The 112143-nt window shown below is 66.6% G+C and carries 115 protein-coding genes (2 of these 115 running past the window's edge); 85 read left to right on the top strand and 30 right to left on the bottom strand.

The annotated features are described in order from the left end of the window. From pyrH to AC6JAC_RS15025, 4 genes are all read left to right on the top strand, one after another. Positions 1-32, top strand: partial view of a UMP kinase gene (pyrH, locus tag AC6JAC_RS15040; RefSeq protein ID WP_028272131.1) — the 3' end only. It extends 706 nt beyond the left edge of the window; the window shows 32 of its 738 coding nt (coding positions 707-738); its start codon lies beyond the left edge, outside the window; the stop codon is at positions 30-32. A 108-nt stretch (positions 33-140) separates the two neighbouring features. Then, the gene (gene frr / locus AC6JAC_RS15035) at positions 141-698 is read left to right on the top strand and encodes a ribosome recycling factor (RefSeq protein WP_028272132.1); all 558 of its coding nucleotides are present in this window, start codon (positions 141-143) and stop codon (positions 696-698) included. Further along, complete coding sequence (locus AC6JAC_RS15030) at positions 698-1618, top strand: phosphatidate cytidylyltransferase (RefSeq protein WP_028272133.1); 921 nt, start codon at positions 698-700, stop codon at positions 1616-1618. The genes frr and AC6JAC_RS15030 overlap by 1 nt, the downstream gene beginning before the upstream one ends. Before the next feature lie 77 nt (positions 1619-1695). Further along, positions 1696-2280, top strand: coding sequence for a DivIVA domain-containing protein (locus AC6JAC_RS15025; protein WP_497965239.1), 585 nt, complete (start codon positions 1696-1698; stop codon positions 2278-2280). A 27-nt stretch (positions 2281-2307) separates the two neighbouring features. Here the strand turns inward: AC6JAC_RS15025 and AC6JAC_RS15020 are convergent, their stop codons facing one another. Genes AC6JAC_RS15020 through AC6JAC_RS15005 form a run of 4 tightly spaced genes read right to left on the bottom strand, consistent with a single transcriptional unit; the run spans position 2308 to position 6131 of the window. Beyond that, complete coding sequence (locus AC6JAC_RS15020) at positions 2308-3804, bottom strand: sodium/solute symporter (protein ID WP_497965237.1); 1497 nt, start codon at positions 3802-3804, stop codon at positions 2308-2310. 7 nt (positions 3805-3811) lie between these two features. Beyond that, on the bottom strand, positions 3812-4162 hold the full coding sequence (locus AC6JAC_RS15015; protein ID WP_028272136.1) for a DUF485 domain-containing protein: 351 nt from the start codon (positions 4160-4162) through the stop codon (positions 3812-3814). Then, positions 4159-4878: a LytR/AlgR family response regulator transcription factor gene (locus AC6JAC_RS15010; protein ID WP_028272137.1), complete on the bottom strand. Its 720-nt coding sequence runs from the start codon at positions 4876-4878 to the stop codon at positions 4159-4161. The genes AC6JAC_RS15015 and AC6JAC_RS15010 overlap by 4 nt, the downstream gene beginning before the upstream one ends. A gap of 35 nt (positions 4879-4913) precedes the next feature. Beyond that, the gene (locus tag AC6JAC_RS15005; protein WP_028272138.1) at positions 4914-6131 is read right to left on the bottom strand and encodes a sensor histidine kinase; all 1218 of its coding nucleotides are present in this window, start codon (positions 6129-6131) and stop codon (positions 4914-4916) included. 199 nt (positions 6132-6330) lie between these two features. On the opposite strand from AC6JAC_RS15005, the gene AC6JAC_RS15000 reads away from it, so the two are divergent. Both AC6JAC_RS15000 and AC6JAC_RS14995 read left to right on the top strand, forming a co-directional pair. Next, complete coding sequence (locus AC6JAC_RS15000; RefSeq protein WP_028272139.1) at positions 6331-6711, top strand: DUF485 domain-containing protein; 381 nt, start codon at positions 6331-6333, stop codon at positions 6709-6711. Then, positions 6708-8327, top strand: a complete 1620-nt coding sequence (locus tag AC6JAC_RS14995; protein WP_028272140.1) for a monocarboxylic acid transporter — start codon at positions 6708-6710, stop codon at positions 8325-8327. The genes AC6JAC_RS15000 and AC6JAC_RS14995 overlap by 4 nt, the downstream gene beginning before the upstream one ends. 96 nt (positions 8328-8423) lie before the next feature. On the opposite strand, the gene AC6JAC_RS14990 is transcribed toward AC6JAC_RS14995, so the two are convergent. Further along, entirely contained in the window at positions 8424-9275 is an 852-nt protein-coding gene (locus AC6JAC_RS14990; protein ID WP_231511326.1) for a hypothetical protein, read from the bottom strand. A 116-nt stretch (positions 9276-9391) separates the two neighbouring features. Continuing rightward, positions 9392-9865, bottom strand: a complete 474-nt coding sequence (locus AC6JAC_RS14985; protein ID WP_028272142.1) for an Lrp/AsnC family transcriptional regulator — start codon at positions 9863-9865, stop codon at positions 9392-9394. Positions 9866-10061: 196 nt separating this feature from the next. On the opposite strand from AC6JAC_RS14985, the gene pdhA reads away from it, so the two are divergent. From pdhA to AC6JAC_RS14970, 3 genes are read left to right on the top strand one after another with little or no spacing between them, the layout of a single operon-like run. Beyond that, positions 10062-11240 carry a pyruvate dehydrogenase (acetyl-transferring) E1 component subunit alpha gene (pdhA, locus tag AC6JAC_RS14980; RefSeq protein WP_497965233.1) on the top strand — a complete coding sequence of 393 codons (1179 nt, stop codon included), beginning with the start codon at positions 10062-10064 and terminating at the stop codon, positions 11238-11240. Then, a complete protein-coding gene (locus tag AC6JAC_RS14975; protein WP_028272144.1) occupies positions 11240-12250 on the top strand; it encodes an alpha-ketoacid dehydrogenase subunit beta in 1011 nt (336 codons plus the stop codon). The genes pdhA and AC6JAC_RS14975 overlap by 1 nt, the downstream gene beginning before the upstream one ends. Further along, positions 12247-13629: a dihydrolipoamide acetyltransferase family protein gene (locus AC6JAC_RS14970; protein WP_028272145.1), complete on the top strand. Its 1383-nt coding sequence runs from the start codon at positions 12247-12249 to the stop codon at positions 13627-13629. The genes AC6JAC_RS14975 and AC6JAC_RS14970 overlap by 4 nt, the downstream gene beginning before the upstream one ends. An 89-nt stretch (positions 13630-13718) precedes the next feature. On the opposite strand, the gene AC6JAC_RS14965 is transcribed toward AC6JAC_RS14970, so the two are convergent. After that, the gene (locus AC6JAC_RS14965; RefSeq protein WP_051629016.1) at positions 13719-14327 is read right to left on the bottom strand and encodes an SACE_7040 family transcriptional regulator; all 609 of its coding nucleotides are present in this window, start codon (positions 14325-14327) and stop codon (positions 13719-13721) included. Between the two features lie 215 nt (positions 14328-14542). Here AC6JAC_RS14965 and AC6JAC_RS14960 point away from each other — a divergent pair, with 215 nt between their 5' ends. From AC6JAC_RS14960 to AC6JAC_RS14930, 7 genes are all read left to right on the top strand, one after another. Beyond that, a complete protein-coding gene (locus tag AC6JAC_RS14960; RefSeq protein ID WP_028272146.1) occupies positions 14543-16150 on the top strand; it encodes a carboxyl transferase domain-containing protein in 1608 nt (535 codons plus the stop codon). 5 nt (positions 16151-16155) lie between these two features. After that, positions 16156-18402: an acetyl/propionyl/methylcrotonyl-CoA carboxylase subunit alpha gene (locus AC6JAC_RS14955; RefSeq protein ID WP_028272147.1), complete on the top strand. Its 2247-nt coding sequence runs from the start codon at positions 16156-16158 to the stop codon at positions 18400-18402. A gap of 67 nt (positions 18403-18469) precedes the next feature. Further along, positions 18470-19633 (top strand): acyl-CoA dehydrogenase family protein, encoded by a 1164-nt coding sequence (locus AC6JAC_RS14950; RefSeq protein ID WP_028272148.1) that lies wholly within the window; start codon positions 18470-18472, stop codon positions 19631-19633. A 61-nt stretch (positions 19634-19694) separates the two neighbouring features. Continuing rightward, positions 19695-20495: a CoA transferase subunit A gene (locus AC6JAC_RS14945; protein WP_028272149.1), complete on the top strand. Its 801-nt coding sequence runs from the start codon at positions 19695-19697 to the stop codon at positions 20493-20495. 2 nt (positions 20496-20497) lie between these two features. Next, complete coding sequence (locus tag AC6JAC_RS14940) at positions 20498-21265, top strand: CoA transferase subunit B (protein ID WP_028272150.1); 768 nt, start codon at positions 20498-20500, stop codon at positions 21263-21265. After that, complete coding sequence (locus AC6JAC_RS14935) at positions 21262-21819, top strand: MaoC family dehydratase (protein ID WP_028272151.1); 558 nt, start codon at positions 21262-21264, stop codon at positions 21817-21819. Before AC6JAC_RS14940 ends, AC6JAC_RS14935 begins: the two co-directional genes overlap by 4 nt. Before the next feature lie 2 nt (positions 21820-21821). After that, on the top strand, positions 21822-22655 hold the full coding sequence (locus tag AC6JAC_RS14930; RefSeq protein ID WP_028272152.1) for an HpcH/HpaI aldolase/citrate lyase family protein: 834 nt from the start codon (positions 21822-21824) through the stop codon (positions 22653-22655). Between the two features lie 103 nt (positions 22656-22758). Here the strand turns inward: AC6JAC_RS14930 and AC6JAC_RS14925 are convergent, their stop codons facing one another. The 4 genes from AC6JAC_RS14925 to AC6JAC_RS14910 all read right to left on the bottom strand — a co-directional run bounded on the left by AC6JAC_RS14925 (position 22759) and on the right by AC6JAC_RS14910 (position 26295). Continuing rightward, positions 22759-23151, bottom strand: a complete 393-nt coding sequence (locus tag AC6JAC_RS14925; RefSeq protein WP_028272153.1) for a universal stress protein — start codon at positions 23149-23151, stop codon at positions 22759-22761. Positions 23152-23240: 89 nt separating this feature from the next. Further along, complete coding sequence (locus AC6JAC_RS14920) at positions 23241-24779, bottom strand: tripartite tricarboxylate transporter permease (protein ID WP_028272154.1); 1539 nt, start codon at positions 24777-24779, stop codon at positions 23241-23243. Further along, a complete protein-coding gene (locus AC6JAC_RS14915; protein ID WP_028272155.1) occupies positions 24779-25291 on the bottom strand; it encodes a tripartite tricarboxylate transporter TctB family protein in 513 nt (170 codons plus the stop codon). Before AC6JAC_RS14915 ends, AC6JAC_RS14920 begins: the two co-directional genes overlap by 1 nt. After that, positions 25288-26295: a Bug family tripartite tricarboxylate transporter substrate binding protein gene (locus AC6JAC_RS14910; RefSeq protein ID WP_028272156.1), complete on the bottom strand. Its 1008-nt coding sequence runs from the start codon at positions 26293-26295 to the stop codon at positions 25288-25290. The genes AC6JAC_RS14915 and AC6JAC_RS14910 overlap by 4 nt, the downstream gene beginning before the upstream one ends. Before the next feature lie 267 nt (positions 26296-26562). Here AC6JAC_RS14910 and AC6JAC_RS14905 point away from each other — a divergent pair, with 267 nt between their 5' ends. Beyond that, the gene (locus AC6JAC_RS14905) at positions 26563-28185 is read left to right on the top strand and encodes a sensor histidine kinase (protein ID WP_051629013.1); all 1623 of its coding nucleotides are present in this window, start codon (positions 26563-26565) and stop codon (positions 28183-28185) included. Then, positions 28182-28868 (top strand): response regulator, encoded by a 687-nt coding sequence (locus AC6JAC_RS14900; protein WP_028272157.1) that lies wholly within the window; start codon positions 28182-28184, stop codon positions 28866-28868. The genes AC6JAC_RS14905 and AC6JAC_RS14900 overlap by 4 nt, the downstream gene beginning before the upstream one ends. Here AC6JAC_RS14900 and AC6JAC_RS14895 read toward each other — a convergent pair. Next, the gene (locus AC6JAC_RS14895; RefSeq protein ID WP_028272158.1) at positions 28860-30326 is read right to left on the bottom strand and encodes a lipase maturation factor family protein; all 1467 of its coding nucleotides are present in this window, start codon (positions 30324-30326) and stop codon (positions 28860-28862) included. The two genes, AC6JAC_RS14900 and AC6JAC_RS14895, sit on opposite strands and share 9 nt — an antisense overlap. Positions 30327-30443: 117 nt before the next feature. On the opposite strand from AC6JAC_RS14895, the gene dxr reads away from it, so the two are divergent. The 11 genes from dxr to AC6JAC_RS14840 all read left to right on the top strand — a co-directional run bounded on the left by dxr (position 30444) and on the right by AC6JAC_RS14840 (position 42110). Further along, positions 30444-31628 (top strand): 1-deoxy-D-xylulose-5-phosphate reductoisomerase, encoded by a 1185-nt coding sequence (gene dxr / locus AC6JAC_RS14890; RefSeq protein WP_028272159.1) that lies wholly within the window; start codon positions 30444-30446, stop codon positions 31626-31628. An 18-nt stretch (positions 31629-31646) separates the two neighbouring features. Continuing rightward, positions 31647-32978: a M50 family metallopeptidase gene (locus tag AC6JAC_RS14885; protein ID WP_028272160.1), complete on the top strand. Its 1332-nt coding sequence runs from the start codon at positions 31647-31649 to the stop codon at positions 32976-32978. Between the two features lie 105 nt (positions 32979-33083). After that, a complete protein-coding gene (locus AC6JAC_RS14880) occupies positions 33084-33758 on the top strand; it encodes a hypothetical protein (RefSeq protein WP_028272161.1) in 675 nt (224 codons plus the stop codon). Further along, complete coding sequence (locus tag AC6JAC_RS14875; protein ID WP_028272162.1) at positions 33755-34318, top strand: hypothetical protein; 564 nt, start codon at positions 33755-33757, stop codon at positions 34316-34318. Before AC6JAC_RS14880 ends, AC6JAC_RS14875 begins: the two co-directional genes overlap by 4 nt. 42 nt (positions 34319-34360) lie before the next feature. Continuing rightward, entirely contained in the window at positions 34361-34654 is a 294-nt protein-coding gene (locus AC6JAC_RS14870; protein ID WP_028272163.1) for a YciI family protein, read from the top strand. A gap of 50 nt (positions 34655-34704) precedes the next feature. Next, a complete protein-coding gene (gene ispG, locus AC6JAC_RS14865; RefSeq protein WP_028272164.1) occupies positions 34705-35871 on the top strand; it encodes a flavodoxin-dependent (E)-4-hydroxy-3-methylbut-2-enyl-diphosphate synthase in 1167 nt (388 codons plus the stop codon). Beyond that, positions 35834-36721 (top strand): GNAT family N-acetyltransferase, encoded by an 888-nt coding sequence (locus AC6JAC_RS14860; protein ID WP_028272165.1) that lies wholly within the window; start codon positions 35834-35836, stop codon positions 36719-36721. The genes ispG and AC6JAC_RS14860 overlap by 38 nt, the downstream gene beginning before the upstream one ends. Before the next feature lie 40 nt (positions 36722-36761). After that, complete coding sequence (locus tag AC6JAC_RS14855; protein WP_156037178.1) at positions 36762-37511, top strand: hypothetical protein; 750 nt, start codon at positions 36762-36764, stop codon at positions 37509-37511. A 441-nt stretch (positions 37512-37952) separates the two neighbouring features. After that, a complete protein-coding gene (locus AC6JAC_RS14850; RefSeq protein ID WP_028272167.1) occupies positions 37953-39764 on the top strand; it encodes a proline--tRNA ligase in 1812 nt (603 codons plus the stop codon). A gap of 18 nt (positions 39765-39782) precedes the next feature. Further along, positions 39783-40577 (top strand): sulfite exporter TauE/SafE family protein, encoded by a 795-nt coding sequence (locus AC6JAC_RS14845; RefSeq protein ID WP_028272168.1) that lies wholly within the window; start codon positions 39783-39785, stop codon positions 40575-40577. A gap of 66 nt (positions 40578-40643) precedes the next feature. Further along, positions 40644-42110 carry a pyridoxal phosphate-dependent decarboxylase family protein gene (locus tag AC6JAC_RS14840; protein WP_028272169.1) on the top strand — a complete coding sequence of 489 codons (1467 nt, stop codon included), beginning with the start codon at positions 40644-40646 and terminating at the stop codon, positions 42108-42110. A gap of 24 nt (positions 42111-42134) precedes the next feature. Here AC6JAC_RS14840 and AC6JAC_RS14835 read toward each other — a convergent pair whose 3' ends face one another. The 3 genes from AC6JAC_RS14835 to AC6JAC_RS14825 all read right to left on the bottom strand — a co-directional run bounded on the left by AC6JAC_RS14835 (position 42135) and on the right by AC6JAC_RS14825 (position 45235). After that, positions 42135-43142, bottom strand: a complete 1008-nt coding sequence (locus AC6JAC_RS14835) for an aminoglycoside phosphotransferase family protein (protein ID WP_497965224.1) — start codon at positions 43140-43142, stop codon at positions 42135-42137. A gap of 43 nt (positions 43143-43185) precedes the next feature. Then, the gene (locus tag AC6JAC_RS14830; RefSeq protein WP_028272171.1) at positions 43186-43917 is read right to left on the bottom strand and encodes a VIT1/CCC1 transporter family protein; all 732 of its coding nucleotides are present in this window, start codon (positions 43915-43917) and stop codon (positions 43186-43188) included. Between the two features lie 82 nt (positions 43918-43999). Continuing rightward, the gene (locus AC6JAC_RS14825) at positions 44000-45235 is read right to left on the bottom strand and encodes a ferritin-like domain-containing protein (RefSeq protein ID WP_497965222.1); all 1236 of its coding nucleotides are present in this window, start codon (positions 45233-45235) and stop codon (positions 44000-44002) included. Positions 45236-45340: 105 nt separating this feature from the next. Between AC6JAC_RS14825 and rimP the strand changes: the two genes are divergently transcribed. The 5 genes from rimP (at position 45341) to rbfA (ending at position 51313) form a co-directional block, all read left to right on the top strand. Beyond that, positions 45341-45958 (top strand): ribosome maturation factor RimP, encoded by a 618-nt coding sequence (gene rimP / locus AC6JAC_RS14820; protein ID WP_454698068.1) that lies wholly within the window; start codon positions 45341-45343, stop codon positions 45956-45958. Next, on the top strand, positions 45958-46938 hold the full coding sequence (nusA, locus tag AC6JAC_RS14815; RefSeq protein ID WP_028272174.1) for a transcription termination factor NusA: 981 nt from the start codon (positions 45958-45960) through the stop codon (positions 46936-46938). The genes rimP and nusA overlap by 1 nt, the downstream gene beginning before the upstream one ends. Positions 46939-47155: 217 nt before the next feature. Further along, complete coding sequence (locus AC6JAC_RS14810; RefSeq protein ID WP_028272175.1) at positions 47156-47497, top strand: YlxR family protein; 342 nt, start codon at positions 47156-47158, stop codon at positions 47495-47497. 152 nt (positions 47498-47649) lie between these two features. Beyond that, positions 47650-50556 carry a translation initiation factor IF-2 gene (gene infB, locus AC6JAC_RS14805; protein ID WP_028272176.1) on the top strand — a complete coding sequence of 969 codons (2907 nt, stop codon included), beginning with the start codon at positions 47650-47652 and terminating at the stop codon, positions 50554-50556. Between the two features lie 247 nt (positions 50557-50803). After that, positions 50804-51313, top strand: a complete 510-nt coding sequence (rbfA, locus tag AC6JAC_RS14800) for a 30S ribosome-binding factor RbfA (protein WP_028272177.1) — start codon at positions 50804-50806, stop codon at positions 51311-51313. Between the two features lie 68 nt (positions 51314-51381). Here the strand turns inward: rbfA and AC6JAC_RS14795 are convergent, their stop codons facing one another. Beyond that, complete coding sequence (locus AC6JAC_RS14795; RefSeq protein WP_028272178.1) at positions 51382-52350, bottom strand: ScyD/ScyE family protein; 969 nt, start codon at positions 52348-52350, stop codon at positions 51382-51384. 160 nt (positions 52351-52510) lie between these two features. On the opposite strand from AC6JAC_RS14795, the gene AC6JAC_RS14790 reads away from it, so the two are divergent. The 3 genes from AC6JAC_RS14790 to AC6JAC_RS14780 all read left to right on the top strand — a co-directional run bounded on the left by AC6JAC_RS14790 (position 52511) and on the right by AC6JAC_RS14780 (position 53975). After that, positions 52511-52996: a nucleoside deaminase gene (locus tag AC6JAC_RS14790; RefSeq protein WP_028272179.1), complete on the top strand. Its 486-nt coding sequence runs from the start codon at positions 52511-52513 to the stop codon at positions 52994-52996. Positions 52997-53079: 83 nt separating this feature from the next. Then, entirely contained in the window at positions 53080-53553 is a 474-nt protein-coding gene (gene trxA, locus AC6JAC_RS14785) for a thioredoxin (RefSeq protein ID WP_442853353.1), read from the top strand. A gap of 83 nt (positions 53554-53636) precedes the next feature. Beyond that, positions 53637-53975 (top strand): CU044_2847 family protein, encoded by a 339-nt coding sequence (locus AC6JAC_RS14780; protein WP_028272181.1) that lies wholly within the window; start codon positions 53637-53639, stop codon positions 53973-53975. Positions 53976-54014: 39 nt separating this feature from the next. On the opposite strand, the gene AC6JAC_RS14775 is transcribed toward AC6JAC_RS14780, so the two are convergent. Continuing rightward, positions 54015-54224 carry a hypothetical protein gene (locus AC6JAC_RS14775; RefSeq protein WP_028272182.1) on the bottom strand — a complete coding sequence of 70 codons (210 nt, stop codon included), beginning with the start codon at positions 54222-54224 and terminating at the stop codon, positions 54015-54017. A gap of 149 nt (positions 54225-54373) precedes the next feature. Beyond that, positions 54374-55528 carry a pyridoxal phosphate-dependent aminotransferase gene (locus AC6JAC_RS14770; RefSeq protein ID WP_028272183.1) on the bottom strand — a complete coding sequence of 385 codons (1155 nt, stop codon included), beginning with the start codon at positions 55526-55528 and terminating at the stop codon, positions 54374-54376. A 99-nt stretch (positions 55529-55627) separates the two neighbouring features. On the opposite strand from AC6JAC_RS14770, the gene truB reads away from it, so the two are divergent. The 4 genes from truB to AC6JAC_RS14750 are packed head-to-tail and all read left to right on the top strand — an operon-like array spanning position 55628 to position 59146. Further along, a complete protein-coding gene (gene truB, locus AC6JAC_RS14765) occupies positions 55628-56563 on the top strand; it encodes a tRNA pseudouridine(55) synthase TruB (protein WP_028272184.1) in 936 nt (311 codons plus the stop codon). A gap of 1 nt (position 56564) precedes the next feature. After that, the gene (locus AC6JAC_RS14760; RefSeq protein ID WP_028272185.1) at positions 56565-56918 is read left to right on the top strand and encodes a hypothetical protein; all 354 of its coding nucleotides are present in this window, start codon (positions 56565-56567) and stop codon (positions 56916-56918) included. Positions 56919-56936: 18 nt separating this feature from the next. Next, positions 56937-57413, top strand: a complete 477-nt coding sequence (locus AC6JAC_RS14755) for a hypothetical protein (protein WP_043439233.1) — start codon at positions 56937-56939, stop codon at positions 57411-57413. A 44-nt stretch (positions 57414-57457) separates the two neighbouring features. Then, positions 57458-59146, top strand: a complete 1689-nt coding sequence (locus tag AC6JAC_RS14750; protein ID WP_497965215.1) for an HNH endonuclease signature motif containing protein — start codon at positions 57458-57460, stop codon at positions 59144-59146. Positions 59147-59224: 78 nt separating this feature from the next. Here the strand turns inward: AC6JAC_RS14750 and AC6JAC_RS14745 are convergent, their stop codons facing one another. Continuing rightward, the gene (locus AC6JAC_RS14745; protein ID WP_028271974.1) at positions 59225-59650 is read right to left on the bottom strand and encodes a GNAT family N-acetyltransferase; all 426 of its coding nucleotides are present in this window, start codon (positions 59648-59650) and stop codon (positions 59225-59227) included. A gap of 148 nt (positions 59651-59798) precedes the next feature. Here AC6JAC_RS14745 and AC6JAC_RS14740 point away from each other — a divergent pair, with 148 nt between their 5' ends. Further along, a complete protein-coding gene (locus tag AC6JAC_RS14740; RefSeq protein WP_028271973.1) occupies positions 59799-60386 on the top strand; it encodes a P-loop NTPase family protein in 588 nt (195 codons plus the stop codon). A 62-nt stretch (positions 60387-60448) separates the two neighbouring features. Here AC6JAC_RS14740 and AC6JAC_RS14735 read toward each other — a convergent pair whose 3' ends face one another. Further along, positions 60449-61288, bottom strand: a complete 840-nt coding sequence (locus AC6JAC_RS14735) for a DUF937 domain-containing protein (RefSeq protein WP_043439082.1) — start codon at positions 61286-61288, stop codon at positions 60449-60451. 244 nt (positions 61289-61532) lie between these two features. On the opposite strand from AC6JAC_RS14735, the gene AC6JAC_RS14730 reads away from it, so the two are divergent. The 7 genes from AC6JAC_RS14730 to AC6JAC_RS14700 all read left to right on the top strand — a co-directional run bounded on the left by AC6JAC_RS14730 (position 61533) and on the right by AC6JAC_RS14700 (position 69666). Next, entirely contained in the window at positions 61533-62516 is a 984-nt protein-coding gene (locus AC6JAC_RS14730; RefSeq protein WP_028271972.1) for a bifunctional riboflavin kinase/FAD synthetase, read from the top strand. A 29-nt stretch (positions 62517-62545) separates the two neighbouring features. Continuing rightward, positions 62546-63400: a tryptophan 2,3-dioxygenase gene (kynA, locus tag AC6JAC_RS14725; protein ID WP_028271971.1), complete on the top strand. Its 855-nt coding sequence runs from the start codon at positions 62546-62548 to the stop codon at positions 63398-63400. After that, positions 63397-64641: a kynureninase gene (gene kynU / locus AC6JAC_RS14720; RefSeq protein ID WP_028271970.1), complete on the top strand. Its 1245-nt coding sequence runs from the start codon at positions 63397-63399 to the stop codon at positions 64639-64641. Before kynA ends, kynU begins: the two co-directional genes overlap by 4 nt. Positions 64642-64842: 201 nt before the next feature. Continuing rightward, positions 64843-65112, top strand: a complete 270-nt coding sequence (gene rpsO, locus AC6JAC_RS14715) for a 30S ribosomal protein S15 (RefSeq protein ID WP_028271969.1) — start codon at positions 64843-64845, stop codon at positions 65110-65112. 246 nt (positions 65113-65358) lie between these two features. After that, the gene (locus AC6JAC_RS14710) at positions 65359-67599 is read left to right on the top strand and encodes a polyribonucleotide nucleotidyltransferase (protein WP_028271968.1); all 2241 of its coding nucleotides are present in this window, start codon (positions 65359-65361) and stop codon (positions 67597-67599) included. A 190-nt stretch (positions 67600-67789) separates the two neighbouring features. Further along, complete coding sequence (locus AC6JAC_RS14705) at positions 67790-69133, top strand: M16 family metallopeptidase (protein WP_497965211.1); 1344 nt, start codon at positions 67790-67792, stop codon at positions 69131-69133. 71 nt (positions 69134-69204) lie between these two features. After that, entirely contained in the window at positions 69205-69666 is a 462-nt protein-coding gene (locus tag AC6JAC_RS14700) for a DUF1579 domain-containing protein (protein WP_497965209.1), read from the top strand. Between the two features lie 16 nt (positions 69667-69682). Here AC6JAC_RS14700 and AC6JAC_RS14695 read toward each other — a convergent pair whose 3' ends face one another. Continuing rightward, positions 69683-69964 carry a hypothetical protein gene (locus AC6JAC_RS14695; protein ID WP_454699913.1) on the bottom strand — a complete coding sequence of 94 codons (282 nt, stop codon included), beginning with the start codon at positions 69962-69964 and terminating at the stop codon, positions 69683-69685. A 116-nt stretch (positions 69965-70080) separates the two neighbouring features. Here AC6JAC_RS14695 and AC6JAC_RS14690 point away from each other — a divergent pair, with 116 nt between their 5' ends. Further along, positions 70081-71199 (top strand): helix-turn-helix transcriptional regulator, encoded by a 1119-nt coding sequence (locus tag AC6JAC_RS14690; protein ID WP_497965207.1) that lies wholly within the window; start codon positions 70081-70083, stop codon positions 71197-71199. Positions 71200-71210: 11 nt separating this feature from the next. Here the strand turns inward: AC6JAC_RS14690 and AC6JAC_RS14685 are convergent, their stop codons facing one another. After that, positions 71211-71477 carry a MoaD/ThiS family protein gene (locus tag AC6JAC_RS14685; protein ID WP_497965205.1) on the bottom strand — a complete coding sequence of 89 codons (267 nt, stop codon included), beginning with the start codon at positions 71475-71477 and terminating at the stop codon, positions 71211-71213. Positions 71478-71481: 4 nt separating this feature from the next. After that, positions 71482-72603 (bottom strand): GTP 3',8-cyclase MoaA, encoded by a 1122-nt coding sequence (moaA, locus tag AC6JAC_RS14680; RefSeq protein ID WP_497965203.1) that lies wholly within the window; start codon positions 72601-72603, stop codon positions 71482-71484. Between the two features lie 174 nt (positions 72604-72777). Between moaA and AC6JAC_RS14675 the strand changes: the two genes are divergently transcribed. From AC6JAC_RS14675 to AC6JAC_RS14645, 7 genes are all read left to right on the top strand, one after another. Beyond that, positions 72778-74364, top strand: a complete 1587-nt coding sequence (locus AC6JAC_RS14675; RefSeq protein ID WP_497966832.1) for a molybdopterin-dependent oxidoreductase — start codon at positions 72778-72780, stop codon at positions 74362-74364. Positions 74365-74484: 120 nt separating this feature from the next. Further along, a complete protein-coding gene (locus AC6JAC_RS14670) occupies positions 74485-75714 on the top strand; it encodes a molybdopterin molybdotransferase MoeA (RefSeq protein WP_497965201.1) in 1230 nt (409 codons plus the stop codon). Beyond that, positions 75702-76196, top strand: a complete 495-nt coding sequence (gene moaC, locus AC6JAC_RS14665; protein ID WP_497965199.1) for a cyclic pyranopterin monophosphate synthase MoaC — start codon at positions 75702-75704, stop codon at positions 76194-76196. Before AC6JAC_RS14670 ends, moaC begins: the two co-directional genes overlap by 13 nt. Then, positions 76193-76717: a MogA/MoaB family molybdenum cofactor biosynthesis protein gene (locus tag AC6JAC_RS14660; RefSeq protein ID WP_055798383.1), complete on the top strand. Its 525-nt coding sequence runs from the start codon at positions 76193-76195 to the stop codon at positions 76715-76717. The genes moaC and AC6JAC_RS14660 overlap by 4 nt, the downstream gene beginning before the upstream one ends. Next, positions 76707-77162: a molybdenum cofactor biosynthesis protein MoaE gene (locus tag AC6JAC_RS14655; protein ID WP_028271957.1), complete on the top strand. Its 456-nt coding sequence runs from the start codon at positions 76707-76709 to the stop codon at positions 77160-77162. Before AC6JAC_RS14660 ends, AC6JAC_RS14655 begins: the two co-directional genes overlap by 11 nt. A 54-nt stretch (positions 77163-77216) precedes the next feature. Continuing rightward, positions 77217-77975: a 4-hydroxy-tetrahydrodipicolinate reductase gene (dapB, locus tag AC6JAC_RS14650; protein ID WP_028271956.1), complete on the top strand. Its 759-nt coding sequence runs from the start codon at positions 77217-77219 to the stop codon at positions 77973-77975. Positions 77976-77980: 5 nt separating this feature from the next. Next, a complete protein-coding gene (locus AC6JAC_RS14645) occupies positions 77981-78463 on the top strand; it encodes a hypothetical protein (protein WP_028271955.1) in 483 nt (160 codons plus the stop codon). On the opposite strand, the gene AC6JAC_RS14640 is transcribed toward AC6JAC_RS14645, so the two are convergent. Continuing rightward, positions 78460-79695 carry a heparan-alpha-glucosaminide N-acetyltransferase domain-containing protein gene (locus AC6JAC_RS14640; RefSeq protein WP_497965196.1) on the bottom strand — a complete coding sequence of 412 codons (1236 nt, stop codon included), beginning with the start codon at positions 79693-79695 and terminating at the stop codon, positions 78460-78462. The two genes, AC6JAC_RS14645 and AC6JAC_RS14640, sit on opposite strands and share 4 nt — an antisense overlap. A gap of 67 nt (positions 79696-79762) precedes the next feature. On the opposite strand from AC6JAC_RS14640, the gene AC6JAC_RS14635 reads away from it, so the two are divergent. The 7 genes from AC6JAC_RS14635 (at position 79763) to AC6JAC_RS14605 (ending at position 87740) form a co-directional block, all read left to right on the top strand. Continuing rightward, entirely contained in the window at positions 79763-80143 is a 381-nt protein-coding gene (locus tag AC6JAC_RS14635; protein ID WP_497965194.1) for a hypothetical protein, read from the top strand. A 78-nt stretch (positions 80144-80221) separates the two neighbouring features. Next, a complete protein-coding gene (gene dapA, locus AC6JAC_RS14630; RefSeq protein WP_028271953.1) occupies positions 80222-81130 on the top strand; it encodes a 4-hydroxy-tetrahydrodipicolinate synthase in 909 nt (302 codons plus the stop codon). Between the two features lie 43 nt (positions 81131-81173). Further along, entirely contained in the window at positions 81174-82865 is a 1692-nt protein-coding gene (locus AC6JAC_RS14625; RefSeq protein ID WP_028271952.1) for a ribonuclease J, read from the top strand. 200 nt (positions 82866-83065) lie between these two features. Further along, complete coding sequence (locus AC6JAC_RS14620; protein WP_028271951.1) at positions 83066-86005, top strand: FtsK/SpoIIIE family DNA translocase; 2940 nt, start codon at positions 83066-83068, stop codon at positions 86003-86005. A gap of 9 nt (positions 86006-86014) precedes the next feature. Continuing rightward, positions 86015-86656: a CDP-diacylglycerol--glycerol-3-phosphate 3-phosphatidyltransferase gene (gene pgsA, locus AC6JAC_RS14615; RefSeq protein WP_497965191.1), complete on the top strand. Its 642-nt coding sequence runs from the start codon at positions 86015-86017 to the stop codon at positions 86654-86656. After that, positions 86653-87147 carry a CinA family protein gene (locus AC6JAC_RS14610; protein WP_028271949.1) on the top strand — a complete coding sequence of 165 codons (495 nt, stop codon included), beginning with the start codon at positions 86653-86655 and terminating at the stop codon, positions 87145-87147. Before pgsA ends, AC6JAC_RS14610 begins: the two co-directional genes overlap by 4 nt. A gap of 140 nt (positions 87148-87287) precedes the next feature. Further along, complete coding sequence (locus AC6JAC_RS14605) at positions 87288-87740, top strand: helix-turn-helix domain-containing protein (protein ID WP_028271948.1); 453 nt, start codon at positions 87288-87290, stop codon at positions 87738-87740. An 86-nt stretch (positions 87741-87826) separates the two neighbouring features. Here AC6JAC_RS14605 and AC6JAC_RS14600 read toward each other — a convergent pair whose 3' ends face one another. Next, a complete protein-coding gene (locus AC6JAC_RS14600; protein ID WP_028271947.1) occupies positions 87827-88336 on the bottom strand; it encodes a MarR family winged helix-turn-helix transcriptional regulator in 510 nt (169 codons plus the stop codon). A gap of 41 nt (positions 88337-88377) precedes the next feature. Here AC6JAC_RS14600 and AC6JAC_RS14595 point away from each other — a divergent pair, with 41 nt between their 5' ends. The 6 genes from AC6JAC_RS14595 (at position 88378) to dapF (ending at position 93974) form a co-directional block, all read left to right on the top strand. Next, a complete protein-coding gene (locus AC6JAC_RS14595; RefSeq protein ID WP_028271946.1) occupies positions 88378-88602 on the top strand; it encodes a DUF3046 domain-containing protein in 225 nt (74 codons plus the stop codon). Between the two features lie 189 nt (positions 88603-88791). Then, complete coding sequence (gene recA, locus AC6JAC_RS14590; protein WP_028271945.1) at positions 88792-89847, top strand: recombinase RecA; 1056 nt, start codon at positions 88792-88794, stop codon at positions 89845-89847. A gap of 97 nt (positions 89848-89944) precedes the next feature. Continuing rightward, positions 89945-90436: a regulatory protein RecX gene (locus tag AC6JAC_RS14585; protein WP_043439089.1), complete on the top strand. Its 492-nt coding sequence runs from the start codon at positions 89945-89947 to the stop codon at positions 90434-90436. A gap of 17 nt (positions 90437-90453) precedes the next feature. Then, positions 90454-92022, top strand: a complete 1569-nt coding sequence (miaB, locus tag AC6JAC_RS14580) for a tRNA (N6-isopentenyl adenosine(37)-C2)-methylthiotransferase MiaB (RefSeq protein WP_028271944.1) — start codon at positions 90454-90456, stop codon at positions 92020-92022. 3 nt (positions 92023-92025) lie between these two features. Further along, entirely contained in the window at positions 92026-92997 is a 972-nt protein-coding gene (miaA, locus tag AC6JAC_RS14575; RefSeq protein WP_497965187.1) for a tRNA (adenosine(37)-N6)-dimethylallyltransferase MiaA, read from the top strand. A gap of 32 nt (positions 92998-93029) precedes the next feature. Next, positions 93030-93974 (top strand): diaminopimelate epimerase, encoded by a 945-nt coding sequence (gene dapF, locus AC6JAC_RS14570; RefSeq protein ID WP_497965185.1) that lies wholly within the window; start codon positions 93030-93032, stop codon positions 93972-93974. Here the strand turns inward: dapF and AC6JAC_RS14565 are convergent. After that, entirely contained in the window at positions 93955-94569 is a 615-nt protein-coding gene (locus tag AC6JAC_RS14565) for a class I SAM-dependent methyltransferase (protein WP_028271941.1), read from the bottom strand. The genes dapF and AC6JAC_RS14565 overlap by 20 nt on opposite strands. A gap of 446 nt (positions 94570-95015) precedes the next feature. Between AC6JAC_RS14565 and hflX the strand changes: the two genes are divergently transcribed. Together hflX and AC6JAC_RS14555 are read left to right on the top strand one after the other, a co-directional pair. Continuing rightward, positions 95016-96584: a GTPase HflX gene (hflX, locus tag AC6JAC_RS14560; protein ID WP_497965183.1), complete on the top strand. Its 1569-nt coding sequence runs from the start codon at positions 95016-95018 to the stop codon at positions 96582-96584. After that, positions 96577-98649 carry an ATP-dependent DNA helicase gene (locus AC6JAC_RS14555; RefSeq protein ID WP_497965181.1) on the top strand — a complete coding sequence of 691 codons (2073 nt, stop codon included), beginning with the start codon at positions 96577-96579 and terminating at the stop codon, positions 98647-98649. The genes hflX and AC6JAC_RS14555 overlap by 8 nt, the downstream gene beginning before the upstream one ends. Before the next feature lie 12 nt (positions 98650-98661). On the opposite strand, the gene lexA is transcribed toward AC6JAC_RS14555, so the two are convergent. Further along, on the bottom strand, positions 98662-99411 hold the full coding sequence (gene lexA / locus AC6JAC_RS14550) for a transcriptional repressor LexA (protein WP_028271938.1): 750 nt from the start codon (positions 99409-99411) through the stop codon (positions 98662-98664). A gap of 325 nt (positions 99412-99736) precedes the next feature. On the opposite strand from lexA, the gene AC6JAC_RS14545 reads away from it, so the two are divergent. The 8 genes from AC6JAC_RS14545 (at position 99737) to AC6JAC_RS14510 (ending at position 106121) form a co-directional block, all read left to right on the top strand. Continuing rightward, positions 99737-100195 (top strand): LysM peptidoglycan-binding domain-containing protein, encoded by a 459-nt coding sequence (locus AC6JAC_RS14545; RefSeq protein WP_028271937.1) that lies wholly within the window; start codon positions 99737-99739, stop codon positions 100193-100195. A gap of 97 nt (positions 100196-100292) precedes the next feature. Continuing rightward, positions 100293-101411, top strand: coding sequence for a histidinol-phosphate transaminase (locus AC6JAC_RS14540; protein ID WP_028271936.1), 1119 nt, complete (start codon positions 100293-100295; stop codon positions 101409-101411). Between the two features lie 89 nt (positions 101412-101500). Continuing rightward, positions 101501-102127 (top strand): imidazoleglycerol-phosphate dehydratase HisB, encoded by a 627-nt coding sequence (gene hisB / locus AC6JAC_RS14535; protein WP_028271935.1) that lies wholly within the window; start codon positions 101501-101503, stop codon positions 102125-102127. After that, on the top strand, positions 102124-102885 hold the full coding sequence (gene hisH, locus AC6JAC_RS14530; protein ID WP_028271934.1) for an imidazole glycerol phosphate synthase subunit HisH: 762 nt from the start codon (positions 102124-102126) through the stop codon (positions 102883-102885). Before hisB ends, hisH begins: the two co-directional genes overlap by 4 nt. Beyond that, on the top strand, positions 102886-103044 hold the full coding sequence (locus AC6JAC_RS14525; RefSeq protein WP_497965177.1) for a CG2302 family histidine operon protein: 159 nt from the start codon (positions 102886-102888) through the stop codon (positions 103042-103044). A 57-nt stretch (positions 103045-103101) separates the two neighbouring features. Next, a complete protein-coding gene (gene priA, locus AC6JAC_RS14520) occupies positions 103102-103848 on the top strand; it encodes a bifunctional 1-(5-phosphoribosyl)-5-((5-phosphoribosylamino)methylideneamino)imidazole-4-carboxamide isomerase/phosphoribosylanthranilate isomerase PriA (protein WP_028271933.1) in 747 nt (248 codons plus the stop codon). Between the two features lie 13 nt (positions 103849-103861). Further along, positions 103862-104761, top strand: coding sequence for an SseB family protein (locus AC6JAC_RS14515; protein WP_028271932.1), 900 nt, complete (start codon positions 103862-103864; stop codon positions 104759-104761). 58 nt (positions 104762-104819) lie between these two features. Further along, on the top strand, positions 104820-106121 hold the full coding sequence (locus AC6JAC_RS14510; protein ID WP_028271931.1) for an MFS transporter: 1302 nt from the start codon (positions 104820-104822) through the stop codon (positions 106119-106121). 161 nt (positions 106122-106282) lie between these two features. Here the strand turns inward: AC6JAC_RS14510 and AC6JAC_RS14505 are convergent, their stop codons facing one another. Next, positions 106283-106681 carry a DUF1844 domain-containing protein gene (locus AC6JAC_RS14505; RefSeq protein ID WP_028271930.1) on the bottom strand — a complete coding sequence of 133 codons (399 nt, stop codon included), beginning with the start codon at positions 106679-106681 and terminating at the stop codon, positions 106283-106285. A 387-nt stretch (positions 106682-107068) separates the two neighbouring features. Between AC6JAC_RS14505 and infC the strand changes: the two genes are divergently transcribed. The 4 genes from infC to AC6JAC_RS14485 all read left to right on the top strand — a co-directional run bounded on the left by infC (position 107069) and on the right by AC6JAC_RS14485 (position 109965). Further along, positions 107069-108133, top strand: a complete 1065-nt coding sequence (gene infC / locus AC6JAC_RS14500) for a translation initiation factor IF-3 (protein WP_028271929.1) — start codon at positions 107069-107071, stop codon at positions 108131-108133. Between the two features lie 116 nt (positions 108134-108249). Next, entirely contained in the window at positions 108250-108444 is a 195-nt protein-coding gene (rpmI, locus tag AC6JAC_RS14495) for a 50S ribosomal protein L35 (protein ID WP_009358635.1), read from the top strand. Between the two features lie 118 nt (positions 108445-108562). Further along, the gene (rplT, locus tag AC6JAC_RS14490) at positions 108563-109021 is read left to right on the top strand and encodes a 50S ribosomal protein L20 (protein ID WP_028271928.1); all 459 of its coding nucleotides are present in this window, start codon (positions 108563-108565) and stop codon (positions 109019-109021) included. 47 nt (positions 109022-109068) lie between these two features. After that, complete coding sequence (locus tag AC6JAC_RS14485) at positions 109069-109965, top strand: TrmH family RNA methyltransferase (RefSeq protein WP_028271927.1); 897 nt, start codon at positions 109069-109071, stop codon at positions 109963-109965. Between the two features lie 139 nt (positions 109966-110104). On the opposite strand, the gene AC6JAC_RS14480 is transcribed toward AC6JAC_RS14485, so the two are convergent. Beyond that, entirely contained in the window at positions 110105-110371 is a 267-nt protein-coding gene (locus AC6JAC_RS14480) for a GlsB/YeaQ/YmgE family stress response membrane protein (protein ID WP_028271926.1), read from the bottom strand. Positions 110372-110601: 230 nt separating this feature from the next. On the opposite strand from AC6JAC_RS14480, the gene AC6JAC_RS14475 reads away from it, so the two are divergent. Further along, the gene (locus AC6JAC_RS14475) at positions 110602-111519 is read left to right on the top strand and encodes a cation diffusion facilitator family transporter (RefSeq protein ID WP_028271925.1); all 918 of its coding nucleotides are present in this window, start codon (positions 110602-110604) and stop codon (positions 111517-111519) included. A 59-nt stretch (positions 111520-111578) separates the two neighbouring features. Here AC6JAC_RS14475 and AC6JAC_RS14470 read toward each other — a convergent pair whose 3' ends face one another. Beyond that, positions 111579-112143, bottom strand: the 3' portion of a protein-coding gene (locus AC6JAC_RS14470) for an MFS transporter (protein WP_028271924.1). 647 nt of this gene lie beyond the right edge of the window; only the last 565 of its 1212 coding nucleotides appear in the window; its start codon lies beyond the right edge, outside the window — the gene reads right to left on this strand; it ends in the stop codon at positions 111579-111581.

Below are 112143 nucleotides of genomic sequence, written 5' to 3'. Positions count from 1 at the left end.
GAGAGCAGCTGGGCACCGTAGTCACCCCCTAGCAACAGCTAGGATGATTTGAGGAAGGCCGGCCCGCAGGGCGGGCCGCAAAGACGGAACGAACCGTGCATTCCGGCCAGCCGGAATGCACCAATTTCTGAGGAGAGACCGTGATCGAAGAGACCTTGCTCGAAGCCGGGGACAAGATGGACAAGGCAGTCGAGGTAGCCAAGGAAGACTTCGCCTCGATCCGGACCGGCCGCGCCACGCCAGGACTCTACAACCGGGTGCTGGTGGACTACTACGGTTCACCCACCCCGCTGCAGCAGCTGGCATCGTTCGCCGTTCCCGACGCGCGGACCATCCTGATCACCCCGTTCGACAAGACGGCCCTCCGCGACATCGAGCGGGCCCTCAGCGACTCCGAGGTGGGCGCCAACCCGTCCAACGACGGCAACGTCATCCGGATCACCATTCCGGAGCTGACCAAGGAACGCCGCAAGGAATACGTCAAAATCGTCAAGGCAAAGGGCGAGGACGCCAAGGTGTCCATCCGGAACATCCGCCGCAAGGCCAAGGAAACCCTGGACAAGCTGGTCAAGGACGGCGAAGCAGGCGAGGACGAGGGTGCGCGCGGCGAGAAGGAACTCGACGCCATGACCAAATCGCACGTTGACGGCATCGACGACCTGCTCAAGCGCAAGGAAGCCGAGCTGCTCGAGGTCTGATGGATCAGGCACAGCAGGCGCCCGGACCCAGGGTCCGGGCCCGGGGGAAGCAGCGCTCCAACCCAACGCCCAAGGCCGGCAGGAATCTTCCGGCCGCCACCGTGGTGGGTCTCGCAATGCTTTTCGCCGTCTTGGGGGGTCTCCTGTTCCTGCCGCTCGGATTTGTGCTGGTCACCACCACCTTCGCGGTGTTCGGTGTCTGGGAGATCTTCCGTGCCCTTGAAGTAAGCGGTACCCGCCTGCCCATCGTTCCCGTGATGGTGGGCACGGTGGGAATGCCGCTGGCCGCCTACTTCGGCGGACTGGAGAGCCTGCTGTTTGCGCTGTTGGCCAGCAGCGTGGCGGTCCTGCTGTGGCGGACCATTGAGAGCGCCGCCGGATCGGCCCGCAGCATCTTTGCCGGCGTCTTTACGCTGGCCTGGGTGCCGTTCTTCATCAGCTTTGCGATCCTGCCGCTGCACGGGGTGGGCAGCGTGACGCCGGTGGGCCTGTGGCCGGGCGGCGTGATTCCGGCCGGCGCATGGCAGATCGCCACCATGCTCCTGCTGGTCGTTTCCAACGACACCTTCGGCTACCTTGTCGGCGCGTCCTTCGGGAAGCACCCCATGGCGCCCAAGATCAGCCCCAAGAAATCGTGGGAAGGGTTCGCCGGATCCATCGCCGGCGCCATTGCCGTGGGTGTCCTGGCCTGCATTTTCCTGCTGGACAAGCCCTGGTGGGTCGGCGTGGTGCTGGCCGTGGGCATGGTGGCCGCGGCCACCATCGGCGACCTCTCCGAATCCATGGTCAAACGGGAACTCGGCATCAAGGACATGAGCAGCATCCTGCCCGGCCACGGCGGCGTGATGGACCGCCTGGACTCAATCGTCTTCGCCTCGCCGGCAGCGTTTATCCTGTTCACAGCTGTTTCGGGAGCCTGAGGCATCCTGCCCGGCAACAGATCCGCACCTTAGACTGGTGCGGAGCAAAACAGCTGAACAGCACTGAAGGAAGCAAAGTGACAGTGGACATTCAACGGCAGATACCTGCGTCATTTGACCGCGTGCAGCGGAATGAATACGGCTACAACGCCAAGCAGGTGGATGAGTTCCTCCAGCGGGCGCGGGTTTCGTTCGAGAATCCGGGAGCGGCCGGCCAGGCCATCAAGAGCGCCGACGTCCGGGCTGTCTGCTTCGATCCTGTCAAGGGCGGCTACGCCGCGGCCGGTGTGGACGCGGCCCTGGACCGCCTGGAGGACGCCTTCGCACGGCGGGAGCGGGACGAGCTCATCGGCGCCCGCGGCGAGGAGGCCTGGCTCCGCGAAATCGGCAAGCTGTCCGGGCTGCTGCGGGGCAGGCTGCACCGTCGCGACGGTGAGCGCTTCCGCCGGCCCGCAGGCAGCCGGGGCCGGAGCTACAACACCGTGGACGTGGACAACCTGTGCCATGACCTCATCGGCTACCTTGAGGAGGACCAGCCGCTCAGCGTCGACAATGTCCGCCGCGCGGTCTTCCGTCAGGCCAAGGGCAAGGACGGTTACGAAGAAACCCAGGTGGACGCGTTCCTGGACCGCGTGGTCGAACTCATGGCAGCCATCGACTGACAGCTTCTTCGGCGGCCCGCAACGTCCTTAGCGGTCGGAGTGTCCCTGCCGTTCGGTGGCCAGCGGTCGTTCCGGCGTGTGGAGCCTGGTCATCACCTTCGTGAGCGTCCTCGGCACGCGGCCCTTCGTGGCACGGGAGACCAGGACCATCACGGCGAACGCCGCAGGGACTGTCCAGGCCGCCGGCTGTGCAAGCCACTGCGGCATCGCGGCGCCGGACGCCGCCGGACCGGACAGGGCGCCCGCAACCAGGGCGCCGCCGCACAGCACGCCGCCGGTCACCATCCCGGCGATCGCTCCTGCGTCCGTGAGGCCGCGCCACCAGATCCCCAGCAACAGGGCTGGGCAGATTGTTGAGGCCGTGAACGCGAACACGAGGCCCACGCTGCCGGCCAGGGCCAGGGAATCGGTCATAAAGGCAAAGCCCAGGGGAACGGTCGCCGAAATCAGCGCGGCCAGGCGGAAGCCGCGGACGCTCCCGCCGAGGACATCCTGGCTGATGACGCCTGCGAGCGAGACCACGAGCCCCGAGGTGGTGGACAGGAACGCCGCGAACGCTCCCGCCACCACGAGTGCTGAGAGCATGTCCCCGGCCGCGCCGCCGATCAGGCGGCCGGGCAGGAGCAGGACCAGCGCATCGGAGCGTTCGCCCTGGGCCAGTCCCGGGGCGAACATCCGCCCGAGCAGACCGTACGCGGTGGGAAAGAGATAGAACACGGAGAGCAGCCCCAGCACGATCAACGTGGTGCGGCGGGCCGACTGCCCGTCCGGGTTGGTGTAGAACCGCACCAGGACGTGCGGCAGACCAAGCGTGCCAAAGAGCAGCGCCACCAGCAGCGAGATGTTCTGGTAGGGCCCGTTGGGGGCCAGCCCGGTGGGGTTCGTGTTGGCTTCGGCCAGGGCCGGTGTCCCGTTGCCCGCCAGCACGAGGGCGATGAACACAATGGGCACGGCCAGGGCTGTGAGCTTCAGCCAGTACTGGAAAGCCTGCACAAAAGTGATGGAACGCATCCCGCCCGCCACCACCGTCAGGCACACCACAATGACGACCGCCACGGACCCCACCCAGGACGGCAGTCCGGTGGTGATGCGGATCGTCAGGGCGGCGCCGTGGAGCTGAGGCACAATGTAAAGCCAGCCCACCACCACAACCACCAGGCTGGTCACGCGGCGGACCGCCCGGGAATCCAGCCGCACCTCGGTAAAGTCCGGGAGCGTATAGGCGCCTGATCGCCGCAGCGGAGCGGCAACGAAGAGCAGCAGCATCAGGTATCCCGCGGTGTAACCGATGGGAAACCAAAGCGCATCGGTACCGGACAGCAGGACCAGTCCCGCCACGCCCAGGAAGCTCGCGGCAGAGAGGTACTCGCCGCCGATCGCGGACGCATTCCACCAGGGCCGGACCGTCCGGGACGCCACGTAGAAGTCGCCGGTGGTGCGTGAAATCCGCAATCCGTAAAACCCGATGACGGCGGTGGCCACGGAAACACCAACCAGCGCCGCGATGCCCACCACCGGGTTCACCGCCGCCTCACCTGTCCTCCGCCAGGTCCCGGTACCGGGCCTCGTTGCGGCTGGCCGACCGGATGTAGAGCCACGCGCTGAGGCCGATCACGGGGTAGATCCCGGCACCCAGGAGCAACCAGCCGAAGGGGATGCCCGCGATGGTGGCCTCCGCGAGGCCCGGCACCAGCCCCAGCATGAGGGGAAAAGCCAGCAGGATCAGCAGGAAGCCGGCGGCCACCACCAGGGACAGGCGCAGCTGGGAACGGATCAGGGACCGGACGAACACCTGGCCCACGTCGGATTCCTCGGCGGCCACGCGGGAGTCCATCACCGGTTTGGCCTCGGAGCGCGGCGCCGTCACCTTGACGCGGGTCATGCCTGCGGCCGGATCCGGGTGGCTTCAAGTTTCTCCCGGACCGACGGCAGGTGGCGGCGGCTGATCGGCAGTTCGGCACCTGCCACGGTGACCGTGGGCCGGGCGGCGGCAAGCTTCATGTGGCTGACGTGATTGAGCGCAATGAGGTAGGACCGGTGCGTGCGGAGGAAGCCGGCCTCCGCCCACTGCTGTTCCAGGTCGGCCAGCGGGACCCGGATCAGGTAGCTGGCGTCCGCCGTGTGCAGCCGGGCGTAATCGCCCTGGGCCTGGACGTACGTGACGTCGTCGCGCCGGATCATCCGGGTGGTGCCGCCGAGGTCCACCGTGATCATTTCCGGCGTTGCGGCGCCGTCCTTCATGAGTTCACTGATGCGGCCCACCGACCTGGCCAGGCGCTCGGCGCGCACGGGCTTCAACAGGTAGTCGACGGCGGCGAGTTCGAACGCTTCCAGCGCGCAGTCCTCGTCCGCGGTCACGAAGACCACCGCCGGGGGCTTGCTGCTCCGGGAGATGGCCCGGGCAATGTCCAGGCCGGACAGGGCGGGCATGTGGATGTCCAGGAACACCGCGTCCACCGTCTCGGCATCGAGCACACGGAGGGCCTCTGCGCCGGAAGACGCCCGGTGGATGGCGCCGATCCGGTCGTCCCGGCCAAGCAGGAACGCCAGTTCCTCGACGGCGGGCAGCTCGTCGTCAGCGACGAGGACGTTAATCATGGTTCTAGATTATCCCTGTGTGCCGGATGGCGCTTTCACGCATCGTGGTGGGGCTGCGACTTGGGCACGCGCATGGTGATCAGGGTTCCCTCCCCGGGTGCCGTCTCGATGACCAGGCCGTTGTCTTCGCCGTAGACCTGGCGGAGCCGGGCGTCCACGTTCCGCAGCCCCACATGGTCCCCGTCGCTGTGCCCGGCCAGCATGGACCGCAGCTGTTCGGGATCCATCCCCACGCCGTCGTCCTCGATGGTTACTTCCGCGAACGCCCCGGAATCGTTCGCCGCAATGGTGATGTGGCCCGGACCCTCCTTGGCCTCCAGGCCGTGCCGGACCGCGTTTTCGACGAGGGGCTGCAGGCTGAGGAACGGGATCACGGTACTCAGCACCTCGGGGGCGATCCGCAGGCTTACCTGCACGCGGTCGCCGAACCGGGCGCGTTCCAGCAGCAGGTAGCGGTCGATGCAGCGGAGCTCTTCGGCGAGGGTGGTGAAGTCCCCGTGGCGGCGGAAGGAGTAGCGGGTGAAGTCGGCGAATTCCACCACCAGTTCCCTGGCCCGCACGGGGTCGGTGTTGATGAAGGACGCGATGGCGTTCAGGGAGTTGTAGATGAAGTGCGGGCTGATCTGGGCGCGGAGGGCCCGGACCTCGGCCTCCATCAGGAGGGTGCGGGAGGCATCGAGTTCGGCGAGTTCAACCTGGGCAGCCACCCAGTCGGCCACTTCGCCGGTGGCCCTGACCAGGCCGGCCCCTGCGGACGGCGCAAAAGCCGCCACAACGCCCACCACACGCGCGCCGGCCTTGATGGGGGCAATCACCACTGCGCGTTCGACGTCGGGCGTGATCGGGCCGGAGGCGGTGTCGCCGGCGAGCATCTGCAGCTCGCCCGCCGGGATCACCGCCGTGTGGCCGCCGTCAAGCACCTTGGCGGCGAGGCCCATCAGGGACGGTTTCAGTTCTTCGGCGGCGCCGTCCCAGGCGAGCACCCCCGAGGTGTCGGTGATGGCCAGGGCATCGCAGCCCAGGATGCTGCGGAGCTGCTTGCTCGCTTTCGCCGCGCCCGCGGGGTTCAGGCCGGTGCGCAGGTGCTGGCCGGCCCGGGAGGCCGCGTGCAGGGTCTTGTAGGTGGCCCGTTCCGCGTCGGTGCCGAGCTCCCGGAAGGACCGGAGGACCTTCAGGCCCACTCCGACGACGACGGCGATCGCCATGGCGATCACGGCGATCGCGGCGGCGGTGAACAACGGGGAGTCCGGCATGGTGCCCAGCGTAGCCTGCCCGGCGTAGCCGCGGTGCACCGTTTGGCGCAGCATCAGGACCGCTGAGCGACGGCCCCGCGGGCTTCTCTGGAATGTAAGCACCGTCACGGGGCACAGTGATTGCAGTCACATTGGCTGGGACTGTCTGTGGGGGACAGGGGCAGCAGGTGTGGACGGCAAGTCTCAATGAGGAGGAATGATGGGTAACGATGCCCCAACTCCGGACGCAGCGGCGTCCGTGGACTTCAAGCAAGTCCAGTCGACCAAGCAGTTCCAGGAACTGCGCAAGCGTCACCGCAGCTTTGTCTTTCCGATGGCCGTTGCGTTCCTGCTTTGGTATTTCGCATACGTCCTCCTGGCCGACTATGCGGTCGGCTTCATGTCCACGAAAGTCTGGGGCAACATCAACATCGGGCTGATCCTGGGCCTGCTGCAGTTCGTTTCCACGTTCGCCATCACGGGCTGGTACGTGAGCTACTCCAACCGGCGGCTCGATCCCATCGCGGCAGAAATCCGCCACGAAATCGAGGGCCACGAGTTCGATAAGGAAGGCAACAAAATCAGCGGGGTAACCAAATGACGCTTATGATTCCCGCAGCCGTGGACGTTGCGGACCTCAAGGAAACCACCCTGCTGAACATGGGCATCTTCGGCCTGTTCGTGGCCGTCACCATGATCATCGTGATCAAGGCCAGCCGCAACAACAAGACGGCGGCAGACTACTACGCCGCCGGACGTTCGTTTACCGGCCCGCAGAACGGCACCGCCATCGCCGGCGACTACCTCTCCGCCGCCTCGTTCCTGGGCATCACCGGCGCCATCGCCATCAACGGGTACGACGGCTTTATGTACTCCATCGGCTTCCTGGTCGCCTGGCTGGTCGCCCTGCTGCTGGTCGCCGAGCTGCTCCGCAACACCGGCAAGTTCACCATGGCCGACGTCCTCTCCTTCCGCCTCAAGCAGCGCCCCGTGCGCATCGCGGCAGCCATCTCCACCCTCGCGGTCTGCTTCTTCTACCTCCTGGCGCAGATGGCCGGCGCCGGCAGCCTGATCTCCCTGCTCCTCGGCATCAGCGACTGGGGCGGGCAGGCCCTGGTGATCATCGTCGTCGGCGCCCTGATGATCATGTACGTCCTGATCGGCGGCATGAAGGGCACCACCTGGGTCCAGATCATCAAGGCCATGCTCCTGATTGCCGGTGCGGCCGTCATGACGTTCTGGGTCCTCGCCATCTACGGCTTCAACCTCTCCGACCTCCTGGGCGGCGCGGTGGAAACCTCCGGGAATCCGAACGTCCTCAACCCGGGCCTGCAGTACGGCAAGACCGAAACCTCCAAGCTTGACTTCATGTCCCTGGGCCTGGCCCTCGTGCTCGGAACCGCGGCCCTGCCCCACGTCCTGATGCGCTTCTACACGGTTCCCACCGCCAAGGAAGCCCGCAAGTCCGTGGTCTGGTCCATCTGGCTGATCGGCCTGTTCTACCTGTTCACCCTTGTCCTGGGCTACGGCGCTGCGGCACTGGTCGGCGCTGACACCATCAAGGCTGCCCCGGGCGGCGTGAATTCGGCCGCACCGCTGCTGGCGTTCCACCTCGGCGGGCCGCTGCTGCTCGGCTTCATCTCCGCGGTGGCCTTCGCCACCATCCTGGCCGTCGTCGCAGGCCTCACCATCACCGCGGCGGCATCGTTTGCCCACGACATCTACGCCAGCGTTATCGCCAAGGGGAAGGCCGACGCCGACACCGAGGTCAAGGTGGCGCGGCGCACCGTGGTGGTCATCGGGCTCCTGGCCATTGCCGGCGGCATCTTCGCCAACGGCCAGAACGTGGCGTTCCTTGTGGCCCTCGCCTTCGCGGTAGCGGCATCGGCGAACCTGCCCACCATCGTGTACTCGCTGTTCTGGCGCAAGTTCACCACCCAGGGCGCAATCTGGAGCATGTACGGAGGGCTGGGCTCGGCGATCATCCTGATTGCCCTGTCGCCGGTGGTCTCGGGTGCCAAGACGTCCATGATCCCGGGCGCCAACTTCGCGATCTTCCCGCTGAGCAACCCCGGCATCGTCTCCATCCCGCTCGCGTTCTTCCTGGGCTGGCTCGGTTCGGTGCTGGACAAGAAGCTGGAAGACACCACCAAGCAGGCCGAAATGGAAGTGCGCTCCCTGACCGGCGTAGGTGCCGAGAAGGCCGTGGACCACTAGCCCCTGCGGGTTGAAACGAAAACAGGAGCTTCCGCGAAAACCGCGGGAGCTCCTGTTTTTGTGTCTGAACCTTGTTTTGTGTCTGAAACCCTGGGATCAGGCCTTAGGCCGGAGTTTGATGTTGATCATCTTCATGTCCTTGTTGCCGTCGAAGCGGTAGGCCAGATCCACTTCCTTGCCGTCGCAGCTGATGACCCCGGCGACGTCGGCAGCGTTATTGCCGTTTTCCGTGCTGACCTTGAGGTCGTTGTAGCTCGGTTTGCAGGTACCGTCCAGCTCGAGGCTTTGGACGCCGGCCGCGAATTCTTCCTTCGAGAGCTTGTCCTGCAGGGCCGGGTCGAGGAAGTCGTCGTAGGCGGCATCGGTGTCACCGGCGATGACGAGCTGCGTAAAATCGTCCGCCAGCCCTTTGGCCTTGGCAGTAGCGCCGCCCACGAGGTTAACCAGCAGCGCCACCCCCACGACGGCGAGGAGCACGACTCCGCCGACGATGCCCAGGATGATCCACAGTTTCCTGCGGTTCCTGGCCGGCGGCTGCTGGCCAGGAGCGCCGTAAGGCCCGGGGACGGCAGGGGCGCCGTACGGGGAGCCTTGGTACTGCGGATGCCCGCCCTGCGGCGTTCCGTACTGCGCAGTTCCGTATTGCGGGTGCCCGGCAAGCGGATCCGTGGACGGCGGCGGTCCGTACTGTGGCTGTCCGTGCTGCGGCTGCCCGTAGTCGGGAGTCCCGTAGTGCGGAGTCCCGAAATGCGGAGCGGGCGGCTGCTGGCCGGAGGGCTCATGCGGCGGAAGGGGCGGCTGTCCGGGAACTTCCGGTTGGGGGACGCCCGGCTGCGGGGTGCCTTGCTGCGGCGCGGCGCGCGGCGGGACGGGAGGCGGCTGCTGCCGCCGACGGCCCCCGCCGGGGCCCGGTTCGGCAGGCTGGTACGGTTCCTGAGGATTGCTCAAGATCAAGCCTTTCCGGCAGCCGGCCTGGCCACTGCCTGATTGCACGGGCCGTTCACGGCCGCGATTCATTCAACTGCACCCAGCCTATAACCCCGCGCCCATAGCCCGGGCCCGCGTTACCCCTCGGCGTAGCCCCGCTCGAGCAGCGGCTGGACCCGGAAGGGGATCAGCTCTCCCATGGCGAGGGCGGTGTCCGTCCGGTCCACTCCTTCACAGGCCAGGATCTTGCCGTTGATCCGGAAGAGGTCCTCGGCGTCCAGCGCCACCACCCGCAGCAGGAGGTCGGCCGAACCTGTCAGTCCGTAGCCTTCCAGGATTTCCGGGATGCCGGCGAGATCCACCGCCAGCTGGCCCAGTTTCTGCTGCTGCACATGGACGGAGATGAACGCCATCAGCGGGTATCCAAGTGCGGCCGGACTGATGCGCCGTTCGAAGGACAGGAAGACGTGCTTCTTCTCCAGCTGGGCCAGCCGGGCCTGCACGGTGTTGCGCGAGAGCCCGAGCTTCTGGGCCAGAGCCACCACTGTCCGCTTCGGGTCCTTGGCGAGGGCGGAAAGGAGTCGCGTGTCGGTGCCATCCAAAGCTTGCATAATGCGCAAGATTAGCACGACGGATACCGCACGGGCAGTGCATTCTGCTCAGTATTATCTATGGTGGTTGTACCCAATGAGCATTGTGAGTATCGTCACAATTATCCGGGGCAACGGCGCCCGGGCGGCTGGCGTGCACGGGGATCACGAGTTTCCTGAGCGCCGGTGACACGACGTATGAAGGTTGCGTGCAACTGTGTTTACAGACGAGTTGGGTCAGGGCGGCAACGCCGCCGGTGGCCCGGACAACAGTGCAGGACATCACAGCGGGACGGGCGAGAGCCGGGTCCAACTCATCACCCCGGGGGGTGAACGCGTCAGCCATCCGCAATACGACGCCTGGGTCCGGGATGTCACTGATGAGCAGCTGGGTTCCCTCTATGAGGACATGGTGGTCATCCGGCGGATCGATACCGAAGCCACCGCCCTCCAGCGGCAGGGGGAACTCGGCCTGTGGCCGCCGCTCCTGGGGCAGGAGGCCTCCCAGGTCGGTTCCGCGAGGGCTCTCCGCGACGATGACTTCGTGTTTTCCAGCTACCGCGAGAACGGTGTCGCTTACTGCCGCAGCGTGGACCTGGCCGACATCCTCACGGTGTGGCGGGGCAACGCGTCGTCGGGCTGGGATCCGTACACCGTCAACATGGCCACTCCGCAGATCATCATCGGAGCCCAGACCCTTCATGCCACCGGCTACGCCATGGGCATCCAAAATGACGGCGCAGACTCCGTGGCCATTACGTACTTCGGCGACGGCGCCACCAGCGAGGGTGACGTCAACGAGGCCATGGTCTTCGCCGCCAGCTTCCAGTCCCCGGTGATCTTCTTCTGCCAGAACAACCACTGGGCCATTTCCGAGCCGGTCCGCCTGCAGTCCCACATCAGGATCGCCGACCGTGCTTCCGGGTTCGGGATTCCCAGCGTCCAGGTTGATGGCAACGACGTGCTTGCGGTGATGGCGGCCACCCGCGAGGCAATCGAACGGGCACGCCACGGCGGCGGACCGACGTTCATTGAAGCGGTCACCTACCGGATGGGTCCGCACACGACTGCCGACGACCCCACCCGGTACCGGGATGCCAACGAACTGGAAGACTGGGCGGCCAAGGACCCGATTGCCCGGGTGAAGGGCCTGCTGGAACGCAAGGGACTCCTGACCGAGCAACTCGAGGCCCAGGTGGCTGCCAAGGCCGACGCCGTTGCCCGGGAGCTGCGGGCCGGTTGCATCAACATGCCGGATCCCCAGCCGCTGGACATCTTCAAGCACGTCTACAGCACCCCCAACTCCTGGCTGGACCGCCAGGAGGACCACTACTCCCGTTACCTGGCTTCCTTCGGCGATCCCGAGGGTGCCAACTCTGAAGAAGGTGCTCGCTGATGACCCAGATGACCTTTGCCCGGGCAATTAACTCCGGCCTCCGCAAGTCCCTCGAAAACGACCCCAAGGTCATCCTGATGGGCGAGGACATCGGCACGCTCGGCGGTGTGTTCCGCGTGACCGACGGTCTGCAGAAGGACTTCGGCAAGCACCGCGTGGTGGACACCCCGCTCGCCGAGTCCGCCATCATGGGCACCGCCGTCGGCCTTGCCTACCGCGGCTACCGGCCGGTGGTGGAAATCCAGTTTGACGGGTTCATCTATCCGGCGTTCGACCAGATCGTGTCCCAGGTGGCCAAGCTCCATTACCGTACGCAGGGCCACGTCAAGATGCCCATCACCGTGCGCGTCCCCTTTGGCGGCGGCATCGGTTCCCCGGAGCACCACTCCGAGTCGCCGGAGGCGTACTTCACCCACACGTCCGGCCTCCGCGTGGTCAGCGTCTCCAACCCGCAGGACGCCTACACCATGATCCAGCAGGCGATTGCCAGCGACGATCCCGTGCTGTTCTTCGAGCCGAAGCGCCGCTACCACGACAAGGGCGAAGTGGATGAGTCGATCGATCCCGCCACCGCGCTGTCGATGGAGAAGGCCCGTGTGGTGACCGAGGGCAAGGACGTCACGCTCGTCGCCTACGGCCCGCTGGTCAAGACTGCCAAGGACGCCGCCCTGGCCGCTGCCGACGAAGGCGTGTCGATTGAGGTCATCGACCTGCGGTCGCTGGCGCCCGTGGACTTCGCCACGCTGGAGGCCTCGGTGCGGAAGACGGGACGGCTGGTGATTACGCACGAGGCCGGGCAGTCCGGCGGGCTCGGTGCCGAACTGGCCGCAAGCATCACCGAACGCTGCTTCTACCACCTCGAAGCCGCCCCGGTCCGGATCACCGGCTTCGACGTCCCGTACCCGTATTCGAAACTTGAAATGCATCATCTTCCGGGTCTGGACAGAATCCTTGACGGTGTGGACCGTGCCCTGGGCCGTCCCAACTCCCTCAGCGGGCTGGAAGGATGAGCGCCGCCATGATCAAGGAATTCAGGCTCCCGGACCTCGGCGAAGGGCTGACGGAATCGGAAATCCTCAGCTGGAAAGTGGCTGTGGGCGATACCGTGGCGTTGAACCAGGTCATTGCTGAAGTGGAAACGGCCAAGGCCGTCGTTGAACTGCCGTCACCGTTCGCCGGTGTGATCACCGCCCTCCACGAACAGCCGGGAACCGTGGTGGAAGTAGGTAAGCCGATCGTTTCCTTCGAGGTTGAAGGTGACGACGGCGGGCCGTCCACCGGCGGCGGCCAGGCTCCGGCCGGAGCCGCCAAACGGGAACCCAACCTCGTGGGGTACGGCGCCGTCGTCGAAAGTTCCGGCCGTCCGGCACGGCGCGCCCGTGCGTTCGCTGCGCCGGTCGAAACCGCGGCCCCGGCTGCCCCGGTGGTTGAACCGGTCGAAACCCGGACCCCGGCTGCGCCGGTGGTTGAGCGGGTCGAAACGCCGGCCCCTGCCGAACGCCCGCGGTCCACGCCGCCGGTTCGGAAACTCGCCAAGGACCTTGGCGTAGAGCTCACGGCAGTGACCGGCACCGGCACCGGCGGGCTGATCACACGCGACGACGTGCGGAACTTCGTTGGCGGGGGAGACCTCCCTGCGGCTGCCCGGGCCCTGGCCGGAGCGGGAGAGGGAACCGCCGCCGCGGGCGGGCGCGAAACGCGGACGCCGATCAAGGGGGTCCGCAAGCTCACGGCCGCGGCGATGGTGTCGAGTGCTTTCACGGCACCGCACGCCACGGAATTCCTGACCGTCGACGTCACGCCCACCATGGAGCTGCTGGCGCGGCTCAAGGCAAGCCGGGCCTTTGAAGGCTTCAAGCTGACACCGCTGACGCTCGTGGCCAAGGCGCTGCTGATTGCCCTCCGCCGCCAGCCGTCGCTGAATTCGCGGTGGGACGAAGCGAACCAGGAGATCGTGCAGTTCAACTACGTGAACCTTGGCATCGCCGCGGCCACCCCCCGGGGACTGACCGTGCCGAACATCAAGGACGCCGACCGGATGTCCCTGACTGAGCTGTCCACGGCGCTCACGGCGCTGACCGAGACCGCCCGCGCGGGCAAAACCAGCCCGGCCGAGCTCTCCGGCGGCACCGTCTCCATCACGAACATCGGAGTTTTCGGCATCGATGCCGGCACGCCGATCCTCAACCCGGGCGAAGCGGCCATCCTCGCTATGGGCGCCGTGCGGAAGATGCCCTGGGAATACAAGGATGAAGTGGCCCTCCGCCAGGTCATGACCCTGAGCCTGTCTTTCGACCACAGGCTGGTCGACGGCGAACAGGGGTCACGCTTCCTGGCGGATATCGGGGCAATCCTGGCGGACCCGGGCATGGTCCTGGCCATGGTCTAGTCTGCCGACCTCGGCAAACCGACGCCAGCAAAACTGCCGGCCGCCCCTTCCGAACGGAAGCGGCGGCCGGCAGTTTGATTCTGCGGCTGTCAGCTGAGCGGCTGAGGCGTCGCCGCCACCAGCAGGGCGGCGAGGGCCATGCTTTCCAGCAGGGGGCGGGCCGACTTGACCGCGACCCGCCGGCCATGGCTGCGGACCGAATGCGGTGTCGAGTTGATAAGGCCGAAGGCGGCGTGCGCGCGCATCCGGAGTTCGGCGGTATCGGTGCCCGTGTGCAGTGCCTGCAGCACCTCAACCCACAGCTCCACGTAGTTGCGCTGCAGGGTGCGGACCTCGGCCTGGTCGTCGTCGGAGAGGTTGCTGAAGTCGCGGTCCTGGACCCGGATGACGTCGGGATTGCTCAGGGCGAAGTCCACATGGAACTGCACCAGGCGGGCCAGTGCCGCGGCGGGATCACCGGCGTCTGCAACCACCCGGCGGCCGCCGTCCAGCAGTTCCTGGCTCACGCTGAGCAACAGTGCCCCGAGGACCGCCTGCTTGCCCGCGAAATGGCGGTAGACGGCAGGACCGCTGACCCCTGCCGCGGCACCCAGGTCCTCCAGCGAAACGCGGTTGAAGCCGTTGACGGCAAAAAGGGTGGCAGCGGAGGACAGCAGCGCCTGCCGCCGGCTTTCCTTCGCCTGGCTCCTTTGGGTCATTTGGCTGTTCTGGGTTGTTTGGACCCGCTCGCCCGCCGGGCTGCCGGGACCGCGCTCGATGATCGGCACATTTCCTCCTTGGAACTGCAAATCCTAGCAATGCGGGCGCGTGTTGGACATCACAGTTAATAGAGACTAACCTAAATCTCAGTTATGCGGTACTAACCGAATCGCTCAGGACGGCCTTGCCAGGCGTCCGGGAACGGAAGCAGTCAATGGAGACAATCGCCAGCCTGGTGGACACCGGCAGCGCCGCCTACGCCGCGAACCGCGAGGCCCAGCTGGGGCTGGCCCGCGAGCTAAAGGAACGCCTCGCCACAGCAGCGCTCGGCGGCCCGGAGAAGTCCCGGGAACGCCATGTGGCACGCGGCAAGCTGCTGCCCCGTGAGCGCATCGACCAGCTGCTTGACGACGGCAGCCCCTTCCTCGAGATCGCGCCCCTCGCGGCGAACGGCATGTACAACGATGACTCGCCGGGGGCCGGTGTCATCGCCGGGATCGGCCTGGTGCACGGCCGGCAGGTGCTGGTCATCTCCAACGACGCCACGGTCAAGGGCGGCACGTACTACCCGATGACGGTGAAGAAGCATCTCCGGGCGCAGGAAATCGCCCTGGAGAACCGGCTGCCCTGTATCTACCTCGTGGATTCCGGCGGGGCGTTCCTGCCCAAGCAGGACGAGGTCTTCCCGGACAAGGAGCACTTCGGCCGGATCTTCTTCAACCAGGCGAAGATGTCCGCGGCCAAAATCCCGCAGATCGCCTCCGTGATGGGCTCCTGCACGGCCGGCGGCGCCTACGTCCCGGCCATGAGCGACGAAACCGTGATCGTCCGCAACCAGGGCACCATTTTCCTGGGCGGCCCGCCGCTGGTGAAGGCCGCGATCGGCGAGATCGTCACGGCGGAGGAACTCGGCGGCGGCGACGTCCACTCGAAGATTTCCGGCGTCACTGACCACCTGGCCGAGAACGATGAGCACGCCCTCCAGATCGTCCGTGACATTGTCTCCACCCTGCCGAAGCCGGCCGCGCCCGTCTGGGACGTGGACACCGCCGTCGAGCCCGCGGCTGACCCGGACGAGCTCTACGGAACCGTCCCCACCGACGTGAACGCCCAATACGACGTACGCGAGGTGATCGCGCGGCTGGTGGACGGCAGCCGTTTCCACGAATTCAAGAAGAACTACGGCACCACCCTGGTCACCGGTTTCGCCAAGCTGCACGGACACCCGGTGGGCATCGTGGCCAACAATGGCGTGCTGTTCAGCGAGTCCTCGCTCAAGGGCGCCCACTTCATCGAGCTCTGCGACCAGCGGGGCATCCCGCTGGTCTTCCTGCAGAACCTCTCCGGCTTCATGGTGGGCAAGGACTATGAACAGGGCGGCATCGCCAAGAACGGCGCCAAGATGGTCACCGCCGTCGCCACGGCACGCGTGCCCAAGCTGACAGTGGTGATCGGCGGCTCCTTCGGTGCAGGCAACTACTCCATGTGCGGACGCGCCTATTCGCCGCGGTTCCTCTGGATGTGGCCGGCGTCGCGGATCTCCGTGATGGGCGGCAACCAGGCCTCCGGCGTCCTCGCCACCGTCAAACGCGACCAGTACGAGGCCCGCGGCGAGGAATGGTCGGCCGAGGACGAGGAAGCCTTCAAGGCCCCGATCAAGCAGCAGTACGAGGACCAGGGCAGCCCGTATTACTCCACCGCGCGCCTCTGGGATGACGGCGTCATCGACCCCGCGGACACCCGCACCGTCCTGGGACTGGCGCTCGACGTCGTCTCCCGCACCCCGCTGCCGGAGACCTCCTTCGGCCTTTTCCGGATGTGACAGCCATGACTACTCCTTCAACTCCCCAGCAGCCGGCGCCGGCCGCGAAGCCGCTCTTCGGCACCGTCCTCGTCGCCAACCGCGGCGAGATCGCCTGCCGTGTGATCCGCACCCTCCGCGACCTCGGCATCCGGTCTGTGGCCGTCTACAGCGACGCCGACGCCGGTGCCCGCCACGTGCGCGAAGCCGACGCCGCCGTGCGCATCGGCCCCGCCGCGGCAGCCGAGAGCTACCTCAAGATCGATGCGATCATCCAGGCGTGCCGCGAGAGCGGAGCCGATGCCGTGCACCCGGGCTACGGCTTCCTCAGCGAGAACGTCGACTTCGCCCGCGCCCTGGAGAAGGCGGGCATTACCTTCATCGGCCCCGGCGTTGAATCCCTCAACGTCATGGGGGACAAGATCCGGTCCAAGAACCACGTGTCCGGCTACGGCGTGCCCGTGGTTCCGGGCATCGCCGAGCCGGGCATGACTGACGCGCAGCTGATCGACGCCGCCGCCGGAGTGGGCTTCCCGCTGCTGATCAAGCCGTCCGCAGGCGGCGGCGGCAAGGGCATGCACATCGTGGAGCGCCCCGAGGACCTGGAAGCCACCCTGGCCACCGCCCGCCGGGTCGCAGCCAGCGCTTTCGGTGACGACACCCTGTTCCTGGAACGTCTCGTGACCACGCCGCGCCACATCGAGGTGCAGGTCCTCGCGGACAACCATGGCAACGTCATCCACCTGGGGGAGCGCGAGTGCTCCCTGCAGCGCCGCCACCAGAAGGTCATCGAGGAAGCCCCCTCGCCGCTCCTGGAATCCCTCCCCGACGGCGCCGCCGTCCGTGCGCGGATCGGCGAGGCAGCCTGCAACGCGGCCCGCAGTGTCCACTACAGCGGTGCCGGCACCGTCGAGTTCCTGGTCTCGGACAACGCGCCGGACGAGTTCTTCTTTATGGAGATGAACACGCGACTGCAGGTGGAGCACCCGGTCACCGAAATGGTCACCGGAATCGACCTGGTCGAATGGCAGGTGCGCATCGCCGCCGGCGAGGAACTCACCGTCCGCCAGTCCGACGTCGTTCTCAACGGGCACTCGGTGGAGGCGCGCGTCTACGCCGAAGTCCCGGAACGGAACTTCCTGCCGTCCACCGGGACTGTGCTGCAGCTCGACGAAGTGCCGGGCCCAAGGCAGCGCCCCGGCGCCCCCGCCCGCAACGAAGTCGAGACAGCAGGTGGCCGCATCCGGGTGGACTCGGCCCTGTTGGAGGGGCTGGAGATCTCCTCCAGCTACGACCCCATGGTTTCCAAGGTCATCGCGTGGGGGCAGGACCGCACTGCCGCCCTGGACACCCTGGACCGCGCGCTTGCCGACTACACGGCACTGGGCATCGACACCAACGTCGAATACCTGCGCCTGCTCATCAACGACGCCGACGTCCGCGCCGGGCGCCTCGACACCGGCCTGATCGAACGGAAGATGCCGGACTTCAGCTTCCGGCGCGCGGGCGACGCCGAACTTATTGTCGCCGCCTTGTACGCCCTGGACCAGGCGGAAGAACAGCTCCGGAGCGGACCTGCGGCCGGCCCGTGGCGGCGCCGCAACGGTTGGCGAATCGGCGCCGCGGCGCCGCGGCGGATCAGTCTGGGAACCTCCGACGGCGGCGTCGCCACGGTGGAGGTGAGCCGGCCTGCGGCAGGGGAACCGGCCACTGTGCGCGTGAACGGAGGGCCGCAGCTCACGGCCCTCCTCCAGTACCCGGGTCGCCAACGTCCGGTGCTCACCCTCAACGGCGAAGTCAGCAGGTATGGGCTTGTACCGGTGCACACCGGTCAGCCCGCCCAGAGCTGGCTCGAGCCCGATCCCCGCGTCCTGTCGGAAGTCTTCCTCGGCAACGACGGCTGGTCCTGCCGCCTGGAAATCCTCACCCGCGAAACCCGGCTGGCACGGGTTCTGGCGGCGATCGAACGCGAGGAAGGCGCGGCTGATCCGGCGGTGCGCTCGCCGATGCCGGGCACCGTGGTGTCCGTCTCCGTCAGCAACGGCGACACCGTGCAGGCCGGCCAGGTCCTGGTCTCGGTGGAGGCGATGAAGATGGAGCACCAGCTCGTGGCGCCCCTCGACGGCACGGTCCACATCAGCGCCAGGTCCGGTGACCTGGTCAAGGCAGACCAGGTGCTTGCCACGGTCCACCCCGCCGAACTGCCTACGGCGGAGAACGCAGCCGAGGACGCGGTGGAGGAATCCGTCATCGCCATGGGCGCGGCGGACTAGCACCCCCGCTTCAACACCAAATACATCAAACAGACCCGATTCACAGTTCAGACAAGGAAGTCCCAACATGGCTGATTTTGAGCTCAGCGAGGAATACCAGGACCTCAGCAACACCGTCCGCGAATTCGCCGACGAAGTGGTGGCGCCGGTGTCCGCCAAACACGACGAGGAACACAGCTTCCCGTACGAAGTCGTCAAGCAGATGGCGGACATGGGGCTCTTCGGCCTCCCCTTCCCGGAAGAGTTCGGCGGCATGGGCGGGGACTACTTTGCCCTCGCCCTGGCCCTGGAGCAGCTGGGGCGGGTGGACCAGTCCGTGGCCATCACGCTGGAAGCCGGAGTTTCACTGGGTGCCATGCCCGTGTACCGCTTCGGCACCGACGCCCAGAAGGAGGAGTGGCTGCCGTCGCTGGCCTCGGGCCAGGCGCTCGCCGGCTTCGGCCTGACGGAACCCGAAGCCGGTTCCGACGCGGGCGGAACGAAGACCACAGCCCGGCTCGAAGGGGGTGAGTGGATCATCAACGGCAACAAGGAGTTCATCACCAACTCCGGTACGGACATCACCAAACTGGTCACAGTCACGGCCGTCACCGCAAAACACGAGCGCGGGGACGGCAGCATCAAGAAGGAAATCTCCACCATCCTGGTGCCCACCAGCACACCCGGATTCAAAGCGGAGAAGGCGTACAACAAGGTGGGCTGGAATGCCTCCGACACCCACCCGCTCACGCTCAAGGACGTCCACGTGCCGGAGGCGAACCTCCTGGGCGAGCAGGGCCGCGGCTACGCGAACTTCCTGTCCATCCTGGACGAGGGCCGCATCGCCATCGCCGCCCTGGCCACGGGAGCGGCCCAGGGCTGCGTGGACCTGTCGGTGAAATACGCGAAGGAACGCAGCGCGTTCGGGCAGAACATCGGCAAGTACCAGGCCATCGCATTCAAGATCGCCCGGATGGAAGCCCGGGCCCACACGGCACGGCTTGCCTACTACGACGCCGCGGCACGGATGCTTGCCGGGAAGCCGTTCAAGACGCAGGCGGCCATCGCTAAGATGGTCGCAGGCGAGGCAGCCATGGACAACGCGCGGGACGCCACCCAGGTGTTCGGCGGCTATGGCTTCATCAACGAATTCACCGTGGCGCGCCACTACCGCGACTCCAAGATCCTTGAGGTCGGCGAGGGCACCACGGAGGTCCAGCTGATGCTGATCGCCCGCGAACTCGGCCTTTAGCTTCCCCGTCGGGGAGCCACCAGGGGCCCGAACCAGCGCGTGTAACCAGGAAGGATCGATGATGATTGACAAGGTTGTTGCCAGTGCCGAGGCCGCCGTTGCCGATATCCCCGACGGCGCCTCGCTCGCCGTCGGAGGCTTCGGGCTGTGCGGCATCCCGGTTGCACTGATCGATGCCCTCCACCGGCACGGGACCACGGACCTGGAAACCGTCAGTAACAACTGCGGGGTGGACGACTGGGGGCTGGGCATCCTGCTGAAGGACGGCAGGATCCGCCGCACCGTCAGCTCCTATGTCGGGGAAAACAAGGAGTTCGCCCGCCAGTACCTCTCCGGCGAACTCGAGGTGGTGCTGACCCCGCAGGGGACGCTCGCGGAGAAACTGCGCGCCGGCGGCGCCGGCATCCCGGCGTTCTACACGCCCGCCGGCGTCGGAACCCAGGTGTCCGACGGCGGCCTGCCGCAGAAGTACGACGCCGACGGCAGCATCGCGATCGCCTCCGCGCCCAAGGAAGTCCGCACGTTCAACGGCGCGGACTATGTGCTGGAGGAGTCGCTCACCCCGGATTTCGGACTCGTCCACGCCTGGAAGGGCGACCGGCACGGAAACCTCGTATTCCACGCCACGGCCATGAACTTCAACCCGCTGTGCGCCATGGCCGGCCGGATCACCATCGCCGAGGTGGAGGAACTGGTGGAGCCGGGCGAACTGGATCCCGAACACGTCCACGTTCCCGGCATCTTCGTCCAGCGGGTGGTCCTCGCACCGCAGGGCGAGAAGCGCATCGAAAAGCGGACGGTCGCAGTGTCCGCCGGCGCCGCCGGAGCACCAAAACAGGTAGCAGAGCAGGCAGGAGCATAGCCGTGGAATCGATCAACACGCCGGGCGCCCCGCCCCGCCCCGAAGCCGTCCGCCACGAGTACCGGCCGTCCGCCGTCGGACATCCCGAGGGCACCAGCCCCGAAACGAAAGGCTGGACCCGCAACGAACTGGCCGCCCGGGTGGCCCGCGAACTCCACAACGGGCAGTACGTCAACCTCGGCATCGGGATGCCCACGCTGATCCCCAACTACATCCCGGCGGGTATCGAAGTGGTCCTGCACTCGGAAAACGGCATCCTGGGCGTGGGGCCGTATCCCGCGGAGGACCAGGTGGACCCGGACCTGATCAACGCCGGCAAGGAAACCGTCACCGTGAACAAGGGGGCCGCGTTCTTCGACTCCGCGACCTCCTTCGGCATGATCCGCGGCGGCCATGTGGATGTGGCAGTGCTCGGCGCCATGGAAGTGGCGCAGAACGGCGACCTGGCCAACTGGATGATCCCGGGCAAGATGGTCAAGGGCATGGGCGGCGCCATGGACCTGGTGTTCGGGGCCAAGCGTGTGATCGTGATGATGGAGCACGTGGACCGCAGCGGCAAGCCCAAGATCGTCCAGCAGTGCACGCTGCCGCTGACCGGCAAGGGGTGCGTGGACCGCATCATCACCGACCTCGCCGTGATCGACGTCGTCACCGAAGGCGGTTCCTCCCGCCTGGTGCTGCGCGAACTGGCCCCCAACGTGACAGCCGAGGAAGTCGCCGCGGCCACGGGGGCGGAACTCTTCGAAGAAGACCAGGAACTGACCGTATGACCAGTGCTGAGCCGGAACAGAGTGCTGAGGAGGCTTCGACGGGCTCAACCACCGCCGGCCCGCGCGTCGTCGAACAGCGGGGCCTCTACTTCGAGGAACTGGAAGAAGGGGTGGTCTACGCGCACCGCCCGGGCCGGACGGTGACCGAGACGGACAACGTCCTCTTCACCACCATGACCATGAACACCCAGGCCCTGCACCTCGACGCCGCCTGGAGCGCCGGGCAGCCGTTCGGGCAGCGGCTGATGAACTCGATGTTTACGCTGGCCACCGTGGTGGGGCAGTCCGTCCCGCAGCTGACCCAGGGAACCATCATTGCCCAACTGGGACTGACCGACGTCTCGTTCCCGCACCCGCTGTACCACGGCGACACCCTGTACACGGAGACGGTCATCACCGGCAAACGCCTGTCCTCGTCCCGTCCCGGGCAGGGAATCGTGACCATGCGGCACACCGGCCGGAACCAGGACGGCGTGGTGGTGGCGCTGGCCTCGCGCAGCTGCCTGATGTGGACGCGCGAGGCGCACGAAGCCGCCGAAAAGAGGACAATCTAAGCATGACTTTCCTGATGGGTCCCGCCCTGCTCTTCTGCCCTGCCGACCGTCCCGAGCGCTACCAAAAGGCCGCAGAGCGTTCCGACGCCGTGATCGTGGACCTGGAAGACGCCGTCGCCCCTGCCGACAAGCAGCGCGCCCGCGGCGCCATCCTCGCCCAGCTCGGCGCCACCGGCGACGTCCCGGAACTGGATCCCAGCCGGACGATCATCCGGATCAACCCGGCCGGCACGGAGGAGTTCGAAAAGGACCTGCACTGCCTCAAGCACACCCCGTACCGGCATGTGATGCTCGCCAAGGCCGAGAACGCCGGCCAGCTGAAGGCGCTGGAGGGCTACAGCGTGATTGCGCTCTGCGAGACGGCCGCCGGAATCATCAACGCCGCCGCCATCGCCGCCGAACCCAACGTGGTGGGCCTGATGTGGGGTGCCGAGGACCTGCTCGCATCGCTCGGCGGTACCTCCAGCAGGAACGACGACGGCGGGTACCGGGCAGTGGCGCTGCACGCCAGGTCAACAGTGCTGCTTGCGGCGGGGGCCTTCGGCAAGGAGGCCATCGACGCGGTGTACGTCAACATTCCGGACCTGGACGGGCTGGCAGCCGAGTCACGCGACGCCGTCGCCTCGGGGTTCGGGTCCAAGGCCTGCATCCACCCCAGCCAGGTTGCCGTGGTCCGGGGCGCCTACGCTCCCGCGGAATCCGACGTCGCAGCCGCCAAGGAACTCCTCGAGGCCGCCGCCGCCGCCGGGAGCGGCGTGTTCCAGTTCAACGGAAAAATGATCGACGGCCCCATCCTGAAGCACGCGGAATCCACCCTGCGGCGCGCCGTCCGCTAGGAACGCCCCGCAAAGCGCAAAGCGCAAAGCCACAGGCCGGGAGTCGTTGGACTCCCGGCCTGTGGCTTTCCATGATGCTCCGGCCCGATAGAGCCGCAGGGTGCTAGCCGGCCTTCACCGCCAGCACCGGGCAGTCCGCCTCGAGCAGGATCCGCTGGGACGTGCTCCCCAGGATCAGTTTGCCCACCGGGGTGCGGCGGCGCAGCCCGATCACAATCAGGTCGGCGTTGTGCTCCTCCGCGGCGTCCAGTACCTCCGCGGCCGCATCGTGCCCGCGGACCGGCTGCTTGATCACGTGGTCAATGCCCTGCGTCGCGAGCCGGTCCTCGATGCTCTGGATCTCGGGCTCCTGTGCGTACCGGTTATCCACCAGCGCATCACCCTTGGACGAGTTGATGACCAGCAGCCTGCTGTTGCTCTTCCGCGCCTCGGCGATGGCCTGGGCCAGTGCCGCTTCGCCCTCGGGGGTCGGGACGTATCCCACCACGATCGTCATGGTTGCTCCTTGTTTCTGCTGGATGGTTCTGCTGAGTGCGGGTAAGGGGCGGGCAAAACGCCCGGCGGCTGTTCAGTCGCTGTACTTGTTCAGTCGCTGTAGTCGGCTGCGCCGGAGTTGGCGGGAAGCAGCGGGCGGCGCCCCGGGCGGGCCTTGCGCCAGAGCCGCATCAGCAGCGGCCAGAGGAGGATGACTGCCACGATGACGTAGATGCCGACGGCGATCGGCTCGCTCCACAGCCCGGCCGGATTGCCGGCGCTGAGCTGGAGGGTCTTGCGGAGCTGCCCCTCGAGCCGCGGCCCCAGGATTACGCCCAGGATCAGCGGCAACACGGGGAGTCCGAAGCGCCTCATCATGAAGCCCAGCGCACCAAGCACCAGCAGGATGACCAGGTCGAACGCCTGCAGGTTCACCGAGTAGGCGCCCAGCGTGGCGAAGAACAGGATCCCGGCGTACAGGTACGGCCGCGGGAGCTGGAGGAGCTTCGCCCACAGCGGCGCCAGCGGAAGGTTGATGATCAGGAGCAGCAGGTTGCCGATGAACAGGCTGGCAATCAGTGCCCAGACCAGCGGTCCCTGGCTCGCGAACAGCTGCGGACCGGGCTGGATGCCGTAGGACGTGAATGCTGCCAGCATGACGGCGGCAGTCGCGTTGGTGGGCAGGCCCAGGGCGAGCATGGGGGTCAGCGTGCCCGCAGCCGCGGCGTTGTTCGCCGCTTCCGGCCCGGCAACTCCTTCGATGGCGCCGTGGCCGAATTCCTCCGGGTGCTTGGAGAGCCTTTTCTCCGTGACGTAGGAGAGGAACGTGGGGATCTCGGCGCCGCCGGCGGGGAGTGCTCCGAACGGGAAGCCGAAGGCTGTACCGCGGAGCCACGGCTTCCAGGACCGCTTCCAGTCCTGCTTGCCCATCCACGGGCGTCCCACCGGAATGACGTGCAGGGGCGTGCGGCGCAGGTGCGCGGCCACCCACAGGGCTTCACCGACGGCGAAGATGGCCACGGCCACCACCACGATGTCCAGGCCGTCCGCCAGGAGCGGCATGCCGAAGGTGAGGCGTTGCTGGCCGGTGACCGAATCCATGCCCACCAGGCCGATCGCCAGGCCCAGGCCCAGGGCCGCGAAACCGCGCAACCGGGAAGAACCCAGCACGGCGGTGACGGCCAGCAGGGCGAGCACCATGATCGCGAAGTAGCTGGGGGAGCCCAGGCTGACGGCGAACTGGACCACGATCGGCGCGCAGACGGCGAGCAGCGTGGTGCCGATGGTGCCGGCAACAAATGAACCGATGGCGGCGGTGGCCAAAGCCTGGGCCGCCCTGCCGGCTTTTGCCATCTTGTTGCCTTCGATGGCGGTGACCACCGACGAAGACTCACCGGGCGTGTTGAGCAGGATGGACGTGGTGGAGCCGCCGTACATGCCGCCGTAGTAGATGCCCGCGAACATGATGAAGGCGCTGGTGGGCTCCAGGGCATACGTGACCGGGAGCAACAGGGCCACGGTCATTGCCGGGCCGAGGCCCGGGAGGACACCCACGGCCGTACCGAGGACCACGCCGATGACGGCGTAGAGGAAATTCATGGGGGTCAGCGCGGTGGCGAAACCATCCATGAGGGAGGAGAAGACGTCCATTAGAGAATCCCTTCCAGCAGGCCGGCGGGCAGTGCGATGCCGAGGCCCAGGAAAAAGCCGTAGAAGGTCAGGATGGACAGGGCCAGGGAGATGAGGCCGTCACGGACATAGTGCCGTCCGCCGAGGGCCCACACGCTGCCCCAGAACAGCACGGTTCCGGAGATCACCCAGCCGGCCCAGTCGATGAGCAGGATATTCGCGATGAAGGCGCCCACCAGGGGGAGTACCGTCTTCCAGTCGGCGGGGTGGGCCAGGTCAACGTCCTCGCCGCCTTCCGCCTCGCCCTTGCCGCCGCGCAGCACGTTCACTGCCAGGAGCACGGCGCAGACGACGAGCAGGCCGGCCACGATGAAGGGGACTGTCCTGGGACCCACGGGGTCCGACTTGGAATAGGGTGTCGCCAGGCCGTTGGCGTCGAGGAACACCATCACCCCGGCCGCCCCGAGCAGGAGGGCGACCCCCAGCTCGGAGCGGCCTTTGAGCCGTGAGGCCAGCGTTGGTGAAGAGCTCACGCCAGGCCAAGCTTCGTGAGGACGTCCGCCACCCGCTTGTCCTGCTCGGTCAGGAAGGTCTTGAATTCGTCACCGGTGACGAAAGCGTCGGTCCAGCTGTGCGTCTTCAGCGTCTCCTTCCAGGCCTCGGTACCGTGCATCTTCTCGAGGGCTGCGATGAGGGTTGCCTTGTCGGCGTCGCTGATTCCCGGAGGGGCAACGATGCCGCGCCAGTTGGTGAACACCAGGTCGATGTTGGATTCCTTCAGCGTGGGGGCGTCAACGCCGTCCAGCCGCTCCGCGCCGCTGGTGGCGAGCACACGGACTTCGCCCGATTCAATCTGCTTGAGGTACTCACCGGCGCCGGAGGCCGCGAAGCCGAGCTTGTTGCCGAGGATGGCCGGGAGAAGGTCTCCGCCGCCGTCGTAGGAAACAAAGTTGACCTTGGTGGCGTCGATTCCCACTGCGCCTGCGAGCTGCATGGGCAGCAGGTGGTCGGGGCCGCCGGGGGAGGAGCCGCCGCCGACAGCGATGGAGCCGGGATCGGCCTTCCACGCCTTCACGAGGTCGTCGATGGTTTTGTACGGCGAGTCCTTGCTGACCATGATGGCGCCGGGCTCTTCAATGAGCTTGGCCAGCGGAGTGGTGTCCGTCAGCTTCGATGCTGACTTGTTGGTGTAGCTGGCGCCCACCACGCCCAGGCCCATCAGCATGGTGAGGTCGCCGTTGCCCTTTTCGTTGACCACGCGGGCCAGGCCCACGGTTCCGCCGGCGCCGGCGAGGTTGAAGACTTCGGTGTTGGTGGCGATCTTCTCGTCGTCGAGAACCTTCGCGGCTGCGCGGGCGGTGGTGTCATAGCCGCCGCCGGGCGTGTTGGGGACGAGGATCTGCAGCCCGGTGACGGGGCCGGCGGCAGCGCTGGAGCTGCCGCTCGTGGAGCTCTTGCCGGTGGCACCGCAACCGGTGGCCATCAGGGCGATGCCGGCGGCGACGGCGGCAATGCGCAATGCGCGGATCTGGCGCATGGTGTTCCTCTTCTCAGTAAAGTTCTTGGTCAAGCTGGTCAGCAAAACTGACTGGTGCATTTGATGCTAGGTGCGTAAGTGAGCGGCATCACTCTTGTGTACGCAGAGAAAGTTAAGTTCATTTCGTTCACGTTTCCGGCGCTCAACCGGAGCTCCTGCCAGTCTCACGGCGGGGCGGGCCGCGCATCCGCCCGGCAGGGCGCGCTGGGGTATAGTTCCGGTACCCACCCACCAGAGGAAAGAACCACAGTGACTCGACGAAGAGGAATGTCCCTCGCCGGGCAATATCTGGTCCTCCAGCTGCTGATTGTCCTGGCCGTCCTCGTCGCCGTCGTCGCGATCTCCCTCGCCCAGTCCGCAGCAGCGTTTGAGCGGATCGAGGGGCGCCGTGCCCTGTCCGCCGCTGAAGCGCTGGGCAGCAATCCCGCCGTCAGGGCGTTGCTTCCCTCCGCCGAACCGCGCGGCAGTGCGGCCCTGTCCGCGGTCGCGGAGTCGGTCCGCACAGTGTCCGGGTCCGCGCAGGTGGCGCTCGCCCGGACTGACCGTACCGTGGTGGCGTCGTCGGATCCCGGACTTCTCGGCCGTCCGCTGGAACTTGGCCCGAGCAGGGTGATGGAGGGCCGCGCCTGGACGGGCGTGGTGGGCGGAACAGCCACCCCGGTCCTTTCGGCCCACGTACCGGTCCTTGATGATTCCGGGAAAATGATCGGCATCGCGTCCATCAGCCGGAACTACCCGTCCACGTGGGAGCGGCTGGGGGACGCGGTGCCCAACCTGCTGACCTACCTTGGAGTGGCCAGCGTCCTGGGGGTTGCCGGCTCCCTGCTGCTGGCCCGCAGGGTCAAGCGGCAGACCCTTGGCATGGAGCCCAGCGAAATCTCGGGCCTGGTGGAGAACCGCGAGGCGATGCTGCACGGACTGAAGGAGGGGGTGGTGGCGCTGGACCTCCACGGCCGGATCACGGTGGCCAACGACAGTGCCCGGGCGCTGCTGGGCCTGCCCGCGGACTGCGTGGGCAAGGACCTTGCCGGCCTGCCCGTTGAACCTGCGCTCAAGGAAGTGTTGACAGGCGAGCAGCCCGGACAGGACCAGATGGTGCTGGTGGGGGAGCGCCTCGTGGTGCTCAACCGGGTGCCCATCCGGTCCAGGGGCCGCGTGATGGGTTCGGTTGCCACCTTGCGCGACCGGACGGAGCTCTCATCCCTGGAACGCGAGCTCGGGGCAACGCGTACTGCCACGGACACGCTCCGGGCGCAGGCCCACGAATTCGCCAACCAGCTGCACGTGATCTCGGGCCTGATCCAGATCGGCGAGTACGATTCCGTGGTGCAGTTCGTCAACGGCGTCACCGTGGACCGGACACGCCTCAACGACGACGTGACCAGCCGCATCCAGGACCCGGCGCTCGCCGCCCTGCTGATCGCCAAATCCAGCCTCGCAGCGGAGCGTGGCGTGCCATTGCAGCTGGATCCCGGTTCGGTGCTGGCGCCGGTGGGCGATGAGCTTTCCCGGGACCTGGCCACGGTGGTGGGGAACCTCGTGGACAACGCTCTCGACGCCGTCACGGGAGTCGCCGAAGGGGCCGTCCGGGTCCGCGTTGAGGACACTCCCGAGGAAGTGGTGGTGACGGTCCGGGACACCGGCCCCGGCATTGACGGGGCAGCGGCCGATGAGATTTTCCGGCAGGGGTTCAGCACCAAGAAGCCCGGCCCGGCCGGCGGCCGGGGCTTTGGCCTGGCGCTCTCGCGCGTCGTCTGCCGGCGGAGCGGCGGCGAACTTACGGTGGCCAACGACGGCGGGGCCGTGTTCACCGCACGGCTCAAGCGGGCGCCGTTGAAACGGACGCCCGCACAAGGGGTGCCGGCTACGGGAAGGGTGGCCGGGCCATGATCAACGTCCTGATCGTCGACGACGACTTTATGGTGGCCAAAGTCCACGCCGGGTTCATCCAGCGCACGCCGGGATTCGCCGTCGTCGGAGTTGCGCACACCGGAGCCCAGGCCATGGCGGAGACCGCCCGGCTGCAGCCCGACCTGGTCCTCCTGGACATCCACCTGCCCGACATCAACGGCCTGGACCTCATGGCCAGGCTGCGGGAAGCGGCGCCGGAACTGGACGTGCTGGTGATCAGCGCCGCCCGCGAGGTGGAGACCGTCCGCCGCGCCCTGCGTGGCGGGATTGTCCACTACCTGATCAAACCTTTTTCGCAGGCGGACCTGCAGGAACGGCTGGAGCACTACCGCAGCGCCTACCAGGGACTCGACCTGTCCAAGGACGTGGCCGAGCAATCGGACGTCAACCGGGTCTTCGGGCTGGAAAGCGCGGAACGCGCCGAACGGACGGAACCGCGCCTGCCCAAGGGCTGCAGCCCGGAAACCCTCAGCCGTGTGGTCGCTGTGCTCGAGTCCGCCGGGGCGGACTTTTCGGCCGCCGAAGTCGCGGACCTGCTGGGCACATCGCGGGTCAGCGCCCGCCGGTATCTGGAATACCTCCACGACGAGGCGAGGGTCGACGTCCGCCTCAAGTACGGTGCCGGCCGTCCGGAGCGCCGTTACGCACTCAAGTCAGCGTGACCCCGGCGGCAGGGACAGCGGCGGAATGGCCTCGTAGAGCAGGGTCCTGATCCATCGCTGGCCCGTTTCGCGGTATTCCGCCCGGGTCGCGAAGCGGTACAGGTAGCTGTGGACGCGCACCCAACGCGGGCGGGCGCCGTCGAACGGGTCCTTGCGCAGGAGCCGCAGGACAGCTCCGTCGGCTTCGAGCAGCTTGGCCAGGAAGGCGTAGAACCACTCCTCGTGGACGGTGCGCAGGGGCAGGAACCACATCAGCCAGTCCAGCCGGAGGTGGTACGGAGCCCACTGGCGCGGCAGCCGGCGGACATCGCCCGGCTTCCCGCGGAAACCGTACTCGCGCCAGTCTGAACCGTCGTCCGGTTCGTCGTCGAGCGTGCCTTCCACCACAATCTCGATCCGCAGTTTGGTCACCGTGCCGAACGCCCCGTAGGTGTTGACCAGCTGCCACCGGTTGAAGCTGGCGTTCATCAGCTGCCGGTGCTGTAGCAGGTTCCGGACCGGCCAGTAGCTGAGCACCAGCAGAAGCACCGTTACGGCAAGCACGACGGCGAGCCACCACACCGGGGTCCGCGCACCGCCGTCGGCGGCACCGTAGGTGTGCCAGTCCAGCGGAATGACGGGGAGCACGGCGTGCGCCACCGGATCGCTCACTGCGGCGAAAGCCAGCAGGATTGCCATCCAGTTCAGCCAGGCGAAGTTTCCGCTGGCCACGAGCCACAGCTGGGTGAAGACGATGATGCCCGCGGCGATGCCGGCCAGCGGTTGCGGGGCGAAGAGGAAGAACGGCACCACCAGCTGCGCGAAGTGATTGCCCAGGACCTCCATCCGGTGCAGGGGCCTGGGGAGGAGGTGCGCCTGCCGGCTCAACGGACCGGGCATCGGCTGGGTCTCATGGTGGTAGTACAGGGCGGTCAGGTCGCGCCACTCGCTGCCGCCGCGGATTTTGATCATGCCGGCGCCGAACTCGAGCCGGAACAGCAGCCACACCAGCAGGATCAGGATGGTCCGGGGCGGCGGTGTCTGGTCCGAGCCAAGGAAGGCCACCGTGAAGCCGGCCTCCAGGAGCAGCATCTCCCAGCCGAAACCGTAAAAGGTCTGTCCCACGTTGACGATCGACATGTACAGCAGCCACAGTGCCAGGAAGGCGATCATCGGCAGCCAGGGCGGTCCCAGCTGCGGAAGTCCCAGGACGAGCGTGGCCGAAACGGCCATGCCGCACCAGCAGACGAGCCGCAGGAGGCGGTCCGAGTAGCGCCACAGGAACAGGCTGGGCCGGCGGCGCCGCCGGAAGCTGTCCAGGTAGTCGGGGACCGGGAGCAGCCCGCGCTCGCCGAGCAGCGCCGGGAACTGGTTGCGGCAGGAGAGGAACGCCACAAGGAAGATCGTCGCGACGCCGCGCTGCAGCACCTGCCGGGCAAATTCATACTCCGGCGCGTCGAACCATGCGGCCCACTCCACGCTGTTCACGTTACGCCTGCCGCGCACGGCGTCAATGACCCCCGGTACCTGCCCGCCGGAACGTCCGCCGGAGCGTCCGGCGGCGGCGGGACGGCCTGCGTGCGGGATACTTAACGGATGCAGCCACGCAGAATCGTTCTCCTCGGATCCACCGGTTCCATCGGCACCCAGGCGATTGACGTCGTCGACGGCGCCCCGCACCTTTTCGAGGTTGTGGCACTGAGTGCAGGCGGCGGGAACCTGGACCTCCTTGCCCGCCAGGCGGTCCATACGAAGGCCAGGGCCGTCGGTACGGCCAGCGGCGATGCGTCCGCCTTGCAGGAACTGATCGACGACGCCGCCCGCGCGGCCGGGGTGACCGGCTACCGCCCGGAGATCATCACCGGCCCGGACGCCTCCACCAGGATTGCGGAAATCGGGGCCGACGTGGTGCTCAACGGCATCACCGGCTCGATCGGCCTGGCGCCAACGCTGGCGGCCTTGAAGTCCGGCGCCACGCTGGCGCTTGCCAACAAGGAGTCGCTGATCGTGGGTGGCGCCCTCGTGAAGGCTGCCGCCCGGGAAGGCCAGATCGTCCCGGTCGATTCAGAGCATTCGGCCATCGCGCAGTGCCTCCGGTCCGGGACAGCCGACGAGGTGGACCGGCTCATCCTGACGGCCTCCGGCGGACCCTTCCGCGGCAGGACCCGCGAGGAGCTCCACAACGTCTCGCCGCAGGATGCCCTGGCGCACCCCACCTGGGACATGGGCCTGATGGTCACCACCAACTCCGCCAGCCTGGTGAACAAGGGCCTCGAGGTGATCGAGGCGCACCTGCTGTTCGACATCCCGCTGGACCGCATCGACGTGGTGGTGCATCCGCAGTCCGTGGTCCATTCCATGGTGCAGTTCGTGGACGGCTCCATCATCGCCCAGGCCTCGCCGCCGGACATGCGCCTTCCCATCGCCCTCGGGCTGGGCTGGCCGGACCGGGTGCCGAAGGCAGCCGCGGCGTGCGACTGGACCCAGGCGACCAGCTGGACGTTTGAACCGCTGGACACTGAAGCATTCCCCGCCGTTGGCCTGGCCAAGGACGCCGCCAAGCAGGGGAGCACCTACCCGGCCGTGTTCAACGCCGCCAATGAAGAGGCCGTGATGGCCTTCCACGCCGGCCGGATCCGGTTTACCGACATTGTGGATACCATCGAAGCGGTGCTCAGCGAACACCCAGGATCTTCCGGGCTGACAGTGGAGTCCGTACTGGATGCTGAAGCGTGGGCACGAGCGCGCACCCACGAACGTTTAGCAGTGAGCAGTCTCTAGGAAGCAGCAGATCTCAGCATGAGTCCCGTCATTCTCTTTATCCTCGGTGTCGTCTTTGTGGCGATCGGCATCGCAGTCTCCATCGCGCTGCACGAGGTGGGCCACCTCGTTCCGGCCAAGCTGTTCAAGGTGCGGGTCACCAAGTACATGATCGGCTTCGGCCCCACCCTGTGGTCCAAGCGCAAGGGGGAGACCGAGTACGGCATCAAGGCGATCCCGCTGGGCGGCTACGTGTCCATGATCGGCATGTACCCGCCGAACAAGGACGACGGCACGGTGCGTCCCTCCAGCACCGGCATGTTCCAGACCCTCGCCACCGAGGCGCGCTCCATGGCCCACGAGGAAGTGGGACCCGGCGATGAGAAGCGGGTCTTCTACCGGCTGCCGGTGTGGAAGAAGGTCATCGTGATGCTGGGCGGCCCTGCCATGAACCTGCTGATCGGGGTGGCGCTGACGGCCGTGCTCCTGATGGGCTTCGGGATCAGCACCCCCACCACCACCATCGCGGACGTCTCCAAATGCCAGGTCAAGGCCGGGGAAACGGTGGACCCGGATTCCGCCGACTGCAAGCTCACTCCAGCAGCTGCGGCGCAGCTCAAGCCCAACGACACCATCACCTCCTTCGACGGCAAGGCGGTGACCAGCTGGGAGGAACTGACAGGCTGGATCCGCGCCTCCGCGGGACGGGAAGTCAGCATCACGGTGGTACGCGACGGTTCGCCCGTCACCACCACTGTGACGCCGGTGCTCTCGGCGCGGCCGGTCATCGGCGCCGACGGGCGGCAGGCCGCCGATTCGAACGGGACCCTGCAGTACCAGGAAGTCGGTTTCCTGGGGATCGGTGCCCAGACCGCCCTGGTGGCCCAGCCGGCGTCGTCCGTGCTGCCCATGGCGGGGGAAAACATCCAGCAGGTTGCCGGCGTCGTCCTGAACCTCCCCGCACGGGTGGTGGGCGTTGCCAAGGCGGCCTTCAGCGAAGAGCCCCGCGATCCCAACGGGCCCATCAGCGTTGTTGGTGTGGGCCGCGTGGCCGGTGAAGTTGCCGCCATGGAGCAGGTTCCGCTGCAGTCCAGGCTGGCCGCCCTGGTGGGATTGCTGGCCGGACTGAACTTCGCGCTCGCGGTGTTCAACCTGGTCCCGCTGCTGCCCTTGGACGGCGGCCATGTTGCCGGCGCGCTGTATGAAGGAGCCCGACGGCGGCTGGCCAAGCTGTTCGGCCGGCCGGACCCCGGGGCGTTCGATATCGCCAAGCTCCTGCCCGTGACCTACGTCGTGGCTGCCCTGCTGATGGGCATGAGTGCCCTCCTGATCTACGCGGACATCGTCAAGCCCGTCAACCTGTTTGGCTAATCAGCCCATTCCGGCTTGGATTCCATAATCAGCTCTTTTTGACTGATGTTAATAAATCAGCCGAAAACGATTGATGTTTGGAAATCAGTCGATTATGTTTGCGGTATGTACGTTCTCACCATCGACCAGCGCGGCAGCACCGGGGACCGGGACCGCGTTCCCGGCCTGCTTGCCGAGCTCCACCGGAAGTCCACAGCCGGCCGGTTCGAACGTTCCGTCGGCGACGAAGTCCAGGGGGTGGTGGAAAAGCCTGCGGAAGTGGTGGACATCGCCCTTCATTGCCTGCGCAGCGGCCAGTGGTACGTGGGAATCGGAGTGGGGGCAGTTGACCTCCCGTTGCCGGCCAGCCCGCGGGAAGGATCCGGTGCGGCGTTCGTCGCCGCCCGGCTGGCAGTGGAAAAAGCCAAGTCCGCCGCCGCCCATGTTCCCTTGTCCGTGATTCCCGGCGGGCTGCGCCGCGGCGGTGCGGCGCCCCCGGAGGCAGGAACCGGCATCAGGGCCTGCGCGAACGCCGAGGCAGTCCTCCGGCTGATTGGCCGGCTGGTGCAAGACCGCACGGAGGCCCAGTGGAAAGTGGTGGACACCCTCCGCGCACTGCAGCAGGACGCGTCAGTCAGGCACGGCAGCCAGAAGCTGGCCGCAGCAAAACTCGGAATCACGGAGCAGTCGGTGAGCCGCGCCGTCCTGAGGTCCGGCTGGCAGGAAGAATGGGCGGCGAGGCCCGCCGCAGAGATGCTCCTGGCCGTGGCCCATGACGCCGTGCTGGAAGGAAACAGGTGAACGCCCTCTGGATTACCCTCGCCCTGCTGACGGCTGGTTTCGCCGGCTGGCCTGTCACCGCGCTGGTGTTCCGGTTGGCCCGGACCATCGACGACAAGGCGGACGCGGCCACGGCGGCAGAAGACCGCGCCGCCCGGGACCGTGCCGCCGACGAAGCTGCCAACGACCCCGCCGCCGATGTCACAGTGGACCGGGCCGCCGCGGACAGTGAATCAGCGGGCCGGGAAGCCGTCGACGGCGAGATCACCGTAGCCGGAGACGTGGCCGCAGACGCTGCCGGAAAGGTGCCTGCAGCGGCGGGCGCTCCGCCGGCACCAACCACACGGATCCTGCGCGGAGGAGCCATCATCGGCGTCCTGGAACGGCTGGCTGTGTGCCTGGCCATCCTGACGGGGCAGCCCGTGGCGATCGCCTACGTCGTGGCCATCAAGGGTCTGGGGCGCTTCGCGGAACTGAAAGAGACTCCTGTTGCTGCAGAGAGGTTCATCATCGGAACGCTGTCATCCATGCTGTGGGCCGCCGGAGTCGCTGCCCTCGTCAAGATCCTCTTCCTTAGCTGAACCGGATACATACTCCGGCGGGCAGGGCGATAGGGTATCCGTATGACTGTTTTTGCTGTTGAGTACGTATACGCCGCTGAGTCCACCGAAGCACGGAACGCCGCCCGCCCGGCACACCGGGAATGGACCGCTGCCCTTGCCGGTGAAGGCGCACTCCTGGCCAGCGGGCCTTACGGCGACGGAGCCGGTGCCCTGCTGATCTTCAAGGCCGCCGACGAAAACGCGCTGAACGGGATCCTCAAGCAGGATCCTTTCGCTGCCGCCCAGGTCATTGCGGGCACGCGCACCACGGAATGGAACCCGGTGACCGGCCTGCTGGCCGAGCACGCCGCTTAACCCGCCGGAACCACCCCACCATCGATACTTCGACCTAAATAGGAGTCCACGTGACCTCGGTCAGCCTGGGAATGCCGTCAGCACCGCCACCCGTCCTCGCACCCCGCAGGAAAACCCGCCAGATCAAGGTGGGCTCGGTGGGCGTCGGCTCGGATTCGCCCATCAGCGTGCAGTCGATGACCACCACGCCCACCACGGACATCAACGCCACGCTGCAGCAGATTGCTGAGCTGACGGCCTCGGGCTGCGACATCGTGCGCGTGGCCTGCCCGTCAGCGGACGACGCCGAGGCGCTGCCGATCATCGCGCGGAAGTCCCAGATCCCCGTCATCGCGGACATCCACTTCCAGCCCAAGTACGTCTTCGCCGCCATCGAAGCGGGTTGCGCGGCGGTTCGCGTCAACCCCGGCAATATCCGCAAGTTCGATGACCAGGTCAAGGAAATTGCCCGTGCCGCCAAGGACCACGGCACGTCCATCCGGATCGGCGTCAATGCCGGATCGCTGGAGCCCGGAATCCTCAAGAAGTACGGCAAGGCAACTCCCGAGGCTTTGGTGGAGTCGGCTGTCTGGGAGGCATCGCTGTTCGAGGAGCACGGCTTCCACGACTTCAAGATCTCCGTGAAGCACAACGACCCCGTGATCATGGTTGCCGCGTACGAGATGCTGGCCGAGCAGGGCGACTGGCCCCTTCACCTGGGCGTCACCGAAGCCGGGCCTGCCTTCCAGGGCACCATCAAGTCCGCCACGGCCTTCGGCGCCCTCCTGTCCCGGGGAATCGGCGACACCATCCGTGTTTCCCTTTCGGCTCCTCCGGTCGAGGAAATCAAGGTGGGCAACCAGATCCTGCAGTCGCTGAACCTGCGTCCCCGCAAGCTCGAAATTGTTTCCTGCCCCTCCTGCGGCCGCGCCCAGGTGGATGTGTACACGTTGGCCGAGCAGGTGACGGCCGGCCTGGAAGGGATGGAGATCCCGCTGCGTGTTGCCGTGATGGGCTGCGTCGTCAACGGACCGGGCGAGGCCCGCGAAGCTGACCTGGGCGTCGCCTCGGGCAACGGCAAGGGACAGATCTTTGTGAAGGGCGAGGTCATCAAGACTGTCCCCGAGAGCGAAATTGTTGAGACACTGATCGAAGAGGCCATGAGAATCGCTGAAGAGATGGGGGAGGCCGATGGCGAAGATGCTGTCAAGGGTAGCCCCGTGGTTAGCGTCTCGTAGGGAGACCGCAGGATCCGGTATCTCAATCCGGGTCCTGTCCGGTCCGGACACTGCCACGCTGCGGGAGTTGGCCAGGAGGGACGTTGTAGCCAACGTCTTCATCCTGTCCCACCTGGCGGCCACGGGAACAGCCGCGCCCACCATGGGCGGGGCCAGCATCTTTGGCGTGTTCGACGGCGACACCCTGGTGGGTGCGTGCTGGGCCGGAGCGAACCTCGTTCCGGTGCAGCTGGACCCGGACCTTGCCGGGCTCGTGGCCGAGCACGCACAACGCTCCGGCCGCCGGTTCGCTTCCATCTTCGGCCCCGCCGAAACGGTCCTGGCCATGCATGAACAGCTGGAACAGCTGGGGCAACCGGCGCACGAGGTTCGCGCGGACCAGCCGCTGATGACCATCGCAGGCCCGCCCGGCGTGCCCGCTAACACGGAGCTGGGTGTCGGCCAGCTCGCCGACTTCGACAGGATCCTGCCCGCCTGCGCCGCCATGTTCGAAGAAGAAGTGGGATATTCGCCGTTCCTGGGCGGCCGCGAGTTTTACAGCAGGCGCGTGGAAGGCCTCATCAGGCAGGGCCATTCCCTTGTCCACCTCGATGGGGACGGCCAGGTCATGTTCAAGGCCGAACTCGGCGCCGTCACCCCTGAGGTGACCCAGGTCCAGGGCGTCTGGATGAACCCCTCCTTCCGCGGCCTCGGACTCAGCGCCGGCTACATGGCCGCCGTCGTTATGCTGGCGCAGAAACTGGCGCCCATCACCAGCCTGTATGTCAACGACTACAACGCCCGGGCGCGGGCCACCTACGAGCGGGTGGGCTTCCACCAAGTGGGCACCTTCGCTACAGTTCTGTTCTAGCTGGCCCCAACGGCCGGCGTTCGAACTTATTGGGGGATAAATGAATACGTCCGTTGTGCGCTTTTTCGGGGCTTCTGCCCTCCTGGTGCTTGGCCTGTCCGCCTGCGGCGGTCCTGCCGCCCCTGCTGGCGCCGGGGCGTCCCCGGAAACGTCCGCCGCATCTGTCACCCCCAGCCCCACGCCAACGGAAGCGGCATTCACCATGCTGACCTCCGAGGAACTCGCGGAGATCGCCGGAGCCGTGAAGGACTCAGGCAGCGTACCCCTCTCCGTCTTGCCTGCCGACAAGGTTTCGCAGGCGCTCGACCAGATGATGTCCCTCATGACCGACGTGCAGGTGGAGCCGGCCGAGTGCAATTCCATCGCCACCGGGACGGCGATCAAGCCGGACAGCAACACCACCATGGCGGTGGGTGCCTCCACTTCGTCTACGGCGGAACTCACCCAGACGCTCTCCCTCGTGTCAGGCGTGGCGAAGGAAGAACTGGACCAGACGCTTGCCCGTCGCAGCAGCGAGATCGAAGACTGCAGCAGCATCAGCATGAACATCCAGGGAATGTCCATGACAGCCGAGACCACCCGGCTTGACAGCGGTGCCGGCACCGAGGGCGCGATTGCCATGCAAACGGACGTCACCTTGCCTACAGGCGGAACCCAGAGCACCGTGATGGCCTTCGCCGTCAAGGGCGGAGTCCTGATCTCGGCGCAGGCCACAGGGACCGGCGTTACGGAGTCCGACCTCGCGGCTGCGGAAGCCATGCTGGACCAGGCAGCCGCCCTGATCGACTAGCGGAACGGCCGCCGGGGAGAACGCGGTAACACAGAGTCAACTGTCGAAAACTGCGTGACGACTCTTGTAATGGTGCCGTGAATCACATAGGTTCTTCCTAGCCGCGCCGATGGGGTGCGTGCGGTCTCAGGGGGAAATCAGCAGATGGCACTGGACGTTGACCTTCCCAGCAGGCACGCCTAGCGCTTCCTCCGGACTTCTGGGTCCGACGGGCCGTAAGAGCCACGCCAAAACAGGATGACCAGCCGGCAACGGCCAGGGGCTTCCTTTCAGTTCTGGCGTGGCTCTTCTCCGTCCGGCGCGGGAACGCGCGGGGGTGAGGGGCATTGGCTCCGGCGGCCGGGAACCCGGCACCCGCCGCGCCACGGTAGATTAGTACCCAGACGAATTTGCCCAGCCCGTCATCTGAACAGGCACCTCCCAAGAAACGGATTCCTACCCGTGGTCCTTCGACTATCCAAGCTGTTCCTGCGCACCCTGCGCGAAGATCCCGCCGATGCCGAGGTGGCGAGCCACCGGCTCCTGGTCCGTGCCGGGTATATCCGCAGGGCAGCGCCGGGCATCTACACCTGGCTGCCGCTTGGCCTGAGCGTGCTGCGCAAAGTGGAGAAAGTCATCCGCGAGGAAATGACCGCCATCGGCGCCCAGGAAGTCCACTTCCCGGCCCTCCTGCCCAAGGAGCCCTACGAGGCCACCAACCGGTGGACCGAGTACGGCGAGGGCATTTTCCGGCTCAAGGACCGCAAGGGCGGGGACTACCTCCTGGCGCCCACGCACGAGGAAATGTTCACCCTGCTGGTCAAGGACCTGTACTCCTCGTACAAGGACCTTCCGCTGAGCATCTACCAGATCCAGAACAAGTACCGCGATGAGGCCCGGCCGCGCGCCGGCCTGCTGCGCGGCCGCGAGTTCATCATGAAGGACTCCTACTCGTTCGACGTCGACGACGCCGGCCTGGACGCGAGCTACAACGCACACCGCGCCGCCTACCTGAAGATCTTCGAGCGCCTCGGCCTTGAAGTGGTTCCGGTGGCCGCCACGGCAGGTGCCATGGGCGGCTCCCGGAGCGAGGAGTTCCTGCACCCCACCGAGATCGGCGAAGACACGTTTGTGCGCTCCGCCGGCGGCTACGCGGCCAACGTGGAGGCCGTGACCACCGTGGTGCCCGCGGAGATCGACTTCACCAACGCGCCTGCCGCAGAGATCCGGGACACCCCGAACACTCCCACCATCGACACGCTCGTGGACGCAGCCAACCAGCTGGTTCCCCGCGACGAGAACGACGGCGGCGCCTGGACGGCCGCTGACACGCTGAAGAACGTCGTCCTCGCCATCACCCTTCCCACCGGGGAGCGGCAGATCGTCGTCATCGGCGTGCCCGGTGACCGCGGCGTCGACCTGAAGCGGGTAGAGGCCAACATCGGCGCCTACCTGCCGGTCGCCGGCGAGATCACCGTTGAGGCCGCCGGCGAGGAAGACCTTGCCCGCAACCCCCTGATCGTCCGCGGCTACCTGGGCCCCGGCATGTCGCTGAGCGCACCGCTCCTCGGACTCGAAGGTGCCGCCAAGCTCCTGTACCTGGTGGATCCCCGCGTGGTCAGCGGCACCGCCTGGGTCACCGGCGCCAACATGGCCGGAAAGCACGTCTTCGGCCTCGTGGCCGGCCGCGACTTCGGCTGGGACGGCGTGATCGAGTGCACCGAAGTGCGTGCCGGCGACGAGGCCCCGGACGGATCCGGTCCGCTGGAGACCGCCCGCGGCATCGAGATGGGCCACATCTTCCAGCTCGGCCGCAAGTACGCCGAAGCCCTTGAACTGAAGGTCCTGGACCAGAACGGCAAGCAGGTGGTGGTCACCATGGGTTCCTACGGCGTCGGCGTTACCCGCGCCGTCGCGGCCCTGGCCGAATCCAACCACGATGCCAAGGGCCTGGTCTGGCCCCGCGCAGTGGCTCCCGCCGATGTCCACGTCGTGGCTGTGGGCCGGGGCGAGGAAATCTTCGCGGCGGCCGAGAAGCTCTCGCTCGAGCTTGAAGCCGCAGGCCTCGAGGTCATCTACGACGACCGCCCCAAGGTGTCCCCGGGCGTCAAGTTCGGCGACGCGGAGCTCGTCGGAGTGCCCACCATCCTGGCTGTTGGCCGCGGACTGGCGGACGGCGTTGTGGAGATCAAGGACCGCCGCAGCGGTGAGGCGGAGAACGTGGCCGTGGAGAAGGCCGTTGACTATGTGGTCAACGCCGTCCGCAGCAAGTAACCCTGCACGGCTGAAGGAGTGATCTCGGGATTCGAGTCGCTGGAGCCCGCCACGCTGATCCTCATCATCGTGGCGGGCTTCGCCGCAGGGTGGATTGACGCAGTGGTGGGCGGCGGGGGACTGATCCAGCTCCCGGCGCTGCTGCTGGTGCCGGGCATCAGCCCGGTCCAGGCTCTCGCCACCAACAAAATGGGTTCCATTTTCGGGACCACCACCAGCGCCGTGACGTACTACCGGCGGGTCAGGCCGGACCTGCGGACCGCCATACCCATGGCAGTCATTGCGCTGGCCGGGAGCTTCGGCGGCGCGGTGCTGGCCGCCACCCTGCCGGCGAGCGTCTTCAAGCCCATCATCGTTGCGGCGCTGGTGGCCGTCGCGCTGTTTACGGCGTTCAAACCCAACATCGGCGACCTGACCTCGCTCCGCCACGACGGCCGGACCCACTACGTGGTGGCCTGCCTCATCGGAGCGGCCATAGGATTCTACGACGGCCTGATCGGGCCAGGGACAGGTTCATTCCTGATCATCGCGCTGGTGTCCGCGATGGGCTACGCGTTCCTCGAGGCCAGCGCCAAGGCAAAGATCGTGAACATGGCCACCAATGCCGGTGCCCTGATCTTTTTCCTGCCGCACGGCTCGCTGCTCTGGGGCGTGGGGCTGGTGCTGGGACTCGCCAACATGGCGGGCGGCTACCTCGGGGCGCGGACCGCGGTGAAGCAGGGCAGCACCTTCATCCGCAACGTTTTCCTCGCCGTCGTCGGCGCCCTCATCCTCAAGCTCGGCTTCGACATCTGGCAGGACACCTTCGCCTAGCAGGCTAGCCGACGGGGATGCGAAAGACCCTCCCGGCCGGGAGGGGCGCGGGCGTACCATGCTCCTATGTCAACAGGGGACGAGCCTTTCCGCGACGCCTTGGACGCAGCAGCCGGGCACGCCCGTGAATGGCTGGCAAGCCAGCAGACCCGCCGGGTAGGGCCCCGGGCCACGGCAGGGGAGCTGGAGGCCGTCTTCGGCGGCCCCCTGCCCCGGGCCGGCATGCCGGCAGAAGAAGTGATCGACTATCTCGCGGCCGAGGCGGAACCCGGCCTGATGGCCATGCCATCGGGCCGTTTTTTCGGCTGGGTCATCGGCGGCACCCTGCCCGCCGCCCTGGCTGCGGACTGGCTGGTCAGTGCCTGGGACCAGAGTTCCATGCTCCGTGCCGCCACGCCCGCCACGGCGGCCCTCGAGGCCGCAGCCGGGCACTGGTTCCTGGAGCTGCTGGGCTTGCCGGAAACGGCCGACGTCGGTTTCGTCACCGGCGCGACCATGGCCAACTTCGCCGGCCTGTCCGCCGCCCGCTGGCGCGTCCTCAAGAAGGCCGGCTGGGACGTGAACACCGGTGGCCTTGCCGGCGCACCGGCACTGCGCTGCATAGTCGGCCAGGAACGCCATGACTCGATCGATCTCGCCTTGCGGTACCTGGGCCTGGGAAGCCCCATCGTGGTGCCTTCGGACCGGCAGGGCCGCATGGATCCGGCGGAGCTGGACTGTGCACTGGACCGCGCCGCCCTGGACCGCTCCGGCCTGGACCGCACCGGTCCGGACCGCGCCTTGGTCCCGGCATCGGACGGCACCGCCGTGTCAGCCGCCCCGCCGATTGTGTGCCTGCAGGCCGGGAATGTGCATTCCGGCGCGTTCGATCCGTTCCTCCAGGCAATCACCGTCGCGAAGGCACATGGCGCCTGGGTGCACGTTGACGGGGCTTTCGGACTCTGGGCGGCTGCGGTGCCGGAACTTGCCGCCCTGACCGCAGGCCTCCACCTTGCTGACTCGTGGGCAACCGATGCGCACAAGACACTCAACGTGCCCTACGACTGCGGCATCGTGGCTGTGCGGGACACGGAGGCGCTTGAGGCCGCCATGAGCGTCGACCCCAGTTACATCATCCGGGATGCCGGCGCGGCAGCGGATCCCTTCCAGACCGTCCCGGAACTCTCCCGCCGTGCGCGCGGCGTTCCCGTGTGGGCGGCGCTGAAGTCCCTTGGCCGGGATGGCGTTGCGGCGCAGGTGCGCAATCTGGCGAGCCGCGCTTCGCAGTTGGCGGAGCAACTGTCGGCGCTGGACGGCGTGGAAATACTTAACGACGTCGTCTACACACAGGTCTCGCTGGCCTTCGGCGATGACGCCACCACGCGGGCCGTGACGGCCCGGATCATCGAGGACGGGCTGGTGTGGATGTCCGGTTCCCGCTGGCAGGGGCGGGATATCCTGCGTCTTTCAGTGAGCAACTGGACAACGGACGACGCCGACGTCGAGGCAGCCGTCGCGGCCGTGCGGAAAGCGCTGGCAGCAGTTCGCGGCTAGGCCCGGCCGCTGAACCACAGCCGCCTAGCCCGGCCCTGCTTCACCCGGGGCCGGGAGGTCATGCGCAGCTGGCAATCCGTCCAGGGTGCGTCCGGCCAGCGTGCTGGCCACCCAGAGCGAACGGGCCAGATCGCCGCCGTGATGGGGACGCGAGGCATAGGACAAGGCGTTCTCAACTTCGCGGGCAAGGCTCCACTGCCGGGCCGCCTCGGCATCCAGCCCGGCCGCCTCGCTGAAGTCGCGGCACCTCTCCAGCAGTCCCCGCCGGGGATTAGAGCGGGAGAGGTCCCGGATGCGGTTCCACAAGAGCGGGGCCACGGAGAACTCTGCCTCGCCGATCATCGGCTGCGGGTCGATGGCCGCAAAACCGCCCTGCGGCCGGGCCAGGATGTTCAGGAAATGGAAGTCCGTGTTGACCAGGACGTCGGTACCGGCGCGGCGGCCCACGGCTCCGCGCGTCTGGCAAACTTCCAGGGCAGCCTCCAGCAGCCAGCGCGGAAATGGCCGGCCGAGCTGCTCCCAGTCCGCCGGAAGATCATCGCTCCACTGCTCGGCGCGGGCCGCCACATGGTCGAATTCCTGCCACTCCGGGCGATGGTCCGGCCTCAGGCCCAACTGCCGTGTCAGCCCGCCCCAGACGGCTGCGGCCGCATCGAGCGGAACGTCCTCAAGGGAACGGCAGGCGTCCAGCCTTTCCAACAGCATGGAACACGTCCCGGCGTCGGATTCCAGGAGCCGCACCGCGCCGTTGCCGTCCCACAGCCGGAGGGCGAAACGCTCCACCCGGGCTTCGTCGTGCGGGTAGGCAACCTTGAGGACTGCGGGGGTGCCCTTCCGGGTTACCGGGACAACTACGGCTCCGTGGCCGTTCCAGGGGAGCTCACCGGGCGCCAGATCCACCTCAAGGTCCCACCGCTCCAGGCGTCCGCAAATCAGTCCCTGGAGTGAACCCAGCCACGCGCGTCCGCCGCTTGTCCTGCCGTACCGGCGGCTCAGGTCAGGCGGGATGGGGACATCGGCGAGTGCTTTCATCGGATCCAGCGTAACTGCTGGCCCGCCGGCAGTTGGCGGAAGGTCAGGCGACCACGCCGCTGGCCCCCAGCAGGTTGCCGATCCCGAAGGTCGCGATGAGGGCCAGGGCACCGCCGAGCACCACCCTGAACGCAGCCTTCGACTTCGAGCCTCCGCCGATCCATGCTCCGAGGGCGCCGGTCAATGCCAGCGCCACCAGCACTGCCGCGAACGTCAAGGGGACCCGGATCTCCTCCGGCGGCAGAAGGATTGCCAGCATGGGGAGGATCGCTCCGATCAGGAACGCGATGGCGGACGCGAAGGCGGCATGCCACGGGCTGACGATGTCGGTCTCATCGATGTGGAGTTCGGCGGAAAGGTGCGCGCCGAGGGCGTCGTGGGCGGTGAGTTCCTCGGCCACCGTGCGGGCCGTGGCGGCGCTGAGGCCCTTGCCCTGGTAGATGGCGGCGAGCTCCTCGAGCTCCTCCTCGGGCTGTTCAGCCAGTTCGCGTCTTTCTTTTTCGATGAGCGCCTGCTGGCTGTCCTTCTGGCTGCTGACGGATACGTATTCGCCCAGCGCCATCGAGATGGCGCCACCCACGACGCCGGCCGCACCGGCGATCAGGATAGGGCCTGAGTCCGTGGTGACGCCTGCCACGCCCACCACGATTGCCGCGACGGAGACGATGCCGTCGTTAGCGCCCAGAACTCCGGCACGCAGCCAGTTCAGGCGATGGGCGATGTCGTTGTGGTGCGGTTCGTTTTCATGCTGCGTTGCTGCTCCCGCGATGTCCATGGGTATAGCAAACCATCGGCCACCGCGGCCTGCCAGTAATACAAGGCTAAGAAAGGTAAGGCACGCTTAGGCGAGGCAGGTTCTATCCGGCGTCCGACGGCGCAGGCGACGCCCCCGGCGCTGTCGATTCCTGCGACGGGCTGTCCTCCGGGAGCTCCGGAAGCTGCGCTGTATCCACCACGATGCCCGGCAGGGGACCAGGGTCGGAGCCCCACAGTACGGCGCGGTTGGCGGCGGCGAGAAGGCCCGAAATGGCCCATTGCCGCGTGCTCCCGCCGCTCAACGCCACCAGGTCCCCGTAGACCGGAAGGGTTCCTGCTTCAAGGCTTCCCAGCCCGGCGGCGGGGGAAGCGAGGAATGAGGGGCCGAGGGTGTACCCGGCCTCCCGCGGCGGAATATCCACGCACAGGGCGCGGCTGAAGGCCTCGGCTTCGGCAAGGACCGATTCATGCCGGGCCAGCAGCGCCGACGCCGAGCCGGCGGCGGCTCCGTCGAGGCGGGCAAGCGCCACCTGGTAGCCGTAGATCGTTTCGGCCTCGGTCTTGACAGTCATCGCCAGCGCTGTCTTCGGGGTGGCCGATCCTCCAGCCGGATCGGACTCGGTGGTGGCTGGCGGGCAGGAACCGCCCGCTGTTGGCGATGCGGATGCCGACGACGGGGCCGGCGGCTCGGTTGTCGGTGAAGCGGCTGCCGGTGAAGCGGCTGCCGGTGAAGCGGCTGCCGGCGAAGCGGCGGGGGACCCTGGCGCCGCCGGGGCAGCTGCCCCCAGCGCCGGTGCCAGCGAGGCCGCCTGAAGAACCTGGGCGGTGCCGACGGCGGCCAGCAGCCGTGCCATCCCGCCGTCGGACGCTGCCGCATCCTCGAGGCGCTGGCTGCCGCTGGCGGACAACGCCGCGACGAGTGCCGCGGGGGAATCCGCACCCTCGGCCGGTGCCCCCTCGGCCTGCGCCGTCGGAGTTGCGGTGGCCGTGCCGGCTCCCGATGCGGAAGCAGCACCCGTGGCCGACGCGGACGGTTCCGGACCGGTCCCGGTCAGCGCCCTCGCCTGGGTTGTCAGCAAAGTCACAGTGCGCAGCAGGGCCTGGCGCTCGGCGCCGGAAAAGGAGTCAGCCATTTTCCTTCCCGCAAGGCGCAGCTGCGTCGTTTCGGCAAGCGCGGAGGCACGTGCCCGTTCGGAAAACGCGGGTTCCGGCGCCTCCTGCGGAGGTCCGGGAGTCAGGGCCAGCCCCAGGCTGATGACGAGTATGGCCAACGATGCCAGGATGCCGTACCGGAAATAGTGTGCCGGCCGGGGTTTTTCCTTGGTGTCGTCTTTCACAACAGACCATGTTGTCATGCCCGGCAGCAAGCGAGTGCACCACGGTGGCCATAAAATGGCTACGCTAGTACACACAACATCATCTAGCGGGAGGCGGCCGGCATCGTGAGTAATGCAGAAGCCACGACTTCATCAGACCGGACCGGGACGGGCAAGGCTGAGGCCGAATCCGTGCACAACCCGGAAGCCGAGCGCGTCCGGGCGCTGCTGGAACCCTCGGTCCAGGCAAACCGGCTTTACCTGGAGGACGTATCCATTCAGGTTGCCGGTGCAAACCGTGTGGTCCACGTAGTGGTGGACCTGCCGCAGGAGGAGACCGGCGGAGTAAGCCTTGACGTTATTGCCGAGATTTCCAAGGAGCTCTCCGGCATCCTGGACAGCGACCCCAGCTACGACAGCCGCCCCTACGACCTCGAGGTTTCCTCGCCCGGCGTGGGACGGCCCCTGACCGAACCGCGCCACTGGCACCGTGCCCGCGGCCGCATGGTCAAGGTGAACGTCATTCAGGGCGAGAACCTGACCGGCAGGATCCAGGCCGTTGATGAGGACGGCGTGACACTGATTCCGGAGATCGCCGCCAAGAAGGGCATGAAGCCCAAGCAGGGCGAGCCGGAGAAGATTCCTTTCGACAGGATCCGCAATGGAAAAGTCGAGATAGAGTTCAGCCACCTCGATGAGGTCGGTCTGGAAGATGAAAACAATGGACCTTCTGAGGAGGCCTGATGGATATTGACATGAGCGCACTGAGACTTCTGGAGCGTGAGCGTGAAATCCCGCTGGACCTCCTGATCCCCACCATCGAGCAGGCGCTGCTGGTGGCGTACCACAAGTCTCCGGGAGCCTTCGAGAAGGCCCGCGCAGAGCTGGACCGCAAGAGCGGCCACGTAACCATCTGGGCAACCGAAATCGACGACGACGGCGCCCCCATCGGTGAGTTCGAGGACACCCCGGCCGGGTTCGGCCGCATCGCTGCGAGCACGGCACGCCAGATCATCCTGCAGCGGCTGCGCGACGTCGAGGACGACAACGTCCTGGGCGAGTTCAAGGGCCGCGAGGGCGAACTTGTTGCCGGCACCATCCAGCAGGGCAACAACCCGCACATGATCCAGGTGAACCTTGGAACGGTGGAGGCGCTGCTGCCCCCGCCCGAACAGGTGCCCGGCGAGAAGTACATTCACGGAAACAGGCTTCGCGCCTTCGTCATCGACGTGCACCGCGGCACCAAGGGTCCGTCCATCACGTTGTCCCGCTCGCACCCCGGACTGGTCCGGAAACTCTTCGAGCTGGAAGTTCCGGAGATCGCCGACCGTTCGGTGGAGATCGTGGCACTCGCCCGCGAAGCCGGGCACCGCACCAAGATCGCTGTCAAGGCCAACATCCCCGGCATCAATGCCAAGGGTGCCTGCATCGGTGAAATGGGCTCGCGTGTCCGGGCCGTCATGACCGAGCTCAACGACGAAAAGATCGACATCGTTGACTTCAGCGAGGATCCGGCCAGCTTCATTGCCAGCGCATTGTCGCCGTCAAGGGTGAATTCCGTCACCATCACGGATGAGGCGACCCGCTCCGCACGTGTGGTGGTGCCGGACTACCAGCTGTCGCTTGCCATCGGCAAGGAGGGCCAGAACGCCCGCCTGGCCGCCAAGCTCACCGGCTGGCGGATCGACATCGTCTCCGACGCCGCGGTTCAGCGCGAAAACTAGCCCGCCGTTGCGGAGGGCACCCTCGGACTGTCCCGCCCGGTTTCGACCCGTCGTTTCGGGGCCGGGGCACCTGAGGGGCTAGAATAGACATTGACCGTGCCTTATGGCCGGTATCCGTGCGCCTTGAGCGTGCCCGCAGAACCTGCGTTCCTTTGGAGCGCAGCACCGGCGGGCGGGTTCGGGGCGGCAGATTTGTAAGGGCAGGAAGATACTCACCGTGGCGCACACGCAACACTTTGAGGATCAGCCGCAGCGTACCTGCATCGGATGCCGGAAGAAGGGTCCGCGGTCTGAGCTACTCCGGCTCGTCGCCGAAGGCAGCGGTTCCGCCGCTGTCGTGGTGGACGAACGACGCCGGATGGCTGGCCGGGGTGCTTGGCTGCACTCCAGCGAAACGTGCCTGGCGCTGGCTATCAAGCGGCGTGCGTTCGGACGTGCCCTCCCGGGCACCACCGGAATTGCCGCCGTCGAGCGCCGGATAACGGCAGGCACGCAAGCCGTGGACACTCCGGTGGCCGCAGCAACAACCGTCCAACCTGAAAGCGGGTCAGAAAACTGATGGAAACCCGATGAGTTCCCAGCGATGAGTGCGCAACGATGACAACTTTGTTGCGCTCTGCAATGGACCTTTCAGCTGCACTCGCGGCGGAGGTCCGCAGTAAGAAGTAGACGGTTCGTGCCTGGCTCGGTGCGGACCGAGACAGGAGAAATGTGGCCAAGGTCCGCGTACATGAGCTTGCTAAAGAGCTCGGTATTACTTCCAAAGATGCAGTAACCAAACTGCAGGAACTGGGCGAATTCGTTCGCTCCGCCTCTTCCACCATTGAGGCCCCCGTTGTGAGGAAACTCCGCAACGCCTACCCCGCCGCCGGCGCTTCGAAGTCCGAAGCTCCCGCTGCAGCGCCCAAGGCACCCGCCAGCCCCTCGGCTTCCCGTCCGGCCCCCGCGCCGGGCCCGGCAGCTCCGAAGGCTCCGGAACCCAAGGCTGAAGCTCCGGCCGCAGCCCCGGCCCCGTCGGCGCCTGCTCCCGCTGCAGCCCCTGCCCCCGCAGCCCCGGCTCCAGCAGCAGCTGCGCCGGCAGCCCCGGCCGCACCGTCCACCGGTGCTAAGCCCGGCGCACGCCCGGCCCCCAAGGCTGAAGCTCCCGCGGCCCCGTCGCGCTCCGGCGGCCAGGGCGGTTCGGCACCGCGTCCGGGCGGTCCCCGTCCCGGCAACAACCCCTTCGCCACGTCCCAGGGCATGCCCCGGGGCCGCGGCGGCGACAACGAACGTCCGCCGCGTCCGGGCAACAACCCGTTCGCGCCTTCCCAGGGCATGCCCCGTCCGGGCGGAAGCCGCACCGAGGGCGAACGCCCCGGCGGCCCGCGTCCGGCAGCCGGTGCAGGTGGACCCCGTCCGGGTGCTCCGCGTCCCGGCGGCACCCAGGGTGCACGTCCCGGCGCTCCGCGTCCGGCCGGTGCTCCCGGTGCACGTCCCGGTGCAGGCGGCGGAAACCGTCCTACTCCGGGCATGATGCCTAACCGCACCGAACGTCCCGCACCCGCTGGTGCAGGCCGTCCCGGCGGCGGTGGCCGCGGCCCCGGACGCCCGGGCGGCGCACCGGGTACCGGTGGTGCTCCGGGTGCCGGTGGCGGTGCTCCGGCCGGCGGTGGCTTCGGCAAGGGCGGCCGCGGTCGCGGTGGCACCCAGGGTGCCTTCGGTAAGGGCGGCGCAGGCCGTGGCAAGCAGCGCAAGTCGAAGCGTGCCAAGCGTCAGGAACTCGAGCAGATGAGTGCTCCGTCGCTGGGTGGCGTAAGCGTGCCCCGCGGCGACGGCAACACCGTTGTCCGGCTCCGTCGCGGCTCGTCCATCACGGACTTTGCCGACAAGATCGAGGCGAACCCCGCTGCACTGGTGACCGTACTCTTCCACCTCGGCGAAATGGCCACGGCCACGCAGTCGCTGGATGAAGAGACCTTCGCCCTGCTGGGCGAGGAGCTTGGCTACAAGCTCCAGGTCGTGTCCCCGGAGGACGAGGAGCGCGAGCTGCTCAGCACCTTCGACATCGACTTCGACGCAGAGCTGGAAGCCGAAGGCGACGAAGTACTGGAGGCACGTCCTCCGGTTGTCACCGTCATGGGTCACGTGGACCACGGTAAGACCCGCCTGCTGGATGCCATCCGTAACTCCGACGTTGTCGCGGGCGAACACGGCGGCATCACGCAGCACATCGGTGCTTACCAGATCACCACCGACCACGAAGGCATCGAACGCAAGATCACCTTCATCGATACTCCGGGCCACGAGGCGTTCACCGCCATGCGTGCCCGTGGTGCGAAGGTCACCGACATCGCCATCCTGGTGGTCGCAGCGGACGACGGCGTGATGCCGCAGACCGTTGAGGCCCTCAACCACGCACAGGCGGCCAACGTGCCGATCGTCGTGGCTGTGAACAAGATCGACAAGGAAGGCGCCAACCCGGACAAGGTCCGCGGCCAGCTGACCGAGTACGGACTGGTTCCCGAGGAATACGGTGGCGACACCATGTTCGTGGAGGTCTCTGCCCGCCAGAACCTCAACATCGACGAGCTGCTCGAGGCAGTCCTGCTCACCGCAGACGCTGCCCTGGACATGCGCGCCAACCCGAACAAGGACGCCCGCGGTATCGCGATCGAAGCCAACCTGGACAAGGGCCGCGGTTCCGTGGCCACCGTCCTGGTCCAGTCCGGTACGCTGCACGTCGGCGACACCATCGTGGCAGGCACGGCCCACGGCCGCGTCCGTGCGATGTTCGACGACGACGGCAGCGTCCTGACCGAGGCCGGCCCGTCCCGCCCCGTGCAGGTGCTGGGTCTGTCCAACGTCCCGCGTGCAGGCGACACCTTCTTCGTGACCGCTGACGAGCGCACCGCCCGCCAGATCGCCGAGAAGCGTGAAGCAGCCGACCGCAACGCCGCCCTGGCCAAGCGCCGCAAGCGCATCAGCCTGGAAGACTTCGACCAGGCCGTCGCCGAAGGCAAGATCGACACCCTCAACCTCATCCTCAAGGGTGACGTGTCCGGTGCCGTGGAAGCCCTCGAAGACGCGCTGCTCAAGATCGACGTCGGCGAAGGTGTCCAGCTCCGCGTTATCCACCGCGGTGTCGGTGCGATCACGCAGAACGACGTCAACCTGGCAACGGTCGACAGCGCCGTCATCATCGGCTTCAACGTCAAGCCCGCCGAGCGTGTTGCCGAACTGGCAGACCGCGAAGGCGTGGACATGCGCTTCTACTCCGTCATCTACGCAGCAATCGATGACATCGAGCTGGCCCTCAAGGGCATGCTCAAGCCGGAGTACGAAGAGGTCCAGCTTGGCACCGCCGAGGTCCGCGAAGTGTTCCGTTCCTCCAAGTTCGGCAACATTGCCGGTTCCATCGTTCGCTCGGGTGTTATCCGACGCAACACGAAGGCCCGCATCAGCCGCGACGGCAAGATCATCGGCGACAACCTCACCGTTGAGACGCTCAAGCGCTTCAAGGACGACGCAACCGAGGTCCGCACGGACTTCGAGTGTGGTATCGGCCTTGGCTCGTACAACGACATCAACGAAGGCGACATCATCGAGACCTTCGAGATGCGCGAGAAGCCGCGCGTCTAGGTTGTCCTAGCGTTACAGGTGCGGGGCCGTTGGGTTTTTCCCGGCGGCCCCGCCCCTTCGCCGGATGGTTTTCGATCTTCGATCGCAAACCATCCGGCTCCGATAGGCCCGATGCCACTCCCTGGCCGCCGGAAAAAACCCAACGGGAGTCCGTCGTAGACTCGCCTTTAGTGCGTGGCAGATAACTGAAACGTGCGACGCAGCCCAAGTGGCCGTCGTCGTACATCCAAAATTTTTAGGAGTGGAAATGGCTGATCCCGCACGGGCTGCCAAGTTGGCGCAGCGGATTAAGGTTGTTGTTGCGGAGGCGCTGGGCCGGAGGGTGAAGGATCCCCGCCTGGAGGGCGTCACCGTGACCGATTCGCGCGTCACCAATGACCTGCAGCACGCCACGATCTACTACACCGTCTTCGGGGATGAAGTGGCGCACGCCGATGCCGCCAAGGGCCTGGAGAAGGCCAAGGGCGTTCTCCGGCAGGAAGTGGGCCGCAACATCACGGTCCGGCTGACTCCCACCCTCGAGTTCGTGGCTGACCAGATCCCGGTGAATGCCTCCAACCTCGAAGAACTGCTCCGTGCCGCCAAGAAGCGCGACGCCGAGGTTGCCGCCCTGGCTGCCAGCGCCAAGCACGCCGGCGACGCCGATCCTTACAAGAGCGACATTCCCGAGGATGTCGAAATCGACGAGGACGACTTCGACGAAGAGGACGAAGACCTCATCGACGACGAAGAAATCAACGAAGACGGCAACAAGTAGGACGTCGCATGCATGATTGTGGCCGGACCCGGAAGGGGTCCGGCCACTTTTGTGTCCAGGGAGCGGCCTCAGTGGCGGGAGTGGCCGTCCAAGTCAATGGACACCAGTTTGCCGTCGGGCGCCTGGTTCGGCGCCGGGAGGGCATCCGTGCTTGCGTACAGCTTGGAATCCCTGATGGAGACGTCGGCCGTGAGCTTGCCTGTCAGGACAGTTCGCTGCCCGTCGTCGCCGTTAATCCTGAGCACGCCGTTGCCGAACAGCGACGCGACGTAGATGTCGCCGTCGTCGTCAAGTGCCAGCCCGGTGGGGGAGAGCGCGTCGTCGGCAAATAGCCTAACCCTGCCGTTGTCCGGGTTGACCTTGTAGACGGACCCGGGTGCGCCAAGCCGCGGATCTTCCGGTCCGCCGGGAAGCGTGGTGACGTAGAGCCACCCGTCGGGCCCGACTGCCACGACCGTGGGCACGGGTTCAAATGCATACGTCCGTCCCACAACACAGTCCGGCAGTTGCAGTGCAGCCGCAACCTCCGCAGTGATCCGGTAGGGCTGGGGCGGCAGGACGGCGACGGTTTCCGTGTCACCTGAACGGAGGTCCACGGAGACCACGCTGTTGGCTCCCGCATCGGCCACATAGGCCGTGCGGCCGGACAGGGCGATCGAGTACGGATGGGAATCCACGTCGCCTGTGTACGAGGCGGGCGGCATGCCTGCGGGCAGCTGCGCGGCGCACTCAGCCGGCAGGTTGCGGAAACCGTAGCGGGTCCCGCCGTCGGCGTTTTCGTTCGACTCCAAGGAAGCGAAGTCCCCGAATGTCCACTGCGTACCGTCATCGCTGATGGCCCGGATATGGCCTGCCAGCGGCCGGTCGTCCATCGGGCCCGCGCCCTGGCTTTCCAGCAGGTACAGTGTGGACCGGCGCTCCGCGGTGCCCGCCACGTCCCAGTCAGGAGCCGAGTAGACGGTGGACTTGCTGCCGTCGGCGAGAACCCGGGTCAGGCGGCCGGCGAATTCTCTCCAATGGCCTTTGATGAGTATCAAGAGCCTTGAGACCACGGATTGGCTACCGCAATGAACGGCCGCCCCCACTGCCCATATTCTAATTCCGGGTGTTCGGCGCCGTCGATGGTCCCGTCGATGGTCACGCAAACTGCCGGGTCCGGCTCACCGGAAAAACAGGCCGGCTGGCTATGATCGGAGCATGGATGCCCAACCTTCAGCCGCCGATATCCAGGATTTCCTGGGCCAGGCCATCAACCTCGCCGTTCAGAATGTGGCCGACGGCGGCGGACCGTTCGGTGCGCTGGTGGTCACCGCGGACGGAAAACGCCATTTTGGCGTCAACAGGGTCACCCGGGATAACGACCCCACTGCACATGCCGAGGTTGTTGCCATCCGCACCGCGGCGGCAGAATCCGCCAACTTCGATCTCAGCGGGGCGGTGCTCTACGCAAGCTGCGAGCCCTGTCCGCTGTGCCTGGCGGCTGCGTTGTGGGCGCGGATCGGCCGCGTGTATTTTGCCGCGGACCGGCACGGTGCCGCGGCAGCCGGGTTCGACGACGCCCTGTTCTACGAATATTTTGACGGCACCCGCCCGGAACTGATGCCGGTCAGCCAAACCGATGTCCCGACGTCGAACGTCCCTTTTGACGCGTGGCGGGACAACCCGGACCGCACTGAATACTGACCTCGGCGTGGGGGTTCGGGCCTGCTGGAGCGGCGGGACCTTCGACTCTATCCGGCAATGGTCGGCAGGCGTCCGATTAAGCCATGACCTCAGGTGCGGCTGGAAGGCAGCGCGGAGCAGTGGACCCGCGACTCATCAGGTGCCCCGGCTGCGGGAAGACAAACAGGATCCCGGCAGCTGCTCCCGGCCGTCCGCGCTGCGGCAACTGCCGCCACGACCTGCCATGGATTGTCGACGCCGGTGACGCTGACTTCAAACACATCGCCGAGCAGTCCACCGTGCCTGCCCTGATCGACTTCTGGGCCGAGTGGTGCGGCCCCTGCAAGTTGGTCAGCCCCGTCCTGGACCAGCTGGCAACCGAGAAGGCAGGCCGGATCAAACTGGTCAAAGTGGACGTGGATAAGGCTCCCGGGCTCTCCGCGAGGTTCGCAGTCCAGGCCATCCCCACGCTGATGGTGATCGTCAGCGGAATGGTGATTGCCCGGCAGGCGGGCGCCGCGCCGGCGCCGGCCCTGCGGACCTGGCTGGAGCACGCGCTTTCGTCCACGCTGAGCTGAGCAGCGCTCCGGTCCCGGCCCCAGTCGTTGCTCAGCAATCTGCAGCACATTCTCGGCACCATATTCGGCACACGGAGGAAGCCATGACAGAGATACTGCGCTACGAAGTCGGATCCGGCATGGTCCTCGTCGAAGCAGAGGAAAGCAGCTTCGGAGTGGAACACCCTTCGCGGGACGACCAGGGGATCCAGGACACCGGGCGCAGGCTTGAGGATGCCCTCGCGGCCATCCGGCCGGCAGCAAAAGCCGCCGCTGACGTCCTGGCGGACCTGGCGCCGGAACATCTGGAACTTCAGTTCGGCGTGAAATTAGCGGGCGCGGCAGGGGCCATCATCGCCAGGAACGTTGCCGAGGCCCACTTCATTGTCAGGATGTCATGGACGCCCGAGCAGGCGCCGCCCGAGGAGGAAATCGAATACTGAAGGCCCCTGCGGCCCAGGTGTATCGAACTTTGTCCGCGGCTATGTCCGCGACCGGCGGCCGCCGCGCGCCCCCAGGCCGCCGAGAAGCGGCGATCCCATGCCCAGCAGGAAACCGAAGTCGTACCAGTTGCCGGCCCTCGCGTTGTTGTAGAAGGGGAACTCAGCCCATGCGCCGAAAACGTGCGCAATGAGCACGATCCACGCCGTAAAACCGTTCCAGAAGCCCCACAGCAGGTCCTGCCACCACATGATGTTCCTCTCCGGTGCCGCCCCTCCGGTCAGACTAAAGCGCGGACAGCGTCCGCACTAGGGACTCATTGCCCCACTTGGACGCTGTTCCCGCGGGAATCGCGGTTCGGCCGCAGCACGCGGGGCGTCAGTCCTTGGACGTGCAGGTGTCAGCTCCTGGATGGCAAGCGGCCAAGGCCCTCCACGAGTTCAGCCTGCGCGCCGCAGAGCGCAATCCGGATCCAGCCTTCGCCAATGGAACCGAAGGCCGTGCCGGGTGCGAAGGAAACCCCGGCGTCGGCGAGGAACTTTCGGACCCAGGACCGCACATCGCCGCCGCTGACGTGGGATACATCGGCCCAAAGGTAGAACGCACCCTGCGCCGAAAGGAACGGAATGCCCTTGGATGCCAGCACTGCCGAGGCTGCGTCGCGGTTGGCCCGGTAGTGGGCGTGCGCATGGCCCACGTAGTCCTGCGGCCCCTCAAGCGCGGCGAGCGCGGCGTACTGGGACGGAGAGGCGACGCAGGAAACGATCGACTCCATCACATTGTTCATCTTCCGCTCCAGCCCGGGCGGGCAAATGAGCGCGCCGATCCGCAGCCCCGTCAGTCCGTAGGTCTTGGAGAGCGTCAACGAAGTGAAGACCCTGGCCTCCCCGGGGATGTCGCTGTCGAAACGGGCGGGGCTGACATGGGGGACATCGTAGGTGAACGCCTCATAGCATTCGTCGGAGATGATCCAAAGGTCGTGGCGCCGGGCCAGGTCAACGAGGCCGCGGGTGAGGTCGCCGCCAAGCACCGCGCCCAGCGGGTTGGACGGCGAGTTCAGGATCAGCACCTTGGTCTGCGGCGTGATGAGGGCCTCGATGTCCTCGATCCTCGGCTGGAAATCGTGTTCCGGGTACAGCGGGTAGCGCACGGGGACAGCGTGCAGCAGCCGGCTGGTCATGGCGAAGGTGGGGTAGCCCGGATTGGGGATCAGGATTTCGTCGCCGGGGGAGAGCAGCAGGCTCATGGCGAAGTGGAGGCCCTGCTGTGCACCGTCCACGACGTAGACACGTTCGGACCCGACCTCCACGCCGTTGTGCTCACGGAACCTCGCGGCGAATGCCTCGCGGAGGGCGGGGATTCCGGCATTCGGTGTGTAGTTGGTTTCGTCGCGGTCCAGGCATGCCATGCCGGCCTCAAGGACGTGGCGGGGGACGGCGAAGCCTGGTTCGCCGATGCTCAGCACGATGGCTCCGGGGGTGGCCCACGCGGCTTCGGTGATCTCGCGGATCTGGTTGACGGGGAAGTCGTGGACATGGGCGGCAAGCTCGGGCATGTCTGCCATCCTAACGGCCCGCTGCCGGCCGCCCGCGGGACCCGGCCGCCCGCCGTCGTGCGAAACGGGAGCGCCGCGGGCGCGGATATACTGGGAGGCGTGCTTTCTGGACTGGTGATAGTTGACAAGCCGCAAGGATGGACCAGCCACGATGTGGTTGGACGGATGCGGCGGCTGGCCGGTACCCGGAAAGTGGGGCATGCCGGCACGCTGGATCCCATGGCCACGGGTGTCCTGGTCCTTGGGATCAACAAGGCCACGCGGCTGTTGACGTACATCGTGGGCACGTCAAAGACGTATACAGCCACCATCCGCCTGGGCGAATCGACAGTGACGGACGACGCCGAAGGCGAGGTGGTCAGCAGCCAGTCTGCCGCGGCGGTCACCGAGGAAGCCATCCGGGCCGGCGTCGCAGCACTCACCGGCGAGATCCAGCAGGTGCCCAGCAGCGTGAGCGCCATCAAAGTCAACGGCGAACGCGCGTATGCCCGGGTCCGGTCCGGCGAAGACGTGAAGCTTGCTGCACGGCCCGTGACCATCCACCGTTTCGATGTCCATTCGGTCCGCCCGGAGCGCGAAGGCGAGGTCCTCGACGTGGACGTCACCGTGGAGTGCTCGTCCGGAACCTACATCCGGGCCCTGGCACGCGACCTGGGTGAGGCGCTCGGGACGGGAGGCCACCTGACGGCGCTGCGGCGGACCCAGGTAGGCCCCTATACGCTGGACCAGGCCCGGACACTCGAGCAGCTGGCAGAGGAACTGGAAGTCCTGGAGATGTCCCGGGCGGCGCGGGCGCTCATGCCGAACCGGGAGCTCAGCGAGGATGAAGCCACTGAAATCTCCTTCGGCCGGCGGATAGCGGCGGGCGCGGCAGCCGGAACGCCGGACGCTGCTACCGCCGACAATCCCGCCGCCGCTTTCGCGCCCGACGGCTCGCTGGTGGCACTGCTGGCCGACGCCGGCGGCTACGCCAAGCCGGTGCTCGTCTTTGCCCCCAGCAACGAACGGCCCGGCAGCGACGAGCGGGCCAAGTAGCGTGGACGCGTACTTTTACATCATCCTGGCCGTCGGCCTGCTGTCCACGATCGTCTGCGCCGTGGCGGGGATCATGAATAAAGCACCGAACGACGCCACCATCCTGTCCGTGGCCGCCGTCGAACTGGCACTTCTGGTTTACCTTGTCGGCTCCATCGTCCGCGTTTCGTCGGGAGAACAGATGGCCGGGGAACCCTGGGAATTCTGGGGCTATTTGATCACTGCGCTGATCCTGCCCGTTGGCGCCGTGTACTGGTCCATCCTGGAACGCACCCGGTGGAGCAACTTTGTCCTGGCTGCCGTGGGCGTCACAGCCCTTGTCATGGCCGCCCGCATGAACCAGATCTGGTACTGAGTGGAAGAAGCACAAGACGTGACTCCGCAAACCCCCGTCAACAAGACCGACGCGGCACCAAAGGCCCAGTCCAAGGACACCCGGAACACCGGGCCCGGGCGGCTGCTGATCGCCGTCTACGCAGTGTTCGCCATCTCCGCCACGGCGCGCGCCGGCTACCAGATTCTCACCAAGTTCAACGAGGCGCCGCTTGCGTACCTGCTCTCGGCGTTCGCGGCACTCGTCTATGTCGTCGCCACGATCTCCCTGGCGAGGCCGGGCAGGACGTGGTTCAAGGTGTCCGTGGCGGCCGTCCTCGTGGAACTGATTGGCGTGGTGGTGGTCGGAGCGCTCAGCATTTTCGACTCCGTCAACTTCCCGCACGAGACCGTCTGGTCCCTCTTCGGCCGCGGTTACGCATTTGTCCCGCTGCTGCTTCCCATCCTTGGCCTTGTGTGGCTGTACAGGCGGCGGCCGTCAGTGAATTCACCGTCAGCAGGGTCACGGTCGGCCTGACACAGCGGCCGTAAATTGTCGGACCCTCGCGGCAGAGTTATCCCATGGAGGTCTTGGGGGAACTCACAGTTGCAGGAGGGCCGTTGCGGTGGGCGGCATTGCCCGCCGCCGCTTCTGCTGTCCGGTTCTCTTCCGGTCCGGGCCTGCGCCGCCTGCCCGCCGGAGCGCAGCCTTCTCAGGCGTTAGCGTCCGACGGCGGCGGGTCCGGTGATGTCGCCCGGATCCTTGCGCTGCTGGGTGCTTTGAGTTCGACGGCGCTCACCGACGCTGCGGGGATGGGCTTCCGCGAAGCGGCTGACTTCGCGGCGATTGTCGAGGGTATTGCCCGGACGACGGAATACCTGCAAGTGGTTGCCGCCGGGTCCGTGGACCGGACCCGGCGGGAGGCCTCTGCTGCTGCACGGGCTGGCTCGGGGTCCGGGGTTGGTTGGACCACCGGGTGGGGTGAAGCGACCGCCGTGCACGGTCCCATCGACTGGGCCACCAGCGAAGCGGACACCAGCCCAAACGACACCAGCCAGGCTGCCAAAACGGCAGTGAGTGGCGAAGCTTCGGTCCCCGCGGAACCGGACCCTGCGGACGACGGCTGCCGGAACACCACCGAGTTCCTCCGTGCCCGGCTGCGGATCGGTGCCGGCGAAGCCCGCCGGCGGCTCGCCCTGGCCGAGGCGGTCCTGCCCCGCACCGGCATCACGGGACACACCCAACCACCGGAGCGGCCCGAACTCGCCGCCGCCGTCGCAGCCGGGACCGTCGCGTCCCGCTCCGCGACCATCATCACCCTCGCCCTGGACAGGGTCGGCCACCACGCGGATGCGGAAGTTGCCGGCCGGATGGAACACGCCTTGACCCGGGCCGCGGTGGAGCACGACACCGACTTCGTCGCCCGCGTCGCCAGGCAATGGACGGAGGCGATCGACCAGGACGGGTCCGAACCCACCGACACCGAACTCCGGCAACGTCAGGGTGTGTTCATCCGCCAGCCCCGCCGGGGACTCCAGCGGATGGAAATCTTCGCCACCACCGAGCAATCCGAGCACCTGCTGACGGCGATGAACACCGCCACCAACCCCCGCACCCAACCGGGTGAGGGCAGCGCCGGCGACAACAGCACCGGCGCCTTGGATGATCTGGACCAGCGGACCCGGCCGCAGCAGCTCCTGGACGGCCTCGTCGGCGCGGTCAAAGCAGGCCTGACCACAGGCGGCCTTCCTGCCGCTGGAGGGCTCCGGCCCCAGGTCATGGTCACCATCGACTACCGCGACCTCCTGGCCCGGCTGGAGAACCTCGAACACGGCACCGGCATCCCGGGGACGGGCTTATTCACGTTCACCGGCCCCGTCACCGCCGCCACCGTCCGCAAGATCGCCTGCGACGCCGACATCATCCCCGTCCTCCTCGGCAGCCAGGGGCGCATCCTCGACATCGGCCGCACCACCCGGGTCTTCCCGCCGCACATCCGAAAAGCCCTCGCCGCCCGCGACCAAGGCTGCGCCTTCCCGGGCTGCACCATCCCCACACCCTGGTGCGAAGCCCACCACATCACCTACTGGTCACACGGCGGAACCACCAGCACAGACAACGGCACCCTGCTCTGCAGTCACCACCACCACCTGATCCACAAAGAGCAGTGGCAAATCCACGTCAAAACCGGGATCCCCTGGTTCATCCCGCCACCCCACATCGACCCACGACAAATCCCGCGAAGAAACAACTACTTCCGACTCGAGTGAGGCGGCAGCGGTTCAAACCACGCGCTGTCGAGATCCCATGACGACTGCACGGGCCCGCCGCCCGGCCGGCATCCCGGACTACCGGAAGAGGGCGAACATCCTCAGCGGTTCCGGCCTGAAATCCGAGCCTTCTGTGAATCCGAGGGCCTCGTAGAACGCGCGTTGTCCAGGTTCGTTGTCCGTGATGAGCACCGTCTGCCGGACATGCCCGTACCTGGACTGGATGGCTTCCAGCATGGCCCGGCCGGCGCCGGAACCTTGAACTGCCGGGTGGACCAGGATGTCCTGTACGTAGCAGATGGTGGCGTCGTCCGAAATTCCGCGTGCCAGGCCGACGAGCTTTCCTGCCTCATTGCGGCAGGTCACCACAAAGCCTGATCCCTGGAGCGCGCGGAGGAGTACGGCGGGTTCAGCTGTGTAGCTGGTCCAACCCACGGATTCGTACAAGGCAATGACTTCCGCGTCGCAAAGGTCGCTGCTGTCGTGAACGCTGAACTCTGGCATCGGACCAGTGTTACATGGCCGAGGTTTGCAGCAGCAGGTCGGGGCAGTCTCCGACGGCGGCAGATTCAGCCGGGTGCTATCGTGGCAAATCGCGGTGCGCCGGCGTCAACGGACGGCAGAGTGCCGAGCAAAATAGGGGGAGCAGCCCGTGAAATCCATTCCGCCAATTCCAGCCCGGGTTCTGTTCTACGGCGTTACGGGTAGCGGCAAGTCTTCGGCCGCCCACGCTTATGCCGCTGCCTCCGGGCTCCCGGAGTTTTCCGCGGACGACGACATTGGCTGGCTTCCCGGCTGGCAGCAGCGCAGCGTCGAACAGCAACGCGAGATCGCAACGGACGTGGCGGCCCGCGATTCCTGGGTCCTGGACAGCGCCTACGGCGTTTGGCGCGACATCGTGGTACCCTGGGCGGAACTAGTCGTAGCGCTGGACTATCCCCGCTGGCTGTCGCTTGCCAGGCTGACCCGCCGCTCGGTACGCCGAGTCATCACCAGGCAGCCCGTCTGCAATGGAAACGTAGAAACGCTGGCGAGGCTCTTTGCGAAAGACTCGATCTTCTACTGGCATTTCAACTCATTTGCCAGGAAAAAGCGGGTCTTCAGGGCATGGCAGGCCGATCCGGACATGCCGCCGGTGCTGGTGTTTCGCAAGCCCAGGGAACTGGACAACTGGCTGACACAGGTGGCAACAGCCACGTCAGGGCCCGTGGATGCCACCGGAGAATCCGCCCGGCCCTAAATCCGGACCAGGCACGATGATGCTCCCGCACCACGATGGTGCGGGAGCATCAGGCCGCCAGGCTATTTCTTCCCGAAGAGCCCGCCCAACAGCCCGCCGAGCCCGCCGTCGTCGTTCTTTCGCTCCTCGGCGCGCTCACCGGTCTGGTCCTGGGTGCGCTCACCGGGGAGGTCGACGTCGATCAACTCGCCCGGAACGGGCGCACCGCCCTGCTGGATCGGCTGCCCCAGCGGACCCGTCGGAGCCTGCGGGGCCGGAGCCTGCGGGGCCGAGTCGTTGACGGTCTCCGGTACTACCGCATTGCTGGACTGCTGCCCGCCTTGGGCGTCTCCGCCGAAAATGCCCCCAAGGATGTCGCCGAGTCCGCCCTGCCCCGCGGCGCCGCCCTGCGAAGCGCCGCCAAGAATGCCACCCAGAATGCCGCCGAGATCGATGCCCCCGGGTCCGCCAGTGTTGCCGGAAGAGTCGCCGCCCGCAACGCCACCCGCATTCCGTCCGCCGAGGATCTTGTTGGCGAGGTAGGACATCACGATCGGCGCGAGAATGGGCAGGAGTTTCCGGACGAGGTCTCCGCCAACGCCGCCCAGGTTGGCCGTCCCTGCGAGCTGGCTGGCCACTTGGTCCTGCTGGCCGCCGAAAACATGGCTGACAATCTTCTCGCCGTCGGACGTGTCCACCTGCGAAACGTCCACACCGCCTGCAATGAGCCCGTCCTGGTGCTGGGCCAGTGCCGACTCCAGGGAGGCCGCACCCTCCGGCGCCTGTGCGTTGCTCTGCATGCCCGCAAGGAGGGTGGGCACCGCGGCCTCCACGGCGGCCTGGGCGGACTCCCGGTCCGTGCCTAGCAATCCGGCAATCTGGTCAACAGGAATCTGTTCCAAAATCTCGCGGATGTCAGTCATAGGACTCTCCTTCAGCCCGGCGGGCAGCGCGGGCATCGTTGGCTGCGGCGCGCAGTTGCGTCGCCGGATGCTGCCCTTGCATCCTAGTCCCGGGCGGGAGGCCGGGGAAGGAAAGGACGGGGCGGCGGAAGCCGGGGCCGGCATCGGCGTCGGTTAGCACAGGCAAATGCGGGTAATCTAGGAGAGTTCCGGGCCCGGCGCGGTTTTCGGACGAGTCAATGGCAGGCAGTAAAAGGCGAGGTTGATGGTCCACATCTGGAACGATCCGTCCGAGGTCCCCGCGGACTTCGGCCCTACCGTTGTCACGTTCGGCAATTTCGACGGGGTACACCGCGGGCACCAGCAGGTACTTTCCCAGCTGATCCGCACGGCCCGCCTCAACGGCGCGCGCGCTGTCGCAGTGACATTTGACCCCCACCCGGCACAGGTGCACCGGCCCGAGTCCGCACCGGAGCTCATCATGGGCCTCGAGGACAAGCTCGTTGCCCTCGGCGAGCTGGGGTTGGATGCCGTCCTGGTCATGAAATACTCCCTGGAGCTCGCCAGCCTGACACCTGAAGAATTTGTCTCCGGGGTCCTAGTCGACAGCCTCAAGGCCAGCCATGTGGTGATCGGCCATGACGCCCGCTTTGGCCGCGGCAACTCCGGCGACCTGTCCACCATGCAGGAACTGGGGGAGAAGTTCGGCTTTACCGTGCAGGTCATCAGTGAGTTCGGCTCCGAAGGGTTCCCCATCCACGACGACGGCGGTGAGGACCGCCGTTGCTCGTCCACCTGGGTGCGTGAGGCGCTGCGGGACGGAGACGTCACCACGGCGGCTGCCGTGCTGGGCCGCCCGCACCGGATGCGCGGAGAAGTGGTCCACGGCGCCGCCCGCGGCCGTGCGCTGGGTTTCCCCACCGCCAACCTGGCCTCCGAAGCCAGCGGCTACATCCCGGCCGACGGCATCTACGCCGGCTGGCTCGTGGACCAGGCCGGCACGAGGTGGCCGGCTGCCATCTCCGTGGGTTCCAACCCCACGTTCGACGGCGTGAGCCGGCAGGTCGAGGCACACGTCATCGACCGCCCGGAAGAACCGGTTGAGAACTTCGATCTGTACGGCCAGACAGTAGTGGTGGAGTTCGCGGCACGGCTGCGGGGCATGGTGGCGTACCGTGGGCCGGAAGCGCTCGTCGAACAGATGCGCCTGGACGTCGTCCAGGCCCACGACATCCTGTTCCGGCGCTGACCCCAGTCACTGGCAAGGAAGGCACCGCTGTGTCCGTTGAGAAGAACACGAGGAAACTGGAAAAGGACATCGTCCGGGATTTCAGTTCACGGATGAGCTACGCGTCGTACTTGCAGCTTCCCACACTGCTCAGTGCGCAGCAGCCGGTCAGCGATCCGGAGCACCACGACGAACTGCTCTTCATCATCCAGCACCAGACCACCGAACTGTGGCTGAAGCTGGTCCTTCACGAGCTGCGCAGCGCCGCGGCCTGGCTCCGCAGCGACGACCTCGGCTCCGCCCTGAAGGCGATTGCGCGCGTCAAGCACATCCAGAAGACCCTGACTGAGCAATGGTCCGTGCTGGCCACGCTGACGCCCACCGAGTATTCGCAGTTCCGCGGTTTCCTGGGCAACTCCTCCGGATTCCAGTCCAGCCAGTACCGGGCGGTGGAGTTCGTCCTCGGCAACAAAAACCGCAAGATGCTTCCCGTGTTCGAATCCGATCCCGAGGCCCACGAGCAGCTGCGCCACGTCCTTGAAGCGCCCAGCATCTACGACGAATTCCTGGCGTACCTCAACCGCCAGGGCTTCGCCATTCCTGCATCCCTGCTGGAACGCGACGTCACCAAAGCCCACGAATTCTGCCCCGAACTCGTCCCCGTGTTCAAGCACATCTACGAAAACGCGGCGGACAACTGGGGCGCCTACGAGGCATGCGAGGAACTCGTGGACCTGGAAGACAACTTCCAGCTGTGGCGGTTCCGGCATTTGCGGACGGTGCAACGGACCATCGGCATGAAGTCGGGCACCGGCGGCTCCAGCGGCGCCGCGTTCCTGCAGAAGGCCCTGGAACTGACCTTCTTCCCAGAACTTTTCGCCGTCCGGACGGAGATCGGCCAATGAGCACGGTTCACGGGACCCAGGACGCCCTGCTGCAGCGCGCCGTCGAGCTTGATGCCGCGGACCCGCTGGCCGGCTACCGCGACCACTTCGTCGGAACCGACACTGACCTGTCCTACCTGGACGGAAACTCACTGGGCCGCCCGCTCAAGCGGACCGTCACGGACATCAGCGCCTTTATCCAGGAGAACTGGGGCGGCCGGCTGATCCGCGGCTGGGACGAGGAATGGCTCGCCCTGCCGGAAGCCATCGGCGACCAGCTTGGCCGGGCGGTGCTTGGCGCGGCTCCCGGGCAGACCATCATCGCCGACTCCACCACCGTTGTCCTCTACAAGCTGGTCCGCGCAGCCCTCGCCGCCGTCAAGGACCCCGCCAGGACCGAAATCGTGCTGGACACGGACAACTTTCCGACGGACCGCTACCTCCTGGAAGGCATCGCCCGCGAAGAAGGACTGACGCTGCGTTGGATCGACGCCGATCCCGCCGCCGGCGTAAGCGTAGACCAGGTGCGGGAGGCAACAGGGCCGTCCACCGCCGTCGTGGTCCTGAGCCAGATCGCCTACCGCTCCGGCTACCTCGCCGACCTGCCGGCCATCACCGCTGCAGTGCACGACGCCGGCGCGCTGGTGGTGTGGGACCTGTGCCATTCGGCGGGGTCGGTGGAGATCGAGCTCGACGCCGCCGGCGTCGACTTCGCCGCCGGCTGCACGTACAAGTACCTCAACGGCGGGCCGGGCTCCCCGGCCTTCGCGTACATCAACGCCCGCCACCTGCCCGGGTTGAGCCAGCCGATCTGGGGATGGATGGGCCGCAAGGATGCCTTCGAAATGGCCGCCGGCTATGAGCCGGCTCCGGGGATCCGCGGATTCCTCAGCGGAACGCCGGCAATTTTCGGCATGATCGCCATGCGCGGCACCCTGGACCTGATCGAAGAGGCCGGCATGTCCGCGTTGCGGGAAAAGTCCCGGAAGCTGACGGCGTATGCCCTCGAACTCCATGATGCGTGGCTGGCTCCTGCCGGCGTGCAGCTGGCCACGCCGCGGGAGGCGGAGCAGCGGGGGAGCCACATCACTGTGGACCACCCGGACTTCCGCCAAATGACAGCAGAGCTCTGGGCCCAGGACGTCATCCCGGACTTCCGCGCTCCGCAAGGCATCCGCATCGGGCTGTCGCCGCTGAGTACATCCTTCACGGAGGTCTACCGCGGCGTTGCCGCGATCCGCGATCTGCTGGCGCGCGCGTAAGGGGCCGCCGTAGGCGGCCGCGGGGCAGGTTTCGACAAGATTGCGGCCGGGCCGGTAAACTAAACGTTGGATCCGGCTGCAGTCCGTGGCGGCTGGCTCTTGTCATGTAATGGAATCCCCGAATTTGCGGGGATTTCCGCGCAGGCACACCCGGCAGTGAATTACTGATTCGGGCCTCACGGCACATCTCTAGGAGTTATTGTGGCACTTGACGCCGCTGTAAAGCAGTCCATCATCAAGGATTTCGCAACGTCCGAAGGCGACACCGGTTCACCGGAGGTCCAGGTTGCAGTCCTGACTCAGCGGATCAAGGATCTCACTGAGCACATGAAGGAGCACAAGCACGACTTCCACACCCAGCGCGGTCTGCTGGCCATGGTTGGCCGTCGCAAGCGTATGCTCACCTACCTCAAGAACACTGACATTGCACGCTACCGTGCGCTCATCGAGCGCCTCGGCCTGCGCCGCTAGTCAGCTCCAAGGGGCGGCCCATCCCACCCGGACGGGCCGCCTCCTGCAGTACAAAAACTAAACAGGAGGATCAACCGCATCACGCATTCGCGGTCCTCGGTAGTGATTCCCGGGAACGGCTTCGAAGAGTGAAGCCCGGCCCGTGGGTCTCGATCGATGACCGGGTGCAGTGCAGGCCAGTAGACAGATGCTGGACTGGGTTGATGCGGCTGGACTTCCGTTAACCAAGAAACGGAGGTGACTCTCTTGGAGGGTCCCGAAATCCAGTTCTCAGAAGCCGTCATTGACAATGGCCGCTTTGGCAAGCGTGTAATCCGCTTCGAAACCGGCCGTCTTGCCAAGCAGGCAGCCGGCGCAGCCATGGTGTACATCGACGAAGACACCGCGCTGCTGTCCGCAACCACCGCCGGCAAGCACCCGCGTGAAGGTTTCGACTTCTTCCCGCTGACCGTTGACGTCGAAGAGCGTATGTACGCCGCCGGCCGCATCCCGGGTTCGTTCTTCCGCCGCGAAGGCCGCCCGTCCACCGAAGCCATCCTGGCTTGCCGCCTCATGGACCGCCCGCTGCGTCCGGCCTTCATCAAGGGCCTGCGCAACGAGGTCCAGATCGTCGTCACCGTCCTGGCGATCAACCCGGACGAGCTCTACGACGTCGTGGCCATCAACGCCTCGTCCATGTCCACCCAGCTCTCCGGCCTGCCGTTCTCCGGCCCGATCGGCGGCGTCCGCGTTGCCCTCGTGGCTGACGAGCAGGGCTCGCAGTGGGTTGCGTTCCCGAAGCACTCGCAGCTCGAGAACTCCGTATTCAACATGGTTGTAGCCGGCCGCATTGCCGGTGACGACGTCGCCATCATGATGGTTGAAGCCGAAGCGACCGACAACTCCTGGAACCTCATCAAGGAACAGGGCGCCACCGCTCCCACCGAAGAGGTTGTTTCCGAGGGCCTCGAGGCTGCCAAGCCGTTCATCAAGGCACTCTGCGACGCCCAAGCCGACCTGGCTGCCCGCGCCGCCAAGCCGACCGTCGAATTCCCGGTCTTCCTCGACTACGAGGACGACGTCTACGCCGCTGTTGAGGCTGCCGCTGCTGAGAAGCTTGCTGCTGTCTTCCAGATCGCTGACAAGCAGGAGCGCGACACCGCTTCGGACGAGCTCAAGGACGAAGTCACCTCTTCGCTCGCCGGCCAGTTCGAGGGACGCGAGAAGGAACTGTCCGCAGCGTTCCGCTCGGTGACCAAGCAGGTTGTGCGCCAGCGCATCCTGAAGGACCAGATCCGCATCGACGGCCGCGGCCTGACGGACATCCGCCAGCTCACCGCCGAGGTCGAGGTTCTGCCCCGCGTTCACGGTTCGGCTATCTTCGAGCGCGGCGAAACCCAGATCATGGGTGTCACCACGCTGAACATGCTGAAGATGGAACAGCAGATCGACTCGCTGTCGCCGGTAACGCGCAAGCGCTACATGCACAACTACAACTTCCCGCCGTACTCCACCGGTGAGACCGGCCGCGTGGGCTCGCCCAAGCGCCGCGAAATCGGTCACGGCGCCCTGGCCGAGCGCGCGCTCGTGCCCGTGCTGCCGTCCCGCGAGGAATTCCCCTACGCCATCCGCCAGGTGTCTGAAGCCCTCAGCTCCAACGGTTCGACGTCGATGGGTTCCGTCTGCGCCTCCACGCTGTCGATGCTCAACGCCGGTGTGCCGCTGAAGGCTGCCGTTGCCGGCATCGCCATGGGCCTGGTTTCCGACCAGGTTGACGGCCAGACCCGTTACGCAGCACTCACGGACATCCTGGGCGCCGAAGATGCTTTCGGTGACATGGACTTCAAGGTTGCCGGTACCTCCGAATTCGTCACGGCCATCCAGCTGGACACGAAGCTCGACGGCATCCCGGCCTCCGTTCTGGCCGCCGCCCTGAAGCAGGCACGCGAAGCCCGCCTGCACATCCTCGAGGTCATCAACTCCGCGATCGACACCCCGGACGAGCTCTCCGAGTTCGCTCCGCGTGTCATCGCGGTCAAGATCCCCGTGGACAAGATCGGCGAGGTCATTGGGCCCAAGGGCAAGATGATCAACCAGATCCAGGAAGACACCGGCGCGGACATCTCCATCGAGGACGACGGCACCGTGTACATCGGCGCCACCAACGGCCCGTCCGCCGACGCCGCACGCTCCGCGATCAACGCCATCGCCAACCCGCAGGTTCCGGAAATCGGCGAGCGCTACCTGGGCACGGTCGTCAAGACCACCACCTTCGGTGCCTTCATTTCCCTCACCCCGGGCAAGGACGGCCTGCTGCACATCTCCGAGCTGCGCAAGATCGCCGGGGGCAAGCGCGTGGACAACGTCGAGGACGTCGTCTCCGTGGGCCAGAAGATCCAGGTCGAAATCACCAAGATCGACGACCGCGGAAAGCTGTCCCTGTCCCCGGTTATCGCCGAGGAAGAAGGCGCTGAAAGCGCTGAGACCGTCGAGGCAGCCGCAGAGTAGTCTGCAACGCACTTCGTAGTCCAAGCACGACGGCGGGGCCGGTGGATCATCCACCGGCCCCGCCGCCGTTAAGCCGCCCCGCCTCGTAAAACCGGGCCCGTCCGCACCGCGCCCCTCCATGAGGTTCCGGGCGAGTGGTCCGCTGGTACGATGGCAGGCAGATTTGGCACCGTTTTCCTGAAAGGCCTTGATGACTGTCGTACCCCTGCCGCTGGTGCAGAACCATCCCGGAGACACCCTGATCCACGGAGCCGACGGCGGGTCCGTTGTTCGCCGGTCCGTGCTCCCCGGCGGTGTGCGTGTACTGACGGAGGCAATGCCCGGCCAGCGCTCCGCGACCATCGGTTTCTGGGTGGGCGTGGGTTCGCGGGACGAAGCCCACGGCCAGCACGGTTCCACCCACTTCCTGGAGCACCTGCTGTTCAAGGGCACCCGGCGGCGCACCGCCCTGGAAATCGCCTCCGCCTTCGACGAGGTGGGCGGGGAGTCCAACGCCGCCACGGCGAAGGAAAGCACGTGCTACTTCGCCCGGGTCCTGGACACTGACCTGCCGATGGCCATCGACGTCATCGCGGACATGATCACCGGCGCTGTCCTGGATCCGCAGGAGATGGAGCAGGAGCGGGACGTCATCCTTGAGGAAATCGCAATGGACAGCGACGACCCCACGGACGTCGCCCACGAGCATTTCGTCGCGGCGGTGTTGGGAACCCACCCGCTGGGACGCCCGATTGGCGGGACCCCGGAAGCCATCCGGGCCGTTGCCCGCGATTCCGTCTGGGACCACTACCGCCGCTACTACCGTCCGGACGAGCTGGTCATCACCGCCGCCGGCGGGCTGGACCACGACGTCGTCTGCGGACTTGTGGTGGAAGCGCTCCAGCAGGCGGGCTGGGCGCTGGAGCCCGGTGCCGCTCCCGTAGAAAGGCGCTCCACCGATCGGGCCGAAATTTCCGGCACGGCCGGACTCCATGTGGTGAAGCGGCCCGTTGAGCAGGCGAACATCATCATGGGGTGCCCCACGATCGTTGCCACGGACGGCCGCCGCTATGTCATGAGCGTGCTCAATGCGGTGCTGGGCGGCGGCATGTCCTCCCGGCTGTTCCAGGAGGTTCGCGAGAAGCGCGGCCTGGTGTATTCCACATACTCCTTTGCATCGTCTTACGCCGATGCCGGCTACTTCGGCATGTATGCGGGGTGCACACCGTCGAAGGTCCGCCAGGTGATTGAGCTCCTGGGCGCCGAACTGGACAAGCTGGCAGAGCACGGCATTTCCGACGACGAACTCAAGAAGGCCGTGGGCCAGCTCTGCGGCGGGATCGTCCTGGCGCTCGAGGACACCGGATCGCGGATGTCCAGGCTGGGACGGGCCGAGCTCGTGTCCGGCGAATACCAGGACATCGAGGAGACGCTCCGGCAGATCAAGAGCGTCACCGTGGAACAGGTGCGCGAGCTGGCGCGGGAACTGGCTGCAGCGCCCCGGACGGTAACGGTCGTGGGTCCGTTCGAAGAAGGCGAAACCTTCGGCCTCTAGGCCGGGCCCCTGAAACTGGACAAGTCCACGCGCGGGCGTGATGATGAAGCCGGGGCCACACTGGAGGAACTATGGACCGCCTGCACCCGGGGACTGCACAGCAAGAGCTGCACGCTTTCCTCGGGCATTGGACCGGGACCACACGCATCGAGGCGACGCAACGAAGGCCTGCACGGACAGCAGCTGCTGAATTGACCTTCGCCACGGCTGCCGGCGGGTATGCGGTGCTGCAAAGCTACCGCCACACAGAAAATGACGGGATCCGTTTCGAGCGGCATGGCATGTTCACCATGGACGCCGACCACCCGGACACTGTCTGGTACCACGTGGACAGCGTGGGACTGCCGCGGGAAGCCCCGACGCGCTGCAGCCTGCACAACGGAGTACTCACCGTGGAGCGCCGCAACGGACGGGACACGTCCCGGCACACCTTCCGGGTGGACGACGGCGTGCTGACGCACACTTCCGAAGTCCGCCTTGCGGACGCCGCGGCCTTCACTCCTTTCATGACCTCCGTCTGCCGCCGCACATGAGGCCCCTCCGGTAGCCTTAGCCTGCTGACTCCAGGATCCGGGTTTTCGGAGCACCTTGGAGGGCAGGGGCCGCCGCGGGGGAATTCCACACCTTTTGCTGAAGGCTGGCCAGCAGGGCCTCGGCCTGCTCCCGGCTCCCCAGATCAAGCTCAACCACTACGTAGTGCGGATCGTCCACCGGCCGGCTGATCCGGTGCGCGGTCACGCCCGAAGCCGCGCGGTTTACCGGATCCCGGTCGAAAGCCGACTTCCACAGGCTAAAATCCTTGATTCCGTGCTCTATCTGCAGGGTGTACATCACAGACTCTCCTTCCGGTTGGCTGTCCCGTGGTTAGGGATGCTTCACGCTAGGCCCGGCCGGTCGGAGCGCGGTATCCCAGAATTCTGGGCGTGTCCGCGGGCCATACTGTTTCCATGACCACGAATTGGGCGGTGAGCCGGAGCCTGGACAGAATTGGAGGGCTCTGCCGTGAGTCCTTGGAGGACCACGGCTTGCGGGCAGCGCTCTTGGCCGAGCTGGGCAGCATCGTTCCGTTCAGGTGGTTTGCATGGCCCCTGACCGACCCCGGGTCCTGCACCGGCATCTCACCGATGGCGCGCACTCCCTGCCCGCAGGAACTGCCCGCCCTGATCAGGCTGAAGTACATAACGGCACCAGGCCGCTGGACGTCGCTGCTGGCGGGCGGCCGGGCTGCAGTGACGCTGCGAACGGCAACCGGGGGAGACCCGGTGCGAAGCCCGCTGTGGAACGGTGTCCTCCGCCGGTACGGCGTAGCGGACGTCTTGTCCGCGGTGTTCGCCGACGGCCACGGCTGCTGGGGCTGGCTCGACCTGTGGCGGACGGCCGACGACGGACCATTCACCGAACGCGAAACGATGCACCTGGCAGCGGCGGCGCCCGTCATCGCGGCGGGCCTGCGGCGAAGCAGGGCAGCGCAGATGCGGCGGGATGCCCAGACCCGCCGCGACCCGCCGCCGACGTTCGGGCTGCCCCAACAAGCGGTGCTCACACTGGACACCGAGCTGACCGTAACAAGCCGAAGCGCCTCGGCCGGCGACTGGCTTGGTCTGTTGCAACCGGGCCCCAGCCCCTACGAGGCCATACCGGCCGAGGTCTACAACGTGGCGGCCCAACTCCTGGCCGTCGAGGCCGGGGTGGACTCCCACGCGGCGTCCGCCAGGGTCCCGATCGGCCTGGGCCGGTGGGCTGTCCTGCGGTCATTCCGCCTGGATGCCGGAACAGATCCGGCAGCGAGGCTGGCTGTGACCATCCAGGAGTGCCCGGCAGGGGAGAGGCTCGACGTCTTCGCCCGGTGCTTTGGCCTGACGCCGCGGCAGCGCAGCATTCTTGAGCTCGCCGCGGGCGGACTGGACACTGCGGCGTTGGCAGCAGCCCTGGGCATCAGCCCTTACACGGTGCAGGACCAGTTCAAACTGGTTTTTGCGGCATGCGGGGTACGGAGCAGGAACTCCTTGCTGGCTTTGGCCCTCGGCACCGAACACGGCCGTCACGTCGGGCCGCCGAATCCCTAGCCGCTGAATCCCTACCCGCCGGCAAACGGCGGAAGCACGTCCACCACGTCGTTCGGTCCCAGGACCACGGACCGGTCGCGGACGGCCACTTCGTTGAGCAGGAAACTGCTTCGCGAAAGAAGCCTCCCAAGGGGAGGCGTGCCGGCGGGCGGAGCCGGCCGGTCGACGTCGAGCACGGCGCTTAACAGCGATTCCATGGTGGAGCCGGCCGGAAGCTCAAAGCGTTCCTCTTCCACCCCTGCCGCCGCGCGCGCGGCAGCGAAGTAACGTACGTTCAATGCCTTAGCCTCCGATGGCGCTCATGCTGCGGTCCGGCTGGACAAAGTCCGGGGCGTCCAGTCCGACGTGGTCCATGCCGTGGGCCTTGGGCTTGAGCCACATGGCGTCCTGCCAGCGTTCGGCGAGCTGCTGGTCAGTGGCGCCCTCGCGCAGCAGCCCCAGCAGATCGAATTCTTCGCGTGAGAACAGGCAGCTCATGATCTTGCCCTCGGCCGTGATCCGGGTGCGCTTGCAGTCCGAGCAGAACGGCTCGGTGACAGAGGCGATGATTCCGACCGTGCCCAGCACGGGGCCGGTGGCGTCAGCGGATCCCGGCGTCCGGCGTCGTACCTCGAAGCGTTCGGCCGGGGCGCCGTCTCGGTCCCTGGGATCGGCGCTGAGCACATAATCGACGGACAGGAGTTCGCGGATTTCGGCGGCGGTGACCATGTTCCGGCGGGTCCACCCGTGGTCGGCGTCCAGCGGCATTTGTTCAATGAAGCGGAGTTCGTACCCGCGGTCCAGCGCCCAGGCCAGCAGGGACGGGGATTCGGCGTCGTTGATTCCCCGCATCAGCACGGCGTTGAGCTTCACGGGACCGAGTCCGGCTGCCCACGCGGCATCCACGCCGGCGAGGACCTTGTCCAGGAAAGGCCTGCGGGTCAGTTTGGCGAACGTTTCCTCGTGCAGGGAATCCAGCGAAACGTTGATCCGGGAAAGTCCGGCGGCTTTCAGCCCCGCTGCCTTCTTGTCCAGGCCGACGGCGTTCGTGGTCATGGAAATCGGCAGCTGCGGGTGGGCCTTGCGCAGGGCGGAAATGATGTCGAGCAGGTCAGCCCGGACCAGGGGTTCGCCGCCGGTGAGGCGCAGTTCGCGCACGCCCAGCAGGTCGACGCCGATCCGTACTATCCTGACGATTTCCTCGGCGGACATCACGGCCTGCTTGGCCAGCCACTCGAGGCCTTCGGCCGGCATGCAATAGGTGCAGCGCAGATTGCATTTGTCCGTCAGGGACAGCCTCATGTCCGTGGCACGGCGTCCGTAGCGGTCCATGAGGCCCGCAGGCGTGCCCGCCGGCCGCGACGGCACCACCGGATCCGAACCTGCCCCCTCCCGGGGTTGCGGCATACCAAGCTGAACACTCATAAATTCAGGCTACGCCACGTTGGGGCCAACCATCACGCCCGTGACACCGGCGGATCTCACGGAATCCCGGCGGATCGCCACTGAAGCCGGAAAAGGCGCCCCGCGCGAGTGCCCCGAACCTATGCTGGAGTAGTGAACAAGTCCCAGTCGGCAACAGTCCGGCTCCCGGCGGCCATGCCGGCAACAGCCGCGGCAAGGTGGGCCGCTGCCGCCGGTGTTGTGGCCGTAGCCGCGGGAGTGGTGGTCGGCGAGCTTGTGGCGGCCCTCGTGAGCCCGGCGCTGTCGCCCATGACGGCCGTTGGCGGTGCCGTGATCGACGCCGTTCCGCCAGCCGTCAAGGACTGGGCGGTCTCGGCGTTCGGTACCGCGGACAAGTTGGCGCTGCTCGTCGGCATGGGGCTGGCCATTGCGGCGCTGGCTGCACTGGCCGGCCTTCTGGAATGGCGCCGCCGCTACGCCGGGTTTGCGGTCATCTCCATCTTTGGCGTTGTGGGCCTCGTGGCGGTACTGGGCCGCGCCCAGGCGTCCGGCAACGCCATGGTGCTGCCCCTGCTTGCCGCGGCAGCCGCAATCCTGGTGCTCCGGTGGCTGATGTCGCGCCTTCGCGACTGGGACGCGGCTTCAGCCGCCGTGCCAGCGCCTTCAGCGGCCGTGCCAGCGCCCCCGGCGGCCGCGGCGTCACCTGCCCAGGCCGGCCGGCGCCGGTTCCTGCAAGCACTTGGCGGAGGGGCCGTCGTCGCGGCCGTTGGCGGAGGGCTTGCCGCAGCGTTGCGAGGAGCCGCTGTCGGAGTCAGCGAATTCCGCAGCAAGCTTGCCCTGCCGGCCGCCGCGTCTCCGGCTCCGCCGGTTCCGGCGGGCGCTGCGCTGAACCTTGACGGCATCAGTCCGCTGGTGACTCCCAACCGGGACTTCTACCGGATCGACACCGCCCTCACGGTTCCGGCAGTGGACCCCGACTCCTGGGTCCTCAAGGTCACGGGCATGGTGGAACGGGAGATTGAACTGGATTTCGCCACGCTGCTGTCCAAGCCCATGATTGAACGCCACGTGACCATCGCCTGCGTCTCCAACGAAGTGGGCGGTGACCTGATCGGCAATGCGCTGTGGCTGGGATGGCCGGTCCGCGACCTGCTGGCCATGGCAGGGCCGCGGAGCGGTGCGGACATGGTGCTGTCCCGCAGCAAGGACGGCTGGACGGCCGGCACACCGCTGGAGGTCCTCACCGACGACCGCGATGCCCTGATCGCCGTCGGGATGAACGGCGAGCCGCTGCCTCTTGAGCACGGCTTCCCGGTGCGGCTTGTGGTGCCGGGCCTGTACGGCTACGTTTCCGCCACCAAGTGGCTCACTGAGCTCAAGGTGACCAGGTTCGCTGACGACGTCGGCTATTGGACGCCCCGCGGCTGGAGCGAACGCGGACCCATCAAGACGTCCTCGCGCATCGACGTTCCGCGCTCCGGCCGCCCGGTTCGTGCCGGAACGGTGGCCTTCGGCGGCGTCGCGTGGGCCCAGCACACCGGCATCGGCAAGGTGGAACTTCGCGTCAACCGCGGCCCCTGGCAGGCGGTGGAACTTGCGCCCGGCATATCCCGGGACACGTGGTACCAGTGGCAGCTGTCGGTGCCCCTGACGCCCGGGCAGTACGAGATCCAGGTCAGGGCCACGGACCTGAACGGTGCACCGCAGATCGAAGAGCGTGCCCGGGTGGCTCCGGACGGCGCCACCGGATTCCACACCATTAGAGTTGACGTGACGCCGTAACGGGCCGAACGTTTCGCGGGAACGACCGCAGCGGCGGAACGCCGCAGTGAACCCGACGCCGCAGTGAACCCGACAACGCAGTGAACCCGACAACAATGCCCGGACCAAGGTAAGGAACGCATGCACCGCACCGACGACGGGCATCAGGCCCGCACTGTGGAGGCCCACCGCGACACCGTGCGGGAGCTGCTGGCCCACCTCCCCGGAACCGGCCGAACCGAAGAACTGCCGCTCCTGGCGGCGCTGGGGCGCGGGCTGGCTGTGGATATCCCTGCTCCCGTGGACCTGCCGCCGTTCGACAACTCCCAGATGGACGGCTTTGCCGTCCGCAGCAGTGACATTGCCGACGGCGGGGCGAACCTCACGGTGGTGGCGCCCATCCCGGCCGGTGCCACCGCGGCCGCCCTGGAGCCGGGCACGGCCGCCCCCATCATGACCGGCGCCATGATTCCCCCCGGAGCCGACGCCGTCGTGCCCATTGAGAGGGCCGTTCCCGATTCCTTCCCGGACCCCGGAACGGCGGCCACGGTCCGGCTGCCGGCAACGGAGCCGGGCACCTACGTCCGGAACGCGGGCAGCGATATCCGCTCAGGGGAGCTGGCGCTCGCCGGCGGAACGTTCCTGGGCCCGGGCCAGCTGGGGCTCCTGGCGGCACTGGGCGTCACCGGGGTCAGCGTGCACCGGAAGCTGAAAGTGCTCCTCGCCACCACGGGGGACGAAGTGGTGGAACCCGGCGGCCGGCTGGCACCCGGCAAGATCTACGACGCCAACGGCACGCTCTTGGAAGCAGCCATGAGCCAGGCCGGGCTGGATGTCCAGCGGGCAGCGATCTCAACGGACAGTCCGGAGGAACTCGCCGCCATGCTGCGGGAGCGCGCCCCCCACGTGGACCTGATCGTCACCACTGGCGGCGTCAGCAAGGGCGCCTACGAAGTGGTCCGGCAGGCCACGGCGGACCAGGACGTGGAATTCCTGCATGTGGCCATGCAGCCCGGCGGCCCGCAGGGAATCGGGCGGTTCGACGGGGTTCCGTTCATCGGCTTCCCGGGTAACCCGGTCAGCTGCCTGGTCTCCTTCGAGATATTCCTCCGTCCGGTCCTCAGCTCATTGTTCGGGGCGCCGGCGCCGAGGCCAGCCATCCGGGCCCGGCTGGCGGGGCCGGTGGAGTCACCCGCGGGCAAGCACCAGGTCCGGCGCGGAACCCTCCTGCCGGACGGCACGGTCCGGCTGGAAGGGGGCGCAGGATCGCACCTGGTCCATGCCCTCGCCAGCTCCAACGCCCTCATCCATGTCCCGGTGGGGACTTCTGCGCTCGCCGCGGGCGCAGAAGTGGAAGTATGGACGCTGTGAACACTGAGGACAATGCTGCCGGGCTGACGCATCTGCGCAGTGACGGAACAGCGCAGATGGTTGATGTTTCCGGCAAGGCCGAGACCACGCGGGAGGCCACAGCCACCGCCACGGTCCGCACCACCGCGGAGGTGCTCGCCCTCCTGGGCGCGGGCGACCTGCCGAAGGGCGACGCTTTGGCGGTGGCCCGCGTCGCAGGAATCATGGCCGCGAAGAAGACCCCCGAGCTTATCCCGCTGTGCCATCCGCTGCCCATCTCCAAGGTCACCGTTGACTTTGAACTGGGCCGCGATTCGGTCATGGTGCTGGCCACCGTCAAGACACGGGGCGTGACCGGCGTCGAAATGGAAGCCCTCACAGCAGCATCGGTGGCGGCACTGAGCGTCTACGACATGATCAAGGCAGTGGACAAGCACGCCGTCTTGACCGATATCAGGGTGCTGGCCAAAAGCGGCGGCAAGAGCGGGGACTGGACAGCATGAGCAGCTTTGGACAGCAGCCCGAACCGCACCGCCACGGAGAGGCCACCGGCCGGAAGGCCGGCGTCGTTATTGCCTCCAACCGGGCCGCTGCGGGCATCTACCGCGACGAAACCGGACCGGTGATCACCGACTGGCTGACGGAGCACGGCTTCGAGACGTTCCCGGCCATGGTGGTGCCCGACGGCGAGCCCGTGGGCGCCGCGCTGCGCGCCCTCCTCACGCAGCACCCCGCGGTCATCATCACCAGCGGCGGGACCGGACTCAGCCCCGATGACCTGACCCCTGAGATGACGGTGCCCCTGCTGGACCGCGAGATTCCGGGGATCATGGAGGGTATCCGGCAGGCCGGCCTGGCGAAGACGCCCATGGCGATGCTGAGCCGCGGACACGCGGGCGCGGCGGGTCGGACGTTCATCGTCAATCTTCCCGGATCACCCAAGGGAGTCATGGACGGCCTGGGCGTGCTTGATCCGGTCATCACCCACCTGTGCGACCAACTGGAAGGCAGCCATGAGCACTGAAACCGGATTCGAGATCGTGAACGCCGTGTTGAGCGCGGAGCCCATCTCCGTGGCGCAGGCTATCGCCGCTGTGGAATCGGACACGGCGGGCGCCGTGGTCAGCTTCAGCGGAGTGGTCAGGAACCACGACGGCGGCAAGCCCGTTGAGCGGCTCAGCTACAGTGCGCATCCGACCGCCCACCAGGTGATGGCCGACGTCGTTGCCCGGCTGGTGGCCGAACATGCGGGCGACGGCGGCGAAACAGTGCGGATCTGGGCCGCGCACCGGGTGGGCATGCTGGAAATCGGCGACCCCGCACTGGTGTGCGCCGTGTCCGCCTCGCACCGCGGCCAGGCGTTCGACGTGTGCTCGGAGCTCGTTGACCGGATCAAGGCGGAGGTGCCCATCTGGAAGGAACAGTTCTTCAGCGACGGGACCGTCGAATGGGTCGGGGCCGGGGCCTAGTAACCTCCCGTCCCGGTTCATCCGGGCGGCGGGCCCGACGGTAGGGTTAAGCCCATGACCGAACAACTTGCCGTCGCCGTCCTGGGCGCGAACGGGCGCATGGGCGCCGAGGCCGTGAAAGCCGTGGAAGCGGCCCCCGACATGAAGCTCGTAGCGGCCCTCGGACGCGGTGATTCCCTGGAGCAGCTGGTGGACGCCGGCGCCCGCGTTGTGGTGGACCTGACGGTCCCGGAAAGCACCGAAGCGAACGTCCGCTTCGCCGTCGAACACGGCATGCACGCCGTCGTCGGCACCACCGGCTGGGACGCCGGCAGGCTCGGCGAACTTGAGGAACTGCTGGGCCGCAGCGCCGGCGTGGGCGTCCTTATTGCCCCGAACTTTGCGCTCGGTTCCGTGCTGGCGTCGGCGTTTGCCGCCAAAGCCGCCAAATACTTCGAATCGGTGGAAGTCATCGAGCTGCACCACCCGGACAAGGTTGACGCGCCCTCCGGCACCGCGGTCCGCACCGCACAGCTGATCGCAGCCGAACGCGCCGCCGCCGGCATCGGCGCCAGCCCGGACGCCACCACCACCGAACTGGCCGGTGCCCGCGGCTGCGATGTGGACGGCATCCGCGTCCACAGCGTGCGCCTCCGCGGCCTGGTGGCCCACCAGGAAGTCCTCCTCGGCGGCCCGGGGGAGCAGCTGACCCTGCGCCACGACTCCTTCGACCGGGCTTCGTTCATGCCCGGCGTGCTGCTGGGCGTGCGGAACGTGGCCGGCCACCCCGGACTGACCGTGGGCCTGGACGGCTACCTGGACCTCGGGGTCTGACGGCAATGGGCAATGTCCTCACCGGACTGAAGAAGAACCGCACCAAGATCTGGGTCGGCGCGGTGACGCTCCTGCTGGTCTTCTATTTGGTGGTGTCCTTCCAGCGGTCCGTGCTGCTACTCACCGACCCTAACCCTGTGGCGAAAGCCATTGGCGCCGCCTACCTGGTCCTGCCGGCCATTGGCGCCTGGGCGCTGGTCCGTGAACTGCTTTTCGGCGCCCGGACGGAACAGATGGCCAAGGTCCTTGAAGCCGAAGGCGGCCTGCCGGTCGACAACCTGCAGCGCACACCCGCCGGCAGGATCGTGCGGGAATCGGCAGACGCCGAGTTTGAGAAGTACCGCACCGAAGCCGAAGAAGCGCCGGACGACTGGCGCTCCTGGTTCCGGCTGAGCTGCGCCTATGACGCCGCCGGCGACCGCAAACGCGCCCGGGCATCCATGCGTGATGCCCTGAAGCTGTTCCGCGGGGGCAACAAGACCGCCTAGCGGATTCCCGCCCGCTGGTAGCGGCCCACCTCGCTGGCGGCGTGCGCCACCCATTCCAGCGGGCCCCTCCAGTTCAGTGCCGCCAGCGAGCCTCCGATGAGGACGGCGGTCAGGGCCTGCGCCGCATAGACACCTTCCGGTGTCCATCCCGCCGGCAGCGGCTGCAGGTACATGGCGGCCACCAGGCACACATGGGCCGTGTACAGGGTGAGGGTCATGGCCCCTGCGCCCCGCAGGGGGAGCAGGAGGTCCAGCGCGAGCCAGTCGCCCAGCCTGCCCAGCAGCAGGCAGGCGCCCACTACGGCGGCGGCGACGGCTGACGTGTGGAGCAGGTCCAGCGATGTGCCCGAATGCGGTGCGCTGCTGGCCAGCCACCACCAGGAGCCCGATTGCTCCACCCCGGCAAGGTTCACCTGCAAAAGGCTGTCCAACGGGTAGCGGGGGTCCGCGAGCTGGGCCTGCAGCGCCTCCTTGCCGCCCCACGCATCCATCGTCAGCACTCCCAGCCACTTGGCCAGCACGGCCACCACGGTGCCGCCGGCCAGCAGCAGCACCTGGACGGCCATCCTGGTCAGTGCCAGCCGGCCGATCACCAGCCCGATCAGCAGGTAGCTCAGCCATTGCAGGACCGGGTAGTAGCCGGTCAGGAAGATGTCCCCCAGCAGGCGCCCGGGAGTGGTGAGATCGTCCCAGTTGGGGTTGTGGCCCAGCTGGAGCGGCGGGGTAGGGGCAAGCAGCCACGGCCGCAGCAGGTAGGCCAGCACGGGCGAGCCCAGCACCCAGCCGGCAGCCAGTGCGCAGAGCGGCTTGATGCTGAGCCCGATGAACGGGAGGACGCACAGGAACAGAACGGCGTAGTGGACCAGGATCACCGCGACGTTCACTTCCAGCCCGCCGAGGAAGAGCCCGACGACGGCGATCACCAGGGCGCGCAACGCTATGCCTCGGCGTGCGCCGCTCAGCTCCGGGCCCTGGGGCGGATGCTGCTTTCCGGTGGACAGGGCGAGGCCGATCCCGGCCAGGACGGCAAACAAAGCGGCCGCCCGCCCCGAGAAAGCCAGCCCAATCCACGTGGGTGTCAGCTGCGCATTGGCTTCGAACGTGGGAAGCAGGTGCGTGGCCATCATGCCGAGCAGCGCCAGCCCCCGGGCAGCATCGATTCCGGTGAGTCGGGTCGTCTTGGTGGTGCCTTTGGCAGTCCGCGAGGGTGAAGCAGTGCCACGGGAGGTCATGAGCCGATCGTCTCATATCCGGCTGAAAGCCCTTGCGTTCGAATATATGTTCGAATACCATCGATCCATGAACAATGCACCGGAACGCCAAGCGCATGAAGGCAGGGCACCTCAAAGCAGGGCGCATCAGGACGCTGCTGCGGGCCCGCTCAAGGCGATGAGCCCGGGTGTGGTGGACTATCTCTTCCGCCAGCTTGTGGCGGGAGAACCCGCCGAGGATGTCCAGTGGGGCAGTGAAGGTGTCGCACTCTCGGCCCAGCCGCCCGGCGCCGAACTGGCGCGCAGGCTCTCCGAATGTGACGTTGATGCCCTCACGCCCACGGAACTCTTCCACTACGTCCGGGCCGCCCAGCGGCTGGCTACGTGGGCAGAGTCGCTCCGGGAAGACGCCGTGGGCCGCTACTGCGGCGCTCCCCGGCAGGGGCCCGTCCGCAGCCCCCAAGAGTGACCCGCCCGGGCCGAATTTGACGATCGTCACGCCGCCGCCATTGTCCTAACAAGGCGGGGACAGGGTAACGTTTTTCCTATGGCTGAGACTTCCGCGAATAACCCTGCATTTGGCACCCTCCTGACCGCAATGGTCACGCCGTTTACTGAGGACGGCAAAGTGGACTACCAGCAGGCGGCGGAACTGGCCGTGAAGCTTGTCGATGACGGCTGCGACGGACTGGTCGTCACGGGAACCACGGGCGAAACCTCCACCCTCACCGACGAGGAGAACGTGGGCATGTTCCGTGCGGTCAAGGACGCTGTCGGCGGCCGCGCCGCGATCATCGCCGGCACCGGAACCAACGACACCGCACACTCCGTCCACCTGTCCAAGCAGGCAGCCGAGGTCGGCGTCGACGGACTGTTGATCGTCACCCCGTACTACAACAAGCCCAGCCAGGCCGGTGTGCGCGCCCACTTTGAGACGATCGCCTCCGCCACCGACGTTCCCGTGATGCTCTATGACATCCCCGGCCGTTCCTCCATCCAGATTGCTCCGGAGACGATGATCCGCCTCTCCGAGCACCCGAACATCGTTGCCGTCAAAGATGCCAAGGCCGATTTCGCCGCCGCCACCCGCGTTATGGCGAACACCGACCTCCTCTTCTACTCCGGGGACGACGGACTGACCCTGCAGTGGATGGCGCTGGGCGCTGTCGGGCTCGTGGGCGTCACCACGCACGTTGCCACCCGCCGGTTCCGCGAGCTGATCGACGCCGTCAACGCGAACGACCTCGGCACCGCGCGGAAGATCAATTTTGAACTTGAACCTGTTATCCGGGCCACGATGACCCGCGTGCAGGGGGCCGTAGCGGCCAAGCAGATTCTTAAATGGCAGGGAGTCCTGCCCAACTCGGTTGTCCGTTTGCCCCTCGTGGAGCCGGACGAAGCCGAGATCGCAATCATCCGCGAGGATTTGGCGGAAGCAGGAATGGTCTTTTCCTGATCGGCAAAGACCATCCCTGCTTTCGCCCGGAAAGTAGAGCACTATGACCCAAACCGCCCTTCCCGGCCTTGTTACGCCGCCGAAACTGCCCAAGGACACCCTGCGGATCGTTCCGCTCGGCGGCCTGGGGGAGATCGGCCGCAACATGACCGTCTTCGAAATCGACGGCAAGCTGCTCATCGTCGACTGCGGCGTCCTCTTCCCGGAGGAAACCCAGCCCGGCGTCGACCTGATCCTGCCCGATTTCTCCTACATCGAGAACCGCCTCAATGACATCGTTGCCGTCGTCCTGACCCACGGCCACGAGGACCACATCGGCGCCGTTCCCTACCTGCTGCGCCTGCGCGCCGACATTCCCCTGATTGGCTCCCGGCTGACGCTGGCACTCATCGAGGCGAAGCTGCAGGAACACCGGATCAAGCCGGTCACCCAGATCGTCACCGAGGGACAGGTGCAGAAGTTCGGCCCGTTCGAATGCGAATTCGTGGCCGTCAACCACTCGATCCCCGACGCCCTCGCCGTGTTCCTCCGTACCTCCGGCGGCACCGTGCTGCACACTGGCGACTTCAAGATGGACCAGCTGCCGCTGGATGGCCGCATCACCGACCTTCGCCACTTCGCCAAGCTGGGCGAAGAGGGCGTGGACCTCTTCATGTCGGACTCCACGAACGCCGACGTGCCGGGGTTCACCACCGCCGAGAAGGAAATCGGCCCCACCCTGGACCGTCTCTTCGGCCAGGCCTCCAAGCGCCTGATCGTCGCCTCCTTCTCCTCGCACGTGCACCGGGTCCAGCAGGTCCTCGACGCCGCAGCCAACCACAACCGCAAGGTTGCCTTCGTGGGCCGCTCGATGGTCCGCAACATGGCAATCGCCGAGAAGCTTGGCTACCTCGACGTGCCGCCGGGCATCCTCGTCGACATCAAGAACATCGACAACCTGCCGGACAACCGCGTGGTGCTGATGTCCACCGGGTCCCAGGGTGAGCCGATGGCGGCACTGTCCCGCATGGCCAACGGTGACCACCGCGTCGTCGTCGGCCAGGGCGATACCGTCATCCTCGCCTCCAGCCTGATCCCGGGCAACGAGAATGCCGTCTTCCGGATCATCAACGGCCTGCTCAAGCTGGGCGCCGATGTCATCCACAAGGGCAACGCCAAGGTCCACGTCTCCGGCCACGCCGCGGCCGGGGAACTGCTGTACTGCTACAACATCCTCGAACCGCTGAACGCCATGCCGGTGCACGGCGAGACCCGGCACCTGATTGCCAACGGCAAGATCGCCCTCGAGTCCGGCGTGCCGGACGAAAGCATCCTGCTGGCGGACAACGGCACCGTCATCGACCTCCGTGACCACCAGGCCGACGTCGTAGGCCAGGTTGAAGTGGGCTTCGTCTACGTTGACGGCTCCAGCGTTGGCGAAGTCACCGAAGCTGACTTGAAGGACCGCCAGACCCTCGGCGATGAAGGCTTCATCTCCATCATCACCGTGATCCACCGCGCCACCGGCAAGGTGGTCTCCGGACCGGAAATCCACGCCCGCGGCGTGGCTGAGGACGATTCCGTCTTTGACGAAATCATTCCCAAGATCAATGCTGCCCTGGAAGAGGCCGTGCTTAACCACACGGACCACACCACACACCAGCTCCAGCAGGTTGTCCGCCGCGTTGTCGGCACCTGGGTCAACCGCAAGCTTCGCCGCAAGCCCATGATCATTCCGGTGGTGCTTGAGGCGTAAGCGCCCGGGATTGTTCGACGGGGCCCTCCCCGCAGGAAAGTGAGCCTTCGGGCCGCCGCCTGCGGGGGAGGGCCCCGTCGTTTAAGCCGCGTGGGTCCGGCCCGACGACACCGTGCTGCCGCCTTCCCCTCCGCAACATGCATCCCGGAACGCCCCGGAAATCCGCGGTTTTTTGCCCGGCTTCGGGTACCGTGGCGGGTATGGCGACACGTACCTCCTCCGCGCCTAGAGGCAACTCAAGCGGCAAGTCAGGCAGCTCAGCGGGCAGGGGCTCCGGCTCCGCTGCGTCCAAAACCAGCCGGACCGGAGGATCGTCGGGCACGGCACGGACCCGCCAGATGGCAGCTGTCGAGCCCCGTCAGCCGTGGCTCGTGCGGGTGGCCGCAGGTGCGTGGCTCGGCATCGGGCACGTCGTCGGCGGCGGCGTCCGGCGGATCGGCCATGATGTCAGCGACCTCGCCCCCGAGGACCGCCGGGACGGGGCAGCCCTCTTCAACCTTGCCCTGGGCGTATTCGTGGCGACCTTCGCCTGGTGGGGCTTCAAGGGATGGTTGCCGGACACCGTGTTCGCGATCGTCAACGGCACCTTCGGCTGGATGTCCCTGCTGCTGCCGCTCATGCTGTTCGTCTGCGCCTTCCGGCTGTTCCGCCAGCCTTCGGACGGGCGCGGCAACAACAGGATCGGCATCGGATTCCTCATCATGACCTTCGCCGGCTGCGGCCTGGCCCACGTCATTGGCGGACAGCCCACGGTGACGGACGGTTTCGACGGCCTGCGCCAGGCCGGCGGCATGCTCGGCTTCCTGGCCGCCTCGCCGCTGGCAGCCCTGCACACGGCCGTGCCCGTGGCCGTCTACAGCCTGCTCGCCTTCACGTCCGTCCTGATTGTGACCGCCACCCCGTTCGGCGCGATTCCCCGCCGGATCAGGGACGCCTACGAGCACCTGATGGGCATCGACCTGCAGGAACCCGGCGATGGCCACGACCGCAGTTACCTCTACGAAAACGCGGGCCAGGCAGCGCCGAAGAAGAAGCGGCGCAGCCGGCTGTTCGGCAGGGACCCCGAGACTGACCCCCGCCTCGAAGGGTATGTGGGCGACGAGGCCTTCGAACATGCCGTCATTGACGACGACGACCCGGCCGGAACCGCCGACGGCACCAAGGCAGGTGGCAAGGCTCCCCGCCCGGCACCCGGCGTGCGCCGGCCCACGCAGGCTGAAATCGCCGTCGAAAAGATCAAAGCGGCCCAGGGTCTGGGCACCAGGGATGCCAACGGCGAGCATGCCACCGAGGCCATCCCGCTTGTCACCCCGGGCATGGTCGCCGCCGGGTCCCTCAATCCCGCCGCACCCGCGGGTGCAGCCGGCGCCGCAGCCGTTGCCGCGGCCGCGCAGGTCCCCTCGCGTCCGGTCGCCCCTGCGCCGCTGCCCACGCCGATACCGCAGCGCACGGAGCAGCTCTCCCTGGCCGGCGATGTGACCTACACCCTGCCGTCGTCGGATGTGTTGACTCCAGGCTCCATCCCCAAGGAGCGCACGGAAGCGAACGACGCCATCGTGGCGTCCCTTACCGACACCCTGAACCAGTTCAACGTTGACGCGCAGGTCACCGGTTTCAGCCGCGGGCCGACTGTCACACGGTACGAAATCGAACTGTCCGCAGGCACCAAGGTGGAGCGCGTCACCGCGCTGTCCAAAAACATCTCCTACGCCGTCGCGTCCAGCGACGTCCGCATCCTCAGCCCCATTCCCGGCAAGTCCGCCATCGGCATCGAGATCCCCAACACGGACCGCGAGACCGTCTCCCTTGGCGATGTGCTCCGCAGCCAGAACGCCCGCCGGACGGACCACCCGATGGTGATGGGTGTGGGCAAGGACGTCGAGGGCGGCTACGTCGTGGCGAACCTCGCCAAGATGCCCCACCTGCTCGTGGCCGGTGCCACCGGTGCCGGTAAGTCCTCCTTCGTGAACTCCATGATCACCTCCATCCTCATGCGGGCCACCCCGGACGAGGTCCGTATGGTCATGGTGGACCCGAAGCGTGTGGAACTCACGGCGTACGAAGGCGTGCCGCACCTGATCACACCCATCATCACCAACCCCAAGAAAGCCGCCGAAGCGCTGCAATGGGTGGTCCGCGAGATGGACGCCCGCTACGACGACCTCGCGAACTACGGCTTCAAGCACATCGACGACTTCAACAAGGCCGTCCGCGCCGGGAAAGTCCACCCGCCCGTCGATTCCAAGCGCGTCATCAAGCCGTACCCTTACCTGCTGGTGATCGTGGACGAGCTCGCCGACCTCATGATGGTGGCCCCGCGCGACGTCGAAGATTCCATCGTCCGCATCACCCAGCTCGCCCGTGCCGCAGGCATCCACCTGGTCCTGGCCACCCAGCGGCCCTCCGTTGACGTTGTTACCGGCCTGATCAAGGCCAACGTGCCGTCCCGGATGGCGTTCGCGACCTCCTCCGTCACCGACTCCCGCGTGGTGCTGGACCAGCCCGGCGCCGAAAAGCTGATCGGCCAGGGTGACGCGCTCTTCCTGCCGATGGGCGCCTCCAAGGCAATGCGTGTGCAGGGCGCGTGGGTCACGGAGTCCGAAATCCACAAGGTGGTCGAGCACGTCAAGGGCCAGCTCAAGGCCGTCTACCGTGATGACGTCGCCCCCGAGGCGGAGAAAAAGCAGATCGACGACGACATTGGAGACGATCTGGAGGTGCTGCTGCAGGCCACCGAGCTGGTGGTCACCACGCAGTTCGGCTCCACCTCCATGCTGCAGCGCAAGCTGCGCGTCGGTTTCGCCAAGGCCGGCCGCCTGATGGACCTTCTCGAGTCCAGGGGAGTGGTGGGCCCCTCCGAGGGCTCAAAGGCGCGCGACGTGCTGGTAAAACCCGACGACCTTGCCGCCGTCCTTGCCGCCATGAAGGGCCAGGAGGCACCGGCGTCGCCCGATTCCCAGACGGCGGCGCTGAGCGACAATGCCAACGCGAACATCGCCCAGGGCGGCTATGCCGAGGACCTTGTGGCGGCTGACCTGGACAACCGCACCCAGAACGTTGAGTACTACGACGGCGCCGACGGCAACTCCGGCGACGACGAAGACGGGTCCGAGGACGCCTGGTCCCTCACTGGACGGTAGCCTATGAGGGTGACTAGCACTGAAGCCGACAGCTCAGGCTCCGCCTCCGGGATCTGGAACCTTCCGAACATCCTGACGATGCTGCGGATTGTCCTGGTGCCGTTCTTCGTGTGGTTCCTCATCGCGGACGCGCCCGGACTCGACAGCCAGAACGGCCTCTGGCGCTGGGCCGCGGCCCTGACGTTTGCGGTTGCCATTTACACGGACAAGCTCGACGGCGACATCGCCCGCAGCAGGGGACTGATCACCGATTTCGGCAAGATCGCCGATCCGATCGCGGACAAGCTGCTCACCGGCTCCGCCCTGGTGATGCTCTCGCTGCTGAACGAACTGCCGTGGTGGATCACCGTCCTGATCCTCGCCCGCGAATGGGGAATCACGGCACTGCGGTTCTTCGTCATCCGGTACGGCGTCATCCCGGCGTCGCGGGGAGGCAAGCTGAAGACTGTGGTGCAGACCGTTGCGATCCTGCTGTACGTGGTCCCGCTCGCCTCACTGGCCCCGTGGCTGGGAGTGTTGGCTTTCCTGGTGATGCTGGCGGCCGTGGCCATCACCGTCTGGACAGGCGGCCAGTATGTTGTCGAAGCGCTCAAGCTGCGCGCGAACGGCCGGCGCGCAGCCAGCCAACGCGTAAAAGGAGAGCTGCCATGAGTAACCTGCACCGCATCGCCGAACAAGCAGTCAACGGTGCCATTGGCCGCGGACTGACCGTGGCTACCGCCGAGTCGCTGACTGCCGGCATGGTGGCGGCGGTCCTCGCCGATACCCCCGGCGCCTCGGGAATGCTCCAGGGCGGCGTGGTGTCCTACCAGAACTCAGTCAAGGCGGACGTGCTTGGCGTACCCGCCGAACTGCTCGACGCCGTCGGATCAGTGGACGGCGATGTCGCTAAGGCGATGGCAGCCGGGGCGCGACGGGTCTGCGGAGCGGACATCGGTGTGTCCACGACGGGTGTCGCCGGGCCGGAACCCCACGGCGGCAAGGCCGTGGGGACAGTGTTCGTCGGTGTCGCCACCGCGGACGGCGCGAGGTCGTTCGGCTACGTTTTTGAAGGCAACCGCGCGGACATCCGCGGCCAGGCCTGCGCGGCTGCGTTGGAGCGGCTGCTGGAAGCCCTATCTTCCGAGGCTTACCCGGCGTAAAGTTGCCGGGAACAAAATTTGATTCCTAATAGTTGTTACATTGTGTCGCTTCCGAATATGGGAGGCGCCTAGGATGAGTAAATAATTATGGTTCGCCTGATGAGGGCGGACCTGACGTACGAGGGAGCAAGGCGATACAGATGGTAAAGCAGCCCGTATCCGTAAACGGCGTTGTCCGCTGGAAGGATGTGGGCCTCGCCGATCAGGCAAAGAGCGAACAGAAGGAGCGCAAGATGGTAGTACTTCGTCACGAAATCGGTGATGTTCTGCGCGACGTTCGCCAGCGTCAGGGCCGAACCCTCCGCGAAGTGTCACATAGTGCCCGGGTATCCCTGGGTTACCTCAGTGAAGTGGAGCGCGGCCAGAAGGAAGCCTCTTCGGAGCTGCTGTCTTCGATCTGCTCGGCCCTGGACGTCCCGTTGTCCAGCATGCTCCGCGAAGTGAGCGACCGCGTTGCCGTCGCTGAAGGCGTTGCTGTTCCGGATACCGTCCCGCAGGAATTCTCGCAGCGCTACGGCCGTGACCTTGACCGCGAACTCACTACCGACCTCTCTGACGAACTGGCCAAGGGACTGCTCTCGGGCGCCCGCTGACCGGCTCACGTCAGAACCTAGTCTTTACGCGTGACACGAAGGGCCTCCGGCTAAGCCGGAGGCCCTTTGTTGTTGCTTCGCCGTTGTTACTTCGCCTCGTCCTTCGGGAAGCCGTCCCGCTCATACGTGGCGTTGAGCTTTGCCATGTAGGCGGCAAGGGTCTGCAGGTCCTCCACCGGCCATTCCCCCAGCCGTTCACGGAAGACTTCGCGCCGGGCATCCTGGACCTGGTGCATCTTCTCCTCGCCCTTGGGCGTGAGCCGGATGGTTTGGGCACGGCCGTCGAGCGGGTCCGCTTCCTTGGACACCAGGCCGATGCTCTCCAGGAATGCGATCTGCCGGCTGACTGAGGGTTTGCCCACTCCGATGCATGAAGCGAGTTCCGTGAGCCTGATGGGGCCTTCCCTGCGGATGACGGTGAGCAGGCCATAGGCTGCCGGTTCCATGTCCGGGTGGACCTGCCGCGAGAGTTGCTGGGAGATGGAGCGTCCGCGGCGCCAGAACAGGCTGATCTGGTGCTCTACGGTCCGCAGGGCCGCGTCGACGCTGTTTTCGGTGGCCCCGGAATCAACGGGTTCCACAGCTGGGTTGCTCATGGCAACCATTCTATTGGCCGCAGGGGTGAGAGACTTTATCGGTGCGAATCAGCGACTTTTGGCGGCTAATGGACGATGAGTTCGGCGCGGGGTACTCCCGGGTCCTCAGCAGCTCACTGGTGCTGGCAGGCGTAGGCAGCCGGACAGCGGACCAGGCGCTGGCGGCGGGAGTCCCGCCGCGGCAGGTATGGCTCGCGATCTGCGACGTGCAGGACGTCCCGGCTGAGCGGCGGCTCGGCAGGGACATCAAGCCGTCCCGGAACTGAGCGTCCGCCGCCTGACACGCCGCAGGATTGTTCGAATATCTGTTCGGGTCGGGCTATGCTTTTTGCAGACCGTTTTCCACATACGCAATGTCATCCGGCAAGAATGTCGGTGGGTGCCGTTAGCGTCGGTGATGACAGACAAAGGGCCGGTCAGGCCACTCCACAGCGAGAAAACTAGAGGTGTGAACTATGGCGGCAGCCCCGGATCGTCAGAAGGCGCTCGACGCAGCGCTTGCACAGATCGACAAGCAGTTCGGCAAAGGCTCCGTCATGCGGCTGGGCGATGAAGTACGTGCTCCCATCGAGGTAATCCCCACGGGCTCCATTGCCTTGGACGTTGCCCTCGGAATTGGCGGCCTGCCGCGCGGCCGCGTCGTGGAAATCTACGGCCCGGAATCGTCGGGTAAGACCACCGTGGCCCTGCATGCGGTCGCGAACGCCCAGCGGCAGGGCGGCATCGCAGCGTTCATCGACGCCGAGCACGCACTGGATCCGGAATACGCCGCCAAGCTGGGTGTGGATACCGACGCCCTGCTGGTTTCCCAGCCGGACACCGGTGAGCAGGCCCTGGAAATCATGGACATGCTGATCGGCTCGGGCTCCCTCGATGTCATCGTCATTGACTCCGTGGCAGCCCTCGTGCCCCGCGCGGAAATCGAAGGCGACATGGGCGACAGCCACGTGGGCCTCCAGGCCCGCCTGATGAGCCAGGCGCTGCGTAAGATCACCGGCCGCTTGAGCCAGACCAAGACCACCGCCATCTTCATCAACCAACTGCGCGAAAAGATCGGCGTCTTCTTCGGATCGCCCGAGACAACTACCGGCGGTAAGGCACTGAAGTTCTACGCCTCCATCCGTATCGATGTCCGCCGCATCCAGACGCTGAAGGAAGGCGCCGACTCGGTGGGCAACCGGACCAAGGCGAAAATCGTCAAGAACAAGATGGCCCCGCCCTTCAAGATCGCCGAATTCGACATCATCTACGGCCAGGGCATCTCCCGTGAGGGCGGCATCATCGACATGGGCGTCGAGCACGGACTGATCAAGAAGTCCGGTTCGTGGTTCACCTACGACGGTGACCAGCTGGGCCAGGGCATGGAGAACTCCCGCCGCTTCCTGCGGGACAACCCGGAGCTGGCCGCCGAACTGGAGCGCCTCATCAAGGAGAAGCTGGGCGTCGGCGTCAAGCCGGCTGCGGCTGAAGCCGAGGCGTCGCCCAAGCTCAAGGCCGTTGACGGTTTCTAGGGGAGACCGGTCCGGCCGGACCGGGCCCAGCGGGGACCGGGCCGGGTTCTCCCGGGAGCCGGAGGCCGAACTGGACGCTGAGCCGGACCCGGCCTCGGTGGCGCGGGCCATTGTGTTGCGGCAGCTCACGAGCTCGCCCAAGAGCAGGCTGCAGCTTGCCCGCAAGCTCGCCGAACGCAACGTCCCGGAGGATGTGGCCGAGGCCGTCCTGGACCGGTTTGAAGAAGTCCGGCTCGTCGATGATGCGGAGTTCGCGGACATGTGGGTCCGGAGCAGGTCCCAGACCCGGAAGCTTGCCAAGGGAGCGTTGCGCCGCGAACTCGCGGACAAGGGCATCGAGGCTGACATTGCGGCACGGGCCCTGGAGCAACTCAGCGACGAAGCGGAGGAGTCCGCCGCACGCCAACTCGTCGAACGCAAGCTCAAAGGCTCTGTGGACCTCAGCGACCGCGCCGAGCGGGACAAGGTCACGCGCCGGCTGGGGTCAATGCTGGCGCGGAAGGGATACCAGCCCTCCCAGGCTTTCCGGATCGTGGGGGAGGTCCTCGACGCTGCCGCCGGTGAACCGGCGGCGGCAGACTTCCTGTGAACCGGTACCCTTAACAGGTGAGTTTGACCATTCCTTCCCCAGCGTCCGGCACCAGTACTTCCGCCAGCATCGAGGCAGCACCCGCGGCTGCCCCGCCGCGCACCTATCAGGTGCGCACCTTCGGCTGCCAGATGAACGTGCACGACTCCGAGCGGATGGCCGGCATGCTGGAAGACGCCGGCTACGTGCCCGCGTCGGGCGAGCACGCGGACGTGGTGGTGTTCAACACCTGCGCCGTCCGTGAAAACGCCGACAACAAGCTCTATGGCAACCTCGGGATGCTCGCGCCGGTCAAAGCGGCCAACCCCGGCATGCAGATCGCGGTGGGCGGCTGCCTGGCCCAGAAGGACCGCGAAACGATCCTGAAGAAGGCCCCCTGGGTGGACGCGGTCTTCGGCACCCACAACGTCGGCGCGCTGCCCGCACTCTTGGACCGCGCCCGGCACAACAACGAAGCGCAGCTCGAGATCCTCGAGTCGCTGGACGTTTTTCCATCCACGCTCCCCACGAAGCGGGACTCGGTGTATTCGGGCTGGGTGTCCATTTCCGTGGGCTGCAACAACACCTGCACGTTCTGCATCGTTCCTGCCCTGCGCGGGAAGGAAAAGGACCGCCGCCCCGGCGACATCCTCGCCGAAATCCAGGCACTCGTCGATGACGGAGCGATTGAAGTCACGCTCCTGGGCCAGAACGTGAACTCCTACGGGGTGGAATTCGGCGACCGGCAGGCCTTCTCCAAACTGCTGCGTGCCTGCGGTGAAATCGAAGGCCTCGAACGGGTCCGATTCACCAGCCCGCACCCGGCCGCCTTCACTGACGACGTCATTGACGCCATGGCTGAAACCGCCAACGTGATGCCGCAGCTGCACATGCCGCTGCAGTCCGGCTCGGACAAAGTCCTCAAGGACATGAAGCGCTCATACCGCTCCACCAAGTTCCTCGGCATCCTGGACAAGGTCCGGGAACGGATTCCGCATGCCGCCATTTCCACCGACCTCATCGTCGGGTTTCCCGGTGAAACCGAAGAGGACTTCCAGGCCACGCTTGATGTCGTCGAGAAATCACGTTTTGCGACGGCGTTCACCTTCCAGTACTCCAAGCGCCCCGGTACCCCCGCAGCGGACTTGCCGGACCAGCTTCCCAAGGCAGTGGTGCAGGAGCGCTTTGAGCGCCTGACGGCGTTGCAGGACCGGATTGCGGCCGAGGAGAACGCCCGCCAGCTGGGCCGCCGGGTCGAAGTCATGGTCACGGCGCAGTCGGGCCGCAAGGCGGAGGAAACCCACCGTTTGTCGGGCCGGTCGCAGGACCAGCGCCTCGTGCACTTCTCGGTCCCGGAAGGTGCGGAGACACCGCGCCCCGGCGACCTCGTGACAGTCACCATCACCGAAGCCGCGGCTTTCCACCTGGTCGCGGATCCGGCCTCGGCGGCGGACTACACCCTGCGCCGCTCGCGTGCCGGTGACGCCTGGGACAGGTCGCAGGCGGACTCCTGCGGTGTGCCGGTTCCCGGCAGCGGTTCCGGCGGGAACGGCGCCAAGAGCGGCGTGTCCCTCGGTATGCCGGCGGTCCCCGTCCGCCGCGGCTAGGCAATGATCAACCCTTCCGCGGACGCTCGCGGGGCAGAGAACGCTGACCTGCCCTCGGCGGCTGACCGCAATACCGGTTACCCCCGTCCTCCCGTCATCGCGGTGGTTGGCCCCACCGGATCCGGCAAATCCGACCTCGCCGTTGCCCTGGCACTGGCCCTCGACGGCGAAGTGATCAACGCGGACGCCATGCAGTTCTACCGCGGCATGGACATCGGCACTGCCAAGATCACGGCCGCGGAGCGCAGGGGAGTTCCGCACCACCTCCTGGACACCCTCGACGTCACCGAAGAAGCCAGCGTTTCGGATTTCCAGCGGGAGGCGAGGGCCGCCATTGCAGAGATCCAGGGGCGCGGAAAGCGGGCCATCCTGGTGGGCGGATCGGGCCTCTACGTCCGGGCCGCCCTCGACGTGCTCGAATTTCCCGGCACGGATCCGGCTATCCGCGGCCGCCTGGAAGCAGAGCTGGCGGACACCGGCCTGGCCCCGCTGCGCACCCGGCTGGAAGCGGTGGACCCGATTTCCGCCGGTCGCCTGGGTGACGCCCGCAGGGTGGTCCGGGCCCTGGAGGTCTTCGAACTGACAGGGCGTCCTTTCAGCTCCTTTATGCCCGTCCGGGAGTACTTCCAGCCGACGGTGCAGATCGGGCTCGAAGTGGACCGTGAGCTCCTGAAGGAGAGGCTGGCCCGGCGCGTCCACGCCATGGTTGCCGGCGGACTACAGGCCGAGGTGGAGCGGCTGGACGCTGCGGGGCTCCGAAACGGCAAGACGGCGTCCCGCGCACTGGGCTATGCCCAGTTCCTGAAAGTCCTCGACGGCGAATGGGATGCCGGCCAGGCCACGGAAGACACCATCACTGCCACGCGGAAATTCGCCCGGCGGCAACTCACATGGTTCAGGGCGGATCCGCGCATCAACTGGCTGGACTGGCAGGACCCGGACCTCGTGGCCAAAGCGGCGGCCCTCTGCGGCTAAGGACGCCCCCCGTCAACCGGTAACCTTGATCCATGGACGAAACCCTTGCACCCGCCCCTGACCGCACACTCCAGGGGCTGAGCGGCCTGGCCTTCTCCAAGGGCCATGGCACCGGCAACGATTTCGTGCTCGTTGCCGACCCCGAAGGTACCTGGCCGATTGCGCCCGAGCAGGTCGCGGAACTCTGTGACCGCCACCGCGGCATCGGCGGTGACGGACTGATCCGGGCCGTGCCTTCGCGTTTCCTCCCGGAGGGGCGGGAGCTGCAGGCAGTCCACCCGGATGCCGAGTGGTTCATGGACTACCGCAACGGTGACGGATCCCTGTCGGAAATGTGCGGCAACGGCGTCCGCGTGTTTGTCCACTTCCTCATCGCCGAAGGACTTGTCCGGCTCGGCACCGGCGATGCCCTGACCATCGGCACGCGCGGTGGCGTCAAGACGGTGGTGCGGACCGAAAACGGCTACGCGGTGGACATGGGGCCGTGGGAATTCATCTTCCCTGGCGAGGCCACCGCACGTGCCATGGACTCGCTGGTGACCGCGGACGGCCTGGAAGTGCCGCGCCCTGCGTTGTCCGTCAGCATGGGGAACCCGCACACCGTGGTGGCCCTGGCCGAACTCAGCGAACTCGAGGCCACACAGCTCTTCAAGGCACCGCACGTCGATCCGAAGCCGGCGAACGGCACCAACGTCGAGTTTGTCGTCCCGTCCGAGCCGATGGTCCACGACGGCGTCGGCACAGTCACCATGCGGGTCCACGAACGCGGCGTGGGGGAGACCCAGTCCTGCGGCACCGGCGCCTGCGCAGCAGCCGTCGCCATCCGGCACTGGGCCGGGCAGGGCGCGCCGGATGCCTGGAACGTGAACGTGCCCGGCGGCGTCGTCGGCGTTAAATTCTTTGCGGGCCCGGAAGGCCACGAACATGTGGAACTCAGTGGTCCCGCAGTGATCGTGGCTAGCGGGACGCTTTCCTGACCCGGATGATCCTGAAGGACTTCGAGGTGCTCTCGCGGGTGACGGTGAAGCTGCTGTCCAGTTCAGCGGCCAGCCAGCGCTGAAGCGAGTCGGAACCAAGGTTCTTCTGGACCACCAGCCAGGCGGATCCGCCTGCAGCCAGCCGGGGCAGCCACAGCAGCAGCAGGGAGTGAAGCTCGTCCTTGCCGATCCGGATCGGCGGATTGGACCAGATCGTGTCGAACAGGAGGCCGGGATCAACGGCGTCGGGCAGGCTGGCCGTGACGTTGTCCAGTCCCAGCAGGCCGGCGTTCTCGTTGGTCAGGGCGACGCAGCGCTCGTTGACGTCCACGGCGTAGACGTGCGCGTGGGGTGCCCGCAGGGCCATGGTCAGCGCGATGGGACCCCAGCCGCAGCCGATGTCCAGCAGGTTGCCCTGGGGTGACGGGGACGGCACGTCGGCCAGTAGTACGGCAGTTCCCTTGTCGATGCCGTCGGGGCTGAAGATGCCGCTGGACGTCTGCAGCCTGCGGGTTTCACCGGCAAGTTCCACGGTTAGCGGTTTGCGGGTGAACGGCCCGGCAGGCTGGGCGCTGAAATAGTGTGCAGACTCCATAACTCGCCAGATTAGTTGCCCGGCGCGCCGATGGGAAACGAGGACTGGAACGGGGCACGGAAACCCGTCTGCTAATGTTTAATCCATGTTCTTGATCTTTGAGTAGCCGGCACGGGCACCGCCCGTCCCGCAGCGACGCAGGTATTCACCTTCCGCTCAGTGCGCCGTCACGCCGTGATTGTCCGGCAGAACGTCCCGCCCGTACTACTTGGAGTCCAGCAATGCTGATCGTCTGACCATGCGCCCATCCGAAACGCGCACCCACCGCAACGCCGCCTGCCTCGCACGTCGTCGCCCCGCATACCGTCCGTACCGCCGCCCGCTGCGCCGCAGCCGCCGGCACTCCAGGAGCCCGAATGACCAATAGTCGTCAGCCCAGCGCGAATACCGCCCCGCAGACAAACAATCAGCATTATTCTGAAGGTGTCGAATCTTCAAAGGAGAACATGACCAACCAGCCCAACACCGGATCAGATGCAGCCTCCCAGGACATGAGTCCTGAGGAAATCCAGGCCGTCATCGACCGGATTCTGTCCAAGGATGTCCCGGCCCGTGCCGCCCACTCCGCCCCGGAAAGTTCGCGCGGAGTTTTGGGATCGGCCCAGGCGATTTCCCGCCAGGACAGCGAACACAGCATCTTCGACGGGGACCAGCAGGACCTTGAGGAACGCCGGGCCCTGCGCCGTACCGCCGGCCTTTCCACCGAACTCGAAGACGTCACCGAAGTTGAATACCGGCAGCTGCGCCTCGAACGCGTGGTGCTGGCCGGCCTCTGGACAGAAGGCACCCTCGCCGACGCGGAAAATTCGCTCCGCGAACTCGCTGCCCTTGCCGAAACAGCGGGTTCGGAAGTCCTCGACGGCATCGTCCAGCGCCGCGCCAAGCCTGACCCCGGTACCTTCCTCGGCTCCGGCAAGGCCCAGGAGCTCAAGGACATCGTGATGTCCACTGGTGCCGACACCGTAGTGGTGGATGCCGAGCTGGCACCGTCACAGCGGCGCGGACTCGAGGACATCGTGAAGGTCAAGGTCATCGACCGCACCGCCCTGATCCTGGACATCTTCGCCCAGCATGCCAAGAGCCGCGAAGGCAAAGCCCAGGTGGAGCTGGCGCAGCTCGAGTACCTCCTCCCGCGCCTGCGCGGCTGGGGCGAATCCATGTCCCGCCAGGCCGGCGGCCAGGTGGGCGGCGCAGGCGCCGGCATGGGCTCCCGTGGCCCCGGTGAAACCAAAATCGAACTGGACCGGCGCCGGATCCGCACCAGGATGGCCAAACTGCGGCGCGAAATCGCCGCAATGAAGCCGGCGCGGGAAACCAAGCGGGCCAACCGCCGTCGTAATTCCGTGCCGTCCGTAGCCATCGCAGGGTACACAAACGCCGGAAAGTCCTCGCTGCTGAACCGGCTGACCGACGCCGGGGTCCTGGTCGAGAACGCCCTGTTCGCGACGCTGGATCCCACCGTCCGCAAAGCGGAAACAGCCGATGGCCTGGGCTACACCCTGGCGGACACCGTGGGCTTCGTGCGGTCCCTTCCCACCCAGCTGGTGGAAGCGTTCCGCTCCACGTTGGAGGAAGTGGCCGATTCGGACCTCATCCTGCACGTGGTGGACGTCTCGCATCCCGATCCGGAAGGCCAGATCGCCGCGGTCCGGGCAGTGTTCAGCGAAGTGGACGCCCGCAAGGTCCCGGAGATCATCGTGCTGAACAAGGCCGACGCCGCGGATCCCTTCGTCGTGGAACGCCTCAAGCAGCGCGAACCCCGCCACGTGGTGGTCTCCGCCCGCACCGGGCAGGGCATCGCCGAGCTCCTGAAGGCGATCAGCGAATCCATTCCGCGGCCCAGCGTCAAGATGGAACTGCTGATTCCCTACAACCGCGGGGACCTGATCAGCAAACTCCACGAAACGGACGCCGAAATCCTTCGCCTGGATCATGAGGAGGAGGGCACCCGCGCCCTCGTCATGGTGCGCGAAGGGCTCGCCGCTGAACTGGAATCCTTCATCAGCAATGTCTGATCCCGGGGCCGGAGAAACCAGCGGCTCCGCCGGCGAGGAGTTCGTCATCGAACTTCTCGACCGGGCAGTGTCCGGCATGGGCGGACAGAGCCGCAGCGGCCAGCACGAGATGGCCAGGCAGGTGGCGCGCGCTATCGACAGCGGCGACCACCTGCTGGTCCAGGCCGGCACCGGCACGGGCAAGTCCTTGGCATACTTGATTCCGCTGATTGCGCATTCACAGGTCAGCGACAAACCCACTTTGGTGTCCACTGCCACCCTGGCCCTGCAGACCCAGATCGTGGGCAGGGACCTTCCCCGGCTGCTGGAAACCATCACCCCCGCGCTGGAGCGCCCCGTTAAGGTCGCGCTCGTCAAGGGCCGGGCAAACTACGTCTGCCGGCACAAGCTCGACGGCGGGTTCCCCTCCGAAGAGCCTTCGGAGGGACAGCTCTTCTCCCTGGGCGAGGACACCAGCGTCCCGCACTTCGCCGCGTCCTTGGGCGGTCCGGCCTCGCAGCTGGGCAAGGAAGTGGTCAGGCTCCGGGAGTGGGCTGAGAAAACGGCCACGGGGGACCGGGATGAACTGATGCCGGGGGTGACGGACCGTGCCTGGCGGCAGGTGTCCGTCACGTCGATGGAATGCCTGGGCGCGCAGAAATGTCCCATGGCTGCCGAATGCTTCAGCGAACTGGCCCGCCAGGACGCCGCCGAGGCTGACGTCGTGGTCACCAACCATGCCATGCTGGCCGTCAGCGCCTTCGAAGGCCTGGCAGTCCTGCCGGAGTACGACGTCGTGGTGGTCGACGAGGCGCACGAGCTGCAGGACCGGGTAACGGGAGCGGTCTCCGGCCAGCTGTCCGTGGCCATGGTCCACGCCGCCGCCTCCGGCGCCCGGAAAAATACGGGAATCACGGTGGATGCACTCAATAACGCTGCTGCGAACCTTGAACTGGCCATCGCCGGAGTCCCCAGCGGCCTTCTGCCCAACGGCCTCAACGACGAACAGCTCGACTGCGTCGACCAGTTGCGGGAAGCCTGCCGCGCCGCCCTGTCCGACTCCAAGGGGGACAGCGCCAACACGGCCGACGGCGGACGCCAGCTCGCCCGGTCGCGCCTGATGGTCATCCTTGAGCTCTGCGAACGCCTGATTGCCGCGCGGGAAAACCGCGAAGTGGTCTGGTTTTCGCGAAACAGCACCTTTGACCCGCAGCAGGGCTACTCCCAGCCGGACGATGCGGCGCCGGCCCTGATCAACATTGCACCGCTGAGTGTGGCTGGAAAGCTCCGTGACGGGCTCTTTGCGGGCCATACAGTGATCCTGACCTCGGCCACCCTCGCCATAGGATCGGCCTTCGAACCCGCCGCCGGCGGGCTCGGGCTCGTGGGACAGGGCGCACCCAGCTGGACCGGAGTGGACGTCGGGTCCCCTTTTGACTATCCCAAGCAGGGAATCCTCTACGTGGCCAGCCATCTGCCGAAGCCCGGCCGGGGGACATCCCCTGAAGCGCTGGATGAGCTGGAGAAACTTATCCGGGCCTCGGGCGGCGGGGCACTGTGCCTCTTTTCGTCGCGGCGGGCCGCCGAAGAAGCGGCAGAAGCCATGCGCCCGCGGCTGGATGTCAGCATCCTGTGCCAGGGCGAATCGACCATGACCGCACTCGTGCGGCAGTTCGCCGACGAACCGGACACCTGCCTTTTCGGCACCATGTCCCTGTGGCAGGGTGTTGACGTCCCCGGCGGGTCATGCCGGCTGGTGGTCATCGACCGGATTCCGTTCCCGCGGCCGGATGACCCGCTCATGACGGCACGCTCCCGGGCCGTGGCCCAGGCGGGCGGCAACGGCTTCATGTCGGTATCGGCCACCCACGCCGCGATCCGGCTGGCCCAGGGAGCAGGCCGGCTGATCCGCTCCACGGGCGACAAAGGTGTTGTGGCCGTCCTGGACTCCAGGCTGTCCACGGAGCGTTACGGGGGCTTCCTGCGGGCTGCCCTGCCACCGTTCTGGCCCACCACTGATCCGGCCATCGCGGTTGCGGCGCTGAGCCGGCTTGCACAGGCTCCGGCAGAGGCCGCTTCCGCCTGAAGGAGTGCGCTGCTACAGCGAGCGAAGGACCGAAACGACCTTGCCCATGATGGTGGCGTGATCGCCCAGGATGGGTTCGTACTGCGTGTTCTGGGGCAGCAGCCAGGTGTGGCCGTCCCGCTGGCGGAACGTCTTGACTGTGGCTTCATCATCGAGGAGGGCGGCAACAATGTCGCCGTTGGCGGCGTCGCTCTGCCGGCGCACCACAACCCAGTCGCCGTCGCAGATCGCCGCGTCGATCATGGAATCGCCGGACACCTTCAGCATAAATAGCTCCCCGTGGCCCACCAGTTGCCGTGGCAGCGGCATCAGGTCCTCGACGACCTGGTCAGCCAGGATCGGGCCGCCGGCAGCGATCCGCCCGACCAAGGGGACCATGGCCGTATCCGTTGCCGTGGCCAGTTCGGAAACAGACAGGCCGCCGACGGTACGCAGCCGGGCAGGCTTCTCCACGCCGGTGATTTTGGCCGTACCCTCGTCCAGGGTCAACGGCATCAGGACTTCCATGGCACGCGGCCGCTTGGGGTCGCGGCGGAGGTAGCCCAGCTTCTCAAGCTGCGAGAGCTGGTGGGTGACGCTGGAGAGGCTGGCCAGCCCCACGGTGTCGCCGATTTCACGCATTGACGGCGGGTAGCCGTTGTCGTTGACGGAGCGCTGGATCGTTTCCAGAATTTTCTTCTGACGTACTGTGAGGCCCTTCGGCTTCGCTGATGACTGCTGGCTCCGCTGCGTAGCCCTGCCGCCGGTGGCTTGTGCTGCCATGTTCGCCAACGCCTTTCCGTTCTCCCCGGCCTCCATCGCTGCAGGTGCCGGGAACTTCCGGCCTGAAATGTCAGACCCTGCTGATCAACTGCAGAAGTGGTTGTTCTGTAGCTCAAACGTAGGCCAGCCCCACAGGTTTTTCAAACATTTGTTCTAGTGAGTCTCGACAATGTTCGTTAATAAGTGCTAGAACAGAACCAGTAAAGTTCGAATATGTGTTCTAGTCGCAACGCTCCTTCGGTTCTATGTTCGAAAACCGGAACGGGCGGTCGCCGGCTTCAGGAACACAGCGGGCAGCACAGTCAGGTCCAGGAGGGCTCAGTTCATGTCAGTTACAAGCGCTATTCACGGTTCGCGTCATGATGGTTCGGCCAAGCAGGGTTTGGGACACCACGGCCCGGAATCTCCCATGCTGGGCTTCAACTGGGAGGAACGCCCGGTCGTTAAGGCGGCGAAGACCAGGTCCTCGCAGCCGCCCCTCCGACTGACCCGCCGCGGGCGCATTGTCCTGGTCGGGATTCCACTGATCCTGCTGTCCGTGCTCCTGATCTCGCTGGCCGGCTTCCTGAACTCGCCGGCGAAGGCCGCGGATTCCGCAACCGAGCTGTCCTTGACTCCCACCGTGTCGGTGACGGTTCAGCCGGGGCAGTCCCTCTGGGAGATCGCCGGGTCCGTGGCGCCCGAACGTGACCCGCGGGACGTCGTGGCCGACATTGTCCAGCTGAACAACCTCGACGGCGGCAGGGTCATGCCGGGGCAGCAGATCTTTGTCCCTTCAAACTAGGGCGCCAGGACTCAATCCAGCCCGTCAAGACCTGCTTGAGACCGGGAGGTGGCGTCACAGTTTCGGCGGCCCGGCCACCCTCACTTAAACTGTTGAAGTGACTGACCAGCTAGAGCGACTGAACCGACTTCCCCTCCGGACCAACCTTCGGGGCCTGAGCCCGTACGGTGCGCCGCAGCTGGATGTTCCCATCCTGCTCAACGTCAACGAAAACACCCATGGCGTTCCGGCCGATGTCCTCGCCGCCATCTCCGAGGCCGTGACCGCTGCCGCGGCGGGACTGAACCGCTACCCGGACCGGGAGTTCACCGAACTGCGTGAGCGCCTGGCGGAGTACCTGGGCCACGGACTGGGCGCTGAGAACATCTGGGCCGCCAACGGGTCCAATGAAGTGCTGCAGCAGATCCTGCAGGCGTTTGGCGGGCCGGGGCGTACCGCCCTCGGATTCCCGCCCACGTATTCCATGTACCCCCTGCTGGCAAGCGGCACCGACACGGGCTACATCGTCGGCCAGCGTGCGGACGATTACGGCCTCAGTGCTGAGTCGGCGGCCCGTCAGGTGCGGGAGCTCCAGCCCAACATCGTTTTCCTGTGTTCACCGAACAACCCCACCGGCACGGGCCTGGGGCTGGACGTGGTGGAAGCCGTTTACGCCGCGGGCGAGGCCAGCCAGACGGTCGTGATCGTCGATGAGGCCTACCACGAGTTTGCGCACGACGGGACGCCCAGCGCCCTCATCCTCCTGCCGGGCCGTGAGCGCCTGATCGTGTCCCGCACCATGAGCAAGGCCTTTGCCTTGGCCGGTGCAAGGCTCGGCTACATGGCGGCCGCCCCCGAGGTTACGGACGCACTGCGGCTCGTTCGGCTGCCGTACCACCTGTCCGCCATCACGCAGGCGACCGGCCTGGCAGCCCTGACACACCGCGAAGCCCTCATGGCCGACGTCGAGGACATCAAGCGGCAGCGCGACCGGATCGTCACGGAGCTGACCCGGATGGGACTCAAGCCTGCCGCTTCCGACTCGAACTACGTCTTCTTCGGCGGGCTCGAGGATCCCCACCGCGTCTGGCAGGGACTGCTGGACGCCGGCGTCCTGATCCGGGATGTCGGAATCCCCGGCCACCTGCGCGTCACGGCAGGCACTGAGACGGAAACCACAGCCTTCCTCGAAGCCCTGGAACTGATCCTGGCCGGGCAGCCCAGCGTCCCGGCCTAAACTTGAGTCAGACCCCGGTTTCCCAGGGAGCCGGTTCCGCAGACTTGCACACAGACGGTATTTCTCCTTACATCCAAAGGACACAACACATGAGCACCACCGGATCCATTGCTGCCGAGGCCCGGACCGCCCGTATGGAGCGTTCCACGAGCGAATCATCCGTGCTCGTCGAGATCAACCTTGATGGCACGGGCATCTCGGACATCAGCACCTCGGTTCCGTTCTACGACCACATGCTGACCGCACTGTGCAAGCACTCGCTCATCGACATGACCGTCAAGGCGACCGGTGACATCCACATCGACGTCCACCACACGGTGGAGGACGTCGCCATCACGTTTGGCGAAGTGCTTCGCACCGCGCTGGGCAACAAGGCCGGGATCCGCCGTTTCGGCGAAGCCACCGTACCCCTGGACGAAGCCCTGGCCCATGCCGTCGTCGATGTCTCGGGGCGGCCCTACCTGGTGCACGGCGGTGAGCCCGCCGGGCAGGAATACCACCTGATCGGCGGCCACTTCACCGGTTCGCTGACCCGTCACGTCTTCGAGGCGATCACCCTGCACGCCGGTATCTGCCTGCATATGAACGTCATCGCAGGCCGGGACCCCCACCACATCGTGGAAGCCCAGTTCAAGGCCTTCGCGCGTGCCCTGCGCGCCGCCGTGGAGCCGGACCCCCGCGTGGAGGGCATCCCCTCCACCAAGGGTGCGCTGTGACCGGGCCGATCCTCCAGGACGGGGCAATCCTGGATCCGGCCGGAAACGCCAAGCCGGCGTCACCCGAGGGCAAACCCACCGTCACAGTCCTGGACTACGGCTCCGGCAACGTCCGCTCGGCCGTCCGTGCGCTGGAGCGTGCGGGCGCCGAGGTCATCCTCAGCGCCAAGCCCGAGGACGTCCTGAATGCCGACGGGCTGCTGGTCCCCGGCGTCGGAGCCTTCGAAACGGTCATGCGCGAGCTCAAGGCCGTGGACGCCATCCGGATGATCGGCCGGCGTGTCGCCGGCGGCCGTCCTGTCCTCGGCATCTGCGTGGGACTCCAGGTGCTGTTCGAGGCCGGCGTCGAGCACGGTACCGAAGCCGAGGGCATGGGGGAGTGGCCCGGCAAGGTGGAACTGCTGCCCGCCGAGGTCGTACCCCACATGGGCTGGAATACCGTGAAGGTTCCGGAAGGATCCCGGCTCTTCGAGGGCGTTGAAAACGAGCGCTTCTACTTCGTCCACTCCTACGGTGTGCAGCACTGGGACTTCGACGTCATCCAGCCCCGCATGGCGGCGCCGCTTGTCACCTGGTCCGAGCACGGCGCACCGTTCATCGCAGCCGTGGAGAACGGGCCGCTGTGCGCCACCCAGTTCCACCCGGAAAAGTCCGGCGACGCCGGCGCCCGACTCCTCCGCAACTGGGTCAACAGCCTGCGCCACGGCAAGGCGGCCGCCACGGAAGCCGCTGCCGCGAGCAGCGGACCGGCCGCCTAGATGTGGTCCATAGTCCTGATGGGCCTCGCCGGCCTGCTGGTTGGCGGGGCGCTGTCCTTCAGGCAGCAGCACAAGCCGCTCTGGACCCGGGTCGTTTTCTACGTTCTGGCCGGAATGTCGCTGCTGGCCGCATACCTTCTTACCCTGCCGGCCAACTAGCCGGGCCCGCACCCCTGCCTGTTCACCACAGCTTCACTACAACCTGAGGACCTGAAGATGACCACCGAAACGCCGCTGCCCGTCCTGGAACTGCTGCCCGCCGTCGACGTCGTGAACGGCCAGGCGGTCCGCCTGGTCCAGGGCGAGGCCGGCAGCGAGACGAGCTACGGCACGCCGCTGGAAGCTGCGCTCAACTGGCAGGAACAGGGCGCCGAGTGGGTGCACCTGGTGGACCTGGATGCAGCCTTTGGCCGCGGATCCAACGCCGAACTGCTCCGCGAAGTGGTGGGGCGGCTGGACATCAACGTTGAACTGTCCGGCGGCCTGCGCGACGACGAATCACTCGAAAAAGCCCTGGACCTCGGCGTCGCCCGGGTGAACCTGGGCACGGCGGCCCTGGAAAACCCGGAGTGGACTGCACGGGCCATCGACCGCTTCGGTGACAAGATCGCCGTCGGCCTCGACGTGCGCGGAACAACACTGGCGGGCCGCGGCTGGACCAAGGAAGGCGGCGACCTGTGGGACGTGCTGGCACGCCTCGAGGAAGCCGGCTGCGCCCGCTACGTGGTCACGGACGTCACCAAGGACGGCACCCTGCAGGGCCCCAACGTTGAGCTGCTCCGCCAGATGGTGGAGAAGACCGGCAAGCCGGTGGTGGCCTCCGGCGGCATCTCGAGCCTGGAAGACCTCAAAGTGCTGCGCTCCCTCGTCCCGCTGGGCGTTGAAGGTGCCATCGTGGGCAAGGCCCTGTACGCCGGTGCCTTCACGCTGCCGGAAGCGCTTGACGTAGCAGGCCGCCGCTAGGCCGGCAACCACCATGGATCAGCGACCTCCAGCGGAACAGCGCCCCCCGGCCCCCCGGCAGTTGCCCGGCCACATCGCCGCTGCGCTTGCCGGCTCAGGCGGGGCCACGGATTCCGCCGGCCAGCCCTGGGCCGGCCGAAGCCTGGCCGGCGAGGATGCGAAGATCCACAACTTCGAGGACGACGACGGCACGGCCGATGCCGGTTACCTCGCCGCTGTTGACGCCCTGCGCTCCGCTGCCGGCAGTGAGGCTGCGGTGGTTGCGTCCCTGGCCACTGCCCGGGTGTTTGTTCCGATCGTTGCCCAGCTGGCCGAAGAGAGCGACCACGGGACGCACGACCATACGCTTCACGGGGACAAGCAGGCGGACATGGCGCTCGTAACGCTGAAAGCACCGGACGGGCGGACCGCCCTTCCCGTCTTCACGTCGGCAGCGGCATTGGAAGCGTGGCACCCGCAAGCCCGACCGGTGGCGGTGTATGCCGCCAGGGCCGCACTGTCCGCCGTGGCCGAAGGCGCCGAACTCCTCGTGCTGGACCCCGGTTCCGAATACACGTTCGTTGTCCGCCGGCCGGCCGTCTGGGCACTCGCCCAGCAGCAGGAGTGGCTTCCGTCCTACGCAGATCCGGAACTTGCGCGCGCCATGGCGGATGCAACGGCCGGCTATCCGCCGGTAAGGCGCGTGGAACTCGAGCCGGGCGGCGGTGTCGCGTCGTCAACAGCCGGCGGTGCGGTTGTCCCCGGCGGCGGTCCCGGCCCGGAGCTGCGTGTCGTGCTGTACCTGGCAGACGGACTGGACGCGGCGGCCGTCCAGGCAGTAGTGGCCGGACTCAACACCGAGTGGTCCCGGAATGCGGTCTTTGCCGAGCGGGTTGATTCGATAGAGGTAAAGTTGCAGCGCGCAGCAGAGTAGCTGACGGCAGGCGGGTCACATCCCGGTCCTGCCGTCGGCAGGATGAAGGACGTAACCCGTGAATTTCGCTCTCTACAAGGAGCTTCTTGCAGTCAGGCCCATCAGGCGGCTGCTGACCGTCGGAATGATAGCCCGCATACCGCATTCAGCGGCCGGGGTACTGCTGACCCTGCACATCGTCCTCACCCTGGGCGAGGGGTATGCCGCCGCCGGTGCCGCAGCAGCGGTCATGACCATCGGCATCGCCGTCGGGGCCCCCTGGCGCGGCCGCCGGGTGGACACCGTCGGCCTGCGCAAAGCACTGATTCCTTCCGTCGTCTCCGAGACCGTCATCTGGTCCGTGGTTCCGCACGTCTCGTACGAGTGGCTGCTGGCGCTGGTCTTCGTCGGGGGACTCCTCACGCTGCCCATCTTCAGCGTGGTGCGCCAGTCCCTGGGCGTGCTGGCAAGCGGGGAGCAACGGCGGACCGCCTTCGCGCTGGATGCGATCGCCACGGAGCTGGTGTTTATGCTCGGCCCCGCGGCCGGCGCCATCGTGGCCACTGCCGGATATTCGGTGGCAGGACTGACGGTGGTGGGTGTGTGCACGTCCGTGGCCGGCCTGTTCCTGATGTGGTTCAACCCTCCCACGCGCAGCGCGGTGCCGGATGCCGAGTACGAAACGGACCAGCAGGAAGGCGCGGAAGTGGCGGTCGTCGCCGCGGCTCCGGCGCACCTGCAGGAGGCTGCTGCCGAACTTGCTCCGGTGGCGGCCGGTGAGCTCCGCCGCTCGGGCCTGCGGCACAGGGTGGCACACAACTTTGCCTGGTTGACCGCCGCGGTGGCGGCGGTCTTTGCCGTGGCCGCCGGGGCAGGAATGGTCCTGAGCGGCACCGACGTGGGCATTGTTGCCGCTCTGGAGACCGGCGGACACCAGGCCGAGATCGGCCTGGTCTTCGTCTTCTGGTGCGCGGCTTCCGTTGTCGGCGGGCTCCTCTACGGCGCCATGCACCGGCCGGTTTCCCCGATCGTCCTGTTACTCGGGATGGCCGCCCTCACCATCCCGATGGGCTTCGCCCGGGACACGCTGACCCTGTGCCTGCTGTCGCTGCTGCCAGGGTTGCTGTGCGCGCCGGTCCTTTCCTCTGCCTCGGAAAAAGTGGCCGAGCTCGTGGAGGAGGGCCGCCGCGGAGAGGCCATGGGTTGGTACGGGTCTGCACTGACCGCGGGGGTGGCCCTCGGCGCACCGCTGGCCGGTGTCTTCATTGATGGAATCGGACCGTCCGCCGGATTTGTCTCGGTAGGAGCTGCGGGTGTTGTCCTTTGCCTGTTCGGCCTGGTGCTGCTGCGCCACCGCCGCCGGCGCACCCTGGCCGCCTAGAGCGGGACCGGCTCCCGCCTGATCCAACGACAGGATCGCGGCCACCGGCCTGATGCGGTGACGGCGCTAAATCTTCGGGCCTCAAACGACGACGGCGGCGGGCAGACCCCGTTGGTCCGCACGCCGCCGTCGATATGCCGGTTGAAAGCCTGGATTGGCTCCTAGTTGACCGGGCCGGTGTACTTTTCCCCCGGGCCCTTGCCCGGCGCGTCAGGAATGATGGACTCTTCGCGGAAGGCCAGCTGCAGGGAGCGAAGTCCGTCGCGCAACGGACCGGCGTGCTGGGAACCAATTTCCGGAGCGGCAGCAGTCACGAGTCCGGCCAGGGCGGTGATCAGCTTGCGGGCCTCATCCAGGTCCTTGAGCTCCTCGGCATTGTCCTCGGCGGCAAGGCCGAGCTTGACGGCCGACGCGCTCATCAGGTGCACAGCGGCGGTGGTGATGACCTCGATGGCGGGAACCTCGGAGATGTCCCGGATCTGCTGCGAGACCTGCTCCTGGCCGTCCCGCTGACCGGCGGCGGGCTCGAAAACGTGTGAATTACTGTCTGAAGTGCTCATACTGGTAAGCTTGTCACAGACCGACTGAATGTCGTTATTTTGCTATGTGAAACTCGTAACCGCCGATGTGCAGTTTTTGGGGTTCCTTCGGTAGGATTGACTTTCAGTTTGCAAGCGGAGTTCTCTCCCACCCGCGTCAGCCGATTTCCCGGAAGTAGTTTCCCGCGGAAGCAAGGTTGCCGGGTACCTGGTCGGGCGGTCCACAGCAGCGTCAGTTGCGTGGAACGCGTACAGCCTCCCCGGAGGCGGTGTACATCCGATCTTCGAGGCCTTCGATTGCTCCGGCAATTGGGGGCCTTCTCTATTTGCCGGTGGAGTACTCATCTCAACCACAGGAGTTCTAACATTAGCGAGCCAAGAATCAATGAGCGTATCCGCGTCCCCGAGGTGCGGCTGGTCGGCCCTGCAGGTGAACAGGTAGGAATCGTCCGTATTGAGGACGCCCTGCGTTTGGCTGCCGAGTCCGACCTTGATCTCGTTGAAGTTGCACCGCAGGCCAAGCCTCCGGTGTGCAAGCTGATGGACTTCGGCAAGTACAAGTACGAAGCCGCCGTCAAGGCACGCGAGGCCCGGAAGAACCAGACCAACACGGTTCTGAAGGAAATCCGTTTCCGGCTGAAGATCGACACCCACGACTACGAGACCAAGCGCGGCCACGCCCTCCGCTTCCTCGGCGCCGGGGACAAGGTCAAGGCCATGATCCAGTTCCGCGGCCGCGAACAGCAGCGTCCGGAAATGGGCATCCGCCTGCTCCAGCGCTTTGCTGACGATGTCGCCGAAGTCGGCGTTGTCGAGTCCAGCCCCCGCATCGATGGCCGCAACATGGTCATGGTTGTTGGTCCGCTCAAGAACAAGGCTGAGGCCAAGGCAGAAGCCCGCCGTGCGACGCAGCGCGCCGAGGCCAAGGCCCAGAACGAAGCCAAGGCCAGCGGCCGGGTGGACGTCAGCCGCGACCAGCCCGCCATGACGCAGTCCCTTGCGGACCTGCTTCCTGAGGGTTTTGCCGTTACGACTGAAGAAGCAGCACCCGAGGCGAACACTGAGGCCGCGGCTTCAACCAGCGCCGAGGCACCTGCGGAATCGGTTGCGGCCCCGGAAGCAGAAGCCCCGGTCAAGGAAGCTCCGAAGCAGGAAGCTCCCGCTGAGGAAGCTCCGAAGCAGGCAGCGCCCGTCAAGGAAGCGCCTAAGCAGGAAGCTCCGAAGCAGGCAGCACCCAAGCAGGAAGCTCCGAAGCGCGAAGCCCCCAGGGCAGCGGCAGCGCCGCGTCCTGCGGTAAGCAAGCCCGCTGTGGCCAAGGCGCCGGTTGCACCGAAGCCCGCAGAGGCTGCCCCCGTGGCGCCGAAGCCGGCCGGGGTTCCCGCACCGCCGCCCAAGCCGGTAGCCCGGCCTGCGGCACCGAAGCCTGCAGCACGACCTGCTGCTCCCAAACCGGGCAGCAAGAAGACTAACTAGTTCAAAGCTGTGCGAAGCATCGCCTGAGCACAGCAAGCAACCAGCACGCCGCCCGCAGGGGTGGCTGCACGAAAGACTGCAGACTTGTCTGCGGATACGTAAGGAGATCGGTTCCCATGCCGAAGATGAAGACCCACAGTGGTGCTAAGAAGCGCTTCAAGCTGACCGGCAGCGGCAAGCTGCGTCGCCAGCAGGCCAACCGCCGCCACTACCTCGAGCACAAGTCCTCCAGGCTGACCCGTCGCCTCGCCGGCGACAAGATCGTCTTCAAGGGCGACGCCAAGGTCATCCGGAAGATGCTCGGCATCTAAGTTCCAAGTTCTCTGACTGTTGCCACCTGGCAGCGGTCAACTACCAAAAAGGCTTCTCAGGCCAGCCGGTTGTACCGGCAGTAGATGCTTGGGATCAGATTTTCGAAGGAGTACGCACGTGGCACGTGTGAAGAGGGCGGTCAACGCCCACAAGAAGCGCCGGGTTATCCTTGAGCGCGCCAAGGGCTACCGTGGACAGCGTTCACGCCTGTACCGCAAGGCCAAAGAGCAGCTGCTGCACTCGTTTGTGTACAGCTACGGCGACCGCAAGAAGAAGAAGGGCGACTTCCGCCGCCTGTGGATCCAGCGCATCAACGCTGCTTCCCGCGCCAACGGCCTGACCTACAACCGTCTGATCCAGGGCCTGAAGGCCGCTGAGGTCGAGGTTGACCGCCGTATGCTGGCCGAGCTTGCCGTTTCTGACGCCAACGCCTTTGCTGCGCTGGTACAGATCGCCAAGGACTCGCTGCCTGCTGACACTTCCGCGCCGGCCGTCTCGGACGATGCCGCCCCGAAGGCCAAGGCTCCCAAGGCGAAGGCTGCAAAGAAGCCGGCCGCCGAAAAGGCTGCCAAGTAGCATTCCGCAGTTCAGGGACCGGTGGCAATAGCCACTAAAGTTCTTATATGAACGAAACCGGGCGCCCGCAAGACTTTCCACTCTCCAACCCCCGAGCTGATCGGGTGAGGGATGTGGCAAAGCTTGCAGGGCGCCCGGCCCGTTTAAAGCGCGGGCAGTTCCTGGCCGAGGGCCCGCAGGCGGTCCGGGAGGCCCTGGTGCTCCACCGGAAGAGGACTGCCGCGGGGGAGCCGGGCGTGGTCCACGAAGTGTTCGCCAGCGAGAGCTGCCTGGACCGCTATCCCGAGTTTGATGAACTCGCCGAGGGCGTCAATGCCCGGCTCGCTACCGACGAGGTGCTTGCCGCGATGGCGGACACCGTCAATCCCCAGGGCATCATCGCCGTCTGCGCCTTTGTGGATGTGGACCTCAACGCAGTGCTCGACGCCGGTCCACGGCTTATCGCCGTGCTGTGCCAGGTGCGGGACCCCGGAAATGCGGGCACCGTGCTGCGGGCAGCTGACGCCGCCGGAGCCGACGCCGTCGTCCTGACAGCCTCCAGCGTGGACATATACAACCCCAAGGCCGTCCGCTCCACCGCGGGCTCCCTGTTCCATCTCCCCGTGGTGCTGGGAACGGACCTTGCCGACCTGGCCGCCGCCTGCCGCGAACGCGGCATCGGCATCCTGGCCGCCGACGGATACGGCCAGCTTGACCTTGACCAGCTCCAGGATGAAAACGCGGCACGGAGGCTGGGTGCCTCCGGCACAGCCTCCGTGTACGAGCTGGAGCGGCCCACGGCATGGTTGTTCGGCAACGAGGCACAGGGGCTGACCGAGGCTGAACTCGCACTGGCGGACCACCGGGTGGCGGTACCGGTCTACGGGGCCGCGGAAAGCCTGAACGTCGGCACGGCGGCAACGGTGTGCCTCTACGCGAGTGCGCGTTCGCAGAAGCGGGCCTGAACGCCCGTACGCGGCTGGGCAGAACCCGGCTTCAACGAAAAACGGCCTTAACGCAACAGCGGGGCCCGCCTTCCGGTGGGCCCCGCCGTCGTACTCCTCACTGTCAGGCACCTGGTGCCCTCAGTGGTGGTGGGTGAATTTATGAGGTCTTGCTGCGGCCGGTGATGAAGCCGTAGATGCCGGCTACTACAAGGCCGCCGACGATGGCGAGAAGCCAGGAACCGAGGTTCCAGAATTCCATTTTGCCGCCGCCGAACAACAGGTCGCCGATCCAGCCGCCGACGATGGCGCCGACGACACCAAGCACGAGGCTGGTGACCCAGCCGCCGCCGACCTTACCAGGCATGATTGCCTTGACGATTGCTCCTACAATGAGTCCGAGAATGATCCAGCCAAGAAAGCCCATGTCTCCTCCTACATAATCGTCGGAACTCACTACGGGTCCCGATTATGTTCAAGCTAACACAGGTGTGTTTCCTTGTCAGCAGGCTTATTTTCAATGTTTTTGGTGTCGTCCGCTGTGACCCGTGGTGTGTCCGGGAGCGGCGGGCAGGTACCGTGATCCTTGCGGGCATCAGCATTGCGCGGTGATCGCACCTGCAATTTTCCGGCAATCCCTGAAGAGGTGAAGCTCACTTGGCTGCAAATGGCGGTACCAAGGCGATCGTCGCGGCTCTGGCTGCAAACCTGACCATCGCTGTACTGAAGTTCGTCGCGTTCATCCTGACGCTGTCGTCGTCAATGCTGGCCGAGGCCATCCACTCCGTTGCCGACTCCGGCAACCAGGTCCTCCTGCTGGTGGGCGGCAAGCGGGCCCAGCGTGCCGCGAGCCCCGAGCACCCCTTTGGCTACGGACGCGAACGTTACATCTACGCGTTCATCGTCTCGATCGTGCTGTTCAGCGTGGGCGGCCTGTTTGCACTGTACGAGGCGTGGGGGAAGATTCAGCACCCGCACGCCATCGAAGGCGACTTCTGGTGGGTACCGCTGGCCGTGCTGATCGGTGCGATCGTCGCTGAGTCCTTCTCGTTCCGGACGGCAATTGCTGAGTCAAACCGCATCCGCGGCAAGCAGAGCTGGGTGCACTTCGTCCGCAACGCCAAGCAGCCGGAGCTCCCCGTCATCCTGTTGGAGGACCTGGGGGCTCTGCTGGGCCTGGTGTTCGCTTTGTTCGGCGTGGGCCTGACGCTGATCACCGGCGACGGCATCTGGGACGCACTGGGAACGGCGATGATCGGTTTCCTGCTGGTTGCCATCGCCATCGTCCTTGCCCTCGAAACCAAGTCGCTGCTGCTCGGGGAATCCGCCACCAAGGCGGACGTCGCCAGGATCAGCACCGCGCTTGAGGCCGACGGAACCAGGATCATCCACCTGAAGACCATGCACCTGGGTCCGGAAGAACTGTTGGTCGCTGCCAAGATCAGCGTCGGCGCCGCGGCCACCGGAGCGGAGATCGCCACGGTCATCGACGACGCCGAAAAGCGCATCCGCGAGGCCGTGCCCATTGCACGGGTGATCTACCTTGAACCGGACCTGGTGCGCGCGAGCGTCTGATCCGTACTCCGGGGTTTGCACCCGCACGGGGCCGCTGGACCGAACCCTGCCCGGGCAGGTTAGGACACCAGTGGCCTTTTGCGTTCCAGCAGGCCGCTGATGACGGCAACGCCAAGCCCAAGAACGGCCAGTACGGCGCCGACGAGTGCCGGTGCAACGTAGCCCCAGCCCCAGGCGATGACCAGGCCGCCGAGGAAGGCGCCGAGCGCGTTGGCGACGTTCAAGGCTGCGTGGTTCAGCGAGGAGGCCAGCGACGGGGCGTCGGGGGAGGCATCCAGCAGCCGGGTCTGCAGGGCGGGTACCAGCAGTGAGCCGGCACCGCCCACCACAAACACCATCACGAAAGCGGACCACGGCCAATGGACAGCTACGGCGTACACCACCAGGGCGGCGGCGATTCCTGGCAGCACCCAATAGATGGTGCCCATGACCGACTTGTCCGCGATGCGGCCGCCCACGATGTTGCCGGCCACCATGCCGAGTCCGTAGAGGGCCACCACCAGGGGGAGGAACGACGCCGGGATCCCCGCCACGGACGTCATGGTGTGCGCGATGTAGGTGTAGGTGGCGAAGAACCCGCCGAAACCCACGATGCCGATGAGGATGGCGAGCCACACCTGGAGC

The organism is Arthrobacter sp. KUASC02 (genome assembly GCF_059739395.1).
This window is presented reverse-complemented; position numbering and strand designations above follow the sequence as displayed.

Bases quoted from the DNA above. Each gene is read 5' to 3' on its own strand.
- AC6JAC_RS15030 (WP_028272133.1), top strand. From the start codon at position 698: ATGGATCAGGCACAGCAGGCGCCCGGACCCAGGGTCCGGGCCCGGGGG.
- AC6JAC_RS15015 (WP_028272136.1), bottom strand. From the start codon at position 4,162: ATGACCCGCGTCAAGGTGACGGCGCCGCGCTCCGAGGCCAAACCGGTG.
- AC6JAC_RS15010 (WP_028272137.1), bottom strand. From the start codon at position 4,878: ATGATTAACGTCCTCGTCGCTGACGACGAGCTGCCCGCCGTCGAGGAA.
- AC6JAC_RS15005 (WP_028272138.1), bottom strand. From the start codon at position 6,131: ATGCCGGACTCCCCGTTGTTCACCGCCGCCGCGATCGCCGTGATCGCC.
- AC6JAC_RS15000 (WP_028272139.1), top strand. From the start codon at position 6,331: ATGGGTAACGATGCCCCAACTCCGGACGCAGCGGCGTCCGTGGACTTC.
- AC6JAC_RS14995 (WP_028272140.1), top strand. From the start codon at position 6,708: ATGACGCTTATGATTCCCGCAGCCGTGGACGTTGCGGACCTCAAGGAA.
- AC6JAC_RS14985 (WP_028272142.1), bottom strand. From the start codon at position 9,865: ATGCAAGCTTTGGATGGCACCGACACGCGACTCCTTTCCGCCCTCGCC.
- AC6JAC_RS14975 (WP_028272144.1), top strand. From the start codon at position 11,240: ATGACCCAGATGACCTTTGCCCGGGCAATTAACTCCGGCCTCCGCAAG.
- AC6JAC_RS14970 (WP_028272145.1), top strand. From the start codon at position 12,247: ATGAGCGCCGCCATGATCAAGGAATTCAGGCTCCCGGACCTCGGCGAA.
- AC6JAC_RS14965 (WP_051629016.1), bottom strand. From the start codon at position 14,327: ATGACCCAAAGGAGCCAGGCGAAGGAAAGCCGGCGGCAGGCGCTGCTG.
- AC6JAC_RS14960 (WP_028272146.1), top strand. From the start codon at position 14,543: ATGGAGACAATCGCCAGCCTGGTGGACACCGGCAGCGCCGCCTACGCC.
- AC6JAC_RS14955 (WP_028272147.1), top strand. From the start codon at position 16,156: ATGACTACTCCTTCAACTCCCCAGCAGCCGGCGCCGGCCGCGAAGCCG.
- AC6JAC_RS14950 (WP_028272148.1), top strand. From the start codon at position 18,470: ATGGCTGATTTTGAGCTCAGCGAGGAATACCAGGACCTCAGCAACACC.
- AC6JAC_RS14945 (WP_028272149.1), top strand. From the start codon at position 19,695: ATGATTGACAAGGTTGTTGCCAGTGCCGAGGCCGCCGTTGCCGATATC.
- AC6JAC_RS14935 (WP_028272151.1), top strand. From the start codon at position 21,262: ATGACCAGTGCTGAGCCGGAACAGAGTGCTGAGGAGGCTTCGACGGGC.
- AC6JAC_RS14930 (WP_028272152.1), top strand. From the start codon at position 21,822: ATGACTTTCCTGATGGGTCCCGCCCTGCTCTTCTGCCCTGCCGACCGT.
- AC6JAC_RS14925 (WP_028272153.1), bottom strand. From the start codon at position 23,151: ATGACGATCGTGGTGGGATACGTCCCGACCCCCGAGGGCGAAGCGGCA.
- AC6JAC_RS14920 (WP_028272154.1), bottom strand. From the start codon at position 24,779: ATGGACGTCTTCTCCTCCCTCATGGATGGTTTCGCCACCGCGCTGACC.
- AC6JAC_RS14910 (WP_028272156.1), bottom strand. From the start codon at position 26,295: ATGCGCCAGATCCGCGCATTGCGCATTGCCGCCGTCGCCGCCGGCATC.
- AC6JAC_RS14905 (WP_051629013.1), top strand. From the start codon at position 26,563: ATGTCCCTCGCCGGGCAATATCTGGTCCTCCAGCTGCTGATTGTCCTG.
- AC6JAC_RS14900 (WP_028272157.1), top strand. From the start codon at position 28,182: ATGATCAACGTCCTGATCGTCGACGACGACTTTATGGTGGCCAAAGTC.
- dxr (WP_028272159.1), top strand. From the start codon at position 30,444: ATGCAGCCACGCAGAATCGTTCTCCTCGGATCCACCGGTTCCATCGGC.
- AC6JAC_RS14885 (WP_028272160.1), top strand. From the start codon at position 31,647: ATGAGTCCCGTCATTCTCTTTATCCTCGGTGTCGTCTTTGTGGCGATC.
- AC6JAC_RS14880 (WP_028272161.1), top strand. From the start codon at position 33,084: ATGTACGTTCTCACCATCGACCAGCGCGGCAGCACCGGGGACCGGGAC.
- AC6JAC_RS14870 (WP_028272163.1), top strand. From the start codon at position 34,361: ATGACTGTTTTTGCTGTTGAGTACGTATACGCCGCTGAGTCCACCGAA.
- AC6JAC_RS14860 (WP_028272165.1), top strand. From the start codon at position 35,834: ATGCTGTCAAGGGTAGCCCCGTGGTTAGCGTCTCGTAGGGAGACCGCA.
- AC6JAC_RS14855 (WP_156037178.1), top strand. From the start codon at position 36,762: ATGAATACGTCCGTTGTGCGCTTTTTCGGGGCTTCTGCCCTCCTGGTG.
- AC6JAC_RS14840 (WP_028272169.1), top strand. From the start codon at position 40,644: ATGTCAACAGGGGACGAGCCTTTCCGCGACGCCTTGGACGCAGCAGCC.
- AC6JAC_RS14835 (WP_497965224.1), bottom strand. From the start codon at position 43,142: ATGAAAGCACTCGCCGATGTCCCCATCCCGCCTGACCTGAGCCGCCGG.
- AC6JAC_RS14830 (WP_028272171.1), bottom strand. From the start codon at position 43,917: ATGGACATCGCGGGAGCAGCAACGCAGCATGAAAACGAACCGCACCAC.
- nusA (WP_028272174.1), top strand. From the start codon at position 45,958: ATGGATATTGACATGAGCGCACTGAGACTTCTGGAGCGTGAGCGTGAA.
- rbfA (WP_028272177.1), top strand. From the start codon at position 50,804: ATGGCTGATCCCGCACGGGCTGCCAAGTTGGCGCAGCGGATTAAGGTT.
- AC6JAC_RS14790 (WP_028272179.1), top strand. From the start codon at position 52,511: ATGGATGCCCAACCTTCAGCCGCCGATATCCAGGATTTCCTGGGCCAG.
- trxA (WP_442853353.1), top strand. From the start codon at position 53,080: ATGACCTCAGGTGCGGCTGGAAGGCAGCGCGGAGCAGTGGACCCGCGA.
- AC6JAC_RS14780 (WP_028272181.1), top strand. From the start codon at position 53,637: ATGACAGAGATACTGCGCTACGAAGTCGGATCCGGCATGGTCCTCGTC.
- AC6JAC_RS14775 (WP_028272182.1), bottom strand. From the start codon at position 54,224: ATGTGGTGGCAGGACCTGCTGTGGGGCTTCTGGAACGGTTTTACGGCG.
- AC6JAC_RS14770 (WP_028272183.1), bottom strand. From the start codon at position 55,528: ATGCCCGAGCTTGCCGCCCATGTCCACGACTTCCCCGTCAACCAGATC.
- AC6JAC_RS14750 (WP_497965215.1), top strand. From the start codon at position 57,458: ATGGAGGTCTTGGGGGAACTCACAGTTGCAGGAGGGCCGTTGCGGTGG.
- AC6JAC_RS14745 (WP_028271974.1), bottom strand. From the start codon at position 59,650: ATGCCAGAGTTCAGCGTTCACGACAGCAGCGACCTTTGCGACGCGGAA.
- AC6JAC_RS14735 (WP_043439082.1), bottom strand. From the start codon at position 61,288: ATGACTGACATCCGCGAGATTTTGGAACAGATTCCTGTTGACCAGATT.
- AC6JAC_RS14730 (WP_028271972.1), top strand. From the start codon at position 61,533: ATGGTCCACATCTGGAACGATCCGTCCGAGGTCCCCGCGGACTTCGGC.
- kynU (WP_028271970.1), top strand. From the start codon at position 63,397: ATGAGCACGGTTCACGGGACCCAGGACGCCCTGCTGCAGCGCGCCGTC.
- AC6JAC_RS14705 (WP_497965211.1), top strand. From the start codon at position 67,790: ATGACTGTCGTACCCCTGCCGCTGGTGCAGAACCATCCCGGAGACACC.
- AC6JAC_RS14700 (WP_497965209.1), top strand. From the start codon at position 69,205: ATGGACCGCCTGCACCCGGGGACTGCACAGCAAGAGCTGCACGCTTTC.
- AC6JAC_RS14695 (WP_454699913.1), bottom strand. From the start codon at position 69,964: ATGTACACCCTGCAGATAGAGCACGGAATCAAGGATTTTAGCCTGTGG.
- AC6JAC_RS14690 (WP_497965207.1), top strand. From the start codon at position 70,081: ATGACCACGAATTGGGCGGTGAGCCGGAGCCTGGACAGAATTGGAGGG.
- moaA (WP_497965203.1), bottom strand. From the start codon at position 72,603: ATGAGTGTTCAGCTTGGTATGCCGCAACCCCGGGAGGGGGCAGGTTCG.
- AC6JAC_RS14675 (WP_497966832.1), top strand. From the start codon at position 72,778: ATGCCGGCAACAGCCGCGGCAAGGTGGGCCGCTGCCGCCGGTGTTGTG.
- AC6JAC_RS14670 (WP_497965201.1), top strand. From the start codon at position 74,485: ATGCACCGCACCGACGACGGGCATCAGGCCCGCACTGTGGAGGCCCAC.
- moaC (WP_497965199.1), top strand. From the start codon at position 75,702: ATGGACGCTGTGAACACTGAGGACAATGCTGCCGGGCTGACGCATCTG.
- AC6JAC_RS14660 (WP_055798383.1), top strand. From the start codon at position 76,193: ATGAGCAGCTTTGGACAGCAGCCCGAACCGCACCGCCACGGAGAGGCC.
- AC6JAC_RS14655 (WP_028271957.1), top strand. From the start codon at position 76,707: ATGAGCACTGAAACCGGATTCGAGATCGTGAACGCCGTGTTGAGCGCG.
- dapB (WP_028271956.1), top strand. From the start codon at position 77,217: ATGACCGAACAACTTGCCGTCGCCGTCCTGGGCGCGAACGGGCGCATG.
- AC6JAC_RS14645 (WP_028271955.1), top strand. From the start codon at position 77,981: ATGGGCAATGTCCTCACCGGACTGAAGAAGAACCGCACCAAGATCTGG.
- AC6JAC_RS14640 (WP_497965196.1), bottom strand. From the start codon at position 79,695: ATGACCTCCCGTGGCACTGCTTCACCCTCGCGGACTGCCAAAGGCACC.
- AC6JAC_RS14635 (WP_497965194.1), top strand. From the start codon at position 79,763: ATGAACAATGCACCGGAACGCCAAGCGCATGAAGGCAGGGCACCTCAA.
- dapA (WP_028271953.1), top strand. From the start codon at position 80,222: ATGGCTGAGACTTCCGCGAATAACCCTGCATTTGGCACCCTCCTGACC.
- AC6JAC_RS14625 (WP_028271952.1), top strand. From the start codon at position 81,174: ATGACCCAAACCGCCCTTCCCGGCCTTGTTACGCCGCCGAAACTGCCC.
- AC6JAC_RS14620 (WP_028271951.1), top strand. From the start codon at position 83,066: ATGGCGACACGTACCTCCTCCGCGCCTAGAGGCAACTCAAGCGGCAAG.
- AC6JAC_RS14610 (WP_028271949.1), top strand. From the start codon at position 86,653: ATGAGTAACCTGCACCGCATCGCCGAACAAGCAGTCAACGGTGCCATT.
- AC6JAC_RS14605 (WP_028271948.1), top strand. From the start codon at position 87,288: ATGGTAAAGCAGCCCGTATCCGTAAACGGCGTTGTCCGCTGGAAGGAT.
- AC6JAC_RS14600 (WP_028271947.1), bottom strand. From the start codon at position 88,336: ATGAGCAACCCAGCTGTGGAACCCGTTGATTCCGGGGCCACCGAAAAC.
- recA (WP_028271945.1), top strand. From the start codon at position 88,792: ATGGCGGCAGCCCCGGATCGTCAGAAGGCGCTCGACGCAGCGCTTGCA.
- miaA (WP_497965187.1), top strand. From the start codon at position 92,026: ATGATCAACCCTTCCGCGGACGCTCGCGGGGCAGAGAACGCTGACCTG.
- dapF (WP_497965185.1), top strand. From the start codon at position 93,030: ATGGACGAAACCCTTGCACCCGCCCCTGACCGCACACTCCAGGGGCTG.
- AC6JAC_RS14565 (WP_028271941.1), bottom strand. From the start codon at position 94,569: ATGGAGTCTGCACACTATTTCAGCGCCCAGCCTGCCGGGCCGTTCACC.
- hflX (WP_497965183.1), top strand. From the start codon at position 95,016: ATGACCAACCAGCCCAACACCGGATCAGATGCAGCCTCCCAGGACATG.
- AC6JAC_RS14555 (WP_497965181.1), top strand. From the start codon at position 96,577: ATGTCTGATCCCGGGGCCGGAGAAACCAGCGGCTCCGCCGGCGAGGAG.
- lexA (WP_028271938.1), bottom strand. From the start codon at position 99,411: ATGGCAGCACAAGCCACCGGCGGCAGGGCTACGCAGCGGAGCCAGCAG.
- AC6JAC_RS14545 (WP_028271937.1), top strand. From the start codon at position 99,737: ATGTCAGTTACAAGCGCTATTCACGGTTCGCGTCATGATGGTTCGGCC.
- hisB (WP_028271935.1), top strand. From the start codon at position 101,501: ATGAGCACCACCGGATCCATTGCTGCCGAGGCCCGGACCGCCCGTATG.
- AC6JAC_RS14525 (WP_497965177.1), top strand. From the start codon at position 102,886: ATGTGGTCCATAGTCCTGATGGGCCTCGCCGGCCTGCTGGTTGGCGGG.
- priA (WP_028271933.1), top strand. From the start codon at position 103,102: ATGACCACCGAAACGCCGCTGCCCGTCCTGGAACTGCTGCCCGCCGTC.
- AC6JAC_RS14515 (WP_028271932.1), top strand. From the start codon at position 103,862: ATGGATCAGCGACCTCCAGCGGAACAGCGCCCCCCGGCCCCCCGGCAG.
- AC6JAC_RS14505 (WP_028271930.1), bottom strand. From the start codon at position 106,681: ATGAGCACTTCAGACAGTAATTCACACGTTTTCGAGCCCGCCGCCGGT.
- rpmI (WP_009358635.1), top strand. From the start codon at position 108,250: ATGCCGAAGATGAAGACCCACAGTGGTGCTAAGAAGCGCTTCAAGCTG.
- AC6JAC_RS14485 (WP_028271927.1), top strand. From the start codon at position 109,069: ATGAACGAAACCGGGCGCCCGCAAGACTTTCCACTCTCCAACCCCCGA.
- AC6JAC_RS14480 (WP_028271926.1), bottom strand. From the start codon at position 110,371: ATGGGCTTTCTTGGCTGGATCATTCTCGGACTCATTGTAGGAGCAATC.